This is a genomic window from Lacrimispora sphenoides (genome assembly GCF_900105215.1).
GTDB lineage: Bacteria > Bacillota > Clostridia > Lachnospirales > Lachnospiraceae > Lacrimispora > Lacrimispora sphenoides_A.
Genome location: NZ_FOIP01000002.1, coordinates 57,672 through 173,014, shown reverse-complemented (window position 1 = coordinate 173,014; position 115,343 = coordinate 57,672). Strand labels below are relative to the sequence as shown.

General features: G+C 41.3%; 104 protein-coding genes and 2 pseudogenes (2 of these 106 cut by a window edge). 7 read left to right on the top strand and 99 right to left on the bottom strand.

The window, feature by feature from the left end; all coding sequences use genetic code 11:
• The 15 genes from BMW45_RS17540 to BMW45_RS17470 all read right to left on the bottom strand — a co-directional run.
• Positions 1-1,215: the 5' end (the start) of a TIM-barrel domain-containing protein gene (locus tag BMW45_RS17540; RefSeq protein ID WP_092246983.1), read on the bottom strand. Its footprint begins 2,616 nt before the window's first position; 1,215 of the gene's 3,831 nt are visible here — the first part of the coding sequence; it begins with the start codon at positions 1,213-1,215; the stop codon falls past the left edge of the window.
• 11 nt (positions 1,216-1,226) lie between these two features.
• Positions 1,227-4,466, bottom strand: a complete 3,240-nt coding sequence (locus BMW45_RS17535) for a TIM-barrel domain-containing protein (protein ID WP_242883151.1) — start codon at positions 4,464-4,466, stop codon at positions 1,227-1,229.
• Between the two features lie 59 nt (positions 4,467-4,525).
• Positions 4,526-6,136 carry a glycoside hydrolase family 31 protein gene (locus tag BMW45_RS17530; RefSeq protein ID WP_092246980.1) on the bottom strand — a complete coding sequence of 537 codons (1,611 nt, stop codon included), beginning with the start codon at positions 6,134-6,136 and terminating at the stop codon, positions 4,526-4,528.
• On the bottom strand, positions 6,133-6,957 hold the full coding sequence (locus BMW45_RS17525) for a carbohydrate ABC transporter permease (protein ID WP_166433413.1): 825 nt from the start codon (positions 6,955-6,957) through the stop codon (positions 6,133-6,135). Before BMW45_RS17525 ends, BMW45_RS17530 begins: the two co-directional genes overlap by 4 nt.
• Complete coding sequence (locus tag BMW45_RS17520; protein WP_092246977.1) at positions 6,947-7,864, bottom strand: carbohydrate ABC transporter permease; 918 nt, start codon at positions 7,862-7,864, stop codon at positions 6,947-6,949. Before BMW45_RS17520 ends, BMW45_RS17525 begins: the two co-directional genes overlap by 11 nt.
• Positions 7,865-7,894: 30 nt before the next feature.
• A complete protein-coding gene (locus BMW45_RS17515; RefSeq protein WP_092246974.1) occupies positions 7,895-9,166 on the bottom strand; it encodes an ABC transporter substrate-binding protein in 1,272 nt (423 codons plus the stop codon).
• 55 nt (positions 9,167-9,221) lie between these two features.
• On the bottom strand, positions 9,222-10,226 hold the full coding sequence (locus BMW45_RS17510; protein WP_054789735.1) for a LacI family DNA-binding transcriptional regulator: 1,005 nt from the start codon (positions 10,224-10,226) through the stop codon (positions 9,222-9,224).
• 26 nt (positions 10,227-10,252) lie between these two features.
• Entirely contained in the window at positions 10,253-12,388 is a 2,136-nt protein-coding gene (locus tag BMW45_RS17505) for a glycoside hydrolase family 65 protein (protein ID WP_166433412.1), read from the bottom strand.
• Positions 12,375-14,192, bottom strand: a complete 1,818-nt coding sequence (locus BMW45_RS17500; RefSeq protein ID WP_092246968.1) for a glycoside hydrolase family 125 protein — start codon at positions 14,190-14,192, stop codon at positions 12,375-12,377. The genes BMW45_RS17505 and BMW45_RS17500 overlap by 14 nt, the downstream gene beginning before the upstream one ends.
• A gap of 194 nt (positions 14,193-14,386) precedes the next feature.
• Complete coding sequence (locus BMW45_RS17495) at positions 14,387-15,310, bottom strand: dihydrodipicolinate synthase family protein (RefSeq protein ID WP_092246965.1); 924 nt, start codon at positions 15,308-15,310, stop codon at positions 14,387-14,389.
• 14 nt (positions 15,311-15,324) lie between these two features.
• Positions 15,325-16,338 carry an ABC transporter ATP-binding protein gene (locus BMW45_RS17490; RefSeq protein WP_092246962.1) on the bottom strand — a complete coding sequence of 338 codons (1,014 nt, stop codon included), beginning with the start codon at positions 16,336-16,338 and terminating at the stop codon, positions 15,325-15,327.
• Complete coding sequence (locus BMW45_RS17485) at positions 16,331-17,350, bottom strand: ABC transporter ATP-binding protein (RefSeq protein WP_092246959.1); 1,020 nt, start codon at positions 17,348-17,350, stop codon at positions 16,331-16,333. The genes BMW45_RS17490 and BMW45_RS17485 overlap by 8 nt, the downstream gene beginning before the upstream one ends.
• A 13-nt stretch (positions 17,351-17,363) precedes the next feature.
• Positions 17,364-18,272 (bottom strand): ABC transporter permease, encoded by a 909-nt coding sequence (locus BMW45_RS17480; RefSeq protein WP_092246956.1) that lies wholly within the window; start codon positions 18,270-18,272, stop codon positions 17,364-17,366.
• 13 nt (positions 18,273-18,285) lie between these two features.
• The gene (locus BMW45_RS17475) at positions 18,286-19,245 is read right to left on the bottom strand and encodes an ABC transporter permease (protein ID WP_092246953.1); all 960 of its coding nucleotides are present in this window, start codon (positions 19,243-19,245) and stop codon (positions 18,286-18,288) included.
• A gap of 68 nt (positions 19,246-19,313) precedes the next feature.
• Positions 19,314-21,047, bottom strand: a complete 1,734-nt coding sequence (locus tag BMW45_RS17470) for an ABC transporter substrate-binding protein (RefSeq protein ID WP_092246950.1) — start codon at positions 21,045-21,047, stop codon at positions 19,314-19,316.
• Between the two features lie 273 nt (positions 21,048-21,320).
• Between BMW45_RS17470 and BMW45_RS17465 the strand changes: the two genes are divergently transcribed.
• Positions 21,321-22,019 carry a FadR/GntR family transcriptional regulator gene (locus BMW45_RS17465; RefSeq protein WP_092246947.1) on the top strand — a complete coding sequence of 233 codons (699 nt, stop codon included), beginning with the start codon at positions 21,321-21,323 and terminating at the stop codon, positions 22,017-22,019.
• A 289-nt stretch (positions 22,020-22,308) separates the two neighbouring features.
• Positions 22,309-22,635 (top strand): substrate-binding domain-containing protein, encoded by a 327-nt coding sequence (locus BMW45_RS17460; protein ID WP_242883149.1) that lies wholly within the window; start codon positions 22,309-22,311, stop codon positions 22,633-22,635.
• A gap of 299 nt (positions 22,636-22,934) precedes the next feature.
• Here the strand turns inward: BMW45_RS17460 and BMW45_RS17455 are convergent, their stop codons facing one another.
• The 34 genes and pseudogenes from BMW45_RS17455 to BMW45_RS17280 form a co-directional block, all read right to left on the bottom strand.
• Positions 22,935-23,711, bottom strand: a complete 777-nt coding sequence (locus BMW45_RS17455) for a hypothetical protein (RefSeq protein WP_092246944.1) — start codon at positions 23,709-23,711, stop codon at positions 22,935-22,937.
• Positions 23,712-23,721: 10 nt separating this feature from the next.
• Positions 23,722-26,340 (bottom strand): Hsp70 family protein, encoded by a 2,619-nt coding sequence (locus tag BMW45_RS17450; RefSeq protein WP_092246941.1) that lies wholly within the window; start codon positions 26,338-26,340, stop codon positions 23,722-23,724.
• A 173-nt stretch (positions 26,341-26,513) separates the two neighbouring features.
• The gene (locus tag BMW45_RS17445; protein ID WP_092246938.1) at positions 26,514-26,792 is read right to left on the bottom strand and encodes a hypothetical protein; all 279 of its coding nucleotides are present in this window, start codon (positions 26,790-26,792) and stop codon (positions 26,514-26,516) included.
• A 382-nt stretch (positions 26,793-27,174) separates the two neighbouring features.
• Complete coding sequence (locus BMW45_RS17440) at positions 27,175-27,744, bottom strand: hypothetical protein (RefSeq protein WP_092246936.1); 570 nt, start codon at positions 27,742-27,744, stop codon at positions 27,175-27,177.
• Between the two features lie 204 nt (positions 27,745-27,948).
• Entirely contained in the window at positions 27,949-28,506 is a 558-nt protein-coding gene (locus BMW45_RS17435) for a hypothetical protein (protein WP_092246933.1), read from the bottom strand.
• Positions 28,507-28,596: 90 nt separating this feature from the next.
• Complete coding sequence (locus BMW45_RS17430) at positions 28,597-30,015, bottom strand: PspC-like choline-binding domain-containing protein (protein WP_166433411.1); 1,419 nt, start codon at positions 30,013-30,015, stop codon at positions 28,597-28,599.
• 248 nt (positions 30,016-30,263) lie between these two features.
• On the bottom strand, positions 30,264-30,854 hold the full coding sequence (locus BMW45_RS17425) for a hypothetical protein (protein ID WP_092246927.1): 591 nt from the start codon (positions 30,852-30,854) through the stop codon (positions 30,264-30,266).
• A 267-nt stretch (positions 30,855-31,121) separates the two neighbouring features.
• The gene (locus BMW45_RS17415; protein ID WP_092246920.1) at positions 31,122-31,934 is read right to left on the bottom strand and encodes a PdaC/SigV domain-containing protein; all 813 of its coding nucleotides are present in this window, start codon (positions 31,932-31,934) and stop codon (positions 31,122-31,124) included.
• A gap of 112 nt (positions 31,935-32,046) precedes the next feature.
• Complete coding sequence (locus BMW45_RS17410) at positions 32,047-33,231, bottom strand: PAAR-like protein (protein WP_092246917.1); 1,185 nt, start codon at positions 33,229-33,231, stop codon at positions 32,047-32,049.
• A 1,071-nt stretch (positions 33,232-34,302) separates the two neighbouring features.
• A complete protein-coding gene (locus tag BMW45_RS17400; RefSeq protein ID WP_092246913.1) occupies positions 34,303-34,938 on the bottom strand; it encodes a hypothetical protein in 636 nt (211 codons plus the stop codon).
• A gap of 230 nt (positions 34,939-35,168) precedes the next feature.
• Positions 35,169-35,939, bottom strand: coding sequence for a hypothetical protein (locus tag BMW45_RS17395; RefSeq protein WP_092246910.1), 771 nt, complete (start codon positions 35,937-35,939; stop codon positions 35,169-35,171).
• A 15-nt stretch (positions 35,940-35,954) separates the two neighbouring features.
• Complete coding sequence (locus tag BMW45_RS17390; protein ID WP_092246907.1) at positions 35,955-37,256, bottom strand: PAAR-like protein; 1,302 nt, start codon at positions 37,254-37,256, stop codon at positions 35,955-35,957.
• Positions 37,257-37,288: 32 nt separating this feature from the next.
• Positions 37,289-37,864 carry a hypothetical protein gene (locus BMW45_RS17385; protein ID WP_242883147.1) on the bottom strand — a complete coding sequence of 192 codons (576 nt, stop codon included), beginning with the start codon at positions 37,862-37,864 and terminating at the stop codon, positions 37,289-37,291.
• Positions 37,865-37,882: 18 nt separating this feature from the next.
• A complete protein-coding gene (locus BMW45_RS17380; protein ID WP_092246904.1) occupies positions 37,883-39,154 on the bottom strand; it encodes a contractile injection system protein, VgrG/Pvc8 family in 1,272 nt (423 codons plus the stop codon).
• A 23-nt stretch (positions 39,155-39,177) separates the two neighbouring features.
• Complete coding sequence (locus BMW45_RS17375) at positions 39,178-40,566, bottom strand: phage baseplate assembly protein V (RefSeq protein ID WP_092246901.1); 1,389 nt, start codon at positions 40,564-40,566, stop codon at positions 39,178-39,180.
• A 13-nt stretch (positions 40,567-40,579) separates the two neighbouring features.
• On the bottom strand, positions 40,580-41,119 hold the full coding sequence (locus BMW45_RS17370; RefSeq protein WP_092246898.1) for a hypothetical protein: 540 nt from the start codon (positions 41,117-41,119) through the stop codon (positions 40,580-40,582).
• A 37-nt stretch (positions 41,120-41,156) separates the two neighbouring features.
• A complete protein-coding gene (locus tag BMW45_RS17365; protein WP_092246896.1) occupies positions 41,157-41,849 on the bottom strand; it encodes a hypothetical protein in 693 nt (230 codons plus the stop codon).
• Positions 41,846-43,159, bottom strand: coding sequence for a hypothetical protein (locus tag BMW45_RS17360; RefSeq protein WP_092246893.1), 1,314 nt, complete (start codon positions 43,157-43,159; stop codon positions 41,846-41,848). The genes BMW45_RS17365 and BMW45_RS17360 overlap by 4 nt, the downstream gene beginning before the upstream one ends.
• 52 nt (positions 43,160-43,211) lie before the next feature.
• Complete coding sequence (locus tag BMW45_RS17355) at positions 43,212-45,104, bottom strand: PP2C family protein-serine/threonine phosphatase (protein ID WP_092246890.1); 1,893 nt, start codon at positions 45,102-45,104, stop codon at positions 43,212-43,214.
• A 30-nt stretch (positions 45,105-45,134) separates the two neighbouring features.
• On the bottom strand, positions 45,135-45,983 hold the full coding sequence (locus BMW45_RS17350; protein ID WP_092246887.1) for a PP2C family protein-serine/threonine phosphatase: 849 nt from the start codon (positions 45,981-45,983) through the stop codon (positions 45,135-45,137).
• On the bottom strand, positions 45,980-46,495 hold the full coding sequence (locus BMW45_RS17345) for an FHA domain-containing protein (RefSeq protein WP_092246884.1): 516 nt from the start codon (positions 46,493-46,495) through the stop codon (positions 45,980-45,982). The genes BMW45_RS17350 and BMW45_RS17345 overlap by 4 nt, the downstream gene beginning before the upstream one ends.
• Before the next feature lie 104 nt (positions 46,496-46,599).
• Entirely contained in the window at positions 46,600-47,154 is a 555-nt protein-coding gene (locus tag BMW45_RS17340; protein WP_092246882.1) for an FHA domain-containing protein, read from the bottom strand.
• A 166-nt stretch (positions 47,155-47,320) separates the two neighbouring features.
• A complete protein-coding gene (locus tag BMW45_RS17335; protein WP_092246879.1) occupies positions 47,321-47,968 on the bottom strand; it encodes a hypothetical protein in 648 nt (215 codons plus the stop codon).
• Positions 47,968-49,068, bottom strand: coding sequence for a PAAR-like protein (locus BMW45_RS17330; RefSeq protein WP_166433410.1), 1,101 nt, complete (start codon positions 49,066-49,068; stop codon positions 47,968-47,970). The genes BMW45_RS17335 and BMW45_RS17330 overlap by 1 nt, the downstream gene beginning before the upstream one ends.
• A gap of 412 nt (positions 49,069-49,480) precedes the next feature.
• A pseudogene (locus BMW45_RS29120) lies at positions 49,481-49,678 on the bottom strand (DnaJ domain-containing protein); the annotation flags it as partial.
• A 119-nt stretch (positions 49,679-49,797) separates the two neighbouring features.
• On the bottom strand, positions 49,798-50,226 hold the full coding sequence (locus tag BMW45_RS17320; RefSeq protein WP_054789696.1) for a hypothetical protein: 429 nt from the start codon (positions 50,224-50,226) through the stop codon (positions 49,798-49,800).
• A 24-nt stretch (positions 50,227-50,250) separates the two neighbouring features.
• Positions 50,251-50,682 carry a hypothetical protein gene (locus BMW45_RS17315; protein ID WP_054789695.1) on the bottom strand — a complete coding sequence of 144 codons (432 nt, stop codon included), beginning with the start codon at positions 50,680-50,682 and terminating at the stop codon, positions 50,251-50,253.
• Positions 50,683-50,727: 45 nt separating this feature from the next.
• Positions 50,728-52,911, bottom strand: coding sequence for a transcriptional regulator (locus BMW45_RS17310; protein ID WP_092246873.1), 2,184 nt, complete (start codon positions 52,909-52,911; stop codon positions 50,728-50,730).
• 80 nt (positions 52,912-52,991) lie between these two features.
• On the bottom strand, positions 52,992-54,824 hold the full coding sequence (locus tag BMW45_RS17305) for a vWA domain-containing protein (protein ID WP_092246870.1): 1,833 nt from the start codon (positions 54,822-54,824) through the stop codon (positions 52,992-52,994).
• A 20-nt stretch (positions 54,825-54,844) separates the two neighbouring features.
• On the bottom strand, positions 54,845-55,114 hold the full coding sequence (locus tag BMW45_RS17300; protein WP_054789692.1) for a hypothetical protein: 270 nt from the start codon (positions 55,112-55,114) through the stop codon (positions 54,845-54,847).
• Between the two features lie 185 nt (positions 55,115-55,299).
• Complete coding sequence (locus tag BMW45_RS17295) at positions 55,300-55,884, bottom strand: accessory gene regulator ArgB-like protein (protein ID WP_143057063.1); 585 nt, start codon at positions 55,882-55,884, stop codon at positions 55,300-55,302.
• A 15-nt stretch (positions 55,885-55,899) separates the two neighbouring features.
• Positions 55,900-56,061 carry a cyclic lactone autoinducer peptide gene (locus tag BMW45_RS17290; protein ID WP_174715195.1) on the bottom strand — a complete coding sequence of 54 codons (162 nt, stop codon included), beginning with the start codon at positions 56,059-56,061 and terminating at the stop codon, positions 55,900-55,902.
• Between the two features lie 78 nt (positions 56,062-56,139).
• The gene (locus BMW45_RS17285; protein ID WP_092246865.1) at positions 56,140-57,444 is read right to left on the bottom strand and encodes a sensor histidine kinase; all 1,305 of its coding nucleotides are present in this window, start codon (positions 57,442-57,444) and stop codon (positions 56,140-56,142) included.
• Positions 57,441-58,223 (bottom strand): LytR/AlgR family response regulator transcription factor, encoded by a 783-nt coding sequence (locus BMW45_RS17280; RefSeq protein ID WP_092246862.1) that lies wholly within the window; start codon positions 58,221-58,223, stop codon positions 57,441-57,443. Before BMW45_RS17280 ends, BMW45_RS17285 begins: the two co-directional genes overlap by 4 nt.
• A gap of 178 nt (positions 58,224-58,401) precedes the next feature.
• On the opposite strand from BMW45_RS17280, the gene BMW45_RS17275 reads away from it, so the two are divergent.
• Positions 58,402-58,773: a helix-turn-helix domain-containing protein gene (locus tag BMW45_RS17275; protein WP_092246859.1), complete on the top strand. Its 372-nt coding sequence runs from the start codon at positions 58,402-58,404 to the stop codon at positions 58,771-58,773.
• A gap of 100 nt (positions 58,774-58,873) precedes the next feature.
• Here BMW45_RS17275 and BMW45_RS17270 read toward each other — a convergent pair whose 3' ends face one another.
• The 32 genes from BMW45_RS17270 to BMW45_RS17115 form a co-directional block, all read right to left on the bottom strand.
• Positions 58,874-59,743 (bottom strand): nucleoside hydrolase, encoded by an 870-nt coding sequence (locus BMW45_RS17270; protein WP_092246856.1) that lies wholly within the window; start codon positions 59,741-59,743, stop codon positions 58,874-58,876.
• Between the two features lie 6 nt (positions 59,744-59,749).
• Entirely contained in the window at positions 59,750-60,772 is a 1,023-nt protein-coding gene (locus BMW45_RS17265) for an ABC transporter ATP-binding protein (protein ID WP_092246853.1), read from the bottom strand.
• Positions 60,773-60,801: 29 nt separating this feature from the next.
• Positions 60,802-61,623, bottom strand: a complete 822-nt coding sequence (locus BMW45_RS17260) for an ABC transporter permease (protein ID WP_092246849.1) — start codon at positions 61,621-61,623, stop codon at positions 60,802-60,804.
• A 3-nt stretch (positions 61,624-61,626) separates the two neighbouring features.
• Complete coding sequence (locus BMW45_RS17255; RefSeq protein WP_092246846.1) at positions 61,627-62,496, bottom strand: ABC transporter permease; 870 nt, start codon at positions 62,494-62,496, stop codon at positions 61,627-61,629.
• Positions 62,496-63,689 carry an ABC transporter substrate-binding protein gene (locus tag BMW45_RS17250; RefSeq protein ID WP_416388669.1) on the bottom strand — a complete coding sequence of 398 codons (1,194 nt, stop codon included), beginning with the start codon at positions 63,687-63,689 and terminating at the stop codon, positions 62,496-62,498. The genes BMW45_RS17255 and BMW45_RS17250 overlap by 1 nt, the downstream gene beginning before the upstream one ends.
• A gap of 89 nt (positions 63,690-63,778) precedes the next feature.
• On the bottom strand, positions 63,779-64,681 hold the full coding sequence (locus BMW45_RS17245) for a rhodanese-like domain-containing protein (protein WP_092246841.1): 903 nt from the start codon (positions 64,679-64,681) through the stop codon (positions 63,779-63,781).
• A gap of 139 nt (positions 64,682-64,820) precedes the next feature.
• The gene (locus tag BMW45_RS17240; RefSeq protein WP_092246838.1) at positions 64,821-65,825 is read right to left on the bottom strand and encodes an aminoglycoside phosphotransferase family protein; all 1,005 of its coding nucleotides are present in this window, start codon (positions 65,823-65,825) and stop codon (positions 64,821-64,823) included.
• Positions 65,826-65,836: 11 nt separating this feature from the next.
• Positions 65,837-67,174 (bottom strand): TIGR04283 family arsenosugar biosynthesis glycosyltransferase, encoded by a 1,338-nt coding sequence (locus BMW45_RS17235; protein WP_092246835.1) that lies wholly within the window; start codon positions 67,172-67,174, stop codon positions 65,837-65,839.
• Positions 67,175-67,627, bottom strand: coding sequence for a C-GCAxxG-C-C family protein (locus BMW45_RS17230; protein ID WP_330390794.1), 453 nt, complete (start codon positions 67,625-67,627; stop codon positions 67,175-67,177).
• Between the two features lie 2 nt (positions 67,628-67,629).
• Positions 67,630-68,334: a TVP38/TMEM64 family protein gene (locus tag BMW45_RS17225; RefSeq protein WP_092246832.1), complete on the bottom strand. Its 705-nt coding sequence runs from the start codon at positions 68,332-68,334 to the stop codon at positions 67,630-67,632.
• Entirely contained in the window at positions 68,327-69,328 is a 1,002-nt protein-coding gene (locus tag BMW45_RS17220; protein ID WP_092246830.1) for a heterodisulfide reductase-related iron-sulfur binding cluster, read from the bottom strand. The genes BMW45_RS17225 and BMW45_RS17220 overlap by 8 nt, the downstream gene beginning before the upstream one ends.
• Positions 69,318-69,998 (bottom strand): TVP38/TMEM64 family protein, encoded by a 681-nt coding sequence (locus BMW45_RS17215; RefSeq protein ID WP_092246827.1) that lies wholly within the window; start codon positions 69,996-69,998, stop codon positions 69,318-69,320. The genes BMW45_RS17220 and BMW45_RS17215 overlap by 11 nt, the downstream gene beginning before the upstream one ends.
• A complete protein-coding gene (locus BMW45_RS17210; RefSeq protein WP_143057062.1) occupies positions 69,991-70,422 on the bottom strand; it encodes a hypothetical protein in 432 nt (143 codons plus the stop codon). Before BMW45_RS17210 ends, BMW45_RS17215 begins: the two co-directional genes overlap by 8 nt.
• A 64-nt stretch (positions 70,423-70,486) precedes the next feature.
• Positions 70,487-71,566, bottom strand: coding sequence for a sulfurtransferase (locus BMW45_RS17205; protein WP_092246821.1), 1,080 nt, complete (start codon positions 71,564-71,566; stop codon positions 70,487-70,489).
• 258 nt (positions 71,567-71,824) lie between these two features.
• Positions 71,825-72,034 carry a (2Fe-2S)-binding protein gene (locus tag BMW45_RS17200; RefSeq protein ID WP_025231873.1) on the bottom strand — a complete coding sequence of 70 codons (210 nt, stop codon included), beginning with the start codon at positions 72,032-72,034 and terminating at the stop codon, positions 71,825-71,827.
• Between the two features lie 117 nt (positions 72,035-72,151).
• Entirely contained in the window at positions 72,152-73,447 is a 1,296-nt protein-coding gene (locus BMW45_RS17195; RefSeq protein WP_092246818.1) for a LysM peptidoglycan-binding domain-containing protein, read from the bottom strand.
• Positions 73,448-73,765: 318 nt separating this feature from the next.
• Complete coding sequence (locus tag BMW45_RS17190) at positions 73,766-74,803, bottom strand: ROK family protein (protein ID WP_092246814.1); 1,038 nt, start codon at positions 74,801-74,803, stop codon at positions 73,766-73,768.
• Between the two features lie 31 nt (positions 74,804-74,834).
• Positions 74,835-75,932, bottom strand: a complete 1,098-nt coding sequence (locus BMW45_RS17185; RefSeq protein WP_092246811.1) for an N-acetylglucosamine-6-phosphate deacetylase — start codon at positions 75,930-75,932, stop codon at positions 74,835-74,837.
• A 4-nt stretch (positions 75,933-75,936) separates the two neighbouring features.
• Positions 75,937-76,680, bottom strand: a complete 744-nt coding sequence (locus BMW45_RS17180; RefSeq protein WP_092246808.1) for a 6-phosphogluconolactonase — start codon at positions 76,678-76,680, stop codon at positions 75,937-75,939.
• 33 nt (positions 76,681-76,713) lie between these two features.
• Complete coding sequence (locus tag BMW45_RS17175; RefSeq protein ID WP_092246805.1) at positions 76,714-77,997, bottom strand: AGE family epimerase/isomerase; 1,284 nt, start codon at positions 77,995-77,997, stop codon at positions 76,714-76,716.
• A 17-nt stretch (positions 77,998-78,014) separates the two neighbouring features.
• Positions 78,015-79,544 carry a DUF4127 family protein gene (locus tag BMW45_RS17170; protein ID WP_166433409.1) on the bottom strand — a complete coding sequence of 510 codons (1,530 nt, stop codon included), beginning with the start codon at positions 79,542-79,544 and terminating at the stop codon, positions 78,015-78,017.
• A gap of 17 nt (positions 79,545-79,561) precedes the next feature.
• Positions 79,562-80,383, bottom strand: a complete 822-nt coding sequence (locus tag BMW45_RS17165) for a carbohydrate ABC transporter permease (protein ID WP_084719531.1) — start codon at positions 80,381-80,383, stop codon at positions 79,562-79,564.
• Between the two features lie 2 nt (positions 80,384-80,385).
• Complete coding sequence (locus BMW45_RS17160; protein ID WP_092246799.1) at positions 80,386-81,267, bottom strand: carbohydrate ABC transporter permease; 882 nt, start codon at positions 81,265-81,267, stop codon at positions 80,386-80,388.
• 32 nt (positions 81,268-81,299) lie between these two features.
• On the bottom strand, positions 81,300-82,556 hold the full coding sequence (locus BMW45_RS17155) for an ABC transporter substrate-binding protein (RefSeq protein ID WP_092246796.1): 1,257 nt from the start codon (positions 82,554-82,556) through the stop codon (positions 81,300-81,302).
• Between the two features lie 722 nt (positions 82,557-83,278).
• Positions 83,279-84,043 carry an SDR family NAD(P)-dependent oxidoreductase gene (locus BMW45_RS17150; RefSeq protein WP_092246793.1) on the bottom strand — a complete coding sequence of 255 codons (765 nt, stop codon included), beginning with the start codon at positions 84,041-84,043 and terminating at the stop codon, positions 83,279-83,281.
• 17 nt (positions 84,044-84,060) lie between these two features.
• Complete coding sequence (locus tag BMW45_RS17145; protein WP_025231862.1) at positions 84,061-85,083, bottom strand: alcohol dehydrogenase catalytic domain-containing protein; 1,023 nt, start codon at positions 85,081-85,083, stop codon at positions 84,061-84,063.
• 20 nt (positions 85,084-85,103) lie between these two features.
• Positions 85,104-86,351 carry an enolase C-terminal domain-like protein gene (locus BMW45_RS17140; protein WP_025231861.1) on the bottom strand — a complete coding sequence of 416 codons (1,248 nt, stop codon included), beginning with the start codon at positions 86,349-86,351 and terminating at the stop codon, positions 85,104-85,106.
• A complete protein-coding gene (locus BMW45_RS17135; protein ID WP_330390793.1) occupies positions 86,335-87,384 on the bottom strand; it encodes an ABC transporter ATP-binding protein in 1,050 nt (349 codons plus the stop codon). The genes BMW45_RS17140 and BMW45_RS17135 overlap by 17 nt, the downstream gene beginning before the upstream one ends.
• Before the next feature lie 2 nt (positions 87,385-87,386).
• Complete coding sequence (locus tag BMW45_RS17130) at positions 87,387-88,352, bottom strand: ABC transporter ATP-binding protein (RefSeq protein WP_092246790.1); 966 nt, start codon at positions 88,350-88,352, stop codon at positions 87,387-87,389.
• A 17-nt stretch (positions 88,353-88,369) separates the two neighbouring features.
• Positions 88,370-89,197, bottom strand: coding sequence for an ABC transporter permease (locus BMW45_RS17125; RefSeq protein ID WP_330390916.1), 828 nt, complete (start codon positions 89,195-89,197; stop codon positions 88,370-88,372).
• A gap of 39 nt (positions 89,198-89,236) precedes the next feature.
• Positions 89,237-90,166 carry an ABC transporter permease gene (locus BMW45_RS17120; protein ID WP_051515247.1) on the bottom strand — a complete coding sequence of 310 codons (930 nt, stop codon included), beginning with the start codon at positions 90,164-90,166 and terminating at the stop codon, positions 89,237-89,239.
• 23 nt (positions 90,167-90,189) lie between these two features.
• Positions 90,190-91,770, bottom strand: coding sequence for an ABC transporter substrate-binding protein (locus BMW45_RS17115; RefSeq protein WP_092246784.1), 1,581 nt, complete (start codon positions 91,768-91,770; stop codon positions 90,190-90,192).
• Between the two features lie 257 nt (positions 91,771-92,027).
• On the opposite strand from BMW45_RS17115, the gene BMW45_RS17110 reads away from it, so the two are divergent.
• A complete protein-coding gene (locus BMW45_RS17110) occupies positions 92,028-94,307 on the top strand; it encodes a helix-turn-helix domain-containing protein (protein WP_092246781.1) in 2,280 nt (759 codons plus the stop codon).
• 540 nt (positions 94,308-94,847) lie between these two features.
• Here BMW45_RS17110 and BMW45_RS17105 read toward each other — a convergent pair.
• From BMW45_RS17105 to BMW45_RS17060, 12 genes and pseudogenes are all read right to left on the bottom strand, one after another.
• Positions 94,848-95,516 (bottom strand): class I SAM-dependent methyltransferase, encoded by a 669-nt coding sequence (locus tag BMW45_RS17105; protein ID WP_092246778.1) that lies wholly within the window; start codon positions 95,514-95,516, stop codon positions 94,848-94,850.
• Positions 95,517-95,793: 277 nt separating this feature from the next.
• Positions 95,794-95,967 carry a VOC family protein gene (locus tag BMW45_RS29115; protein WP_416388666.1) on the bottom strand — a complete coding sequence of 58 codons (174 nt, stop codon included), beginning with the start codon at positions 95,965-95,967 and terminating at the stop codon, positions 95,794-95,796.
• Positions 95,930-96,220 (bottom strand): annotated as a pseudogene (locus BMW45_RS17100) (RNA 2'-phosphotransferase); the annotation flags it as partial. The gene BMW45_RS29115 and the pseudogene BMW45_RS17100, both read right to left, overlap by 38 nt.
• Before the next feature lie 44 nt (positions 96,221-96,264).
• A complete protein-coding gene (locus BMW45_RS17095; protein WP_166433408.1) occupies positions 96,265-96,876 on the bottom strand; it encodes an HD domain-containing protein in 612 nt (203 codons plus the stop codon).
• Positions 96,877-97,312: 436 nt separating this feature from the next.
• Entirely contained in the window at positions 97,313-97,486 is a 174-nt protein-coding gene (locus BMW45_RS29220; RefSeq protein ID WP_330390792.1) for a hypothetical protein, read from the bottom strand.
• A gap of 196 nt (positions 97,487-97,682) precedes the next feature.
• Positions 97,683-98,564 (bottom strand): integrase DNA-binding domain-containing protein, encoded by an 882-nt coding sequence (locus BMW45_RS17090; protein WP_330390790.1) that lies wholly within the window; start codon positions 98,562-98,564, stop codon positions 97,683-97,685.
• Between the two features lie 97 nt (positions 98,565-98,661).
• Positions 98,662-98,847, bottom strand: a complete 186-nt coding sequence (locus tag BMW45_RS17085) for an excisionase (protein WP_465220285.1) — start codon at positions 98,845-98,847, stop codon at positions 98,662-98,664.
• A 30-nt stretch (positions 98,848-98,877) separates the two neighbouring features.
• Entirely contained in the window at positions 98,878-99,678 is an 801-nt protein-coding gene (locus tag BMW45_RS17080; protein WP_330390788.1) for a hypothetical protein, read from the bottom strand.
• 373 nt (positions 99,679-100,051) lie between these two features.
• Positions 100,052-100,771 (bottom strand): type IV secretory system conjugative DNA transfer family protein, encoded by a 720-nt coding sequence (locus tag BMW45_RS17070; protein WP_242883142.1) that lies wholly within the window; start codon positions 100,769-100,771, stop codon positions 100,052-100,054.
• On the bottom strand, positions 100,755-100,922 hold the full coding sequence (locus BMW45_RS28245) for a hypothetical protein (RefSeq protein WP_207649102.1): 168 nt from the start codon (positions 100,920-100,922) through the stop codon (positions 100,755-100,757). The genes BMW45_RS17070 and BMW45_RS28245 overlap by 17 nt, the downstream gene beginning before the upstream one ends.
• A complete protein-coding gene (locus tag BMW45_RS17065; protein ID WP_092246763.1) occupies positions 100,894-101,340 on the bottom strand; it encodes a hypothetical protein in 447 nt (148 codons plus the stop codon). The genes BMW45_RS28245 and BMW45_RS17065 overlap by 29 nt, the downstream gene beginning before the upstream one ends.
• A gap of 70 nt (positions 101,341-101,410) precedes the next feature.
• A complete protein-coding gene (locus BMW45_RS17060; RefSeq protein ID WP_092246760.1) occupies positions 101,411-101,647 on the bottom strand; it encodes a hypothetical protein in 237 nt (78 codons plus the stop codon).
• A 230-nt stretch (positions 101,648-101,877) separates the two neighbouring features.
• Between BMW45_RS17060 and BMW45_RS17055 the strand changes: the two genes are divergently transcribed.
• The 3 genes from BMW45_RS17055 to BMW45_RS17045 are packed head-to-tail and all read left to right on the top strand — an operon-like array spanning position 101,878 to position 106,581.
• On the top strand, positions 101,878-102,468 hold the full coding sequence (locus BMW45_RS17055; protein ID WP_092246757.1) for a helix-turn-helix domain-containing protein: 591 nt from the start codon (positions 101,878-101,880) through the stop codon (positions 102,466-102,468).
• Between the two features lie 4 nt (positions 102,469-102,472).
• Positions 102,473-105,124 carry a restriction endonuclease subunit M gene (locus BMW45_RS17050; RefSeq protein WP_143057061.1) on the top strand — a complete coding sequence of 884 codons (2,652 nt, stop codon included), beginning with the start codon at positions 102,473-102,475 and terminating at the stop codon, positions 105,122-105,124.
• A 44-nt stretch (positions 105,125-105,168) separates the two neighbouring features.
• Positions 105,169-106,581 carry a restriction endonuclease subunit S domain-containing protein gene (locus BMW45_RS17045; protein WP_092246754.1) on the top strand — a complete coding sequence of 471 codons (1,413 nt, stop codon included), beginning with the start codon at positions 105,169-105,171 and terminating at the stop codon, positions 106,579-106,581.
• Positions 106,582-106,920: 339 nt separating this feature from the next.
• On the opposite strand, the gene BMW45_RS17040 is transcribed toward BMW45_RS17045, so the two are convergent.
• The 6 genes from BMW45_RS17040 to BMW45_RS29110 form a co-directional block, all read right to left on the bottom strand.
• A complete protein-coding gene (locus BMW45_RS17040) occupies positions 106,921-108,150 on the bottom strand; it encodes a tyrosine-type recombinase/integrase (RefSeq protein WP_092246751.1) in 1,230 nt (409 codons plus the stop codon).
• Between the two features lie 52 nt (positions 108,151-108,202).
• Positions 108,203-108,394, bottom strand: a complete 192-nt coding sequence (locus BMW45_RS17035) for a hypothetical protein (protein ID WP_092246748.1) — start codon at positions 108,392-108,394, stop codon at positions 108,203-108,205.
• 98 nt (positions 108,395-108,492) lie between these two features.
• The gene (locus BMW45_RS17030) at positions 108,493-108,681 is read right to left on the bottom strand and encodes a DUF6462 family protein (protein ID WP_092251097.1); all 189 of its coding nucleotides are present in this window, start codon (positions 108,679-108,681) and stop codon (positions 108,493-108,495) included.
• A gap of 44 nt (positions 108,682-108,725) precedes the next feature.
• Positions 108,726-110,789 (bottom strand): type IA DNA topoisomerase, encoded by a 2,064-nt coding sequence (locus BMW45_RS17025; RefSeq protein WP_092246745.1) that lies wholly within the window; start codon positions 110,787-110,789, stop codon positions 108,726-108,728.
• Between the two features lie 120 nt (positions 110,790-110,909).
• A complete protein-coding gene (locus BMW45_RS17020; protein WP_092246743.1) occupies positions 110,910-111,416 on the bottom strand; it encodes a hypothetical protein in 507 nt (168 codons plus the stop codon).
• 46 nt (positions 111,417-111,462) lie between these two features.
• Positions 111,463-115,343, bottom strand: partial view of an LPD25 domain-containing protein gene (locus BMW45_RS29110; RefSeq protein WP_092246740.1) — the end only. It continues 5,422 nt past the right edge of the window; only the last 3,881 of its 9,303 coding nucleotides appear in the window; its start codon lies off the right edge, out of view; the stop codon is at positions 111,463-111,465.

Below are 115,343 nucleotides of genomic sequence, written 5' to 3'. Positions count from 1 at the left end.
GGATTTGTAAGGGTCAATGCTGCGTACCGTGACAGGATAGAAATAATCCACGTATTCATTGTGTCCCGGATAGAAATATCCATTATTTGCCGCATCCTGTCCCTGTGCGGTAGTTGTACCGCCGGAAATCTTTGTTACGATCCGGGGCTTGGTAATTCCGATCATTTTCACGCCCTTCGCGTCCATGGTGTTTTTTAAGGCACCGCTCCCTGCAGAGGGGAAATTCCCCGTATTCCACTTAAATTCCCCATAGTTGTCCTGTCCGTAAAGCTTCCAGTCATAGTCAAACGCGTAGCTGTCCAAGGGAATGTTTTTTGCCCGGTAGGTATCAATCATTTCCATCAATTCCTGTTCGTTGATCCCCCACTCAAAATTGGAAAAGCCCTGTGCCCACTTGGGAAGCATGGGAGAAGTTCCGGTAATTTTGGAATAGCCTTTCATAATCTCTTTTGGCTCTCCCAGTAAAATGAAATATTCTACATTATCTTTTTCATACCTGCGGCCTTCCACCGGAGTTCCCCCATAGTAAAATTCCATTTTCTTATCCCTGGAATTGGTATAGGGGTAGCCGCCATCTGAATCCACCAGCAAACCATAGCCTGCTGTGGACCAGAGGAAGGGACCGCCAGAATTGCCCTGCTGGCCTGCCCTGGCAGCCTGGGTGTTGTCATTTCGCAGCAGATTGCCGTTTTCATCAAAACAGTCAAAGCTGTGGATTCCGTACAGGTTCGTGGAATCCTGGCGGACAAAGCGAACGCCATCGTGGTAAACTCCACCGCTTTGAGGTTCCCAAAACAGGGTCGTGCCATCGGCTTTCTTCACCGTCATCCGGCAGGGCTTTTTGTTAATTTCAACCTGCATTTCGTCCGTCTTTATGGTCATGGGATCGGAAGTTGTATTAATGACGGCGGCACTTGCATCCCATTTCAGACCTGGATCGATCATGGGGGTCCGCTCACTGGAAACAACTCCATCGGGCTGGTAATTCACCCGCAGAATGTCCTCGTCACAAACTTCCAGCGTTAATTTATCCGAAGGAGAGGAACCGCTGTCCACGGTGAGGACCAGTGTGGCTCCATTGACCTGCGTACCAATTACGTCACCTAAAGCAGATACGGCCGCCCTGGCCGGGGCCGGCACAAAGGCCGGCCACAGAGCGGTGAACAATAAGGTAAATATTAAACTTAAAGATAGAAAACGTTTTTTCTGTTTCATACTGCTCCCCCTTATTTAACCAGAATACAGTCCAGATTAATACCGGCAAAATCTCCGTCTTCATAGGAGATCCGGATAATGTTTCTGCCGCTGTTTAAGTTAATAGGAATGTCTGCGGTATTCCAGGCACCCCAGCCGGAAGTAGCCGGCAGGGCCAAAGCGCTGATGTTTCCCCCGTTGACCCTTACGGAACGCTGTCCTGCGGTCACTCCGGCAGAATAGCGGACTGACAGGGAAGCCGTGCGTTTTTCTTTTGAATATACCTCAAATTCCACCCAGTCGCCTTTATCCGCAAACTGATCCACAAAGCCTTCCCCATAATAGCCGCTGTAATCCGTGTTGGTGGAAACCTGATGCAGGGATGCGTGTTCGGCTTCATAAGGCGCTTTGTTTACGCCGTTTAATTCGATCTTCTTAGCCGGACCGGACGGTGTTTTGATATAGGTAAGCTTTTCATTTTCGTTGTAGTAGTACGCACTCTGCGCCTTTATTAAGTCAGCCAGAGTTTTCACTTCCTGTAATGTCTGACCGTCTGCATTTACACTGCCAGGTCTGGTTCCAAAGACCTGCGTGGTGATTGGAATCTGGCAGGAAGGCAGATGAACAGTTACAGTACCAGCCGCAAAATTCTCGGTTGCCCGGACCGTCATGGTACTCCGGTCATTGTGGGATAAGGTATAGGTACTTTCCCCTTCCGGGTAGATACGGAACGTAAGGTTTTCGTAATTCTCCACATCATTGCCGATGGAACCCCCGATCTCATAGTTTTTGTTTAAGTTAAGGGGCAGAATACTGCCGGATTTCACGTAAACGGGGATAGAGTTCACATCCGCATAATAGTCTTTCTTCATGCCGCCTGCGGTAAGGGCGTTGTGCCAGAAATCGATCCATTCCCCTTCGGGTAAGTAAACGCTCTTTACTGTCTGTCCCTCCTGGACCACAGGCGCCACCAAAAGACTGCGCCCGAACATATACTGTTCTTCTAGGTCATAGGTATTGGCATCTTCCGGATTGTCTAAGAACATGGCCCTCATCATGGGTGTTCCGCCCTGTGCACTGTTTTGCGCCTCACTGAAAATATAGGGAAGCAGGTTCATACGGGTGTTGATGTATTTGCGGAACATGGGAACGATACTGCTGTCACCTGTGCGGCTCTGAACGTTCCAGGGGGAGCGTTCCTCACTGGGAGAGGGGTTGGCCTTCTCGGAGTGGAACTGCATAACCGGGGCAAAAGCAGCCATCTGGGTACTGCGCTTATAGAGCTCAGCCGAAGGGAAGTTCCCCGTAAACCCGGCCAAATCCCAGCTCCAGAAAGGGATCCCTGAAATTCCGGCACTCAAACCGGCACTCAAAGCGTCCCGGAAAGCGGAAAAGCTGGAGGTCTGATCTCCTGCCCAAAAGGCTCCGGAGGACTGAACGCCTGCGGTTCCCGACCGGCTGAAGGTAATTCCTTCCCCTGTCTTTTTCTTCACAAAGTCGTTATATCCCTTTATGTAGGCGTTGGGATATGCATTTCGCATAGAAAGGTCGGTACTGCCGTCATGGAAGGAAGTATCCTTACGCCAGACCATTTCCCCGCCGTCTGTTTTTACGCCGTCTATCTTTAAGTCGTCAAAAAGATAGGAGCGCTTATTCATCCACCAATCTACTGCCTCAGGATTGGTGAAATCCAAAAGCAGACTGTTTCCGAACCATCCTGATTCGGGTATGCGGTAGGACCCTCCATGCCCGTCGGAAACGGCGTATCCCTTTTGGAGCATATAGGCCTCGTCATTGTCCTTTTGTGCATAGGAGTAAGGCGTGTATTTTAAAACAGGTATCTGCCACAGCACCAGTTTTATGCCATTTTCATGAAGAGTGTCTGTCATGGCCTTTGGATTGGGCCATTTAGAGCCATAGGTGAAATCCGAATTGCGGAAAGCAGCCGAGCCTTGAATTGGCGTATAGGTGGCTTCATTCCAGACATAGAAAGTGTTTTCGTCGCTCCACTGTTCCAGCACTAACACCGTAGCCGGAATGTCGTTGTTCTTAGACTGGTTCATGGCTTCCAACGCTTCAGACTGGGTATCCCATTCATTGGCTGACATCCACAGACCGAAGGCCCATTTGGGAAGTTCCTGGGGCAAACCGGAAATTGTGTTGTATTTTCCCACCACTTTCGCAGCCGTACTTGCGCTGATCAGATAGTAATCCAAAAGGGGCGAATCCACATGTTCCGTGTCAGCTTCAAACACATACCGGTCCCCATCGGCTGCTGCCATATCGAACCTGGAGTAACAGGTGGTATTTAAGTAAATTCCGTAGCCTTTGCTGGTAACGAAAAAGGGAACCGACAAATAGGTTTTACTGCCCTGGTTCTGGTATTGGTTATAAATGTAGGTTTCAACCACCTCTCCCCGTTTCTCCGCACCGTCATAGTGCTCTCCGAAACCATAGAACCGCTCATCTGAAGGGGAGAAGTATCCGTCCCGGAACTGCCCGATCACGTCCTTTCCGTCGGTCAGCCAGGACATCTCTTTGCCCACTCCGCCGTTAGAAGTCAAAACCCTGTTGTGTTCGTAACTGAACACTTCTAATGCGTATGGGTACTTTGTGACGGTAACCCGCAGTTTTCCGGTATCTATCTCCACCTTTTGGGCATTATCTGTCACGGTGTAACCGGAAATACCGGTAGCAAATTTTCCGTTTCCCTTTGGGGAAAGCTGGAAACGCACCGTCTCCTCGTCCGTAAAGCTAAGAGCCAGCTTAGGGGAGAAATTCCCCGTATCTGCCGTCACGTCAAAAAGGACGGTTCCGTTGTTATAGGAATTTAAAGATACGGATTTCACTTTTTCCCAGTCGGTCACGTGAAAGGTAAAGGGACCGATGGATTTGGCGTTCGTGCCATTTACGTCCCCGTGGACCGTATACTCCACAGTATCTCCTTTTGCAAAGGAGCCCAAATCCGCCTCCCAATAAGAATTGTTCCCGCTGTTATAGGACCAGCCTGCGCCTACGTCCGCCTTTCTGACACCGTTTACGGTGTAGGAAATCCAAACCGTCTGGCCGGATTCCACAGGCCAGGTGGTGCTGTGTATCCGCACGGACTGGCCTGCTATTGGATTCCTGGGTGAACGCTCGGTAGGTTCTATTTCATAAATATCATTTAATCCATAAGGATTGTGCCACGTTCCTTCAAGCGCAAAGGCTGGTGATACGTTGAGCAAAATACAGCATATGCTCAGTAAAATGGCCATTAGCTTCTTTCTCATATGTCCCCTCCATTTTTCATAAGTATTATTTCCTTGTGAAATGGTTTCTTTTTGTTAAACTAGTTCAAGCGCCAGACCAATAGTTCTCCGGCCCGGCATTCTTTGTACAAACGGCATGGACCCGTAGTTTGTTCTCCTGTCCAATAATCGTTCCAATTTCCTTTTGGCAGATATACCTGCCGTCCTACCACTCCTTCCTTTAAAACCGGAGCCACTAAAAGCTGCGAACCGAACATATACTCGTCGTCCACTGCGCAAGCTTCCTTATCCTCCGGCCAGTCAATTACCAATGCGGCCATCAGGGGGCGGCCCGTGTCTGCACTTATGCCTGCTTCCTTAAGAATATAAGGCAGCAGCCTCTCCCTTTCTTTTGTAAATTTCCGGCAAATGTCAATGATTTCCTGCCTGCCTGTCACCTTAGCCATATTCCATGGACTTCTGTCGTTGATCTCTTCTTCTGAAGCCGCCAGAAGCTCAGAAAACTGGCCGGAAGCCGGTTCCGAGTGCCACTGCATGACCGGTGCAAAGCAGGCTAGGCAGAAGGATCGCAGATACAATTCGGCGGAAGGCATTTTTCCCGCAAAGCCCGCCAGGTCAAAGCCCCAGAAGGGCAGACCTGACAATCCGGCGTTTAAACCCGCCGTCACCACATGGCGCAGTTCTTCCCAAGTGGACTGCTGATCCCCGGCCCAGTGCATAGGCGTGGTCTGAGCTCCCGTATATCCGGCCCTGGAAAAAAGCATACGGTCATCTTTTATAAAGTCTGTATAGGCTCTGGTGTAAACCATGGCATAACCATTTTTCATTTGGGCACCGGTCCGGCCGTCAAAAAAGCGGGCGCCGTCGTCGTATACAAACTCCCCGCCGTCGGTCTTAAAGCCGTCCACTCCCATGTTAAGCAGATATTGCCGTTTCCCAAACCACCAGTCACAGGCCGCCGGATTGGTGAAATCCGGTATCATGGAACCGCCGAACCAGCGCCCCTCCGGAATCAGATAGGGAGATCCGTCGGCATTGGTAACGACAAAGCCCTTTTTGACCGCTTCGGCACAGTCCGCCTCATGTTCCGGGCAAGTGCGCCAAGGCTCCAGCTTTTTCAAAACCGGAATCTGCCAGAGAATCAGACGGATTCCCTTTTCGTGAAGGTCCCGGATCATCCCTTCCGGATCGGGAAAACGTTCTTTGTCAAAGCGGTAAAAGGTGGCTTCATCGCTCCAGGCTTCGATTACCACCACAGAAGGTTTCATCCCCTGCCTGACGGCTTCCTCCACCACTTCTTCTATCACCTCCTGCCTATCCCAGCGGTTGGCAGACATCCAAAGGCCAAAAGCCCAGTCCGGCGGCACTCTGGGCCGCCCCGTAAGTGCCGTAAACTCTTTAAGAACCTCCAAGGGCTTTCCCGTAAATGTCCGCACATCGTATTGGTCCGGAAGCGTAAAGACGATCCCGTCAGCGGTTTTTTCCGTAAATATGGTAAACTTCTCCATTGTGTCCACATAAAGACCCCCGCCCCCGTCTGTCAATGCAAAGGGAATGGGCAAATAGGTGGAAGCCCCCTGATTGGTAAAGGTTTCGTATACATGATTCTCACGGGCAAGCCCCTCCTGATTCAATGCGTCAAACCGTTCTCCAAATCCGTAAACGGCCTGACCGGCAAGCAAACATTTCATCCTTTCACACCTCCTACCTGTAATCCTGCTGCAAAATACTTCTGCGCCATAGCATATACCGCCAGAATCGGCAGCATGGAAACCAATGCTCCCGCCATAAGTAAGTTGTATTCGCTTTTGTACTGCCCATTTAAGGAGCTTAGTATAATGGGCAGGGTAAACTTTGTCTTTGTGGTCAGCATGACCAATGGCAGTAAGTAGTCATTCCATGCGTCCATAAAGCAGATAATTGCCAGAGTGGCAAGGCTGGACTTGCACATGGGACATATGATCCGTACAAAGACAGTAAAAATTCCCGCGCCGTCAATAGCGGGCGCTTCCATATAGACATTAGGAATCGTCATCATGCGCTGACGCAGCATAAACACAGCAAACACCTTGAATACACTGGGCAGTACCAAAGCTCCCAGACTATCCACCAGTTTCAGCTCTCCCATAAGTAAGTAAAGGGGGATGAACAGCACCTGGGAAGGGATCATCATGGTTGCCAGGTAAACCAGAAAAATGGTGTTCTTCCCCTTAAAATCCAGTTTCGCAAAGGCAAAGGCGGCCATGGCGGAACTGATGATCGTCACGGCTACGGAACTGATGGAGACCACAAGGGAATTAAACATGGAAACGGTCATTCCCTCTTTACTGAACAAATCCGAGAAATTCTTAAGGGTCGGGTTTTTGGGTATCCATTGTATGGGCAGGGCCATGATTGCACCGTAGTTCTTAAAAGAAGTGGACAGCATCCAGAAAAACGGAAGCAAGGTTACGACCGACAGCAAAACAGCCGTCAAATGGTATAAAACTCCGGATGCCGCTTTACGACTCATAGTACACCCACTTTCTTTGCAGCACGTTTTGCAGTACGGTAAAGCCAAAAATAATGACAAACAACACCCAGGACCAGGCCGCCGCATAGCCCATGCGGCCAAATTTAAAGGCGTATTTGTAAATCCGCTCCACCATGACCATGGTGGCCCCGTTAGGTCCTGCGTCACCGTTCTTGGTCATGACCATGATCTGTGGAAAAAGCTGAAAGGCATTGATCAGGGACAACATAATGACATAGAACAAAATCGGTGACAGCAGGGGCAGAGTGATGCTTTTAAACTTTTGAAAATAACCCGCCCCGTCAATCTCGGCAGCCTCGTAGTACTCCGGATTTATGGCCAAAAGGCCGCTAAGCAGTATCATTCCATAAAAGCCCATATCCTTCCACACGCTGGCGAGGACGATGGAGGGCATTGCCCAACTCTCGCTTTGGAGCCATAAAGGCCCTTTGATCCCTATGGCAGATAAGGCATTGTTAATCGGCCCGTATTCCGGACTTAACATCCATTTCCAAATCAAGGCTCCAGCCACCCAGCTGGTCAGTACCGGTATGTAGTAAAGCATCCGGTAAACAGAGGCCATGCGGCTCTTCCTCTGAATGATCAGGGCAACCATTAAGGAAAACAGCAGGACCAGCGGAAGGTACAGCAGAATAAAATAGGTGTTATGCCCCAAAACCACCCAAAATTCAGGATCTTTGATAAGTTGGGAGTAATTGGAAAACCCCACGAACTTGTCGCTGACAAATTGAAAAAAACCGTGGAACAGCCTTACCCGGCTTAACCCCGACCAATCGGTGAGGCTGAGCAGTAGCGAGGCAAAAATAGGAATCAAATTAAATAACACAAGTCCGGCCATACTTGGCAAAAGAAAGATAAAGGCTCTTACCCCCTGTTTTTTATACATAGCATTCCCTCCTGTCAGGCTCGATCAATGTCAGTTTAATTTGATTTTCTGTTCCAGTTCCGCCTGACAGTCATCAAGAGCATCTTTAGCGGTAACGTTCCCGGAAATGGCGTTGTTTAAGTGCTTGGTGATGATCTCCTGCATTTCAGACTGCTGTTTCACCACCGGCGGCGTTACCAGATAATCCAGAGATTTAAATACAGCTTCCCGGTTCTCCGGCGGGGTTACCTTTAGATAGGAATCAAGTACGTCCTGATAGATAACTGGCGGAAGTTCCCAGCTTGAATCCACTCGGATTTGTGCGGCTTCCTTGCTTCCTGCCAGGAAGGCGGCCAGAGCAGAGGCAGCTTCAGGATTGGCGGTTTCTTTGTTAACCACGTAAGCATTTGAGAAAAAATGAGTGGCTTTTGCGGTATTTCCCGGCTCCACCGCCACATCCCAGGCAAAATCGCAGTTGTCTGTAAAGTCGCTGAAGGCCCAGATTCCGGTTATAATCATGCCAAGCCGTCCGGATTTAAACAAATCCCAGTCGCCCATGCCGCCCATTTGTGCATCTGAAGGCATAACATTGCTGTCCGTCACCCAACCGGACATAATTTCCAGGGTTTCCACATTCTGCGGCAGATTAACCGTAAATTTCCCACCATCCCCGCTTAATAAGCTTCCTCCGTTCTGCTTTACTCCTTTGTAAAATTCATGGAAACTTACGGGGCGATACAAGCCGTAGGTGTCCCCGGAAAGGGAGCGGATTTTCTTTGCGGCTTCTAACATTTCCGTCCAGGTCCAGTCGTCGGTGGGATAAGCGGCTCCTGCCTTGTCAAATAAATCTTTGTTGTATACAAGCACCACGTTAGAGAAGGAATTGGGAATTCCAAATTGTTTTCCCTCGTACTGGAAGGCTTCCAAAGCCGTCTGGTTAAAGCCTGAAGTATCCCCCATCAGAGCCCCGATGTCCAAAAGTACATCTTCCGACGCATAGGCTACAAAATTCTCAAAATTCAATTCAAATACGTCTGCCGCGCTGCCGCCGACGATTTTAGACTGCAGCTGAGTGAAATAATCGTCATAACCAAAGCTTTGCAGTTCCACCTTGATGCCTGGGTATTGCTCGTTGAATTTTGCTATCATTTCTTTCAGTGCCCCCTCAGATGCACCGCTGCCTGAAAACTGGTCCAGGCGGATTGTGACCGCCTCTCCTGCTCCGGGTTTTTCAGCAGTTTTGGAACTGCAGCCTGAAAGTAAAACTGCGGTACATACCATTGCACTTGCGGCCCATCTACATTTTTTTGCTAACTTCATCATAATAAACTGTCTCCTTAATAGAAAGAATGGATGTTGCTTTGTTTTCGTAAAAGGATCAGCGCACTGATCCCCTTTCTACCAAAGTTAATGGAAATACCTTGTTCTGTAGTGTGTGGTTCTCATTTATCAGAAGCTTCACCGCTTCCGTACCCTTTGCCGCTACATCCTGATGTATGGTGGTAAGAGGCGGATCACAGGTTTTGGAAAGCAGCGAATCGTCAAAACCTATGACGGAAATGTCCTTGGGAACCTTAACGCCCCTCCCGCGCAGTCCCATACATAAGCCCACCGCCAGAATGTCTGCGGAAACAAACACCCCGTCGGGCCGTTCAGCCATCCCAGCCAGATATTCACCCATTTCACAACCGTATTCAAAGGACACTTCCCCCGACAATAACAAGGATTTCTCCGGATTTAATCCGTACTCTCCCAGTGCCTTTTCATACCCCTTATGACGCAGGAAATTCACGCCCCTGTCATTGACATGCCCAGTCACATGGGCAATCTTTCTAAGTCCCTTTTCCAGCAGGTACTTCGTCGCCATGTACCCGCCCTGCATATCATCCACGCTGACCCTGTGAAAGCCGGCAGCTTCGCAGTAACTGTCCACCAATACCACTGGGATGTTCAAGGTTTTTAACTGACGACATTCCTCGTCATCATTCATCCCCACCACGATCACTCCATCCAGTCCCCGGGTCCTTGCCACTTCCGCATAAGTCTGGCCGGAATCGGCTCCGGAAATCATGATGTGATAACCGCTTTTGCGGGCTGTATACTCTGCCGCCGACATGAAATCGCCGTAAAAGGGATTGGAGAACATTAATTCTTTTCCTGATTCCGTCTGGGGAATCAGCACCCCTAATAAATTGCTTTTGTTGTTTACCAGGGTGCGGGCTGCCAGATTGGGGATGTATCCCAGTTCCTTTATGGCATCATTCACCCGCTTAATTGTTTCAGGACTTAAGCTTTGCGAGGGCGTATTATTGATCACATAAGACACCGTGGCTATGGAAACCCCCGCCTTCTCTGCCACATCCTTTAAACCAGGCCGCTTCATAAAATCACCTTCCTTCTTATCATTTTTTATTCCTCATCCGCTTCTATCTTTCCGCCTTCTCCGTCAATCACCGCCAGGTACCGCTTTCCTTTGATATAAAAGTGAAAAGATAAACGTTCCCAGTCCTTTGGAAGCTTTGGAGATAACTCCGGCTTGCCGCCGGTTCCCAGTGCCAGACCTGCGAATCCAAAAACCACCGACTGCCAGGTGGCCCCTGCCGCAGCCAAATGAATGCCTTCCCGCCCAGTATTCTTCATCCGGTTTTCCAGATCCAGAAACAGGCTTTTATCAAAATATTCACAAGCCTTCTGCTCCAGGCCCAAATATGCCGCCGCCCATGCGTGAATCCCAAAGCTTAGGCTGGAATCATGAAGTGTCAGCGGTTCATAAAAGTCCCAGATCGCCTTTTGCTCCCGGTCCGTAAACAATTCCGGCTTCAGGACCATGAGCAGTACCAGATCCGCCTGCTTTAACACCTGATACCTTTGGAGCCAGTCAAAATCGTACTGATGGTAAGCTGCGCTTCCATCCCCGGCCTTCTGCCCCGGAAATGCTTCCAGCCGGAGGAAATTATCATCCTGAATGTACAAGTCCCTGTCTGAATCATACTCAATCCGGCTTTTTTCTATGATGTCCCGCCATGTTTTCATTTCAGAAGCTTTAGCTGCCGCTTTTTTCCTCTGGACCGCCTGCAAAGCCAGCCGGAGATTTTGGCGGGCTAAAAGTACAGTATAGGCGTTGTTTCCCGAAACGCCGCAGTATTCGTCAGGTCCTTTCACAAAGAGCAGGTTATATACATCCTTTCTTTGGTCATAGGAAAATCTACCGGCCCAATATCTTGCGGTTTCCACATACAGCTGCGCTGACTGGCTATCCAGGGTTTTATCTCCTGAAACCTTTAAGTAGTTATCAACCGCATAGGCTACGTCTGCGGTAATGTGAATCTCACAACGCCCGATGTCCCAGCTCTGGCACTGTTCTATTCCTCCTATGGCGCACATCCACGGATACCTGGCCCCTGGCAGATTCAGCGCCTTTGCGTTCTTCTTTGCGTCCGGAAGAGTATTTAAGCGAAACAGGATCAGATTTCTTGCGGCCTGCGGGTCCGTATACAGGTAAAACGGCAGCAGGAAAATATCCGTATCCCAAAAACAACAGCCCTTATACCGTCCATGGGTCAGGCCCCTTGCGCCAATGCTGACCGTCGGGTCCTCAAAGGGGCAATTTTGAATAAGCTGAAATAAATTGTACCGCAGGGCGGACTGAATGGTGCTGTCGTTTCCTTTTTGGGTAATCTCTATGTCGGCCTGGTCCCAGCGTGATTTCCAGGCCCCTTCGCTGTCTTTTAGCAGTTCCGCAAAAGAACGGTTTATGACATGAGGGCGCAAGTCCTGCCTACCTTGGGGGAACGTTTCCGAATCCACCAGAACCGCTTCCGTATAAAGAATCTTTTCGATCCTCACCTTTTCCCCTTCCACCAAAGGAATATTCAGTTCTTTCGCCGGACAGTCAGGTGTCGAAGCGACCTTAGATGTACCCTGGTTCTGGAAAATCCGGGCAGTCATGGCTACATGCAAACGGCTGGAAGCTTTACTGTCAGCCTTCAGGAAACAGTAGTCCTCCCCCGTTTCCGTTTCAGAAACAGAGAGCAAAGACACGGTATCCAAGTTTTCCTTGGTTTGGTCGTCATCCACAGGAAGGTTCACGGTTTTCCCGTCTATCCCCATGAAAACAGCTGCATTCCCGCTGTAGTTTAATGCCGTCAATTCCAGTGAAAGGGCTGACACGTGTTTGTTGTCCATGCTGATAAAACGGGAAATGTCAATTTGCGTTTCTCTTCCTTCCTTATCTTTACACACCGACTTCCTCTCAAAAAGGCCGTTGCGCATATCAAGGGTCTGGGTAAAGGATTGGTATTCCCCTGTCCCCAGGGAAAGCTGAAAGTGAAACAAATCCGGTAAGTTCACCATATCCGTGACACCGGGACTGATATAATCAAAGCCGCCCGCCAGATAATTACAGCGCTCGTAAGCCTTCGCCCCATCCATAAAAAACGTACATCGGGAACCCAGATAGCCATTTGACTGGCTGAATATACTTTCCAAAAATTTTGGATCTTCTCTGCCCTCACAGCGAATCCTCCATGGTTCATACTGAATCATGATCCACACCTCCCTCATTCAGCCCTTCCATTAAACAATAGGCCAGAAATCCGGCACAAGTAGCAAACGCGGCTCCCGTGGTACATTCGCCTGTCATTTCATCTACGCTTTCACAGGCGATTCCATTATCCATGGAAGCCCTGCGCAGAAAGTCTAAAGACGCTTCCTTCCTGCCGCTGACCAGCCCGTTGGCAACGCTCAGTATCCAGGGGTGGGGCGCATGGGGGCAGCCAATGTCGGAAAAAGGCTTTCCTGCAAAAGAGTATTGGTAATCCGGACTTCGTAAAATCTCAATTGTATTTTGCCAAACAGGATCCTCCTTGCCGCAAAAGCCTAAATGGGGCAATAGCTCCAGGCTTCCCGGCGGTTCGTCGTACACATCCCAGTTCCCATCCTCATCTACGGACCAGGCAAAAATCATTTTTCCCTGATACTCCTTCCTACAATGGGTTCTAATGGCGTCAAACAGGCACGAAACTTCCTCTTCCAGCCACTTAAGCGTTTCAGTAGGCCATAAATTTCGATACAGCTTCTCCAGATCCCGCAGGCACCGCCAAGTTAAAACATTGTTATATGTGCCATAAGGGTAAACCCGCATGTCATCCGTAGGCTGTAAAAAAGTTTCATACAGATGAAGGACCTCACTTCGCTTGGTCTTTAGAATCGAAAGGATTTTCTTTACTCCTCTCTCAATATGGCTTTCCTGTAAAACAGAAACCTCTCCCGTAGCTTTTACGTAACGGCTGAGGGCCATTAAGGGGGCGCAGAGTTCATCCAGTTCAAATCCCGGTTCTAAAACCGTCCCGTCTATGTAACGGCTGTGAATGCCGATTTGTCTGATCTGGCGGGTAAATACATAATTAAGAAGTTCCTTTGCATACTCTGGGTCCGCTTTAAGAATGGAGGGAAAACTCCACAGCAGGCTGTCTCTGTCCCAATAGGCTGCACTGACGTAATACCTGGGACTTCTGGAAGTGACCATGACCACTTCCTCTGTATCCATGGTCATACCCGTAGCATAAAAGAAGTTAAAAAACAAGTTCCGGTTTAACAGAGAATCCACTGACTGTATGCCCACGGTTTTCTGCCGCTTCGACAGCCAGCACAGAGTTTCCTCATAAACCGCATCAAAACTCTGCCGCAAAAGCTCCTTAGCCGCCGTGGCCGCAGCCACCTCTTCAAAACTCACGCCCCAAAAAATGTCCAGTACCACTGACTCGCCGGATTTTAACAGGCAATCATGGATCCCTTTGTAGCGTATTTCCTCATTCTGTTCAAATTCCCATTTAACAGGCAATGCCGCCATAGGTGCAAATGCCATAACCGGCATTCCGATGGATAAATCAAAGACCGGTCCTTCATTCCAGCCGGAGCGGTAGACCTTTCTCTGTCCCATAACCGTCTTATCCTCATTGACGCTGTGGGTCACATTTCCCCACGCCCCTCTGACACCGCAGGAAATCTTACGTTCTCTGCCGGAATGATTCGTGACGGTCAAACGTATGGCAAAAGCCTTCTGTCCTATGGGAGCCAGAAAAATCCCCTCTGTACGAACGCCTTCCTTCACCGATTCAAACCTGGGAATCCAGTTACCTTCCCGCTGCCATTCCAAATCACAGAGCAGATCCCCTTCCTCCGCCTGCACAAAAGGCCGTATGAGAGGTTCGCTTTCGCTGCCCCAAAAAGCCAGCATCCCTTTATAGCCCATATGCAGCACCGTAAAGCTTTCTATCGAAGCCGTAGTCTGGTTCAATGTCGGCAGGCTGACAAATTCGTTCCCCGTGGGCATATAGCAATCTTGCATAAAAACACCTCCCCGATTTTTACTGAAACGTTTAAGTAGTCAGTATAAAATTATTGATAATGTATAGTAATTATATACTCTGTTTTCTTTTTTTGTCAATATGTTTTAAATAAAAATATCTTTATATTAAATGCTTTAGCTAACAGACAAAAGACCCCCCATTTTTGCTAATTAAAAATGGGGGGTCTTTGCTCCTAAAAACGGAACATTTCCAGTTCCTTGGCCTGATACTTTTCCCTGATCTGCCTTAATTCTATTTTTAAACCGGCAAGCTCCTCATCCTTATAATTATAGAACGGCCGCCTGGAATATCCTCCTTTAAGTCCTCTCCATCTCATCAGGTTATGTACACAGGATGGGAAATCATATTGAAGACAGGCAAAGATAAATTCATCTGCAATCCGCTGCAGCCGGATGCCTCCCGGGATATCGCTGTTTTGAACACACTGATATATTTTTTCGTAAATTTCCGGGATAACATTATAGAAGGAACCGATAAGCCCATCCGCTCCAAAACACAGTCCGGAAAATGCCATCTCATCGCACCCTGAATAGATCATGAAATCCTTTCCAAGTATCTCTTTTAAAGAGCCCATCTCGTCATGGCTTCTGGCGGTATATTTCAGTCCTTTTACATGATCGATCTCAGCGATTTTAAGGATCAGATCTTTGTCCATGATTCCTGCCAGTTGAATGTTATAAACAATCATCGGAAGGCTGGTGGATGCTGCAATATCCTTATAATAATGATAAATATCTTCTTTTGAAAACTTCCAATAGAAAGGAGGAACCGATGAAATGGCATCTGCACCTGCTGCCTCTGCATGCTCTGCCAGACCTATGCTCTTTCTGGTTCCGATATCCCCAACGTGAACGATCACCGGTACCCTTCCTTTTACCTGATCGATGACGATATCCACCACACGGTTTCTTTCTTCCGGTGTCATGGTAAAACATTCTCCTGTACTTCCGGTTAAATAAAACCCATTTACCCCTGCCCCAATCATAAATTCTGTCATATCTCTTGTACAGGCTTCGTCGATATTTTCTTTTTCATCAAAAAATGCCATGGTTGCAGGAATGACTCCTTTAATATCCGTAATTTGAAATTTACTCATTTTAACCTCCAGATTTATAAATTTTCGGCCAGATGACAGCATACCAGATGCTCATGGCCGTTATTTTCGATTCTGTGCGCTTTGGGAATTTCTGTCCTGCAGCGCGGGGTGCATTTGGGGCAGCGGGGATGAAAGGGGCAGCCACCGGGTGGATCCACCGGACTTGGGACATCTCCCTGAAGCGGGATCCTCTTACGCCGCCTGTTAATATCAGCTATCGGAATAGCGCTCAACAGAGCTTCCGTATATGGATGCAGGGTATTCTCAAAAATCTCCTGGGTCTCTGCCATTTCCACAATATGTCCCAGATACATTACCGCAATGCGATCACTGATATACTCAACTACAGACAGATCATGAGTTATGAACATATAGGTCAGACTCTTCTTTTCCTTTAATTCCTTTAGGAGCTGTAAAACCTGGGCCTGAATGGAAACATCCAGCGCAGATACCGCTTCGTCACATACAATAAACTCAGGATCCACGGAAAGCGCTCTTGCAATGCCAATCCGCTGCCTCTGTCCTCCGGAGAACTCATTGGGATACCGTTCCATATACTCCTTAGGAAGATTTACCTCCTCCAGAAGTTTTGCAATCTTCTCCCGTCTTTCCTTTTTGTTTTTCATTCCAAACCGGATCAACGGTTCCTGCATCGTACCAAATATGGTGAAAGAGGGATTTAGAGATGAATATGGATTCTGGAAAACGATCTGCATCTTTTTACGTGCATCATCCAGTTCCTTTTTCGGCACCTTTGTAATATCCTTCTCCCCTTCTGGGAAATGGTAGATCACTTCTCCTGAAAACGGCCTGATCAGCTGCAATATGCTTTTCCCCAATGTGGTTTTCCCACAGCCCGATTCCCCTACGACCCCGAGGATCTCCCCTCTGTAAATATCCAGATCCACGTGATCCACCGCCTTTACATAACCGGCAGTCTTTTTAAATATCCCTTTCCTGACCGGGTAGTAGGTCTTTAATCCCCTCACAGAGATGAGTATTTCTTTCCTCTCCTTATTCTCATTCATGATGCTGACCCTCCTCTTTTAAACGGTCATGGCAGCACCGGCACATATGCCCGGGAGCAATCAGGCGCTCATCCGGAAGCCGTTCCTTGCATACCGGTGCTGCATATGGACATCTGGGAGCAAATTGACAGCCTGACGGCCGGTTATAGGGATCAGGAGTAGAACCTTTGATGGGCTCAAGCTTCTGCGTTTTTCCCCGTCCCAGAACAGGGATGGAATTTAACAGTGCTTTTGTATAGGGGTGGGATGGCTCTGTCAGAACTGATCTGGCATCTCCGCTCTCTATGATATTCCCCATATACATTACCGCAACATCATCTGCAAGTTCGGCCACCACCCCCATATCATGGGTGATCAACAGTATCGCGGTGTCATTGTTATTTTTCAGATCCAGCATCAATTCGAATATCTGAGCCTGAATTGTGACATCCAGGGCCGTAGTCGGTTCATCCGCAATCAGCACTCTGGGCCTGCAGCTCATTGCCATGGCGATCATCGCGCGCTGGCACATCCCTCCGGAAAACTGATGAGGGTACTCATAAAACCGCTTTTCAGGCAAAGGAATCCCCATCTCCCTCAAAAGCCCGATAGAGGCCCTTGTAGCTTCCTCTCTGTTTTTCGCTCTCCCATGAGACAGAAGTGCTTCATTAATTTGATATCCTACGGTTAATACCGGATTCAACGCCGTCATAGGATCCTGGAATATCATGGAAATACCATTTCCCCGGATCTTACGCATTTCACTTCCTTTTCTCTTTAGCTGATCGATCCGGATATCCTTGTCATCGTTATAAAAGTGAATTTCGCCTTTTTCAATCCTGGAGAGATCCGGAAGCAGTCCCATAATGGAATTAGCTGTGACCGATTTCCCGCATCCGCTCTCTCCTACGATACACAGAATCCTTCGCTTTTTTAAATCAAAGTTAATTCCTCTGATTACTTGATTACAGCGATCATTGTTGTAAAAGTTCACATGGAGGTTTTTTACACTTACTACCGTATCATGACTCATCTGACCTTCCTCCTTAACCAATCTGAGACGGATCTGCTGCATCTCTTAAGCCATCGCCGATAAAGTTGATGCTGATAACAAACAGGGTTACCACAACACCCGTAGGTACCCAGACCCACCAAGCCTCCCTAAGTATCATGATATCCTGCGCCGCATTCAATATATTTCCCCAGGTAGCTACCTCCAGCGGAACACCCAGCCCCAAGAAACTAAGTGATGTCTCCTGAAGAATGAACATAGCCGTCGACAATGTTATGTTAACAAAAATAGGACCAATCGCGTTAGGCAGCATATGAAAAAAAGCAATTCTCATGGATCCTATGCCAAATGCCTTTAAGGCCTGGACATATTCCTCCTCCCGAAGGGAAAGCATCTGGGATCTGGCCATTCGGTACATGGATGGCCAGCCGGTTATGGAAAATATAAAAATCAGATTCCAAAGGCTCTGCCCGGTTATTGTTACAAGGATCAGTACCATTATCATCTGGGGAAATGCCATTAAGATCTCTGAAATCTTCATGACAATCCCGTCTGCCATCCCTCCTTTATAACCTGCGATTGTGCCCAGGGAAACACCGAACAGCGTGGCAATCAGCGCAGATCCAAGGCCTACTGCAATGGAAATTCTGCCCCCGTACAGGATTCGTGCAAAAATGTCACGACCGATTTTATCCGTGCCAAGAATGTGTTTCGCTGACGGTGCCTGCAGGATGCTCCTTAAATCAATCTTTGTCGATGAATAGGACGTGATAAGGGGTGCTGCAATGCAGATAAAAAAGATAACGATAAAAATAATAAGACCTGCAATGGATAGTTTATTGGCAAGCATTTTCCTTAACACCCTGCTTTTCAATCGTTTCTTTGGTCTCCCGGATTCCTCCTGAGCAAGGATCCGATCCATTTTTTTCTCTAATGCACTCATAGATCCATACCTCCTAACTCAGTTTTATCCGGGGATCCAGCATTGCGGTTACTAAATCAACCAAAATGCTTGATACCAGAACGATCAGTACGGAGAAAAATCCGATCATCATGACAAGGGGAGTGTTCTGCGCCCGCACGGCCTTGATGAACAGACCGCCGATTCCAGGCCACTGGAATACCTCCTCCACAACAACCGCTCCGCCGATCAGCATGGGCAGCCGGAATCCGATCAATACCACAACAGGGGTCACCGCCGCCCTGAGACCGTGCAGGAGATTCACCCTCCACTCCGGGATTCCCTTTGATCTTGCGGTCTTCATATAATCCCTGCCCATGGATTCTAACATGCTGCCCCGCGCATACCGCATAACACCGGCTGTCATGGAAAAGCCCAGGACCGTAGCCGGCAGGATTAAATACGGTAATCTCTGTATGAAGCTCTGCCCTGCATAAGCCATCCGCCCTCCTACCGGGAGTATGTTGTGATGCAGAGCCAATGTATTGATACAAATGAGGCCGAATAAAAATTGTGGGATCGCCACACCGATCATACCCACGACGTCCAGGATATGATCCAATACACTTCCCTTTTTCAGGGCACTGATCACACCCAGAAGAATACCGAATACGGAAGACATGATCAGAGCTGCTACGGATAATTCAATCGTTGCCGAAATATGATTTCTCATAATTTCCGCAACAGGTACCCCCGACTGCAGGGAGTAACCAAAGTCACCGTGCAGGATGCCCGTCAGCCATTTAACGTACCGGATTACAAACGGATCATTTAAGCCAAGAGAGTTTCTCATCTGATCAAGCTGTTCCGCCGACATCGTGGAAAGCGCATCCGGCGGAATCAGGAAATCAACCGCATCACCTGGCATCAGTTCAATTCCCAAATAAATGAGAAAGCTGATGACTAGCATCATTGGAATTAAGGATAAAATCTTTCTGATTGTATAAGTAGCCATTTAATTCCTCCTGTTATAAACGGTGAACCCTGGCTGATCCACCGTTTATATGCTTTATCAATGAGAGATTACTTAATATTTGCATCATGGGGAAACTGATTGATGAAAAAGCATCTTGTATATCTGATATTTGCTGTATTGACCTTCATATGATCCATGGTTTCGATCGCCTTTGCTTCATCCGTAGACTTAGACCAAGCATAGTCAATCTTGCCGGCTCCCGCATTCTTTACGAGGTTTGCATCATTTTCACCGCTTGCAGACATGTAAATTGTCTCGATATTACCGTTTCCTGTCTTATAATATCCATCCCATCTTTTCAGTGTCGCGTAATTGTTCAGAACGACTTCATCAACCCTGTATGGTCCTGACCCAATTGGTTTCTGCCAGAATCCATCCTGCTGGAGAGCCGCCGGGTCTGCTTTTTCAAGGCAGTGTTTGGGAAGAATGGGCCACTGGGCAAATACCTGAAGTGCATTGGCTGAAACCTGATCAAAATTGACCGTGATCTTATTCCCATCGGTCACTATACCTTCCAAATGATCTGTTTTTCCGTCAATAAAGTCCTGGGCGCCATGGATTGCCTTCATGACTTCCGAAGCAACTGCATTGGTACCGGGAGCTTTAAGCATCAGTTCAATCGTAAACTGGACATCCTCTGCCGTAAGAGGTTGGTCATCGTGCCATTTTAAATTGTCACGAAGCGTAAACTCGATGGATTTGGAATCCTCACTCACCTTATAGTCCTGGGCCAGCATACCTTCCTTAGGATTTAAATTCTCATCTGCATTTATAAGCTTATCAAAAATCAGTTCCGTATTAATCAGGAGCCCCGGATTTACCAATGGGTACCAGAAAAATTCCTGCGGACCGCCATTTGTATACAAAGTACGATCATCTCGGCTGATTTTCCAATCCAGGATGTGCTTCTCATATGAGAACTGATCGTTCCCGAATCCTGCCCCTGCCATATCAAGATCTTTGCTGGTATAAATAAAGCAGACCTGATGATAAAGAGGCAGTGCAACAACATTCTCTGCTACATAATTCTGGATTTCACCGAACGCTTTTTTCTGCTCATCCGTATCCATGGTCCCGTTGGCTGAAACAATTAATTCGTCAAGCCCCTCCTGCTTCGGAACGGTGGAGTTATTGGAAGCGGTCGAACTGAATCTGTTATAGAATTCGGATTCTGCCAATGCAGCCACTGCAGCATAAGCCAAATCCCACTTTACTGCAGAAGGACCCTTTACCCGATCCACCGGAGGTACCCAAAGCTGTGCAGCCAGATCGCCTTCCAGCTTTCTGAACTGGGCCTTTACCCCTACCTCCTGCCAGTACTGTCCAATGATGGTCATCAGGTCAACGGTCTGCTGATCATCGTAATAATATACCACATCAAGGGTATAATCCGATGGCCAGCCAGCTTCCTTTAAAAGCTCCTTTGCCTTTTCCGGATCGTACTTATATGTAGGGATGTCTGCATTCAGCCAGTCCCCGGGGGCGGTAAAACTTTTTGCTGCCTCCGCTTTGCCGTTAAACAGTGTCTCAACAATTGCATCCATGTCAATCGCATAAGCCAGGGCCTGTCTGACTCTTAAATCCGCAAGCGGGGTCCCAAGCTCCTCACTGCTTCCTGTACCCTGATTCCCAGCCGTCGAATCCCCAGATTTGGCATTCTCTGTCTTAGCCCCGGTTGCTGTTGTCTCTGATGCTGGCTGTTGTTTTCCGCTGCAGCCGATCAAAAGTGAAGCTGCCAGAGATGCCGCACATAAAATGCTTACAAGTTTTTTTTGTTTCATAAATAACCTCCCTTTCCTTTTTGTACTTTGTAGTATAAACTATAAAATCGTAACTGATATTTTAAGTTTAATTAACTTTTTTTAAAATGTCAACCAACAACCTCACGGAATATCGAGTTATTATTTGTGTATTATTCACATATTTTTCTTTCAAAATCTTTTTATTTTAGTTTTTATGTTTCTTTTATTGACACGTTTCTATTTATAAACTATAATATTTAAGAAAGTTATTACTTTGTACTACAAATATAATTAAGAATGGATCGTTGACTTATGAAAAATTTAAAAACCAGAAAGCTGTATTTACAGGTATACGATGAAATCAAACAATATATCAAGGAGCATAATCTACAGCCAGGAGATAAGCTTCCCACCGAAATGGAAATCTGCGAGTCATTAGGGGTAAGCCGGAACGTGCTCAGAGAAGCACTCAAATCCCTGGAAATCACCGGCGTCGTGACCTCCAAGCCAGGGGTCGGCATCATCATCAGAGAATTTAACTCCGACTTTTTCATGTCTTCACTGATTTCTCACGTAGACGCTTCCAATGACAGCAAGATCAAGGATTATATTGAGGAATTGCGTCATGTCCTGGAGCTGGGTTTTGATCAGAAAGCCTTCTACAGTCTGGGACTGGCAGATATTGACCGGATGAATGAACAGGTGACCATCATGCAAAGTCATCTGGGTGTGGATAATGGCGGAACAAAGCCCCTGGGCATTGAATTTGCAAAAGCAGATGCCATGTTCCATAAAACCATGTTTTCCAAAGTGGATAATGTGCTCCTCTCTTCTATCATTGATTTCTTCTGGGCTTATGACAAATATTACAACACGAAGCTCTCCTCGAAATCCATTGAGATAACGATTGAAAAGCATGAGCGCATTATCAAGGCCCTCTATGATCACGATTACGAAAAGTTTCATCAGGCCATGATTTACCACTTCACTTATGAATATCAAAAAAAATAGGCACCGCTATGACATGGTTGTTTTCCACTAAATTCACGTCAAATGATACCTTGGAAATTATTTAGTACAAACGAAAGTATGAGGAAATTAAGGCTGCCGACGATGTTTCCGGGGATAAAGAAGATAAATACATCAATAAAACGAATGACATGCACATGGAATCAGAACAATCAAAATTAGAATGCGGCACTTGTAACGATCTGTTCGCCGTTTGATACTTATATGAAATTTCGCCTATAGATATTTTATTGCCTATAGATACTTGGACAGTGTTACCAGTTTCAGGGAAATGATGGCCCATCCGGAAGGCGAACGGCCCACCGCTATTTTCTGCAGCAATGACAAGATTGCCATGCAGGTAATTAACGAGCTGCAGCAGTCTGGCTTTAAGGTGCCTGAAGATGTTTCTGTCATAGGTTTTGACAATCTGATTACATACGGCTTTTCCTACCGGGGGCCGCGGATCACCAGCATTCAGCAGCCTTTGTATCAGATCGGGTACGACAGCATCCTGTCCATAGATGGGATGCTTCAGGGCAGTATCACAACTCCTATTAACAAATTTTATCAGACTACTTTGGAGGAGCATGAGACGGTGTGCTTTTGCACGGAATAAATGATAGGGGGTTTATTAAGGAAACTTGCAGATAAACAAGTGATAAAATAGAAGTTTAGTTGTTTTGGAATTGTCAAGTCTTTACAAATACTTAGTTTGATATTATTCAGCCAACACCAGGGCATGCATTTTATCTAGTTTCTGAATTATTGGATTCATAATCCAGTATTTTCAACATGCCCTTGGGTTGCCAGAAATTTAGTGCTTATTAATCCAACTATATTTTGGTATCAATACCATTTTCAATTGCTAATTTACATTGGCAGTATCTTATATTTCGATCCTACTGGCTGGTTTGCTTAATCTACAAGTATCCTGCGTCTTTCCTTCCTGATGCTTATGCCCTTTTCCTCACCCTTCTGTATGTCATCAATTATGGAACACATGGATTGGTACACAGACAGGTTATCCATTGCTTTATCCCAGCCGCCCCCACACCGATGTCTGACATAGGCAGTTAATGCTTGGACCGGTACTGCTCCTGGCTGGCTTAAGCACAGATACGCAAATGACCGGTCCTCAGGTTGACTGTTCCTACTTTCCAGAACAGTTCTGGCGAAATATCTGGTAACTGCAGGAGCAATACTTCTTCCTCCCAGACCTCCCCAGCTCCCATAAATCAGTTTGATGGTATCATACCCGGTTATCATGTCTGAAAAGCCTGTGTACTGACTCCTTAACTGCGCCCCTTTCCTTAAATGAAAACGGCAGAGTTCAAATTCATCTTCGTCTTTTGCTTCATTTTGATCCAGTAAAAGCATTGTACGGTACGCGATATAATCAGGAGAAGACCGGTCAATCTCTGCTTTTATTTTCAAAAACTGCATCTGCTCCAATGGAGTATATTCAATCACTTCTTCCTCCATCATCAAGCAGATAAACGGTCCGTATTTCATAATTCCCGGGCTTACTACCAGTTTATCCCCCCGGACTGTTATATCGCATCCCCGAAGGATCCCCTGGCTATATTCCTGATATTCCAGTTGGAGGTGTGCAAAGGAATAATCCCGGAGTGACCATAGCAACTCCTTTTTTAATATACGGTTTCGTTCAAACAATGGATATAGATTCTGCATAAGCTCCTCCTTATTTCATCCCATCAAAAAAGTTTTGAACCCATTTTTCATTTTCAAAATAGAACTCTTCTTCTACTCCAAGATACAGCTTTCCAATCTTCCGATATACCGGTACTACCGAAAATATCAGGTCCATGGGGCTGGCCCATATGAAGAACTTTACTTCATTTTCCACGATATCATCCGTGTCTGCCTGAAGGATATGTTCCCCATGTTTCTTCTTAATTTCCTCATAACTCTTTTCTTCAAAATCAGCCAGGGAACTGTGGCAGGTATATTGGTACCGATCTTTTCCTTCCATGTCTTTTAAATACAGCTTGAGTGTTAAGTCTTCCATATTCCTGGATATCATTCCGCTCCGGCTGTTCCGTTCCAAATGCCGGATCAGTTCCACCTCTTCCCCATTATGGGTAAAGGCTGTGATCCGGTAAGGCAGGGCCGATTCTCCGGTATGGATGGCAATCTCTGCAAATCCATACTTCTTATCCTTCAAATAACAGAGTGCCCCATCCACACAGGTCATCTTCAATTCAAAATTCTTCGTCTGATCTCCTCTCTTCCGCTTAAACTGGATCGTCCTTCCCGGCACAAACTCCTTTAAGGCATCCCGGAATATGTCGATCTTACAGGATTGTCCGGTCAGTTTGATGATAGAATACTCACCCAGCTTATCCTCCTCATACATTGGTTCCATAAACTGACGGATAAGCCCATAAATATCTCCCTTTAACAATAATTCCAGCACATAGACATTGAAATATACCGCAGGAAACTCCTTAATGGTTTCAAGCCCTCTTTCTGTATATCCGGACAGCTTCCACTTGTCCACAGAAATCCAGGTTACAGTATCATCCTTTACCGGCTGGGAGGATAACACGGTCCTGAGTGTTCCCACATGGTCGTAAAACTCTTTCTTCACTGTTTCCGCCAGGCGGAACAGGAAATAAAAGTTGTTCTTTACCTTATAATAATCCGCCCTGCTCCTATTCTCAAATTCACGGAAACGGGTGGGCAGAAATTCCTCCGCTTCTTCATAATTTTTCTCCAGTTCCCTATACAGTTCTTTCGTACCGTGCTGGTCTACGTAACGGAATACATCCATGTCGTATCCATCCAGAATATGCCCTTCCTGATTCAAATTCATCGGATACAGTCGATTCACGATTGCTATTTTTAACAACTGCATGATCCGATAGGTCAGGTTATTTCCCCCGAAATCCGTATCCCCATTCTCATAGGAAGTGTCAATCTCTACCCTATAAGCCATGCGCCTGTCCCAAATCCGGAACCTGCAGGAACACAGGTCAGTAGTTCCGCCGCCACAGTCAATAATCAGAGCCTTATACTCTTCCCCTTCCTCCACTGTGCCTTTCCGGATCATTTCGGATATAGTGTTGTACAAAACAGACACGCCTTCGTCGATCATGTCCTTTCCTTCCACTCCGTAGTCTGGCAGAATTTCTGCAAACAGTTTCTGGAACCGGGCTTTCTGCTTCACCGGGCAGGAAATATGTACTGTCTGGACCTCACACTTGAACCGGTCTCTTACCGCTTGAATGACATAGTCAAAATACTCTTTCAGGATTTCCTTTCTGGAAACAAATCCCCTTCTCCCCTGGCAGTCTGTGATTTCTTCCTGCCTTTCATAGTCTCCGATCCAACGCTTAATGTCATAGAATACGCAGAAACCCTCGTCAATATAGCTGGAATCTGCCAGGCGTATGGCCTCATATCCAAACAGAAACTTCGGTCTCCCGGCTTCTACAGAAAGTACTCCTACCACGCTGGGAAACAGGGTGGTTTCCTGCCAGTCTCCGGAGGTATCGTAGAACAGGGCATAGTTAATGTCATTTTCTTTTAGTTCTCTTTCCCCGTCATTCACCCCGGCTTTTTCAAAATACTGGTTATCCAGATAGACCCCAGCTGTCGTATTGGTGGTTCCAAAGTCCATGGCTATGGGCATGGATAAAGGAACCGGCTTCCTTACATCAAAATCCAGAAGCTGGACCCGGTAAACCTCCATATGCTCCGGCATGTAACTGTATCTTCCATTATAAATATCATAAAGCATCTCCGATTCCCGCCGCCCCATACAGTACAGGCTGTAGTTCTTGACACTGGATTCCCGGCAGGTAATCTCTGCAGCTTTGACTAAGTGCAGGCAGTCTGTCCGATCCCCCATGGGCATTAGATTTAAGATTGCACAGACTGTCATATCTCCCCCTACTACCAGGACGTTGGTACCAGCCAGCTCCTTGTCATAAGGCAGCGTCAGACCGTCATAAAAGCCGATTGCAAGCCCTTCATAAGCCACAATCCTGGAGCTGCATTGCAATCTGATATCCTGCTTTTCCTGAAGTTTTGTTCCCCGCAGCACCCCTTCCAGAGCCTGCAGGCCATTCTCATCCTGTTTCTGGATCAGGAAGTATTCATCCGCCCCCCGGTACCTTAAGATAACCCGGATCAGTTCTTCTTTATCCATTGGATCTAAAACCCCATGGATGACTTTCTCTTTACGGCAGATTTCACGCAATTGGAATGTCGTCATCAGTTCCAGGTCTGCTTTGTGATAGCGTTTGTCTGGAGTTTTATCTTCCTGCCGCTTTAACATATATCCGTATTTGTCCATCTATTTTCCCCTTAATCATTCGTTTAAACTTTTAATATAACAATTGCATCATTTAAAAACCCACAACATACTGAGTAAAATATACCAGTCCGTGATAAAGCCATTACCTTTTTGCATATTCATTTAAATCCACTCCGCCCCGACCTTCCCACGAGGTTACCTTCACTTATTCTCTACTCTATATAATTTGAATAACGATATTCTTTTCCAGTCTTGCTATTATGCCATGTCTGCTCTTGTTGGTTTTCTTTCATAAACCATTCAGAAAACGAATAGCGTCCTGAATCAAACTCCTCCCGTACCGCTCCCCGAAAGTCTATATGAAACTCAACCCAAGCAGAACGATCTTTTAAATAGCTTGACATTGGTTCATGGTTAATTCTTTTTAATATCTCAACGAAAATACTTTCTACTTTTTCAGCATCTATTTCTTTTTTTAGAACAATTTCCATTGAATAAAGTCTTCCTTGACTTATGTGTAACTTTAAGCTATCTATTTCTGGATATTCCCTATACATTTCTGTTCTAACCCCATAAAACACCGAGTTTATAATTTGATCATAGATTTTTCACCAGCCGTGATAACCAACACAATGATCAAAAACCAAATTCGGCTTTTCTTTACTTTTATAAAAAGTCCCAATAAAATAGCACAAATCATGAAAAGAATCATTACTGCTATTAGTAATGGGATTAAATTGAAATATTCCATAAGCTATACTCCTGTTCAAAACTCGTAGTCACTGGGTTGAACGTCCATCAGTCCTTGGTAAACCCCTTCATTTTGACATATTCATCTAAATCCACTTCTCCTCATCCCCCATAAGGATACTTTCACTCATTATTTATTCCATTATAATCTGAATAATAGTACCTTTTTGCTGTTTTGCTGTTTTCCCACATTTGCTCTTGTTGATTTTTTTCTGTAAACCAGTCTGAATGAGGATATGGCCCTGAAGTAAATCTTATATAATTTTTTCCATAAAATTCTATATCAAAAATTACCCAACTATTATTTTTGAGATTAGAACTACCTTTTAAATAGCTTGACATTGGTTCCTTATTAATTTTATTTAGTATATCAATAAATATATTTTCTATATTTTCATCTTCTATCTCTTCTTCTATGTAAATATTTATTGATCCAAAGCGCCCTCCATAACTCATACCTAATTCTATATTATTTATTCCTGAATATTCTCTGCAAATTTCTTCTTTAAAGTTATAAAACACCGAATTTAGAGTCTGGTCATAGATTATGACTCCGGCTATGATAATCAACACAATAATAAAAAACCAAGTCCGACTTTTCTTTACTTTTATAAAAAAAACCAATAAAATAGCATTAATCATAAAAAAAATCATTGATGCTATAAGTAATGGAATTAAATTAAAATACTCCATAAGCTTTTCTCCTGTTCAAAACTCGCAGTCACTGAGCTGAACGTACTTATAAGATATAATTGATCGTAATATAACAGTCCATGGTAAACCCCTTCATTTTGTATATATTCATCTAAACTAACTTCTCCTCAGCCCCCATAAGGATACTTTCACTCGTTATTTATTCCATTATAATCAAATAAGCAAGAACACATAGAAAAACGATCATTCTATATAATCTGAATAATGATATTCCTTACCAGTATCACTATTTCTCCATGTCTGCTCTTGCTGATTTTCCTTTGTAAACCAATCTGAATGCTGATATAGCTTTGACTCAAATCTGCCCTGGCTTACTCTAAAAAAGTTTATTGTTAAATAGCACCAATGGTTATTTTTACGATTAGAACTACCTTTTAAATAGCTTGACATTGGATCTTGATTAACTCTTTTTAATACTTCGATAAATATATTTTCTACTTCTTCAGCTTCTATCTCCTCTTTTAGATCGACATCTATTATGCAAACACTTCCTCCATTGATAATACGCAACTCTATGTTTTTTATTTCTGAATATGTCCTACACATTTCTGTTTCAAACCCATAAAACACCGAATTTATAATCCGGTCATGGATTTTTACACCTGCTATAATAACCACCGCAATAATCAAAAACCAGATTCGGCTTCTCTTTACTTTTATAAAGGTTATCAATAAAAAAGCACAAATTAGAAAAAAAATTGTTACTAATAGCAATAAAGAGGTTAGGTTGAAATACTCCATAGGTTTTCCTCCTATTCTTAATTTGTGGTCACGGGGCTAAACGCCCCGACACTACGATATCTATTGCAACATATAACTTTTATTATATTATTACTCGAAATATAACAGTCCTTGGTAAACCCTTTCATTTTGTATATATTCATCTAAATCCACTTCTCCCCAGCCTCCCCATGAGGATACCTTCACTTTTGCCGTATCGTTGATTTCATCTACCTCCAACTCTGTAATTGTTACCCAGTGTAACTTAAACGAGTTACCTGATATTTCACTTCCATCTGGTTCTGTGATGGTTACGTTGTTGCTTCCAGCTGTTCCAATCAGCATTGCTACGGGAGAGTCTTTTTCTAAACCTTCTTTAATGTAATCAATTATAGTTTCACGAGTGAATGAATAAAGGTATTTACTTACTGCATGAAGTTCCACGTCTCTGTCTCTCGAAAATTTTTCGATACCATCCTCCATCATACCAATAGGCCATACACCCAAAGGCTGACTTTTGATGTGGCGTGGAGTAACATATTCATACATGTCTTCCATATGTAATAAAAAATTAGCCTTTGTATAATCTGAATAGGCATACATCTCTTTATATTTTGAATTATGCCTTGCCAAATATGCCACAATATTGGCAGAGGCTACTGTTCCACATCCTCCCTCTTGAGCAACTTTCTCTTTTTTCTTATCATTCGGCCATTTATACCATGCCTGATTCCCACCATAATATTTTTTACCTTCTTCATCAACAATCTCCACAAACCTCTTAGAATCGCTCAAAGCAATCTTAATAACCCCATCTTTAATCTCCCTGCATACCCCATTTTCATCTGCTTTAAATTTCTTTTTTGATACCGGGTCAACGACAACTTCATTAACCGCCATACTCCCATCTTCTTTTAGAAAATAGTTCTTCCCCTTCCAATATACTAATTTGGTAGTAACCATTTCCCCTTTCAAATTAAAATAATACCATTTTCCTTTATATTCCAACCATGTGTTGGTAATTGTGTATCCATAGTCATTACCATTTGAAGCCTCTGCTTTCGTCTTGAAATAATACCATTTTCCACCTATCTCTCTCCAACCAGTCACCATATATCCGGCTGACTCTTCCTTTTTCAGATAGTACCACAAGCCTTTTATTTGCATCCAGCCAAGTGCCATATGTCCGGCTGTTTCGCACCCGTTCACTACGTTCGATATAAAGTAGTACCAGCGTTTTTCTATCTCTTTCCAGCCTGTTACCATATATTCATCTGAATCCAGATAGTACCATGCCTTATCCTTGCTTATAAATACCCAGTCACTTTTTACATAATGCCCATCTTTATAATATTTCCACTTTGCACCTTCCGGCGCCCCATATGGTACCCATTGACTAGCTATTCCCATGGCATCAGGTACCTTATTGTCCAGTATTTCATAGTAATATGGATAAGCTCCATCTGTAAAATCCCGACTTATGACATTAAATTGAACAGCATAATTGCCTGTTGCTGCATCTTTTGTCATAAGTACCTGATTTACACTGGCCATGGAACCCAACAAGGAAGACAAGACAGGATTCATGTTCGCCGGATCGATTACCACCGGAACACTTCCCAGAGCTTTTAATAAACAGTTTCTGAAATCTGGTGAAAGCTGAATATTTTCCTGGGATTGAGGAAAATGAATTCCATATTGAGTCCCTTTTAAATAAGTTATATCCCCACATCCATTAAACTCATTTCCCATATGAAAAGAACTTTGTTTTTTCCCCATTACTCTTCTCTCCTTTCTGTCACCTTATGATCTATAATCTTTAAGTTATCCATATAATCTCCGCTCAATATTAGAAATTCGTTTTCTAATCGCAGTGGGCTATCCATAATCAAACTAACCGCTTGTTTAAATAAATTGCGGAAACATTCCTGAAGCAGAGTCCAATCATCATATAATAATTTCTGTTTCAAGAAAAATAGTTCAAAGTCCTCTAATCTCAAAAATTTTATTCGTAATAATTTTTCAACTGCCTCCATATCCTGAACTATATTTTCATAAACTAATTCAGGATACCAGTAAACCAGACTTTTTTTTTCATCCATATATAGCATGACACTACTCATTCCGAGTATTGTCTCATAACTTTCTGTATAGCCGCTGCTGATTAAGCGACACAAAAAAATATTTTTCAGTTTAACCGCATTGTCTTCTTTTTGTCGCTGCAGTTGCTCAGCTATTAATATATCAAGCTTTTCATGAAATGCCGACTCTAGTTTTATAAGGTTATTTTCTAAATAAATTTTCTTTATTCTCAACCGTTCCGTCCTGTAATCTTTTAAGTATTCTTCCATTTCCTTCCTTCGATCCATCTTATCCTCCCTTGTACAACTTCAAAATCAATACAAAATTGTTTTGACGTTCAGTTTCTCGACTATCCATGAAAATTGCATAAATTAAACTGTGGTACAGTGTAATCCGTTTCATTAATTAGTCGTTTCCAGTCCTCTTTACTAATAACCAGTTCAATATTGCGTTCCAAATTAGCAATCATATTTAAGCCTTTAGAACAAAGAGTTATAATCTTTCCCGCCCTCTCAATTCCATTTACCACTGAAACCTCTACAATCTCTATGTCATCAATTATTGTTTGAAATGGAACTCCAGATTAAATTGTCTTCTCTCATAGAACTCTTTAAGTCTTTATAGTCCGAGGAAAACCGGTAATAATCACCAATAGGTAATATAATAATAAAATTTTCCTTAGTAAAATAGAAATTATCATCATTCATTTCAAAGTTGCTTTTATAATTATCAAATATTTCTTTTAAAGCAATTTCTTCAACTCCTATTGTATCCACATCAATGCATTTAAAAAAACGATAATCTAATTTTTCTTTAAAAGAATCTTGAAAAATATCAGCAAAAGTAATTTTTTTTCCAGATGTTAAATCAATATTCACAGAATACACCCAATTGATACCATTAGCATTTCCTTGAGCATAAAGATATCCTTCAAATTTAATACTAATCACAGTGTTCGTCGCATATTCTATTGTATAATCTACGGTCCATTCGGTGCCTTGAACTATTCCGTTGTTAGTTTTAACAATGTTGTTATACGGTTTTAATGCAGTCTCTTTTATTAGTGTATTAACTTTATTTTGTAATTTCATAGTCGACAGACCTGATATTTCAGGATACGAAATATAAATATTAATTTGTTTGATAACATCTGAATTATCGTAACTTTTTGTACTAATATCAAACTCTCCAAGCTGTACGGCTTCAATTTCACTTTTACTCTCAATTAATTCTTTATCCAATCCTTTATTAAACTCTGGAGTAGTTCTATTTGTAGTATTATCCAAAGAGCTAACGAATGAGTTTGATCCGCAGGCACAGGCTGATAAAACGAAAATTATCAAGATGACATATACTCTTTTATTCATATCAAACTCCTTTACTACTAACTAAGTAATATACCAATTAATTTATATTAAATAGCACTTGTCTTTTTGTTTCTTGTAATAAATTATAGTAAGCAGAATATATCTTAAATAATTATTTAATATTTGGTACAACCTTGTTATAATAAATATCTGCTCTTATAGGAAAAGACTTTGTGTCATATATATTCACAATCTCAGATAATCTATCCGGATTTACTTTTTCGTGACTTGCCACTTCATTTGCATTAGTAAATACACTCCAAAAAAATGCTGCACTTTCCCAAGCATATGTACTTGCAATACGTTTTGGGCCTTCTGACATAATTAACGGATCGTCAAGCCCTTTTGTTTCTTTCAAATAATCACTGAATTTTTGATAATTATACTTCCATGTTAGATGAATATATCCAGCACCGATGTATGGCCAATATTTTTTACTCTCTAAATATGATTTAGAGCCGATTTCTACCAAACCATCACCATATCCCTTTTTGTTCCAATCATCAGATTCATGGCTAGCTTGAGCAATGAAATGTCGAATGCTATTTATATCAGTGATGTCATACTCTGCTAGAACCCTATTTAATTCTTTAATCATCTCAGTTGTAACTACCTCCTCTCTCCAACCAATTGCTATAAGTTGTTCAGCAGTGACATATTCCTTACCTGATCCCTTGTTTCCCGGAACTTCAACTACACTTATAATCCCCCCATAAAAACAAGTTAGGAAATCTCCCGTAGTAATTGCATCAACATACGTTCCCACCGATTCATCCCAAATTTTAATTTTAGAACTCTTGCTCTTACTCCATCTTCCATTCAACATAGGGATGCATTTATGCAAGGTAGCCTTAGGCTGAGGCTGAGACTTTACTGTCACAACCGGCCTTTCCGGGTATCCGGCCGGTGCTGGTATCTTACAGCCTTCAAATGTATATATATTCTCATTTGCTTTACAGTCTGTACAAATCCCTATCGGGGTTCCATCCTTTTGCACCACTCCATGATCATGTAAAATATCAAATGCTGTCAATTTACTTCCTCCGCTACACCATAAAACGGACCCGCTCTTTACATATTTATTCTCTTTCTGAAACTGACCATAAAATGCATAATGTTTGGCCATCAGCTCCTTGACAGTTTGTTCATATTCCGACACATCACCATTGCAGGCATCTTTCCATTCCTTATATTGTTTAATAAGATTTCCCTGAAATTTGAACTCGAAATCTCCAATAAACACAGCCTCTTTGCTAACTGTAAATCCTGATTTAACCTTTGTCTTTTCATCCGTCATAATATTACTCCTTTATGATCTGGGAAAACTATGATATTGTTTTGACGTTCAGCTTCTGTACTGTCCATGAAAATTGTATTAAATTAAACGGCGGTACAGTGTAATCCATTTCGCTCTAATTAGTCGTTTCCAGTCCACTGACTGACTCCCAAAAAAAATTCTCATTCCTTATTGAAAAACTCCTATATGTGATTTTCTACGTTAATTGCATATACCCAGCGCCTCTATACCTAGCACCATCTCCTGCATACGTATGTTCGTATTCTGGTCTGAAATCTCTGTTGCTAAAATACTCTTCTGGGCTATTGCCATTATATTGTTCTATAAGTGTTTTCCCCTTTCCTGACTCGTGTTGTACCTGCGCCAAAAAGTATCTAATTCTTTCAATAGTATTAATTTCATATTTAAATAAAACTCGATTTAAGTCATTGACCATGGAGTCTGTAACACCAATCCACCCATCGCGCTCAATTGATGGGCGGTGACATATTCCTTCCCCTGCCCCTCAGGTGGAAACCCTACTGCTCGGATTAAAGTGTCTTATCATATTCTATTTTAAAAAGATTCCAACATACTTTCGGCAACAGAATAAGATAATCAAGCGAGATTTATTTTCTGAGACTCGTTCTTCAACCACAAAAGGGCAATATTATATTTAATTTTGTTCGACCTTTGTAACCCCGTTTGCCCTTGTGTGGCGTTCAAAACGAGCAAGTGGTATAGTTCCCCAACAGCCGCTTGATGTTAAAATTTGGGGCGTTTGTCGCCCAAATTTACTGCAATAGGCTTTTTACGCTAAACCAAGGTTGGAAACTGCACTTTCGTCTTCTGAATTTTTTGAGATTTTGAGCAAAATATACTCCGAAAAGATGAGTGTAAAGTCCAACGCCTGTAAACATGCCACCCGTTCCCCAAAAGCCCGCAATGCGGGCTTTTTCAGGCCTTCAAAAAGGTGCTGTGGTGTATGCTGTGATTAAAATCGTTGAACCAATAAAGGCAGTGGCAAAGTCTCAAAGCCGACTCTTGAATCAACTCTATGCAAATTCATAGTTACAGTTAGTAACTATGTTTTCACACCCTATGTGCCAAAATAATATATCCCCAAACTCCAACTAACATAACATTCTCATTTAACAGTACAATCTGAGTTCCAATAGGAGTAAAATAATTCTCCTTAAATGTAACTAAAAAATAAGCAAGTGGTATATCGCCCATATTTTCATAATCTTCCATTTTGTCAACCTTGATTCTCTCTTTTTCAACAAACTCATATAAATTTGGATATTCAAAGTCACCGTTGTTATTAAAATCATAAAATGTAAAATCCGATACCTCATACGTTGGTGAAAAAAATTTTTGTTCTCCTAGACGAAAGTATTCAGGAGTATACTCGACTTCATATCCAACATACTGCTTCTCGTTAAATATGTGCCCATCTCCCCAATTTTTCTCTCCAATATAATCCTTTGAGGTTAAAACAATTTTATCCAGACTCCAAGTGCCATATATCTTCAATTTTTCTATATCTAAATTTCCATTTGATTCTTGGTAATTATCCTTAGTTTCACTGCCAGATGGAGGAACTCCTTCTACAATATTTGGAAATTCAGTAATGCTATTCTCTGTTCCTGGATAAGATGGCCGTAGATTGCAAGATGTACTTATAATTATAAGCACAGCAAATAGAAAGAGTGCTTTTTTATTCATTTTCTTATTATCCTTTTAATATCCATTAATAAATACTTCCGCTTCTGCTAACCTTCTTGTCGGATTATCGTGCATACCGTAACCCTTCTAACTTCTGCTGGATCATAGAGTGCTGTAAAATCAAAACCGGCTCTGTGTAAGGTGCTTTTCAGCAGATCAATCCGAGTTTAAAGAACTTTGGGGGTTATTAAAAATAGCTCTATAAGCTAAAAAGTTGCATAAGGTAACTTCTATTTTTTTAACATATCAAGATATTTAGGATAAATCACATCTGCAATTTCGTTATATGGAATTTCTACAAAATTCTTTCCAGAACAAAAGACAATATTTTTATTTTCATCAATATACCAATTTGTCTCTCCTTGTGTGTCTATTAATCTATCAATAATCTCTTGAGGTGTAAATAAATGATATTCATCTTTTTCTTGTTCAGAAGTATATACCATAAACGCATCTTTAAAATTATGAAATGTCGGGTTTGCAGCACTGTCATAATTTGTTTCTATCTTAGTTCCGTCATTACTATTAATTAACCTTTCATCAACTACCATAAAATCGGACAACTCAATTTTCTTACCAGTTTTCATATCAATGGTGATGCAAAAAAATCTAGACGTATCACGCATAATGCCTTCATGCCCTAAATCCACTTCACCATATGAAACGAAGCTATACCAAAAACTAGCAATATATTCATTAGCGAAACCTACGTCACTACTAAACTCGTATACATAATCTGAATATGAGAAATCAACAATATATTTTCCCATATAATTTTTAGCACCAAATAAAACCTGGTCTTTTAAGAGTTGGTTTATTGTATCTTGCTTTTTTTCGTCCTTTAAATCAGCAATTTGAGGATACTCCACATAGGAACCGTTTTTAGTATATGAAATTATGCTAGTTGAGTAACTGTGATTATTCTTATCAACTAGGTAATATACTAGTAAAGCTAACAGAATAAAAATCACAGAATATACTACAAATTTTCTATTTTTCATTAATTACCTCCTCACTTAAAAAGGAAATACATACTTTTGCATCCACAAATTATAAGCGTCTTCTCTTAATTTGTACTCTTCATCACTCATTCCGAAGTTTACTACAGCAGTAACATTATGAATAATTCCTGTATCAGCTTTTCCGTTGAGATTACTTTTACTCCAATAGAACACTGCCGCTTCCCATGGGTAGTTCATAGCAATATACTCCGCACCTTTATTTACAATATCTGAGTCAGTTATTCCAAACTCTTTTTTCATCCAATTTTCAAGTTCAGAATATTGATAATCCCATGTTAGTTGTATAGCTCCACCACCACGATATTTTGAGCCATATTTGCTATACGTATCAAACCATTTATTAATATTTGTTCTGGTTGCAGTATCCGTAAATGGATATTTTTTCGAGCCCGGTCCTTCAAGAAATCTATTTCCATTGCTGGTTTCAGCAGCGCATTCAGCAAAAAAAGCACATATTCTTTCTTTGCTATCAATTTGATATTTCTCTAATAAAGAATTGATTTTATCAATATCTCCTTGATTAATCTCTCTATGTTTTCTCTCAATTTCTGATGGCATATCATTCATAGGACTATCTTTTCCTGTACCAACCACTTTATAACCACAATGAATTTTATTCCATCCCAAACTCTTCATTTGTTCAAGAGTTAGATACTCATTCCCCAACCTCTTAGTTCCATTCACCGTAGGAACCTCTACGATCTCTATAATCCCCCCATAAAAACACGTTAGGAAATCTCCCGTAGTAATTGCATCAACATACGTTCCCACCGATTCATCCCAAATTTTAATTTTAGAACTCTTGCTCTTACTCCAGCTTCCATTCAACATAGGTATACATTTATGCAAGGTAGCCTGAGGCTGAGACTTTACTGTCACAACCGGTCTTTCCGGGTATCCGGCCGGTGCTGGTATCTTACAGCCTTCAAATGTATATATATTCTCATTTGCTTTACAGTCTGTACAAATCCCTATCGGGGTTCCATCCTTTTGCACCACCCCATGATCATGCAAAATATCAAATGCTGTCAACTTACTTCCACCGCTACACCATAAAACGGACCCGCTCTTTACATATTTATTCTCTTTCTGAAACTGACCATAAAATGCATAATGTTTTGCCATCAGCTCCTTGACAGTCTGTTCATATTCCGTCACATCACCATTGCAGGCATCTTTCCATTCCATATATTGTTTAATAAGATTTCCCTGAAATTTGAACTCGAAATCTCCAATAAACACAGCCTCTTTGCTGACTGTAACTCCTGATTTAACCTTTGTCTTTTCATCCGTCATAATATTGCTCCTTTATGATCTGGGAAAACCCATTATATATCCTCCTCAACAGCCATGAATATCCGCTCAACAATCTCTATCCAGTGTTCCTTATCTTTTATACTACAGCTAAAGGTCCCATGAAGCACTGTCTTCCTCAGCCGGAGCAGATAAACACGGTTATAGCTCTGCCCATCCAACTGGTATCCTTTATACTCAAACCAGCTCATCTCATTTCCCTGATCTGTTTTTGTATCTGTCTGATTCTTAATTATGATTGATGGATTGATATTTTCCAGAGCATTCTGGAATTGACCAATCATGGTTTTTATCTCTCCTTCTTTCAGCAGCACAGGCAATTCATTAAAACTGATATTTACTGTGCTGCTTAAGCTGGTTAATATAAGAGCAGGTGCTTCCTGAGAAGGGTATTTTGCCTTTTTTACTTCCTCTGGCATAACCACAAATTGATCAGGCAGCGGCATACGGACTGAAAAATCCGGTAAATCGATCTGCGTAAAAGTAACTAACTCCTCTCCTGCATATATCCCGGTTTCTAATGTGGTATGCATCTGCCGCTCCATCTTCCTTTTGGCATCCAACAGTTCTTCGTCAAAATAATCCATCATTCTTTCACTGCCTTTCTTTTACCCCTGACAGATGTTAAGTTCATCTGGGGTACTTATCGTAATTTGTCTGGCCTTTAACCGTACCTTTCCTTCTGCTGCTATTTTCATTTCCTTTGATGTGCTTATCGTAACAGCGTGATCACTAAGGGATAATCTATGACTTCCACCCCTTGAGAATCTTACAGTTTCTCTTGACAAGCTGATGGAATTTCCATCTTCAATATCCATAGCCCTGTCTTTATAGGAACGGACCTCTTCCTGTTCTCTGTTTAAGCAGTGTATAACAGCCCCTTCCTGTTCATCCGCACCAAAGAAATATAAAAGCGCCCTTGCTCCCACTTCCGGCATGGCATAGAGAGCATTTCCCGTTTCCGGATACCAGGGAAAGAAATAATCTCCAGTATCCATTCCCTGATCAATATCCAACGCTATTTTAACTGATTCCCCTTTTATCTCTCTTATACTTCCCCAAAGCCCCAGGCCGGCAGGATGATTCATATGCTGTGTACCTGTCTGGCAGACCTCCATAATTTCCAGCGTATATGTAAAAACCAATTCTCCATGTTCGTAGCTACCCTTAACTTCCACGATTATCACATTTTGCTCCAGATAGGTCATCTGATCTCCGATTTTATAGTAATTCCTTCCTTCTGCCTGGAAGCGAATTCCTGCCTTACTTCCAATAGAACATATCTCTACAGTACACTGCTCTTCCGACAACGCTGGTACATCGTTCCCCTTTCTCATCCCAAACCATAAATTTGGATATCCGGTTTCTATATCTGGAATAATATAATTTCCCAAGCGCCGCCCCAAGCGTTCTACAAATTGCCAAGCCGTTTCTTCATAGCGGATGACTGGGCTTCCGGTCTTTTTGTCACTCCCTTGGTTACGTATCACCTGTCCACCTTCTGCCTGAACCGCCTCTCTGACCACTTCACCATAAGTCTTTGCCGGATCCAGGAAAGATCGGCTGGATATCTGCCGGTCCAGAAGACAGGAAGCGGACATTGCCTCTAGAAATAGCTGACTGGTATTTCCTACGTTCTTTATCTCCGCGTCCACAATGTATCCGTGATATATGGTCTGTATCTTCCCGTCAGACTCCAACCAGACTTTTACACGGCTGCTATAAGATTGTCCCGGATCCCACAGGAAACTCCTGTCTATATACCCTTCCAGCTTAAGCAAAGCATGGCAATCAGGTTTCCAGCAATAGTGAAAACTTACCACACGCAGAATCGGAATATCCGTTTCCATCTTTAGATTCCCTGCAAGTTTAATCTCCATTTTTTCCCCTACTCTCAATTAATTTATAGCATAACTTTGGCTCCCTGCATTTCAATGTCTCCACCCAGATTCATTTCTGTATCACCCTGTTTTAACCGGATTTTCTTTGGGGCGCTCATTTCAATTGAGGAGCTGGAAGTAGATATATTTAAGCTTCCTCCTGCCCGAACTGTCACAGAACCCTCGCTGACAATTTCAATTCCATTTTCATCAGACAGTTCAATATAAGTGCCGTCGTTATTGGTCAATAAAATGCGTTCCGGAGAGAGCTGGATTTCTTTTCCCTCTTTATTTCTCCAGAACTTACGTTCTGGATTCTTTCTAAGCCCTGCTCCACTTTCATGATATGTACTGGCTACATATGCCTCAGGTTCCTTGGCAGTTGGAAAATAGAGCCTGACCGTATCCCCTATCTCCGGCATACAGTACCAGCCTGTTCCATCTGCTGAGGAATACACTGTGGAAAAGGAATACCAACAGGCTCCAGACTCCTCTTTATTCTCATCGCTGTATATTTTTATCTGTACCTTTTCATCCTTTACCTTTATAACACTTCCTGGCAGAGATACACCGGTTAAATGGCTACTATAGGATACTGGTTCCTGAATGCCTAATCGGGGTTTCATAAAGTAGGTATGATACAGCTCATTTCCTTTTAGGCGAGTCTCCATCTTCCAAATGAACAGATCCCTTCCATCCACGGTTCTTCTATCTCCTAATTTATAAATATCTCTGCTTTCCCAGATATAAGACATGGTATCCTCTGAACGTATAGAAAGTCCATGATTTTTCTTATACCAGTATTCCTTCATGTCGTACTGTGTTCGATATTCGCTGGGGAGAATTTCTTCCATTATTTTTCTATCCGGTATTCCAAAGTGGTATTTTGTTCCCTTGGTCGAGCAATCCGCAAACAGCACAGTATGATTCATAGAGGCTAACCGTTTTATGAACTCCCAATCAGTTTCCCGATACTGCATGATAAAATGGCATATTGCCTTCTCTTTCCCCTCTGTCATTATTTTGGCAGAATCTTCATACTCCCTGGTACAAATATCCAACAGATTGCTATAGGTCAGTTCTTCTTTCTGGAAGCTCCTTATATGCTCTTCATAATCCATAAGTTGGGTGCCGGAACAAAGGTTTATAACTACAATACAGGTTCCATCCTTTATCTCAAGCCGGATCTGTTCAATAACTCCATAAAACAGAATGGTTTCTTCATTTACAGATACTGCAGCCACCTGTGCCCATGTCTGTCGTCTTCCGATCTTCATATAATCTTCTTTCCGATCAAAAGGAATCCTGCCTTTTATCTCCGCCCGTGCATGTTCATTTACTTTTTGGATAGACTTGTAGTCCAATATCTGAATATCTTCAAACGGACGAATGATCAATTTTTCTTCTCTCATTACGCTCTCCCTCCTAAGCTTTACTGTATAGTTCTACCTCACAAAGACCAAGTCCAGTTATACCGCGACGGATCATACTCTCTGCCATATCCATAGATAAGATAATATGCCTTTTTTTTGAATCTCTGACCCAGAAAAGATTTCTGTCCAAATTTAGCTTTTCTCCTTCTGATTTTTCCGACTCTGAAATGTATACTCCATTCTTATACTTCCTTTCTTGCAATTGGATACTCCTGGTCTCATCAAGAACGGGCAGATAATACATTCTAGATTCCTTTTTTAGCTGGTCTATCAATATAACATTACAGAAAAAACAGCGTTCCTTATACATTTTTATAACTTCCTGAACCACTGGAGAAACCAGTAGGAAAGGAAACAAAATAATATCTGTAAACATTGTATTCTCCGATGGTTCAATGATAAATTGCTGTACCTTAGGCAATTTAGGAAAACCATCAAGGCAAATATCACGCATATCAAATTTCCCATACCAGTCCTTTAGTCTGGGAGCATATTTTAACTCCGGTGAATTCTGCACCTCAAAGTATTTCATGGCTAACTCCTCCAAATTGTATAATGGCAGTCCGTATTTAAAACAACACCATCTCATCAAACTCCATGGTCTCATCTACATCAATAATTCCAAAATGGTGCTCCCAAAACAGGAACACCTGATAATTAATTGATAGGAACATATCTTGTAAAAACCCCAGCCGTTCCCGTTCCTTTTCTGTCTCTTTCAGCCCTACATACACCAGCACCTGCCGCACCGTCTCATTATTGGCATATACCAGGGAGTCCGGGTACATACACCGCATGACTTCCCGAAACAGATAAATGGACCCTCCGCACTGGTACAGCTTCAGAATCAGGCGCAGTAATCGTCGGAGCTTTTCTTTCTCAAACTGACCTACCACTCCTGCTGCCTGGCTTCCGCACACGCCCTCTAACAAATCCTTTAACAAAAAACGCAGTGCATATTCCTGCTTGGAAAGTCCCTGACGCAAATCCAGTTGCACCAAATAATGCATGGCAGCGTCAAAAAAGATGTGCCTAGCAGTTTCATATCCTTCCAGATTGATATTAAACATTTCTGAAAACTCTTTAGAAAAACGGTAAAGAGGATTCAACTCCACCTTTTTCTCTTCCAATCTCCTGCTGTTAATTGTCTCCAGCGTTACCTCTGTATAAGGACTGCCGTTCCTGACCGGTACATACCGTATCTCCTCACGCCGCACCCCTGCCTCGTCCGCAGCCAGGGCAGCTTCCCATGCATAATTCATACCATCACTCCTATGCAGCGGTATTCGCTGATTTCTAACTGCATCTGCGATATCACGAACTGAACCATGCTGTCATTTAAGTAATGCCCCGGTTCTTTTGCCCTGAATTTCAGTAACAGCACTTTCCGGCTTTCCATAGGAAAAAGTTCGTCCCGGACAAACCAGTTCATACCCTCTGTATTTTGATAGCCCCCTGCATTTTCGCAAATTTCATATCCCACCACTTCAATGTAGTCCTGAATGTCCAGCTCCATGATCCGTCGGAATAAGTCCGTCTTCGTCATCAGCTGGACACAGCTGTTCTCCGCAAATCTCCGAATAAAGGAATCTTTTTTATGATTGGTAACCAAAGGGGCATTGTAATCCAGAGAACGTATGGTTTCTTGCTGGATTATATGAAGTGCTTTCCAATTTTCAAAGGTTTCCTTTTGAGATTTAATCACAATCTTATTTTTCTCATGCCGGATTTCAAGGATGTCCTCATTGGTTTCAATCAAATATCCATCCCCTTCTTCTTTATCTTGCAAGGTAAACTCGTGCTCATAATAGATGTCATTAATGCTGGGAAGCATAAAATCAGTGCTGTCGAATTTCACCCAATCCAGATTCCAAAGGGGAATTAACCCATGATGGATAAGCTTCTTAAACTTACCAAATGCAATTTCCACATTTTCAAGGATACTTTTTTTCATCCCTTTTTCCAATCCTTCCGGGCTTATGAAAATATCATAAAATTTATCAAGATAAGCAGTATTGATGGTTTCCCATGGGATATGATTATCCTGAAATACCTGGTACAATTTTTCCATTGTATCCCGATAACGTTTTGCCGGCTGGATATAGAAATCAGCTTCCTGAGTCTCTCCGTTTTGTCCTAATGTACCTATAAAATACCTGATTTTCTCAAATTCCTTCCGTCCATCTTCACCCGACTCCAAGAAAATAGTTCCAATCCAGACCTGTTTTTCATTGGAAAGAATCTCAGCCAGTTTTTCCTCTTCTAAGTCAAACTCATCCACAGGATGCAAGGTTCTGTTTGTTGGATCATAATGGTCGCGCTTTACAATGGTCATTACTGTTTCATACTGGTTGTCCGCTATCTCCAATTCCTCATATACCCGCCGTTCCAGTTGACGGTACTTGGCTTCCATACATCGGATGACCTTTGAAAGACCTTCCACCAGTACCTTCTTTGCATACCACCGTTCATCCAGATCATCAATTTCTCGCAGCCGCTCCTCTATATACCTCTCAAAATCAAAGGGATATTCCAGAATTGCGGATAAGTTATTATCCTTCCAGGCGTCCATGTGCCACCCTCCTGTCCTTTCTTATCTATTCTGTTACGGTTGACCGGCTTGCTTAAGCTCCCGATCCGGCTTTTGCACCAGGGCCAATGACCGCTCCCATACCTGTCTGTCCGTTTTCCCCCTGTCTGTCTTCAGCTTCCTGACTTTCGCTCTTTGCCAACTCCGCTTCCCGACTTTCCCTTTCTTCCTTTTCTTGAGCAATAGCGTTTTCCAAAACCTCTATCAGCCCATCAACTTCCGCCACTTTATCATCTATCTTCAGTTCTTTGTAAATGTTCTTTGCAAGCAGATACTGCTTTTTTGCTTCCAATTTACTCCCTGCCAGTTCCTGTTCCCTGCCTGCAGACACATAATCTTCCGCCTGAAGCTCCTTCTGTTTATTTTCCTCTGATTTGCTTTCACTGGAAGTAATCTTATTCTGGATCAGCTCTCCATGGGCGGCATCTCCCAACTGCTGGTACTTTTCCAAGGCCATGGTATAAAAGGCTTTTGCACCTTCAAAATCACCTTGGGCAAATGCCTTGTCTCCTTCCGAAGCCAGTTGGGCGGCTCCGGTTTCACTGGAAGCCTTTTCTTTTGCCTCCTTGGCTTCCGTCTCCTCCGCCTTATCCCGGTTGGCATACATGGCCTCCAAAGCCTTCATTGACTCCTTGCGGCCCTCTTCAAAATACGTCCTGGTGGCCAGGCTCTTGGCCTGTAGGTATTTTTCTTCTGCCCTCACATAATCCTCCTGGGCTGCCAGAGTATCTCCCAGCTGTATATAATCAAACACCGATAGGTAATCTGTAATCTTGTTCAACTGTCTGTCTATGTAATCATCTGCAATCCGATCTGCATGCCGGGAACGTTCCTTCGCTGCCAGATAAGCAGCCTGGGCTTCTTCGTACTTCTTATCTTTGAATGAAACTTCCGCAGAATTCACTGCCTCAATTAGCTTCTTATAATCAGAAATTTTCTGAATCTGCTTCTTGTCCCACAGTTTCTCCGCCACCTTCAGTGCCTCACTGCATTCTTCATCAGCCCTCAGGAAATTTCCATCCTGGATATATTCAACAGTATTAGAATATCTTCGTCCCATCTCAATCGTATACTTTTGCCGCTGATGAGACAGCAGCCAAAGCACCAAGCTGATTACAAGAACTATGACAAGGGCGGCAAAGGTGATGAGGGCTATCTTCCTGACCCGGTGCTTCTGATTAGGGTCCAGGAAAACTTTATCCACAAAAATAGTGACAAAGGTATAATTCTCCAGAATCTTTGGCTGTCTGGAAAGCAGCAGATCCTCCACATTGTCCAGACACTCCTGCGGCTCACTTTTAGCCTCGGAAAACACATCGTCCAGTTCACCACCGTCCAGGTTTTCCCAGATTCCCCTGGTGTACAACGCAAGAATGTCACCGTTTGCCAGCTTTATTTTCTTGGATACAAATGGGCGGAACCCTTTTTCCTGACCTAAATAGGTATGTAAATTGTTGCGTTCTTCATGCCGGGAAAGTATGTCTTCCGGGAGGTTCCTCTCTCTTGACATCTCAGTTCCCAGGGACATATCCTGGGTCGATTCTTTCACGGTGCCATCCCGGTAGAGCCGGAGTCTGGTATTTCCCACATAGCCATAACGAACTTTAGCATAGTTCGTTACAATTACAGTAACAGATGCCTTTAACCTTTCCCGGCTGTCCGCCGCAGTAAGCGCCTTATTGGCTGCCTCCATATAAGAAAGAATAGCCCGCTTTGTCATAGACGGGTGTTCCTGGAAAGCCAGGATAATGCTCTGTGTTGCCAGTCTGGCGCTTTCTGCATCCGGAAGGTCATTTAACCCATCCGATATGACATAACAGGCATACTCTTCCAGTTCCACAAACGCAAAATAATCGTTATTTTTAAGCCCGGAACCTGCTTCCGATATAAATGCCGTCTTGAATGTGCTGTTCTGTTTTCTCATCATTCCATGGTTTCCTCCTGGTTTCTCTCTTTGTTACCGAACCTGCAGAACGACTACTGCTGCATTATCTTTTTCTTCCTTCTGGCTTTTATTTACCAGTTCAATGATTGCAAATGCCTTCTTCTGGCTGTTTCCTTCCACTTCCAGACAGTCTTCGATATCTTTCCACCTGACCGTTTCATATAGACCATCTGTCATCAGAAGCACATATTCTCCTCCGTAAAGAGAAATTGGGGTGTCAAAAAATTCCACGTCCCGAAATCCATCCTGACCCACATAGTTATACAGCCGGTGATGGTCCAGCAGGCTGACTGCCTCCTGCCTTGTCAACTTCCCCTCTTTGTATTTCTGCTTTGCCAACATGCTGATGGTATGTCCCGATGTCACCGGTACCAGCTCCCGATTCCGATAGACTGCTACTTTTACATTACCCACGGTTGAATAGTAGAGTTTCCGTTCCTTTACCATCACCGCTGCCACCGAAGCACTGCCTTGATTCTCCTCCAGTTGGTTTAAGATCTCCCTGTTAGCACCCTGGAATGCTCTGCGGAACGAATACTGGGGGTTGTAGAAGGCATTCTTATCCTCGAACATATCCAGAAATACTTGTACGGCAGTCCGGGCGGCAATTTTCCCTCCAAATTGCTTGCCCATTCCGTCCGCCAGAACTGCCATGATTCCATCCTCAGTTTCTGTAATGCCATATTCATCCTCCTGCAGCTCCCGGTCTCCGATGGTTTTAGAGGCCCCGCTATCACAGACCGAGCGTTTCTTTAGGGACATATCCCAGGGATTCAGAACTGCCATCATGATACGTATGATCAAAAGCATACTTCCCCCAAGTCCAAGGAGAAGTATGCTTGTTTCGGGAATTGTCATCATGCCCCTCCTTTGTCTTCCCACATGAAATTTTTCCCACAGAATGGAACGAATGCGAACTTGCTGTCCCCCATCTCGATCACGTCATAGTCATTCAATACAGTCGGCGTATAAACAGCGGCTTCGTTATGGTAGACCAGCCCGTTGCTATCACCCGGAAGGAGCACAGTTTCCTTTTTCTTTGGGTCAAATACAATGACACCGTGATTTCGCCGGGAGATCTTGTTATCCCCCAGTACCTGGATGTCCATATCATCTGCCCGGCCAATGAAGTTCTTCCCTGATTTTATCTTATAATCCTTCCCCTGCCTGGGACCGGAGATGCAGACCAGCCAGCCGCATACCAGGGATGTTTCCTGGACGAATAACAGTTCTTCCAGTTCTTCCTCATTCTTACCTCCAGCCTCTTTTTTCTCTTTTGTGGCAGTTTCTATGTTGCAGTAGGGACACACCGTTCCATATCTCCTAGATGAAAACAAATGTCCGTTTTGGCATCGGATCAGATTTCCGCTCATATCATTTCAGCTCCTTTTCTTCCGTTATATTTATTTATTAAAACCTATGTAACATTTTAAAGACTATAAATGTGTTCATAATGACTTATATCAAGAGTTTTTTCTTATCTAAAAAGGAGTCTGTTTAAGCCTACATATAGACAGTCTCTCCGTTCTAACCGACAGGGTGTGTCCGATGAGAGTTTGTAAACTCTCCCGTCTCCTGCCTTTTTCACGCTGATTCCATTAGCACTGCCTAAATCTTCAACGTACCAGTTCCCGGAGGAAAAGTTCAGCACCGCATGTTCAATGTCCACCATGCTGGCATAAGAGCTTTTCCCCAAATCAATGTCCACCTGGTTTTCCTTTACATCCCGGCCAATGACCATAGCGGCTTTTCCGTATAGATCCCAAGTCAACAGCTCGGTATCCTCCTCACTAAGAAGTACGATCTCCGTAATAAGCTCCGATTCTGACGGCAGGTCCATTTCCATCCGTCCCATGATTTCCTGCCGTTCCTCCTTGTCCCGTATTGCCAGAAACAGGAATACAATTCCAAGAAGACCTGCTGTCAATAAAATGGAATACCTCCCCCTGACCTGGTTTGGATAAAGAATAGCTGTACTTATAATTGCTAGACATACACATGCAACAGCCAAATCAATTACCATTTTTTTCATTTACTCATTTCCTCTCTAACAAAATATATATCGAATCCATATTCTCAATTTTTTATCTCCCTTTACCCTTTTTCATTTATTCATATATAATATAGACTTTTTCCGTATCTTTGATTTACTATTAGTCAAAATTGCTCCTCTGGCATTTCTTTGCTTTAATCAATTATCACTCTTTATATGTTGCTCTTTCATTAGGATCATAGCCATTAATATAGCTAATTCTAGTTAATTTATAAATGCAATTGTTATCAAACGCATACATTGTAGTGTCATCATCAATAAAAAAAGTGAATCCATTATCGCCAATTTTCGTATTCGCTTTATAAGCTATTTGAACAAGGGTAAAATAATTTTCATCAGGAAGTAACGTCTCTATGCCTACCTGATCCAAAAAAAACTGATTATAATGATCTTGATTAATAGGATAGATAGATAGGAGGTACATCGGATCATAAATCTTCCCTAAACTGTTTTCAAAATAATCCGGATGATATGTCACTATCTCGCCTAATAAATCCATATATCCCTCATCGCCCCCAAGCCGTATATGTTGTGATACCACTTCAACATATTTCCAAGTGCCATAAAATAACTTATATCCTTTATTTTGCCTATAAACAAAATCATTTCGGCTCATATTTGTATCTTTTTCTGACTCAGTTGGGTGTTGTGTTTCTATATATTCTGTATCTTTAGTATAATGATTGTTGATCTCATCAATAATTTTATTTTGATGTTTTGATTCAGGAATACACGCATTCAGTAATAAAACAAGTGCTGAGATATAGCAGATTTTATTAATCATCCTATTCACTAATATTCCCCTCCGAAAAATAAACTCTGACATTTATCCTTTCTATTCTGTCCGCCTGTCCAAATCTTTTCCCAATCCGCTTTATTTCGATTTCCATCTATCAAGTATTTCATGGCTTTTTCTGGCAAATTCCCCCGATTATATCGATAAATAACTAACGCATCAAACTCTTTCTGAGTCACTTTTATGTTCTCTTTATCCAGCCAGTCTGAAATTGCTTTACTATGCAATTTCACATCAGCTTCATATTGAGAATTAATAATACTAATTGGCACCATAGTTGAAGATGGAACAACTATCAAACCACTTATGGGAAGGGTAGTTCTATTAGCTGTAATTCCAGTTATTACTACATTACTTGGCACATATGGAGCTAAAAGCTTATGATCAGGATCATCTGGACTTTTCCATTCAACTGCATTTATATGATGACCATACCCAATGGTGATCTCACCATCGTCTACAAATTTTCCTGATATACTTCCATTTTTCATAACATAATATGGCATCATTCCTATTAAATTTCCACCAGAATCACGTTTTTCTATATCAAGTAATTGGTATTCCTTAAGCTCCAAATCCTTTAATAGTTCCAAGCCATTCGGTCGACTAAGTACCATGCCTCCCAGACCACCGTCTCCACTTGTATTCGGAACCTCTACAATTCTAATAATCCCCCCATATTGGCAGACCAATACAGCATCATCCAACAACATAGGTACATACCCTTTTTGATTTACCTCAATCAAAACGTCACTATCAGCCTGATGCCATACGCTACTTTTACTTATAACCGGCACACATATGTGAGCATAAGTATTTTGAGGAACTTTTATCGCCGCCACTCCATTACTGTCCTGCCCAACAGTCATTGGCAAACGTCCTGCATAATTACTCTCAGGGCATAAGCAGGAACCAAAATTATGTATGTTAGACTCAGCGCAGTCAGTAATGGCCAATACAGGATTTTTACCTTTATATACTCCGTGATCCTTGAGACATTCTAATTTAGCATACTTCGTTCCATATTGGCAGGAAAGCACAGAGCCTCGAAGCGCATACTTATTCTCCTCAATTGCACCATAATATAACTGATACATATACATCATCTCAAGGGATTGTTCTTGATGTCTTTTTTTTCTCGTTGTTCCTCTTTGTCACTTAAATTTCCATCGTTCGGAAGCATAAAATCACCTATAGTATCAAACATAGCCATAGAAATCACCTCATCTCATTATCGTCTACCCTCTCTCGATACTTCTGTTTTAAATGATTCTCTTATTTTTTGACACCCATATATCTCTCAAACAAATCTGTCATATCTATTGGATTTGTCCTTGTTTTCCCTTTTTTGTTAAATGCTCCCTCATCCACTTTCCTGTCTTTAGGATGAAATCCGAAAAACTGTGTAAACTTTTCCTCCATATTGGAAAGATTGATATCTGCAGAAGGCTTAGGACAGGTGTCGGAAGCTTTATCGCTTTTCTCCTTATAGGATTCTTTCTCCCAGGACTTGTCATAGACCTTTCGTTTCTCTGTGTCTTCTAGAGTAGCATAGGCCTCAGATACCTCTTTAAACCTCTCCTCTGCCTCTTTGTCCCCAGGGTTTACATCCGGGTGGTATTTTTTAGATAATTTCCTATATGCTTTTTTTATTTCATCTTCTGTCGCAGACCGGGAAACTCCCAGCACACTGTATAAATTCTTCATCTGCTCCGCCTTATCTCCCGGTACAATCATAAATCACTGGGATTGATTTTTTCATTCAGCTTCATCTATTTGATGAAAGGGCGCATCCAATCTATTCCGGACGCGCCCTTTCTCCCTACTTATGCGGCCGGATATCCACCTTCCACCGTAATCATGCCTAACTTATCTTTCTTCTGTTTGATCGTTAATGTAAACGTTCCAGTTCCTTCCACATCCCCAAAATCTTCCTTATAATCAATCACAAAGGCATTTGGGAAATAGTATTTTCTTTCCATGATCCCGGCGGCTATATGTTCCACCGTCACCTTCCGGTAGCAATCGGATTTTTCTGCAGGCACCACTGACCACAGGGCCAGCTTTCTGGTGCTGTCAAACGGATCTCCATCCACAGCGGTTAAAATCCTTCCAGTTATGGTCAGAGTGCTGCCCACGTCCTTGGTCCTGGCATTGGAATCCAACGGAATATCCGTGGTGAACTTCACGCTGCGAACACTTTCTTTTGCAATTTCAAAACTTTCCTGTCCCTCGATTTTCACTATGTATGACATGTCTGTTACCTCCTTTCGATTCTATTATTCGCCGCCAAAGCCGCCTTCAATTTTAGTCGCCGCGTTTTCATCCTTCTTCTGTTTCATGTGAATGAAGAAGGTTCCAACACCGCTCTCGTCATCCACCTCCTCGGTGTATTCCATGACGAATGCATTTGGAAGAGTGAACTGACGCACCACCTGGCTGGCGGATACTACGGTGACTTCAGCATTCCTATAACAGTCTGCCTTCTCAGACGGCACCTGGGACCACTTTACCAGCCCCAAAGTGGGATCGTTTCCTTCTCCTCCCAGCTTGTAGAGCATCTTGCCCCATACCTTCACTGTCAGGCCGAAATCTGTGGCCCTTGCATTGGAGTCCGCCGAGGAAATGGAGTCAAAATCCACTTTTGTAATGCTCCGCTCATCAAACACGATTTCCTCTGGTCCTCCGGTGATTTTCATTCGAAATCCCATCTTATTTCCTCCTTTTCTTCTGAAAAATTTATGCTTCAAAGGCCATTACGCCTTATTCGCCGATAATCGGTTAATCTCTACTTCCAAATTCTTTACATTGCCATTAAAGGTGATATCCAGGGTGCAGAAACCTGTTTCCTCGTTGATGTTACAGCTGATATCATCTCCTGCTCCAAGGATTCCATTTAAGTATTCCCTTCTGGAAAGCCACCGGCTTTTCTGGCTGTTGGGATTATTGGAAAAGAACTGGACAATGGAATCCTCTTTAAAGTCCCCGGTTCCGTGGCGCATCACCCGTTCAATATAGGTAGTCACCTGTGTTTTATAAATCGGCTCAAACATGGAACCATCGGACATCAGATTCCGGGCCTTGTAGATCATGATCTTTGTTATGTCATTGCCTTTATAAGAAGCATTCTCCGAACTGAATATGAATCCAAAGTTCTTCCGATTGATATCATTTTTAATGGAATTGGTGAATCCGGTAATCTCCTTAGCCATGGTAGTACAGGCAATAAGCCCATGATCATCGGCCTCAATGTCAAACCTCACTCCTGGCAGTTCCGTATCCAGCTTAACGCCTGGCCCAAACTTTGACTTTAAGTATTCCGGGCATTGATAAGCCGCTGCTATACCTGCCGCCACATAGGCAGCGCCAACGTAAACCCCGTCAATCCACAGCTTCATGATGTCTTCTTTTTCCCTGGAAAGCTCTGCCGTATGGTTATCACCGACTACCATCCGGCTGTCTAAGACGACGCCTGATTTATCTTTCGGAATAATCGTATAGTTGGGCAGACAGGGAATGGCAAACTCACTGTACTCCTTACCCATAAGAGCAGCGCAGCGATCCTCATACTTACCGATCCCCTCCGTTGCCAAGGCATTGAATGTAGTGGTGTCATCAGTCTCATAACTGAAGAAACACTGCACTTTGTAATCTTTAAAGACATCAAGAAGCCTTATTAAGGATTCCACACTGTTTGTATCATTCTTTTCTGTTTTAGAATTTCCCTTAAACCGCTCTCTAGTCAGCTTCATCTTGCTGTTCTGGTCTAAGGATACGTTCGGTACGATGGCATACCATACCGTATTTGTGAAATCATTCTTTGCATTCACTGTGGTTAAGTATGTAATCAGCCTGGGAATATTGCTGCTCTTTGCAAGCATCTCATTGGATACATTTGTCACCAGCATGGAAGGGCGCATTCCTTTCAGCTTCTTCGGATACTGTTCAAAATAGCACCAGGCGCCCAGCAGCCTTTCGATCAGCGGCTTTACGGTCTTAATGAAGGCATCCTTGGATTCCTTGTAAAATTCCAGATAGGAATTATAATTGGCAACCTCTGTTGCTATGTCAATGCTGCTCTCCATAGTGGAGGACAATGGACAAAAGGTTCTCGCTACCAAAGCCCCTACATAATCGTTGTTCTCCTCATTCAGAGCTTCATAATCCTCTTTTAAAGCTTCGATCAAGCCCATATTTACATGATCATCGATCGTGACCAAGGCTGTCGTTTCCACCTTTGGTGCCTCTAAGACCCTCAGTTCCCCCTGTTCCCCCATACTTAGAACGCCTAAGGCAAGAGGTGTACTGTCCTTTTTATCTCCTCCGTCTCCCAACAGAAGCCTGGTTTTGATGTCCTCAATTGCCAGGGGAAGCAGGGCCATGATATTGTTATAATTGGCGCTCGCCTCCTCAAACATGACATTCAGCTTATCCCCTAAATCTCTCTTCTGGGGATCCTCCTCATCCAGCCTGGCGTATTCGCCATAAGTATATTGCAGCTCCTTTCGGTTCTGCTTGATCGCATCCATTACTTTTTTCGGGGAAATCATGTCCGTAAGCTTTTCAAACTTAAAATCCACGTTGATGGTCCCCTCAGAACGCTTGGTTTCCACCATGGACATGAGCATTCCCATGAATTCATTTTGACGGTTTAATGGAATTTCCGTCAGCATTTCCTCTGGCACCTGCTCCGGTTTATCCAACTGATAAACCACTCTCTGATTGTTGGCGTTATAGTAACAATAAACAGTCGGTGCAAATTTCTCCAAAAGCTCATCAAAACTGCGAACCATTAAGGAGTCGTTGATTTCCTTGATTTTTTCATCGGAAAGGCTTTCCACCCCCCGGACATCTCCAACCAAAGTTAATAAATCCAGTTTTTCCGGATTAATGACCTCCATCAGCATGGTCCGGTTGGTCTGCTTTATTACATTTCCCATATTGCTTATTCCTCCTTTTGTTATCTATCTGAAAGAGCAAGTTCACGCTGACTGGAACGCCTTCGGCGCTCCTTTCATTGCTACGCTTTCCTCTCACTTGGCTTTAAGTTTTTATAATGGATTTCCATCTCCGTGGACTCGTCCTCAAAGGTAATGGTAATCTTTTCGTTATAAAACACCGGGTATCCCATACCCTTTTTTAGAATCTCCATCCCCCGCAGCACAGTGCACCGCTCCGACTGATCCATAATTATTACCGAATAATCCGGCCCAGGATAGATGATAATGTCCTCCTCTCCGATCTTCCCCAACTTGATCTTACAGGCGGAAAGAATCTGATCCAAGGTCATACGGCCGCTGTTTCTACCGAATAGCTGGTAAGTCTGGGGAGGCACGTCCCTGCCATCCGCAGTTCTTACCACGTATATATTGAATTTCCCTGAATAAGTGCAGGTTTTAGTCTCCATCTTCTTTGCAGGCTCCCTTGAGGCCGGGGACTGTGCCACATAGACCACTGTGGTATTCTTTTTCTTCACCCACAAGGCCAGTATGAGGATCAATGCCGCCGCAAGTATTCCTAAAATGATCCACAATGGACGGTAATCCGGCTCCGGTACAGGCTCCTGGGGTGGCGCAAGTTTTATAAATGCCGGTTGGGTGATCACAAAATGCTCTTCAAAACTACCGGAATCAATTTCAATAGAAAGCTCATCGATCCCGTCTATGTGGAGGGAGTAAGGTATAATTCCGTTACTTATTCTTCCTGTTTCCGTGACTCCATTGACACGGAAAGGCACTTCCTGTCCCTCATAATAAGGAGCATTCCAGAGGTTCCCGTTTTTTCCCTTTATATCTTTCAGCCATATTTTCAGGTCGGCATACTGCTTATCAGCCAAAGATACTTTTGTTCTCCCGTTACGTTCTTCCTCCGCTTCGGAAGCTTCCCTCCGATAAGAGACTTCTATTACAGGTTCAGCCGTATATTCCACTGTCATATATGCTTCTACTCCAGTTAACTCCGGCGTCTGGAAATGGACCTCCACAGCTTCTACTGCTGGTCTGGTCATCTCCAATACCGCAAAGTTCTGCCCGCCGGTAATACGGCCTTCTTCTGCCGCATAATCTGCAGTAACATTTTGAATCCCCTGACTGGCAGTCAGAATGATCCGCACATGCTCTGCCCCCGGTGAGGGCAGTTCCGCATGAAGGCTGCCGCCATTTCCATCCGTCACCCCCACGGATTTCTTTGGGATGTTCATACGCTCATACAGGATACGGTTCATAATTTGCACCAGAGTACCTGACTGGCCCTGCCAGTAGATGGCTCCGTCCGTCATCTCAGCACCGGCAAAGATATGCATCTGAGGGTCATTTAACTCACTGCCTACGGCAATAATGTAAATTTTCACACCGGCTTCCTTTGCCCTCTTCATCGCATCTGAATATAGGATACGGGAAGACTCTTTTGCCTGCTGGTCAGGCATATCAATCTCTCCATCCGTCAACATGACGATGCTGCGGTCCACACTCTCCTTGTCTGAAAAAAGTCCCACGGCCTGATTCAATCCTTCTCCGGCGTTGGTATAGCCTTTGTATGTAATAGCCGCTAATTGTGCGTCCATCTGTTCCAGTCCGGTACCCATCGGAGCGATTGTCTGAATTCCGGTATTATAAGATACCAATCCAGCTTTATAATTTGAGGGGAGGCTGTAGGCCGCCTGTCGGATCGCATCAATTACCAGGCGCTTTTTGTCATAGGTATTCATGGAACCGCTGGTGTCCAAAAGAAACACCACCTCACCTTCAGTTTCGTTGAATCCCTGGTTTACTCCCGCCATCGACGTAATTTGCCTGACTGTAAACAGCAAAATAATCATCCCTGTAGCCAGAAAGATTTTTCTCCATATTTTCATATCGCCCTCCTCTTAAAGTTCTAGTTAACCCTGCAGATATATCTGGGAATCAGGATAAAATTCTCGTTCAATATCTGGAGCCTGGAAATCCGGCCATCCTGAATTACTTTACTGATCACTTTTCTCTCACAATCCCTCATATGGCGCTTTTTGTTCCAGAAATTCAGTTTATTATACAAAATATCCGTATCCAGACTATCAGTCCTGATCTCTTCTGTTTTGTCCCAGTTTAAAATTCGGTAAGTGATTTCATACCGATAAAAGCTTTGATTGATTTTTGTAAATGGCATAAAACACCTCTCGCTACAAAAAGCACTATATTTTTACATTTTTTTACAAAATATCACACTATTTTAAACAATACAATGCGATGGCTGAATCTGGTCACTAACTTTCCGAATTTGGTCGACTTAGCTTCTATTGATCTAAAAAAAGGCGCTGCCCCAGCAACGCCTTTTTCTCATCCGTATCATGATTATTCTGTATATATTTTATTTTTCACACTACCCATACATAACATAACAGACAAGGCTAAATGCCCTAATATAACAGCAAGGCTGATATTTCTGGCATTTAACAAATAGCAAACCGCCCACAATGCAGTTTCTGCCGCCCAGATTTCTCTGCTGCGTCTCCTGTAGCATTCTCTTTCAACCTGCTCCAAAGGTTTATTGTGATCCTGCACCGGTGCCAGCATAAAGATCAGAATCCCGCTTATCATTCCCCCCGCCAGATTTATCCAAATAATGGAATCGTCTGGTATTACTTTTGCAGCAATGCAAACGATGCATACCATCACCGTAGAAGCTATCGTACACATATTATATGACTTGGCATGATGCCCTCCCGCATAAGAACGCAGCGGGATATAAGATACCAGAAATATCAGCACCGTAGTATATGCATGGAAAACAATTGCCAAAAAGCAGGCAATCAGTATATTGACAGCCTGCCCAATTAGCAGCTCATATGCATATATATATAATGTTTCATCTTTTATTAACAGATAATCTTTTTGCACCTGCCAGGTCACAACTTTTTTTGCCAACTTTTCAATCATGGTTTTTGCTGTCACCTAAAATTTTCTAAAACGTTTGGCTTCCTCTGGTACCTCGGGTTGATGCTGCAGCCAGGCACACGCTGCATTTACATTCTGAGCTACCACTAGCAGTGCTAAAGCATTCATCATAAAAACAGTCCAATTTTGGCTTTTCAACTTCTTCGTTATTTTACTCATAAAGATACCCCCTATGTATTTTTATTCAGCATACCATGTTTTTATCAGAGGAATCAACAGCTTGGCCGAATTTGGTCGTTAATTTGCCAAATTTGGTATGCTTGATAACATTAGCACCGCTACAAAGGTGTCTCCCTCTTCATAACAATTTAATATACCTCCATACTTTTCTGATAATTCTTCTACCTTTTTGATCCCGAAACCATGCTTTTTCTTTTCAATCTTTGTGGTAAAATATTTCTCTCCTATCTTATGGGGCCTGATTTTAAAATTATTCTCTATCCTTAATATGACAAGTGCTTCATTTCCCTTATATAAGCTTACAAATACATAACCTTCCTTGCACTCTTCGGCCGCCTCCAGCGCATTGTCGAGCAGATTACCAAACATACTGATTTTATCTAAATCGTCAATAAAGCTCACATCGATTCCTGATTGGATATCCACCTGATAATCTACGCCTTTATCCATGGCATTTTTCTCTCGTTCTATAAAAATAGCGTTGGTGATCTGGTCACTGATATAACATTGTTTCACAGAAGTCTTACCCATCTGCGAAACTTTCTCCATCGCCCCTTTAACCGCGCCATGATCCTCTGTGCATGACAGTTGCTCCATGATTCGGATTACACGATTCATTTCATGTAAATATTCTGCGTAATCCTGATTCATTTCCTCCATCCTTTGATAGTGGCTTCGTTCCAATTTAGTTTTTAACGCTAGTAATTCCGCATCTTTGGCCACTCTTTCTGCGTTTAATAATTTTTCCACAGTAGAAAAACCAACTACATTGGATAGAATTAATAATACCCCACCGAAACAGATTAAAAGATAGCCGCCGGAATATTGCTTTGGTAATAAAAATCCATTCAGCAAAACCAAAGATGCAATAGGAAGTATAAATAAATATTTTAAATACTGAAAGCTGCCGCTTTCATAAGGGCCCTGGTGCCGCTTTTTTATTATCTGTACTACTGCAAATTCGAATGTCTTCTGAATGATTAAAAAAAGCACCATACTAAAATATGCTTTGGAAACATCAATTTCCAGCAATGTATAGATATGATGAAATGTAAATTCTGTTACCGCTAAAATTACATAGTAAAATAAAACATAAAGAAAATTATATTTTAGTTCTATACGAAACATTAACCATACAAAGAACATATACATAAGCGGTACACAAAATAAATTTACAGTGGGCAGATTTAAACTGTTGATTAAAAAAATCACCGTGCTGCATGCTGCTATTTCCAGAAGCCTGACATTTTTACGGTCTTCGTACGGCTGGAATACGCCTTCCAATAAGTTGTATAATAAAAAGATTTCAAACACGCAGTTTAGATACATCACCGGCCCATATATAATTTGTGCTATATTCATTCCTTTTTTATCCTCTCCCGAATATACCTAACTCCATAATATTTGCCAAGTTCTTCATCAAACACTTTTTTCATTCTTCTGACCACTGTAAGATTGTGGCCGCCCTCCATCCGAACAAAATCTTTCTGCCGGGATACGACCTTCTCAGCATTGATGATGTAGCTTTCACTGGCATAAATAAAACCGTAATTTCTTAGTTCCTGGTAGTACTCCTTTAATTTCGTTTTAGTTTCAATCGTTTGTTTAAGCTCCTTTTCTGAGGATACACCTCCCCAGATTTCCTCTGCTTTTTTATCTGTCAGCCATATTTGGCTTCCCTTATTATAGATTTGAACGTATATAATATCTGATATCTGTAAAATAAATACTTTCCCATCACACACAACAGGCAGCTTTGGTGACTCTTCCTTGTTCTGTACTTCTTCCAACACCATATCCAGACTTTGGGACAATTCTTCTTTCGAATACCTCTTCAGCAGATAATCATAAGGCCGTACAGAAGATATTCTGCTGGCTGGTGATTCAAAATCAGAATAAAATACAATAATTACCTTTGTATCACGCTTTCGTATGTTTTGAGCTGTAAGAGTTCCATTCATCCCTTCCCCTATTTTCATATCCAGAAATACAATATCGAAATCCCTATAATCGGCCAGCAGAGCTTCCCCACTGGAATACTCATAAAAATCTTGGCTTTGGGGGCAGAATTTGCTTTCTCTGATGCACTCCTCCAGTTGTCTGATATCTTCCTGACAATCATCGCATATAGCTATTTTCATACTGTTTCCTCTTTTATCTCTTGTATTATCTCTGAAAATTATACCATAATATACGAATAATTGTTCTCAAAAACCTCAATGTTTCCGATTAATAACTATATATTATTACAAAGTTTCCAAATAGTCAACGTTTGCGTTATATACTAATAACAAACAAAAAAACTGGTATTGGAGGCTCATGATGTATGATTTTGGAGAGCTGTTAAAACAGTTACGGAAAGAAAAAGGATACTCTCAGGAGCAATTGGCACAAAAGATCAATAAAAGTAAATCGTTGATAAGCAAATACGAAAACAATCAAAAATTGCCTACCTTAGAGACATTAATCGATTTATCTGTACTTTTTGATGTAAGCCTGGATTTTCTGGCAGGAAAAGAAAAAGGAAAAACAATTATGGTCAATAACTTAACGACCAGCCAGATCAATATCATAAATACATTAATGAAGGAGTTTCACAGCAGTAAGCCTAAATATGTATCCAAAGGACTGACTACAAGGCAGCTTGATATTTTCAATGGACTTATCATTGAATTTACAAAAATTGAATGACGCAGTGAAAAAGGTCTCCCAACCATTTCACTGCGTCATTTATCGTCTTCGCATACCAATATTCCAAGAATATCAAAGTATCATCTCCAGCCCCACCGCCTTAATCCATGGGAACCCGCATCCATGCATCATAAATATGATCCTTAAACGCCTTTTCCCCACCAATCACCGGAAGATTACACACACAGTTTCCTTCTTCCGCCTCCTGCAGATACCCTCGCTTCAAATCCTCCGTCGAAATCAACAGCGCCTTTCTCTCATCCACGAACAGCTCCGGATTCATCAGATATACTGCCGCGGTCACATCCCAGTTATAAAATCCGCCGATGCCATAATCCTCCTCATTATACCCAAACCAATAATCCGTCTTCTCCCGGATGTATGCAGCAGCCCTGTTGTCTGAGCCGAATAAACGTTCCTTATATTCAGCCCTTGTAAACAGCACCTTCAGGCAATGATTCCCTGTGATCACCGAGACATTCTTTCCTTTCGTAAGCACCGTCCACGTGGCAAAGGGATCACAGGAGAAATTCAGCTCATTCATCACCTTTTTCTCAAACACAAGCGGGCTTGTAATTCCTCCCATTACCACGATTTCTTTTACCTTCTCAAAAAAATGATTGTCCCTTTCATAAGCCCCCCGGAGATTCGTAAGAGAGCCGGTAGCAAGAATCGATAAAGATCCCGCATACTTATCCGCCATCTCTGCAAGGTAGTCTGCCGCCTCACTTTCGTACGCTCCGCATCTTTCCCCGCCCATTTTCACCGGAATGTCCTCACGTCCCAGTTCCTTTAACATGTTTCGGCTGGTGTTGTATACAATATCCAACCGGTTATTCCCATAAGTTGCCGTAATTCCGTGTACTTTCGCTTCCGGACAGCCGAGAAGGTACATCAGCGCTAGACCGTCATCCACATCACAGTCCTTTACCCCAAACGTATTGTCACAGTCAAATACCACATGCTTCATCTGATTTTACGCTCCTTTCCGAAACCAAGTCACTCCGTTTTCCTCGATATAAATACCGGCCCGGTCCCCTTCTACCAGTCCCAGTCTATCCAGCTCATGACTCATGACCTGGCTTAATATTATGCCTTCCGGTACTTCTATCTTCACTTCCGCCATCTCTCCCATAAATGAAATTCCGATAATTGTGTAGGCTCCTTCTCTTACAAGCTTCACGGAAAACGGCCGAATCAGCGCCTCATAATCCCCGTCTTCCAGCTCTGCATTCATCTCAAACAGCCTGCTGCTGAACCTGTGGTTTTCCATTCTTCCTTTCACATAGTTCACCCTGCCGAAATATTCCGCCACTGCCTTTGAAACCGGATGACGGAACATATTCCTTGGCGTGTCGTACTGTAAAATCCGTCCCTCACTCATGAGCGCAATCCTGTCCGACATCTGCATCGCTTCTCTTTTCTCATGGGTCACAAGAATCGTGGTAATCTTCCGCTCCCGGTGAAGCTTCTTCACAAGATTTCCCATCTCCAGCCTTAAGCACTCATCCAGTCCTGAAAACGGTTCATCCAAAAGCAGCACTCTCGGATTTGCAGCAAGAGCTCTTGCCAACGCAACTCTCTGCATCTGTCCCCCGGACATTTCTTTTATTTTCCGAATCTCAAATCCCGTAAGCTGTACTTCTTCCAGCAGCTTTTTCACCGTTTCCTTCCGAACATCTTTCGACACCTTTTGAAGCTCCATGGGAAATGCAATGTTCTGTTCCACAGTCATGTGGGGAAACAGCCGTAATTCCTGAAATACGATGACCGTCCCTCTTTTCTCAGGAGGAACCCCCGCAACAGATGCATTCTGAATCCGGATTTCTCCCTGTTCGATTTCCAGAAGTCCCGCTATGCTTTTCAAAAGTGTCGTCTTCCCGCACCCGGATGCACCAAGAAGCGAGATGAATTCCCCTTCCCGTATATCCAGGCTGATCCCATGAAGAATCTCTTTTTTCTGCAGTACTACTTTTAAATCTTCTACCATAAGGCTCATTGTTTATCTCACCCTTTTCCCTTGTCATCTCATTCCGATGTATAAAATTCTCCGGCCCCATGTTTCATATAGTGGCCTGCCGCCCATTCAAACACCCCGAACACGAGCAATGTCACGCCCAGAAACAAGGTGCTGTAAATACAGGCAATGTTTCTATTTCCGCTTTGCAAATAGGGAACCATAAGGATCGTAAAGGTCTTTACATTTCCTCCTCCAATCATCAGCGTGAGAAAATACTGACTGAAAGAAACGATGTATGACATGCTGACCGCTGAAAGAATCACAGGCGTCAGCATCGGCAGAGACGTTTTGTAAAAGGCCTGAAAAGGAGAGGCTCCCAGGACTCTGGCCTGTTCTTCCAGTCTGCTTCCAACAGCCGCTGTCCCATCCATGATGAGGCGCACGGCATAAGGGAGAGAACAGATCAGATGAGCAATAATGACCCCTGCAATCCTGTTGTTTAACCCCATTTTAATAAATGTAATCTGTATCCCCATTGCAAATACGGTGGCAGGAACCATAAATGGAAGGATGGTAAAAAAATACACCAGCTGCTTTCCGGGGAAACGGTATAACAATATGGCTCTCGCCGTCATAATACCGATCACCGCAGATAAGGCTGCTACAACTGTGGAAATCAGAATGCTCGACCAGAGGATTTGCAAAAGCTCCTTTTTTCTTCCTGCTATTTCTAAAATAGCTCTCTTTGAAAACACCTGAGGCACCAGATCCGGCCATGTCCACCGCTCCGTGAAAATCCATAGAAACAGAGTAACCGCCGGAATAAGAATGGCAGCCAGCAAAATCAACCGTGTCATGCTTATAAATATTGATTTTCTTTTATTCTTCATGGTCTATTGTTCTTCCGTTAAACATTTTACATTTTTCCGCATCATCAGAAAATATAATAGTGCACTGATAAGGGAGATTATGATAATAATTCCATTTAAAGCCATGGCATAAGGCCGGTGTCTTAAATCCGGATGAATGTACTCCTGATACGCAAGAACCGGCAATGCCTTGGGAACCGTGGCCCCAAGCAAAAGAGGAAGCTCATACGCCCCCAGGGCGAATACAAAAATAATCAAAAATCCGCTTATAATTGTATTTCTGCACAATGGCAGCGTCACCCTCCAGAACACCGTCCACGTTTTCGCTCCAAGATTTGTCGCTGCCTCTCCCAGACTTCCGTTTATATTAGCCATCAGTGCGATGACGAAATAAATAATAAAGGGAATTTCCTTCCACAGATATGCCATGATGATTCCGATCCCGTGAGGATCATAGATAAGCATTGGAAACTGCTGCTGTTCCTGTATCATGCCAAGCGCATAGGCGGCCCTGGCCAGGATTCCATTCCTGGAAAAAATATTGATGACAAAAAGCGCCGCAACCACATGAGGCACGATGATCGGAAGCTGGATAATACGCATAACAGCTCCCTGAGTTTTCTTTCCCATGACGCATATTCCGCAAAAAAATACGCCGCCTGCCGTTGCAAGAGCCGATGAAAACAGCGCAATCCTAAGGCTGTACAGCACCGATCTCATCATATCCGGCCGTGACAGAATCTCCTTATAATACAAAAGCGTAGGCTTCTTTAACCCAAAAGCTGGAATTACCCCTAAGCTTTGGGTAATTCCAGTTACTAAACCAATCATAAACAAAATGGTAAGCAATATTTGGGGAGCCAAAAGCAAGTATGGCATCAGCTTATCTTTCATTATTTTCCTGCCACTTCTTCTGTCCATATTTCTTCAATAATGGGAACCAGCTCAGCCGGCATTTCCGGAAGACGTTTTGATAACAGCTCATCCTGGGGAATCGTTCCCTTTCCAAGCTCTACCTCATCAAATGATGCTTTCTGTTCCTTTGAAAGCTTTGAATTATCAAGAACCGGTATGACCTTCAATGTATCATAACGGTCAGCCTGAATTTCCGGAGACAGCATTTCATTGATTGCCACCATTGCTCCTGCCTTATTCCCGGAATTTGCCGCAATGGCCATAAAGTTGGTATTTCCGATGGTCCCCTTCTCAAACTGGAACGACTGTGTTGTCTGCGTATATGCCCCGTCCGCTATCTTAACAGCAGTTCCGTAGGCATCATAGGTCATGTTTAGCACAACCTCTCCATCTGAAAACATATTGTCCAGGGTCGTTGAGGAATCCGGGAAGGTTTTTCCTTCATTCCATAAGTACGGATTCAGCTCCCTTAAATATACCATAGCTGATTCCACAGCAGCTTTTACCGTTTCCTTATCCCCTTTCATATCCAAAAACTGTTGGTATCCACAGATCTCATAGATCACATTTCTGACAAACGCACTTCCTGTAAAATCCGGTAGCGCCGGATAAGTCACCTTTCCCGGATACTTCCGGACAAACTCCTTAAAGTCTTCAGCGCTTTTGGGCATGTCCGGAGTTACAGCCGTATCCGCAATCATCACGATCTGCGCTTTTCCATAAGGAGCTTCAAATCCCTCAATGGGGTACGCAAAATCAAGCGTTACATCTTCGGACGTTGCATCCGCATAATCCTGAAAATTGGGAAGTTTATCCACGAAAGGCCCGTAGAGCATATTGTTTTCTTTTGCAGAACGGAAGTTTTCTCCATTGATCCAGATCATGTCAATGCTTCCGTCCTTTTCGCCCGCCTGGATTTCTCCTGACAACTGGCTTAACACCTGATCAATATCCATTGGGACACGTTCCATGGTAATGTCATACTTTTCCTTCATTACCGTTGCGAAGGTATTGTCCAGCCATTCATTGAGCTTCTCATCCCCGCCCCATCCATAAAATGTTACGGTAGTGCCCTTTGCTTCCTCCTTCATTCTGTCGAAGGACATCTCTTCTGTTTCTAAAGCCGTTTTTTTCTCTTCTTTTGGTCCTTCATTGTTCCCGCAGGCTGTCATGGAAAGAGCTATAACAACCGCCAGAAGCGATGCCGAAATTCTTTTTTTCATATCTTTTCTCCGTCTTTCACTGTTTTACTGCTGGCTTATTACTTTATAAATGCTGCCTGAACGTCACCATCTTTTGCCCCGTTTTCAATGATAAACAGATTCTTTTCATTAAAGCCGGCATCCTTTAATACGGAAATCGCTGTCTTTGCACATTTATTTCCGCTGTAGCATAAGAAATATACCGGCTCATCTTTATTAAGCTTCTCTGCCGCCAGTTCATACATTGCGGTCTGTGCATCTGCACTTTCATAATCTTTTAAATTAACCTGAAGAGAATTTTCCAAATGGCCTCCTGCATATGTATCATCATCACGTACATCCACGATCTGAGCATCTTTCTTTGCAATCACATCTGCTGCTTTTGCATACTGCCAGTCTATACCTTCTTCCGCACGGTTTGTTGTCAGCGCACCTTTTTCTTTTGCCAGGGCTTTTGCTCCCCCTTCAACTGTATAGATAAGACCTGCATCGATTCCGGCTTTTTCTAACACCTCTGTTGACTTCTGGGCTCCTCTTTGCCCGCTGTTGCAGATAATATAGATTTTCTCTCCGTCCTTTAAATTTTCTTCCGCATATGCTTTCATCTGATCTGTCAGGGATTCGTCTTCCAGCGGGAAAATAGGACACCATTCCGAATTGGCAACTCTTCCTGCTCCGTAATTAGACCACTCCCTTACATCAAGGACATGTGTTTTTCCGTCAGCCGCCGCTTTTACTGCATCCCCGGCAGATACAAACTGGTATTCTTCTTTCCCTTTGTTTTCTGCTGATGATGTACTTTCCGCTGCCGCTTTACCTTCTGCTCCCAAAGTGCTTTCTGCAGCTATACTTTCCACTGCCGTTGTTTCTTTCTTCTCTGCTCCATTTCCAGAGCTGCATCCCGCAATCATGGATACCGTCATTGCTGACACTAAAACAGCTGATAAAAACTTCTTTTTCATAAATATTTCCTCCTTGGTTTTCCGGTGCGTATATATTTTTTCAGCACCGTGTTATGGTGATTATAAAGGCCTTTCCACTTCATTTAGCGGAACTGCCATAGTTACCGATTCATTAATTCCATATAGTTATATATCTCTATCAGCCAACAAATCCTGCTATTTTATCCAGGAATCCATAGCTTAAATACGCCTCCAGTTTACGGGCTGTTGACTCATTGATTATTTCTTTGTCCGGCTGCTTATATTCCACCCAGGCCATTGCACACCAGGTGATACCCCGCAGGCACGTAATGGGAATATATGCCCATGTCCGTTCTTTCAGGCCGTCAATATTAAATCTCCCTGCTGCCTTTTTGATATACGCATCTGTAAACTTCTCCATCTGTTCACTTTCCAGAATCACATCTGTCTTCCAGAAGGTTGTGGTAGGTGCAAGAAAGTGCCCAAGGTCCTGTGCCGGATCACCGTAGATCGGCTTTTCCCAGTCAATTAAGTAATTCCCTTTTCCTTCTCCGTTAATAAGAAAATTCGTAGAATTCAGCTCCGTGTTAATGCAGCACCGGTAGGCTGGCTTTGGCAGGCTGGCTGCCCTTCCCCAGCCTCTGTCCAGCATCCTGCGTATTTTTCTTTTCTTTCCTTCGTCTCCAAGAGCAGACCCTTCATACGTCCGGAACATCTCCTCGCATTCTTCCAAAATTGCTTTTAAAGGATTGTCCGGCGCCACCAGCGGCGTCTCCCTCCCAAGATCAATGCTGTGTATATCCGCCAGGCAGTCTGCTGCATAAAGCAGTTCCTTTTCGTAATCCAATGCATGTCCGGGAAGATACTCCATTACCATTACTCCAAAGGGAAGCTTCTCCTTAGTCCCATCCACATATAAGGGTCTTGGCGTGCGTCCCGAATCCTTTAACAGCTCCAATGCACGGAACTCATACCCAATCTGATCTTCAAGATGCATCTGGCTTCCAAAATTCACCCTCAGAATAAGCTTCTTCCCTGTCACCGGGTGAAGAAACAGGTAGTTTCTGTTATACTCACCCTGAGCCAGCATCCGGTATTCTTCTGTAACCTCTTCCAAAAGCCTCAGCCTTTCCCGGTATCCCTTCCATCTGATGTATTCTCTTAATCCCTGTATCTGATCCATATCTCCACCCCCTATCTGATGTCCCGGTACATATCCGAGATTTTTTCTATGGAAACTCCGTCCCGGTACATTTTTCGGAGCCGGTTCATTTTCCACATGAGCCTAAGCTTTGGTACGGTCCCTTTTGGAAAACGCCTGTCCGATGTATAAATTCTTCTCCCTGCAATCCCAAGCTTCACCCGTTTTTTCTTTAATATCAGTGAGAACTGGTAGTCTTCCATGATCGGAATCTCGGGAAACATTCCAGCTTCAAAGAATAACTCCCGGTCCACAAAAATTCCCTGATCTCCAAACATGACCTTCCGGTCCTTAACTCTGTGGTTGGAAATCACCCTGCATGTAAACATGAAAAAGTTATGAGAGTGAAATGCTATCCCAAAACAGCCTGCCTGATGATCCCGCATCACCCGCCTGATTTCCGCCAGTGGCTTTGGCGGAAGCTCACTGTCACAATGGAGGAAAAACAGTATATCTCCGCAGCTTACTTTCGCTCCTGCGTTCATCTGCCTTCCCCTGCCTTTTTCACTATGCAGCACGGTATATCCGGGATCTATTAATTCCAGTGTGCGGTCTGTGCTTCCCCCATCCACGAATAATATTTCACATTTTCCCTGCAGTTCCTTTAACTGCTCCTGAAACATTACAATTCTCTTTTCTTCATTATATATGGGGATAATGATAGAGACCGGAGTGATTCCAGCCGCATACCGCCCGGTTTCCGTCTGTTTCAGCTCTTTCTTGACACGCATCCGTTTCCGGTACTGTTTTAAATCCGATGGGGTGTCCATATCCCAAAGCATCTTCGTATAGCCCACCGTAATACCGGCCTGGGAAAGTGCCTTTATGGTTTCCTTTAAAACTGCTCCATGCCCATACCGGTCAAGGCCAAAGACCTCCCGCCGGGCTTTCTTCATCCCTACGAGATAATATCCTCCGTCATAGGTTTTCCCGAACACCACATCCCGGGCCTTAAGCACTTCAAATGCCCGCTTAAGATCATCGGACCGAAGCTCCGGCACATCGGTTCCAATCAGAATGCATTCCTCATACCCCATAGCAAATACTTCTTCAAATGCACGGTACATCCGTTCTCCCAGATGTTCCCCCCGTTGTGGAAAGTACCCTCTTTGCTTTCCCATTACTTCCTTTAGATCCCTTTTTTGTTTATCTTCATCCGGGGTATAACAGACAAAAATACTTGCCTTACACTTTTCACATTCCTTTTTTATGTCTTTCAAAAAACAGATATGAAGCTTTGCACATTGCCGTGGACTAAGCTGGGGCATCATCCTGGTCTTCGTACTTCCCGGTATTGGTACCCTTGTAAATATGATAATTGCCCGTCTCATTTATAATATCTTTCCTAAAATTTCTATTGTATCTTCCACAACCTTGGGGCAGAACTGAAGAAGCAGCCCCTTCTCCATCACCTTTGCCAGTTCTTCCTTCCTGGAAATATCATTCCCCAGCAGATCAGTGCAGATGCAGGAAGGATATCTCTCCCCGAACAGCCTCTTAAATTCCCCGGTTTTCTGCATCATTACCTGCTTCTGCCCGGTATCTCCCTCTTCACTGTGTCCATACTTTATTCCAAGCACCATCAAAGCACCCGTAACAGCTCCGCATGTTTCCCCGCACTGCATACCTCCCCCAAAGCAGGCAGAAACCTTCCTGAGCAGTTTCTTATCCGTTTCCAATTCTTCCGAAAACGCCCCTGCAACTACCTGAGAACAGTCAATTCCCTGGAGGAATAATTCCTGGATTTCTTCAAAGGTGATATGCTGTCTTTCACAAATACCCATTCTTACTTCTCTCCCTTTTGCTTTTGTTTTTCCACGTATATTTTTCTTGCCATTACAATGAACGCCGACAATGCAAACAAGATCATAAGCCCTGTTACAAATAATTTTGCGCCGCCTGACAGCATTCCTCCCACATAGGAATATACAATGGTCGCCGGAAGCTGACCGACTCCGGTTGCAAGAAAGAAGGAGCCAAATGGCATGGAAGTAAGTCCTGCCCCATAGCTTACAAGGTCAAAGGATACAAAGGGCAAAAGACGACAGACCAGAACCGTACTTTTTCCATACTTTTCAAAGAACGCATCCACCTGCTTTAATCCGGCCTTGCTTGTAAACTTTTCTGCCGCATCTCTTCCCAGAACTCTTGCAATATAAAAGCATAGCGCTGCTCCCGCCATGGCACTTGTCCACGAGAGGATCGCTCCCTGCCACCAACCAAACAGATTGGCATTTGCAAAGGTAATGAGAAAGGCTGGCAGAGGAGCCGCTATTGACTGAAATATCATAAGCCCAAAGGATATTACAGCTGCATACGCCCCCCAGGATGCGATAAAATCTTTCATCACTCCAAAATCGCCGCTGGCAAACATTTTAAATACCTGATTTATGGTTTCTTTTACCGATGGAATCCCATAATAACCTGCTATCCCAGCCCCAATTCCTAACATCAACACGAATTTCTTAATCCATTTACTTTTTTTAACCATTATTTTTCTCTCTCCGGTATTTCGTTATGATTCGGTTTACCACAGACCTGCCTGTGTCCGGCTCCTCGTTTCTCTCTAATATTTCTAAAAGAATATGCTTTGTATCCCTGTATCCTTTTCTTACAAAATTCCCCGAACAGGAAGCGCAGTAAGTATAAATGGTCTTCTCATTCTCCTGTCCGATGCTGCAAACCATCTGTCTTGCCAGATCCTTTTCTTTGCTCCCGGCGCAGCCTCCAAGCCCGCAGCACTGCACATGAGAGATCAGATCCGGCTCCTCCTTTAAGAACGCACGTATGAAACCCAAAAGCTCCTGATTTTCCCTGTCCGGGCAAGGCGGAAATATGGTGAGCCTTCCCTCAATCATCTTCCCAATTCCAAGCTCCCGAAGTTTTTCATATATACTCACTACGTTTACGTTCAGGCGGGGTTTTAAATAAGCGTAGCAGTTTGGACAGAGGGTAATCACTTCCTCCACGCCGTTTTCTCTTAGCTTTCTCTCGACTCTTCCTATAATCTCTTCTTCCTGCTTCTCCATTCCAAGTTCTGCAATGGGCTTTCCGCAGCAGTCAAATACTGTCCCTGCTCCTGCTCTTTCCCGAAACAGTTCCATCAGGTATCTGGTCGTCTTGGGATAATAGGCCGGGAAATTGCAGCCTGGAAAAAGGACGCTCTTTTTCGCCCCAAGACCGTAGTTCTGAAATAAATAGTTCTGTTTTTCCCTTACAAGCATTCCGTAGCCTTTTTCACGAAGCTGCCCATCATTTCTCCGAACCTGCTCCTTTCGCATCCCTAAAACTACTTCTCTTCCGTCAATTCCCTTGGGACAGACTTCAGAACACCTGCCGCATAAAAAGCAGTGATAAGAAAGCTCCTCCAGCTTTTCTTTATCACCGATATCTATGTTATATTTCTCCAGAAAGAGACAGTGCTGCCGGCAGATATGGCAATGAACGCATACATCCGGATCCATGATTCTCGGCTTATCTTCCATCTTGCTCCTCCTGTATGTATCTCCTCTTTAAGAATACCCCCATTCCCAGCACCCCAATTGCCAATACCGCCGCGATCCCCATATACAGCATCCGGTTTTCTTTGTTCGCAAGCCCGGCCGTTCCAACCGTGTACATCGCGGTACCAGGAAGCATGAAAACCAGAGAACCGATCATGTAAGTGCTGAATTTAATATCTGTAATGCCGTAGGCAAAGTTTTGGAGGTTATAGGGAAATACCGGCACAAGCCTTGTAATGATGAGGACAAACAACTGGTTTTTTCCAGAATTGTCAAACAACCATTTATTCAGATATTTATTCTTTACCACCATTGGTCTGACTATGTCTTTTAAAAAGAACCTGCCTGCCACAAATGCAAGAACCGCCCCGATTGTGGTAGCTGCAGAACAACATACCGTACCCAGAACGGGGCCAAATAACAGACCGGCAAATATTGCAAATGTGACACCTGGAAGGGCAAGAAAGGCACAGCCTGCAATGGTGAGCAGCATATAGATTGCAATGGCATAGGGGAGATTATCCTCTACCGCCTGCTTTAGAAAAGCCAGATTATCCATATTACTGATATAGGAAGACCACCCAAATACATGATTAAAACAAAGAATCATAACGATGATTCCTGCAAATACCCACACTTTTTTATTATTCATCCTTTTTCTTTCTCCGCATCACTTGTACCGCCCCTGTTTTTATGATTTGCAGCAGCGCTGCTGCTCCGAACATCAGGCTGATCAAATAGTACGCTCTCATCGTCTTTGTGGAGCCAATATAAGTATAAGTTCCGTAAAACGCTGTAAGTATAACCATAGCAACATGCATTGCAATCTCCAGTCTCCCCTTTTGCTCGCGCCGGAAAACCAAAGCTGCCAAAAGCAGAAGTGTCAATGCTGTCAAAACTGAAATAGAAGTGTATTTCAATGTTTCTATGGGAAATGAGTGCTCCCAGCCTTGACTTTTATAAATCACATATCTTGCCATCCCCATTTTTTTCCTGGTAAAATATTGGATGATGTATGCACCCGCTAAAAATAGAATTTCTGCAAAGGTTATAATAAAATATCCAAACTTTTTCATTTTGCATTTTCCCATGTTAAAATAAGCGCTGCCGCTTCCGCGTCCAGCGCTCATATACTTGTTGTTATTTTGCTGCTTTGTCCTTGGAAAGATTTCCTACCGTGGTATATTCACATTTACCGCTTTCAGGATCTCCCACCTGCACCGGTAAGCTGTCATCCATCTGCCACTGATACCAGCCTCCGTCATAAAGCTCTGCGTTAGTATAGCCGTTTTCGTAGCAGATCAAAAATGGGATTGTGGCTCTCCAGCCCGTTCCGCAGTAAAATGCCAGTTCATCATCAAGAGAGGCTCCGGATTCTTTTAAATATCCTTCCAGCACATCTATACCGACTGTCGTTCCATCTGCCTTATTATAAGAACCATCGTCCGTATCATGTCCCCAAATCGCGCCTTTGGGTTCTCCTGCTTTATCGATATATCCGTATCCGCTGGTTTCTCCAGAGAATTCCGCCTTGCTCCTGATACTCACTAATTTGAAATTGCTGTCACTTTCAAGCTTTTCTTTTACGTTATCAATGGAAATAACATATTCCGGATGGGCAGGAACTGTTGTTCCAAATCCCTTGTCTGTTGCCTTCGGCTTATTGCTGCCTTTTTCCATGCCGTAACCGGCTTTTGTCCAGGCCTCAAGCCCGCCATCTAAACATTTTACATTTTCTACTCCTGCCCATAGCAGAGTAAATGCGACTCTGTCATCTGCAGAATTTATCCCATCCGCTCCATAGCATATTACAGTCGTATCTTTTGTAATACCGTAATCAGTCATCAGCTTTTCTATTTCCTCCGGTGTGCGGATGTTCCAATATTCTTCTGATTCTATATAATCCGTGTTCATATGATAGGCACCCTTGATATGTCCTTCTGTATATGCAGGGTTATCTGCTTCCTCTCCCCATGCACATTCCAGAATCACATAATCAGATGACTCTTCCTGATTCCCTTCAATTACGCTCTTCACCCAGTCCGGTGATACATACACCTTTTTTTTATCCACCGGATCAGCGTTTACATCCGTCTTTTCTTCCTTCTCCGTCTTCTTTTCGCTTTCAGCAGGTTTACTTTCAGTCTTTGCTGCACATCCTGCTGTCAGTGATACTGCTATGGAAAGACACAGCAATACACCCAGTACCCTTTTTTTCATAATACTTCTTCTCCCAATATGTATAATTTTTTGCTATATTAATTATAAGTAGGTACTGCTTTTGAGTCCAATTGATTTAATCGATAAGTAACCTGTTATTTATAGATTCTATCTATAAATCTTTTTTATCTGCAATACCACGAATCAGAATCTTTTCATAGGATAAACGATCAAACTGTTACTTTCTTGACTAAAAAAAGACCATTGCAAATCACTTTGCAACAGCCTTTTTACCGGGTTATAAAATCAATGCAAAAATTACTTTTCTTCTTCCCAATTATCCAAAATATGCTGAATTTTTTCTCCGCAGCGTTTTCCTTTACAGCTGCCATTGCCAGTATTCGTCATACTCCATACTTTTTCAACGGTATCTGCACCTTCTGAAATTGCCTTTTTTATTGTTTGTTTAGAAACTCCTTTGCAGATACATACCTTCGTTAATTTATCAATAATTTCCTGATTGTCCATTGTTTGCTTTTTCCTTCCTTCATCTAAATTTAAGCCTTTTTGGTTAATCGTGCTGAATTAGAATTTTACCATACCTCTGTTCATGTTATCAACAATATTGAAAAATCACATGATTGTTTAACTAATTCCTAAACGTCTTTCTATATAATATTGATTATTAATAATAAGCCACATTTGGGCATCGAATCTCATAACAGTCCAAAGAGATAAACCCTGGAGGTTATATTCTCCTGCCAGCGCTGCCCGTGCATCAAAGCTTCTTGCATCTTTAAACCATATTACATGCATAATTCCACTACTGTCGATATAATAGAAATAAGGTGATTGCGCCGCTTCATTAAATTGTATTGGTATATTATTTTCCGCTGCAATTAGTACTGCATTTTCATTGGTTATTACAGTGGCTTCTGTGGCACCGGGAACATAGGGGAGTGTCCAATCATAACCAAGTGTGGTGATACCTAGAAAAATTAATTCAGATGGAATAATACTAACCGCATAATCTAACAAGCCTCTCAAAAAATCAACCGGAAAGATTGAGCTTGGATAGCTGTAAGACCTTGCCCAGTCATAAGATGAAAATATAATTCCATCCACATATTCAGCAAATTTTGAATAGTCTAATTTTTCAAAACTGGCATATGGGGTTTCACTATTCGTAATCGGTGTTGTGGTAATCACGATCCTGACACCTTCTGAATGAAATATCGCTGATGCTTTTTTCAAATATTCTGCAATATTATTTATATTGTCTAAGGTGATGTCTTCGACATATATGTTTATACCATAATAACCTTTTGATTTTACTATTTGAAGAGCATTATTAATAAGGCTATCCTGTATAGTAGGATTATTTAAAATTTCATAGTTCACTTCACGGCTGGCTATTCCCTCTCCCGAAATCGTGGAAACAAACAACATGGGCGCAACACCATATGATTTAGCCAGCTGGATAAGTTCTGTGTCGTCAGCAGTTGCGATAATCTCTCCTAAACTTGTAGCTCTATAATTGAAAATAGTCAAATACGTTAAAAAAGGAAGTGTTTTTATTAAAACAGATTTATCTATATAGGAAAAGATATAACCACTGGTGGCAATTGTTTTTGATTTATCCGTTTGATATTTTATAACAATCGTTTCACCGGAGTATAAATATTCTCTATCGGAGAGATAGGGATTGTTTCTTAATAATTCCATTGTTGAAACACCGTGCTTCTCTGCAATACTTTCTAAAGTATCACCTTCCTGGACGGTATAAACTGTTTCAGGTTGAACAATCACAATCGTTTGGCCTATTGCTAAATTGTCTGGGTTAATAATTCCGTTTTCCAATATTAATCTGTCAATAGGGATTTTGTAATACTCTGAAATTGTAAAGATGGTATCACCAGGTTGGACAACGTGTATGATCATAGCTATCCTCAAATGATCTTATTAATTCTATTATATGCCAACCCTATCTGTTCATAACAATATGTTACAAACAATTACATGATTTTTTGATAATCATATTCAATGGCGGGACTAGACAGTCCTTGTCTAGGTTTACATCCTTCAAAAGAGCAATTCGAAAGGATTAAAAGCTATCCCCTATTTGCGTTAAGGGATAGCTTTTCCGTTTGGTTGTATACTAATGTCAATTAGTATTCTTAGCCTGATCTGCTGTATTTCAGTGACTTTATGTGCATTGCAAAGGAGCTGGACAAATCAATTTGATATCCCAAATGCATATTAATACTCTATCCCATTTTCAAAATCATTAATCAGTGCATATGCAGAAGCTAAATTATTATCCAGCTGCTCACAAAAAGATACGTTGGCTGGTATTTTTTTGGCTGTTAATGACTCCTTAAATAAATTATGATTAATCGTTGAACCATATAAAAATATCTTTTCAGGATCGAATAGATAATTCAAATTTATAATTAACTTAAAAATCATGTTTGTGATTCTTTCAATATCTTCTTTTTTTATTTTCGAAATACATTCGTAACTTCCAATAATACTATTATAGAACGCTTCAACTGTTTGGTCGTTTTGATCATCTGAAATCGAAACTAACATTTGACCAATTTCGCAAGCACATCCATTTTTCCCATAAAGCGCTTTGTTTTTCCGGATATAAGCTCCCCCCAAACCCTTATCAATATTCATAAAGAATGCTGATTCCGGTTTATTCAGTGCTACTTCATACTGCAATAATGCTACACTTTTTACCGTATTACACAAGAAAACTTTTCCTTCAAAGAAACTTTCCAACATTTCTTTCAAATTGACATTTTCCCATTTTAATTGAAATGATTTTTCTATTACGCCTTTCCCGGAATTGACAATTCCGGGAATTGCAATTGATATACCAAACAAAGCAGGGTAATCGCTTGAAACATTTTTGATAAAATTCATTAACTTATCCACGAGATTCTCTTTCGGCTGCACAGGTTCTTCATAATGCCTGACAGTACTCAATCCATAGTTGTACACCGTTCCGGTAATAATTTTCGCAGATAAAACAATACCAAGGATTAACATTCCGTCTGCCTGAAAATCTAAAGCAACGGTAGGCCTGCCTGCTTGTTTCTTGTTCTCTGTGTATGCTTCGTATATCACATTTTCATGAATTAAATCTTCCGCTATCAATGAAATCGTGTTTTTACCCAGCTTAGTTAAACCGACTATTTCTTTTCTCGAAATCGGTCTGTTTTGTCTGATTAGCTTCAATACTTTTCGCCTGTTTATTTCTCTCAAAATTGCCGGTCCTACTTTTTCCACAAGCGTTTGCCTCCTGATATGCCATCATGTGTTAATCCAACACCTCATCATATGTACCTAAATACTCTAAATCGTCTTCACTCTCATAAAATACTATTATAGCATCATTATTAAATTTGCACACCCTTTTTAACATGTCCATCGGATGATTTGTTCCACAGCTAATAGCATATTCTAAATCTAACACATTTGATTTTTTTATATATTTTAAAATGTCCAACAAGCCCATGGCAGAACCTGCTAAATATTCCGGGTGGTCAGCAACATATAATCTTTTTTCTTTTGTAAGAGTCACTTTACCACCAATCAGAGTTTCATAATCACCTGGTTGTTTGCCCGAAAATTGAGTTGCATCACTTATCAATATTAATTTTTCTTTTTTTACTTTTGCAAAAATTTTAATTACATTATCCGGCAAATGATGCCCATCCGCAATAATTGATGCATATAACTGGTCGTAACTTAGCTGATCCCAAATATAATTAGGATGTCTTTTCAAAAGCGAATGGCTCCCATTACCCAGATGCGTAGAGCAGGCCGCGCCGTGGCGAACCGCTTGTTCAATCTGACCGGTATTTGCTGATGTATGCCCAATCGATACTAAAATATTACGTTTAATACAGTAGTCAAAAAATTCATCAATATTTTCCCATTCAGGAGATACCGTAATTATTTTGACTAAATTATTTGAAATTTCTTTCCACCGCTGTATTAATTTAACGTTCGGAGCTGTTACAAACTCTAACGGATGAGCCCCCCTGGGCCCATCCTCCTTTGATATAAAAGGTCCCTCTAAATGTATTCCCAGAATCATTTTCTTGCAAAGTTCAAATTGCTCTGTCGCCTGCTTAATCACATTTAACAAGTAATCTATTTTTTCTTCACTATTTGTGATAATAGTAGGACAATAAAATCCTATCCCCTGACCAGCCAATACCTTTGAAACATATTCAATATCTTCCACTTTTAACTTTTCGTCATTAAAATCAATTCCGGAAAAACCATTTATCTGAATATCAATTAGAGCTGGAGAGATTATAAACCTTCCCGGCTTATCAATAGACTCTAATTTCTTTCGAACCATCGGAGATATTTTCCCCTTAGTTAAATCAACGATTTCTTCACTCATTCAATTACTCCCGGCCAATCACATTTTGATCGGTATATATCGTGCAATTATTATGTTTTTTTAGTATTGTTGCAGGAATCTTTTCATTCACGTCTGCGCTGAATGTTTTAATCAGAATATCTCTCTTGGTTTCACCCGGTACGGCACAAAAAATAAATTCAGACGCAAACAGTGTGGGGATAGTCAAAGTCAATGCTTTAGTCGGTACTAGATCAATTGTTTCAAAGCATCCATCGTTTACCTGCTGCTGACGGCAGATTGGATCTAAGGTAACTAGCTTCATTACACTGGGATCATTGAAATCTGCATATTCTGGTTCATTAAATGCTAAATGGCCGTTTTCTCCAATTCCCATGCAGCAGATATCTATGGGACTTTCTTGCAAAAGCGCACAATACCGTTTTATTTCAGCCTCTTCGTCATTACTCGGATTCATTAAGTAATATTTTCCTATAGTAACCTTGTTGAACAAATGATTTTTAATGTAAGAGCCAAATAACCTCTCATCCTCCCCATCTAATCCTCGGTATTCATCCATGTGAAATCCAACCACCTTGGACCAATCAACATCTTCCTGTGCCAAGTGGTTCAGCATCTCATCCTGGGAAGGAGCTGATGCAAAAATCACCCTTGCCTGTCCTTTTTTTATGATTACTTCCTTTAATTTGTCTGCAATATCACGAGCCGCTTGTCGTCCCATTTCCTCACGATCATTAAAAGATCTAATATGTAATTCTAAGTTATTCATTTTATTCCTCCAAATATTTATATAATTTCGTCATCATTTCAGCTTGCTTTCAATTATTTCAGCAAAACTATCATTATCGCTTAGCAAATCAATAATCAGGAGCATATTTCTTAAAATATGATAAGGGTCTTTTACCGGCAAAGCCACCACTCTATCTTCCGGTTCTCCGTTTCGTTTTCTTATCTGTATCCACTCACCCGTTTCCTTATAGCAATTAGGAAACATAGAAAAAATATATCGATGCAAAATCAAATACCATTCTTCTATTTCAGACCCCTGATATATGGAACCTAATAACAAGAGAGCATAAAGGGATTCCGAATGGGGCCACCATAATTTGTAATCCCAGGTTTCATGAATTAATTTTGAAAGTGGATCGTCTCCCAATTTCCCTTGAGGCATCCCGCCAAATTCATAATCTACATACCGTAATATCCCACCGCTATCTTTATCCCATCCAAGTTCAAGTGCTTTCATTGCGATGTGGTATGCCTTGTCTACAATGTCTTTCCTGTCTTTTGATAGCGCCGAATGAATGATAAACCAGGAATCTTCTATCGAATGGCCAGGATTTAAATGCCTTGTCAAAATAGAATCATCCCTGGCAGAATCTAAGTATAGCATTTCACCTATTCTATATTCCGGATTGCAGAATTCATTGAGGATAATATCCATATACTCAGTTTCTTTGTTCTCAAGATAAGCCTCTTTCCTCATATCAAAACCGGAAAGGCAGGTTTTTAATTCCTGGGTAACATTCAGCATGATCATTGGAATCGAATGCGTTTTCATACCCTCCGGAGTTGGATAGGGATGGGTTTTATAAGAATTTGATTTTATTCTATTTTCTACATTCAAATAAAGATTCCAAATCCATTCAAATACCACCTGATGCTTGCCAAATGCCTTCATATATCGGGAAAAACCCAGTAACACAAAGCAGTCTGCAAAAATGCTGCTGTCGAACCCCGCGCCCGGATCCACTTCTTTTTTGATACCCTCCCGTGTTAATAAAAAGGTGCAGCTGCCATCTGGCAATAAAACATTTTTCTGCAAAAATTCCAGAGTTAATCCCGCCTGTTTTTTTACTGTATCAGGGTCAACTTCTATCTTACCTTGCTGATTCATTTCATACAATTTTGATAGTATCCATAAATATCTGCCTTGTGACCACACATACTTATCTGTGCTGAGCAGGTCTGTTCCCTCATTATTAAAACAGGTATACACTCCTCCAAACTCATAATCAAAGGCTCTAAGCCAAAATGGCAATATGCTTTCTTCGACTTGCTTTTTGTAAAACGTCAACAATTTCATAGAAATCTCCCATTATATTACTTGTCTTTTAGTGTGACTTGAAAATCCCCATTAAATAATCGATTCCAAGGAAAACCAATCGATACTCTCTCTATCTTTAATCCGTTATTGTTGCTTAAAACAGAATCATAAAGAGCAAGTACTCTGCGACGGGTAATTTCCGTTATTTCAGTGATTCTTTTTTGTATGTTAAAATACGAAACTTCCTCATGTTCAGGCAGATATTCATCTATAAACTCTTTTCGTATTTTTCCTTCATAAAATACATCTTCAAAAATACTGGATATAAGATTTTCCTTTACCTTATGTTCCGATGCCTGCAGAAAAACACAAGATTCAGACAATGTACTGCCAAGTGTATTACAATTTGTATTCCAAGCATGATAACTCTTAATGTTCGAAACCAGCTTTGTCCCTGCATTCAACATATTGAGCAGTTGAAAATCCCCGCCATTTGCGTACGCGCAGTCACAGACAGCCATGTACCTGTTTTTATTTAAATAGTAAACGATTTCATTTACAAAATACGGAAGATTTCTTTCCCGGTCGTAATGGATATTATGTTCAAACTGTCCGCTGGCTTCTATCATTTCTTTTGCCGGTGTGTTATAAGCCAAAATAATATCTGCTGAATCCGGATTGTTGGTCAACCGTCCGCCAACTGCCAGAACATGAGATTTCAAGCTTTCACCTATCACCCTGTCCTCATATTTAGGAACCACAAATTCGCCGGAAACAGAAGAATAAAACACAAATATATTCGGGGTTAAACCTCTGACTTGATTGACAACTCTTGCAGTGAGGGTATAGCCAAATTCATCAGCCCCCGGGTACATTAATATCTGATTATTTAGGTTTTCCTTTTTTACCAGACTATAAATATGCTGTTGGTCGATAGACGTATAACCAAACGGATAGGAGTCATCCTGCGGTATTACTAAGAACTCAAAAACACCCTCCTTTAGCAGTTGAACCACTTCACTTATCACATTCCGATTAAATGCCCTTCGGGATTCAAAATCATGGATTATTTCCGTAGGAATTTCACTTTTCAATTTACAATATTCCTGCTGCTCCTCATCTGTTATAATCCCCCTGTTGCTCTTGTCCTTTAAAACACCAAACTTAAAAATCCGTTCGCCATATATTTCATAATACTCAGGTTCCTGTTCACTGCTGCTATATCTTGGTGTTCGCATTATTAAACTGGAAACAAAGATTTTACACTCCAGATTTTCTTCTTTTAGAGTACGCAATTTTACCGCAAATTCAGTAATTTCCTGTTCGTCCCTTTTATTGTGAATGCGGGATGGCAGTAATCCACCATAGAAAAGCATTTCAATGGATAGCACTGCATAATCACAATCTTTTATGTTATGTTTCACGAACTCCCACATGGCATTGATATCGGCAGGTTCTTTTTTATTGGGCAGTAGACATCTTTCCGGATAGATAAGACATACATCATCAATTGCGCGAAACATTCTGATAATATTGGCATAGTTACAAGCTCTTTCATCCAATGGAATATAAAGTACTTTTTTCATGCTTGAGATTCCTTTCATTAACCTTTGTTGGCACCACTGACTCCATCTACAAACATATCCTGTGTCAGTACAAATATAAATAATGTTGGCAAAATAGATAATACAGTTCCCGCAGCCACCCAACCAAAATTATATGCAAACTGTCCGTTTAACATGGTTAATGCTGCGGAAAGCGGATATTTATTGGTACTGTTCAAAACAATCATAGGCCAGAGGAAATCATTCCAGCTTGCCATAAATTGGAACAGTACTACTACTGCTATACTAGGCTTTACCATCGGCATGATCAATGAAAAAAATATTCTCAATTCACTGGCGCCATCCATTCGCCCCGACTCTCTTATGGAGTCCGGAATATTTAAAAATGCCTGGCGCATATTGAATATATTAAAAATAGTAACAGATGTGGGCAGTATAACTCCCAGGTAAGAATCGCTTAATCCCAATTTGGTGATGGTCAGGTAATTCACAACCATGGCTGCTGTCGAGGGAATAATCATCGCCGAAATAATAATTGTGAATAGTATATCTTTTCCCTTAAAATTAAGTTTTGCTAATGGATAAGCTGTCATACTCGCTATCAACGCATTTAAAAATACACTGGCTCCAGAAATAAGTACCGTATTCCATATATAACTTCCAAAATCAACAAACTCAAAAACCCCGGTAAAATTGGATATGGAAAAACTTTGAAGTTTTACATTGTATGGAAAATCATATACATTCGTATTCGGAAGCAGAGAGGAAAGCAGCAGCCAAAGAAATGGTCCAACCATAATTACGCTGATGCAAATCAAAATCAAATAAGTAAATGTTTTTTTAATTTTTCTGTTCATCATGCTCACCTTAATTTTTTTCGATTATAGAGTTTTACAAATAAGCTAAAGAATAAAATGATTACACTCAATATCAGACTAAGCGCAGCTGCATATCCAAAATCAAAATTTTGAAACCCCTTTTGGTATATGTACAAACTTGCAGTTAAGGTTGAGTTTCCCGGACCTCCTTTGGTTAGTACGAAAGGTTCATCAAAGACCTTGATTGCACTCATCACACTCATTAATGAGCACATCACAACCTGTGGTTTCAGCATTGGGATTAGTATTTTGAAAAAAATCTGAATGCTACTAGCCCTGTCAATTCTTGCTGCCTCTGTTAATTCGCCGGGAACCGATTGTAAGCCCGCCAAATATATTACCATATAATATCCGACACCCTTCCAGGTGGTAATAAACATTAATACCCACAAAGCAGTCTGATCATTGGAAAGCCAACTGATTTTTTCAGAAAGAATATTGGTTCCCAATAATATTTTGTTAATCAGTCCTCCACTGCTTAACAACCAGCTCCATACGATCGATACCGCTACCGTAGATGTAATTACCGGAAAATAGAAAAGAGTTCGAAATACTTTTACTCCCCTCATCTTCTGATTCAGCGCAACCGCAAATGCAAGAGATATCAACTGAATAATTGGAACAATAATTACATATTGAATTGAGTTTTTAAGAGCGGCTATAAAATCCGAATCTGAAAATGCTTTCCCAAAATTCTTCATGCCTACAAAATGCATATCCCCTACTACAGAATAGTCTGTAAATGCCAATGGAATACTGTATATCAGAGGCCAAAAAACAAACACTGCTAAAATGAGCAGCCCGGGTAACATAGTTACCCAGGCATATGCAGTTTCGGACTTTAAATGATTTTTTTTATTTTTCATCTTCTCCAAAACAATAGGATCCTTTCTACGAATTAATCTTTGAGTTGTTTATTAACTTCTTCTACAATTTTGTCCAACCCTTCCTGCACATCTTTGTCATTAAATAAAATATCCTGTAAATCGCGGTTTACTTTTTCCAAAATATGCTGGGGTACAGGAATTTCCATAGATTTTTCCAGACCGGAAGCTGCCGCTATTTTGATTTGTGCTTCTAACGAACCATCACTTTCTTTAAAATAAGGGTCTTCAATGGTTTTTTTCGTAGAAGGTATCGTATTTGCAGTTTTTGAAAATTCCAACTGATTGTCAGGATTCGAAACAAACTCTGCAAATTTAAATGCCATCTCTTTATGTTTCGATTTATCCGGAACACCTAAGTACATGGTTGTTGTTACACTATGCTCAAAAGGTACCGGGATAACCGTGGTATTTTGATACACATCCGGTGCGGTTGTCTTGAATTTGTTAACAAACGTGGTACCGGAATAAACAGACACAACTTGTTTTGAATTGTATAATTGAGCTCTTGTCTCCTGATCCAGATTTTCTTTCGGATTGGCACTGTCCTCATACAATTTTTGAAACTCTTTAATGACTTCAACCGCTTCCGGTTTATTAATCAGTAATTCTGTATAATCTTCATTAAATACCGGAACCCCCGCAGAGCCTAAGATTTCACGGATATTCGCTTCCATTGCCATTCCATATAAGTTTGTCTTTTTTGTGACATCAATTGCCCAATCATAGTATTCTGCTGCGGTAGTTGGATAATTTTCCGTGGAGATATTTGCATCTTTTAAAAGACTTTCATTAATATAGATAATCGGTATTGTTGTATACCAAGGTAATGCCAGTACCTGTTCTTCCACTTTAGTTGCTCCGTAAATTCCGTCAAAAAATGAATTTTTGGTTTCATCCGAAATATATTCTTCTGCATTTGCTAAAGCAGATTTATCTCCAAGTGTTAAGATCATATCTGCGTTCAGGTTCACTACATCCGGTGCATTGTCACTGGCTATAGAGGTCAATAATTTATCCTGAATCGTATCCTTCGGGTAGTCTTTCCAGTCGATCGTTACGTTTGGATTTGCGTTTTCAAATTCAGCGATCAATTTTCCAAAATATTCGTTAAAAGTCGGCTGTAACGATATGGTCCAAAATTCTATCGATTCTTTGTCTCCATCAGTCTTCTGAGCAGTACCAGGGGCTGCACCACCACATCCCATTGTTCCAATTACTAATCCCATTGTTATCGCAGAAACAGCAATTTTCTTTTTGATATTAAACATTTTCCTTTTCTCCTCCAATATTAATCGATTCTCAAATTACATTGCCATTTAATTTTAGTTTCTTTATATACACCTCCATTTAGCACATCTATAATTGTCAAGGTTATTTAGTCCTCATTTAGGATTAATTGGATTATAGCACCTTCACCATACCTTGTCAATTGGGTTTTTTACAGATTCAACAAAAAAATTATCTTTTTCAACATTTAATTGTGGGAATTTGTTGTATCATTAGATTTTATATTCTCTCTCATTTTTGTCTCCTTTTATATTCCAAAACGGAACAAAGTGTCTTCGGCACACTCAACTCCCCTGCCCCTCACTCATGAGGGGTTTTGGGCCTGCCTCCACCGCCATTGTGTCTTTACTATTCCAGAAGAACTTCGTGTCTTTTTTCTTATTGACCGCAACCTTCTTAACTGTCTCTTACAAAAAAGACATCTTCATTTAACATGAAAATGTCCTTCTAAAAAATATGCCAGAAATTTCTCTTTACTAACCTTCTTATTCCATATCTCTACATATCGTGATGTAAATTTGATGTATTTTTGATGTAAGCTCGATTTTTTCAGCTTTAAAAAGTCTGCAAATCTGCAAATGTCATAACTTTTCGAGACAGATATGTCAAAAATAAAAAACATGCAAGAGTATATTCTGTATCCTCTCTGCATGTTTTTTATTTCTGATACTCATTATTCCGGTCAGATACAGCTGTTCCCCAGCTACTTTACCAAATAACCGCCATCAACCGGAATTGTTGCACCGTTTAAATAATCTGAAGCTGCGGATGCCAGAAATAATACCGGTCCTTTTAAATCCTCCGGCGTTCCCCAGCGACCGGCAGGAATGCGAAGCGCACACTCATCCTTGCGGGCCTGTGTCATATTGGCACACATTTCCGTGTCCATATAACCCGGGCAAATACAGTTGATATTGATATTCCGCCCGGCACAGTCAACTGCCAGGCTCTTAGTCAGCTGAGATACCGCTCCCTTAGTTGCAGTGTAAGCCGGCACTGTTGTCCCGCCAAACCAGGTAACCATGGAACCAATGTTGATAATCTTACCCCCGGTGGACTGCTGCAGCATCACCTTTAACGCTTTCTGAATCATGATAAAAACATGATTCAGGTTGATATCAATGACCAGATCCCACTCCTCCAGCGGAAACTCCTCCGGCAGATGTCTTCTCTGTACCCCAGCAGCCGGAATCAGTACATCGAGCTTACCATCCAGAATCTCCATACATTCATTGAAGATACGGTCAATATCCTCACGATCGGCAAGGTTTCCGGCAACGCTGAAAGCTTCGTATCCCTGTGACTGATAACCGGCCACCACAGATTCTAATTTATCTTTCTGTACATCCACAATTACTACTTTACAACCGGCCTCCAGCAGACCTTCAGCCATTCCGCGGGATAAGCCCTGAGCCCCACCAGTAATGATACAATGTTTTCCTGTCACATCAAATTTATTGGATATCATCGATGATATACCTCCTATTAATCAAATAAAATAACGGTCTTCTTTACTTCCGGGGCCGGATTTATAATATTTTCAAACACTTTCTCTATCTCACTGAATTTTACAAATGTGGTTGCCAGGCCTTCCAGCTGATATTTGCCATCTGCCATATTCTGTGCAACCGGTTTAAACTGATAAGCACTCATGCGGGTACCAATAATGTCTAGTTCTCTCTTATTGATATCTGCCTGGCTGATGGCCTCCGGCTTGTCGCAAAAGCCCAGCGGTACCACCCGTCCGGCATTGCAGACAATCCCATACTGCATCACTAATTCTAGGCTGCCGGGGAAACAGGCACTATCAAAAGCAACGGTACATCCATGTCCGTCCGTTATCTCGGCAATTCTCTCAATAATATTCTCGTTCTTGCTGTTAATCACGTAATCCGCACCATACCCTTTGGCACGCTCCAGCAATTTATCATCAACATCACAGCAAATTACTTTCGCACCGTGTACTTTACAAGCTTGTAGAATAATCGTTCCAATCGTTCCGGTTCCCAAGATGAAAACCGTATCATCGGCCACAACCCTTGCTCTCTTAGTGCAGTGAGCCCCGATCGCAATCGGCTCGATCAGTGCCGCATTCTGCCACGGAATATTGTCATCAATCTTATAGACATCATCTGCCGGGGCGGTAAAGTATTCTCTCCAGCCGCCATCCGTTCCGCTGCCCCGCACCAATACCTGCTCGCAGACTTCTTCACGTCCATGGGTACACTGATAACAGGTGCCACATGTGATAATCAAATCAACCACTACATGATCGCCGACTTTCACATTCTCTACACCTTCGCCAACCTTCGCAATGACTCCGGCATTCTCATGCCCCGGTATCAGCGGATAGCTGGAACAGGGATTCTCACCCTTGAAAATATGCATATCACTGCCGCATACACCGGCGGCTTTCATCTGAATTAATACCTCACCCGCTCCCGGTTCCGGAATCGGTACTTCTCTTACTTCAAAGTGAAACGGACTGGTAATTATACAAGATTTCATCTTATCATCCTCTATCTTTTCTATGGTGTCTGCAATGCACCATCTCTGCGTCTTGTCTGCGTCCATGTGACAACACAATTCTCACACGGATATTTCGCTGCCTCTGTTTCATTCATATCAACGCCAAGCCCAGGCTTGTCATTGGCATACACATAACCATCTTTAAATTCCGGTAATCCCGGAAAAACCTCCAACAACGCTCCATGCGGCCCTTTCAAATCCTGGATCACAAAGTTCGGCGGTTCAATTCCTGACCACTCCTGAACACCAAAGTTCGGTGCTGCCAAGTCAATATGGATATTGGCGGCATGGGCAATCGGAGACATATCTCCGGGACCGTGCCAGGCCGTCCTCACACCATATTGTTCCGCAAACACCTGTAACTTTTTGGCCGGGGTAATCCCTCCAACCTGACTGATATGAACCCGGATAAAGTCAATCAACTGCTCTGCGATAATCTGTTTCCATTCTACACTATTATTAAATAATTCCCCTTCAGCAATCGGGATACTGGTCTGGCCTCGCAAATTCCGAAGCCAGGGAAGCTGTTCAATCGGAACCGGATCCTCCAAAAAGAATAAATCAAACGGCTCCAAGGCCCGGGCCAGCTTAATTGCCTCAATCGGTGCAATCCGTTCATGAACATCATGAACCAGATTCATCTCATATCCAATTTTCGCTCTTATTCCTTCAAATAATTTTACGGTATTGCGTATGTATTCCCCCGAGTCAAGATAAATCCCAGGCAGAGCTCCCAGTGGTGCGGTTTTCGGTACCGTTCCATAGCTGTCGCCCCCATAACCACCGCACTGGCAGCGGATATTGGTAATTCCCATGGCTTGAAACTTCAGGATATTATCACAAACCTCTTCTACATCACGCCCATCCGCATGGCGGTAAACCGGAATACCCTCCCGGCATTTGCCGCCAAATAACTGATAAACAGGCATCCCTGCCATCTTGCCCTTGATATCCCAAAGAGCCATATCGACACCGGAAATCGCATTGTTCTCAATCGGCCCGTTACGCCAATAGGCATTCTGGTGCATCAATTGCCACAGGTCCTCAATCCGGTCTACATCCCGTCCCACCAGCAATGGCTTTAAATATTCATCGACTACCGTTTTTATCGCCAGATGGCGATATGCAAAGGTTGCACACCCCAGGCCGTAAAGCCCGGGCTGGTTGGTATCCACCTTCACCACCACCAGATTAATCCCTTCCGGTGCGGTAAAAATCACCCTGATGTCTCTAATCTTTGTATCCATTATGTCCTCCGTCTTTATCAGCCGCCATGCCAAGCTCAATTTCTCTGGCACGTTTCTGGCTTTCCTCATAAAAATGACATGCAACGCAATGTCCTTCACCCACTTCTTTCAGTTCCGGCTTCTCCGTTTTGCAAATCTCCTTTGCCATAAAACACCGCGGAGCAAACCGGCACCCATCGGAAGGATTGATCGGGCTGGGAACATCACCTTTTAAAACAATACGGCTGTTCTTGTCTTCAAAGTCAAGCTTCGGCACTGCCGACAGCAAAGCAATCGTATAGGGGTGATAAGCATCCGCAAAAATATCATCCGTATCCGCGATCTCAATAATCTGCCCCAGATACATCACTGCAACCCGCTGGGAAATATGACGCACCACACTGAGGTCATGGGAAATGAACAAAAAGGACAGGTTCATCTTTTTTTGGAGATCCATCAAAAGATTGATGATCGTTGCCTGGATTGAGACATCCAGGGAAGATACCGGCTCATCACAGACAATAAACTCCGGTCCCAATGACAATGCCCGGGCAATCCCAATCAACTGGCGTTTTCCGCCATCCAATTCATGCGGATACTTTTCAAGGACATACTTTTCAAGGCCGCACAGCTCAATAATCTCTTCAATTTTCTTTTGCCGTTCCGTACCAGAACATAAATTATGAATGCTGTAAGCCTCCTGCATAATGCTGTTAATGGTCTTTTTCGGATTCAGCGATGAGTACGGATCCTGGAAGATAATCTGAATTTTCTTCTTATACTCCATACTCTCCAGTCCTTTGGACTCAAGTACATTGCTGCCTTTAAACAACACCTTTCCATCCGTTGCCTGATGCAGCCGCATGATGACATTTCCAACCGTCGATTTTCCGCATCCAGATTCTCCAACCAGACCAAGTGTCTCCCCCGGCTGGACGGAAAAGCTGATGCCATCCACCGCATGCAGCATGCCTTTATTCTTCACCTTAAAATGCTTATATAAGTTCTGTACCTCAATCAGAGGTAACTGTTCATGTTTCATTGTATTATTCATCTTCACTGCCCCTCCCGCTCCCAGCATGCGACAAAATGTCCATCTGAAAATTCGTGTAATGCCGGCATCTCTTGTTTGCATTGTTCAGTGCAATAGCTGCAGCGGGGATGAAATTTACATCCGGTCGGCAGAGCATTAGCATTTGCCACATTCCCCGGAATAAACGTCAGACGGTTACGCGGGCCCGTCAGACTGGGGATTGCCCCCAGCAGCCCTTTGGTATACCAGTGTTGAGGGTTGGTAAAAACTTCCCTGACCGTACCATACTCAATAATCGTCCCTGCATAAATGACCGCCACCTTTTGACACAGCTCGGCGATAATCCCCAGATTGTGGGTAATCATGAGCAAGGAACTGGAACGTTTTCTCTGCAGTTCTTTCATCAGTTCCAAAATCTGTGCCTGAATCGTAACATCCAACGCAGTTGTAGGCTCATCAGCAATCAACAGTTCCGGATTGCAGGCCAGAGCGGCTGCGATACCTACCCTCTGACGCATTCCTCCAGAAAACTGGTGCGGATAATCTTCCAGACGGTATTTGGCAATACCGACCATCTCAAGCAACCCTTCCGCTTTCTTAAGGGCATCTTTCTGGCTGAGATTTTCATGCTTGCGCAATACCATTGAGATCTGCTCACCAACGGTAAACAGCGGATTTAATGAACTCAGCGGATTCTGAAAGATCATGGAAATCTTATTGCCGCGCATTCCTTCCAAGCTTTTCTCATTCATATCCAATACGGATTCTCCATCAAAATGGATAGAACCGCCTGTGATTTTGCCGACATCGGCAGGCAACAAATTTAAAGCCGAAAGTGCAATTGTTGTTTTTCCTGCTCCGGTCTCACCGACCAGCCCCAGTGCTTCCCCCTTTTCAATCGATAAGTTGATTCCATTTAAGGCTTTAGCCGTTGCCCGCCCGGTCCTGTATTCCACCTGCAGGCCTTTAATCTCCAATAGTTTAGCCATCGTTTACTCTCCCATTCCTAATCTTTATTCTTTGGATCGAGAATGTCCCGCACTCCGTCACCGAGGAAATTAAACGCCAACACGATAATCATAAGGGTGACACCTGGAACCACAACCGTCCAGGGAGCGGTTGCAATATACTCCCGGCCATCCGCAATCATGGAGCCAAGAGAAGGCTGCGGCAGCGGTACTCCCATTCCAAGAAAGCTTAAGTTTGCTTCTGTCAAAATAACAAAACCAATCTGCTGACTCATCAGAATAATCAAAGGTGTCAGCACGCAAGGCAGAATCTGGGTAATCAGGATTCTGGCATTGGATGCTCCCAGTACCCGAGACGCTTGGATAAACTCCGAATTACGGATACCCATGACACTCCCCCGCACAACCCTGGTGTAGGAGGTCCAGCCGACAACAGCCAGAACCAGCAGCAGATTAGGAACACTGTTGCCGAAAATTGCCATAACGGTAATCGCCAGAACCATGGTTGGGATCGAGAGCTGGATGTCACAGATACGCATAATCACATTGTCGATCGATCCGCCAAAGTAACCGGCAATTGCTCCTAGTGCGGTTCCGATCACTGCCGGAATCAACACGCCTGCCGCCGCGATCAGCAGGGAAATCCGACAGCCCATGACCAGTCGGGTGAAAATATCCTGCCCCAGTGCATCCGTACCCAGAATATGTCCACGAATACCACCGGCTAAGAATTCTGGTGATATCAGCCGCTTACGTAAATCTGACTGAATCGGATCGTGAACCACAAATAACGGAGAAGTGAAAGCAACCAAGATGACAATCACCGCAATCAGTGAGCCGATAATAAAGAATTTGGACTTTTTCATCCTTCTGAATAATTCACTTTTCTTCATCTATATTACCCCCTAATCCAGATTCATCCGGGGATCGACCACCACATAGATGATGTCTACCAGAATGTTTATCGCCACAAATAACGCCGCTGAAACCAAAAGAATCGACTGAATCAGCGGAAAATCCCGCATGTTGATTGCCTTGACCGTCAGGCTTCCAAGACCCGGCCATCCAAACACCTGCTCAACGATGATTGCCCCGGCCAGCAATTGCCCAATCTGCATACCGATAATTGTAATCGTTGGGAGCAGTGCATTCTTAAGAGCATATTTGGTATAGACCTTCCAGTTGCTGATTCCGCGTGCCTTCGTAGCCGTTATGTAATCCTCCTGAAGCACTTCGTACATGCCGGACCGAAGCATCCGCGTCACTAATGCCGCCAGCGGCAGTCCTAAGGTCAATGCCGGCAAAATCAAATTACGGAACGAACCATACCCCTGTGTCGGCAGGATTCCTAGGTAAACACCGAAAAATAAAATAAACAACAGTCCCAGCCATACCTGTGACATGGACATACCTAAAAGAGCAAAGACCATGGACCCGAAATCAATGGCCGAACCCTTTTTAATTCCGGAAATGATACCCATCGGGAAACTGACCAAAATCGAAACCAACACTGCCGAAAATGTCAAAATACCGGTAGCCGGCAGACGTCCAAATATCAATTCACCGCAAGAACGGTTAAAAAAAATAGAGGTGCCCAAATTTCCCCTTAGTACGCCCGATATGTATATGAGATATTGCTGGATCAACGGTTTATCTAACCCCATCTTAACTTCTACCGCTGCGATCTGCTCCGGCGTGGCATTATCCGCCAGCATCAGAGCTGCCGGATTGCCAGGGGCCAGACGCATCAGCGTAAAAGCTACGACGGAGACACCGAAAAGCACAATGATGGCAGATAATAATCTCTTTGCCATAAATCGCATAAAATTCTGCATTCCAATCCCTCCTCGTAGGTAAATTAATTTTTCATTACTCTGGACAAATCGATAATGGTGTCATTATACGCATTCACTCCGCTCAATTTGTCAGAATAAGCATTGATGGTATCCAGGTTGATAAAATAGCACATTCTGCCGCCATCTTCCATTATCAAGGTAAACGCTTCTTTCAATAATTCATTCTGCTTATCTAAGTCGATAGTTTCTTTGGCTTCTGTGAGCAATGCGGTTACTTCCGGATTTTCCATTTCCGTATTACAAGAGTCAGACAGCCAGTGAGTAATCATATGACGCCATGGGGAACCGTTATTATAAAATACGTTAGAAAAGGCAATGTCATAATCTCCTGCGGAACGTTTGGAAACGAAAGTAGCTCCCTCCATAATCTCCAGTTTTACTTTAAATCCGGCCTCGGTCATCATCGACATAACCGCCTGAAGCACCTCTTTGGTTCGCGGAACCTTTCCATCAATCGCCATAAAATAAACTTCTTCGCCATTATAACTGCTGTCAGCCAATAACTGCTTTGCCAGTTCCGGATCATATTGATTATATTTCGCTTCCAGTTCCTTATCATAACCGGTCACCCCTTCCATGACCGGCCAAAAGGCAGGCGAACCGGAGCCAAGGATGCTTTCTACAATCAACTGTCTGTCAATCGCATGAGTCAGAGCCAGACGCACATTCTTATCAGCAAATGGTTTTCCTGCCCCGCTCTGGAGTGCCATCCAGGAAATGGTGGTACCTGGCTGGGAATCCACAACAACGCCCTCACTGCCTGCCAAAACCTCCACCTGATCCGGCGGAATATTGGAAATGAGATCAAACTCACCGGTTCTCATACTGGATACACGAGTGGTATCTTCAGAGATTGGTTTGTAAATAATTTTATCAACATTAGATTTGTTCTCTCCCCAATCCCAGTAATCATCATTTCTTACAAACACAGCCTCATTGCCCGGATCCCAGCTGTCAAATTTCCATGCTCCGGTGCCCGGATTGGTTTTGAACAGCTCTTCGCCATGTTCCACCAATGCTTTCGCCGGCAGCATCGGCATGTAAGTCAGCTGATTGAGCATATCGCCAATCGGTTTTTTACAATGTATAATTGCCGTATAATCATCCGCCACTTCTACTTCTTCAATGTCAGACCAAAGGAAATTCATATTCAGGGTTGTATCAAATGCTCCTCGTTCCAGTGTAGCTTTGACACATTCCGCATTAAATTCCTCGCCATTGTGGAATTTGACCCCTTCTCTCAATTTAAAGGTCCAGTCAAGTCCATCATCCGATACACTCCATTCCGTCGCCAACCCAGGTTCATAGCTTCCTGCATGATCGGTTCGTACCAGCATATCATAAATCAGTAACTGGATACTGTAAAACGGCACCACCGGCTGCCCCATCGTATCCCAGGTATAGACATCCTCCGACATGGAAAAGGTTACAACATTTTCGTTTTTTCCGTTATTATTAGTTGAAGATACACTTTCTGATCCTTTGCCTCCGGACGTACTGTTGCCGCCCCCGCATCCTGCAAGTGTCGAAGCACTGACTGCCACTGCCAATAAACAGGATAATAGCATTTTGCTTTTTCTCATAAATACATTCCTCTCTTTTTTTCCTCAATGCATAAAATTTGTTACTCGCTAACAAGCTTGTTGTGTGTATTGAGTATATTTCATCAGTAATGCCTCTGTAAATAAGCGATTCTTCTCTTTTTACTCAAATTTTATCCTGACAGAATAAATATTGTTCAAAAGATAATTATTGTTAAAATGTTGTGCTTGTGGTGTTAATTTTAATTGGTTATACTAATATTGCAATACTTGAACAATTGTAAACAGGAGTGAATCGCATGGAACATGAAATAACTTTAAACCAATTTAAAAACAAAAAATTGCTTCCCCAACTCTTCACTGTACTGTTGGGATTCAGTACGATATTGATGGTTGTTACTTCTTTTGTTGTAAATCATCAAACCACAAACTCCATTATGCAGAAAAATAATCAGACCTATTCAAATATGGTAAAAGTGTCATCCCAAACCCTGGATACACTGCTCTTCGGTTATCACGATTCACTCACACATATTACCTATGATGCGGCGATCATCGACTCTGTGGTCAGTCCCAAACCCCAGGAACATGCCTCTAACTATCAGGTACTATCTGTCTTAAACGGCTATTGCCAGGAAAATGAAGCGATCGAAGAAATCTATCTGCATATACGCAAAACAGATCAGATACTCACATCAACCTATGCAGCAAGTACGTTGGATCAGTTTTCAGAAATAAATTTGATAAAAAACCATATTGGGAATTATCACACGACCTCTTTATTAAAAAGCGGTCGTACAACTTCTATCGAACTGTATAACGGAAGAATTTACCTTGTCCGTGACTTTCCGTTAAATAGAGATAAAAGCCTCGGCACCTTATACATGAAGCTTAATTCCAGTACCATTTTTGGCAGTACATTGTCAGCCAGCCAAACCTCTTACAGTTACCTTCTGGCCTATGATAACAACTGGAATCCGCTCTTTCCGAATTTGATTGACTACCAAAGACTTCCAGAGCATGTTTTCAGCATATTATCCGATGCAGATATAGATAATACCGGTACCCGGAACATTGATGGGTATCATTACTTCTTCTTCCCCTCTGAGCAGTCACATATAAACCTGGTTCTGTCAGTCAATGACACCTACTTTTCACCCGGAATCAAAGACGCTTTGAAAAATGCTTTTCCTTTTTTAATTTTGATAATGGTACTCAGCATCATACTCACCGCCTGTATTCTCTATTTAAGCTATTTTCCAATTTTGAAACTGACGAAAATGGTTTCTATCGGGGGAACGGATCAAGGAGCCGTCAAAAATGAATGGGAATTCTTGACGGAGCGGTTCTTTACCATTTCCCAGAAGAGGGAAGAATTAGATCAAATCCTGGGCAGCATGGTCCCTCAGATATCCAGAGAATTTTACTTTGAGCTGCTAAACGGCAAACCACTGGAACAGGAATACATAGAAACTATGCTCACCAATTTAGAGAGTCCTTTAAAACCCTACGGAACCTTTGGTATTGTGGCGCTGACGGTATCAGATACACTTGAATTTACAAAACGGGAGCAGATTTTGGAGCACTTGTCCCGTTTGCTTAATGACTACACAGACAAGCTTTGCAATTATATCTTTCAACAAGTTGATAAGAGCCTCTATGCATTTATGATCCAATACAACCCAAATGCAAACCAATATCAAATCACAAACTTAGAAATTAAATTAGAGCAAATTTTTTACGAACTTATGGATATCCAGGAGCAAGCTTGGATGGAGATCGGACCAAAATGCAATTCCTTGCAACATATCTCTGTCTCATATATAGAAACCCTGAAGAGGCTTACCCAGAAAAAATACCTGACTAAAGAAAACCTGATGATTGAATCAGAAGAACCCGATGATTCTGTAACTTTGAACTATAGTTATTTCCAGGTACAGCTCTCGGCTATTACCGGATACCTGATGGAAGGAAATGATGAGTTGGCTATGCAAAAATCATTACAACTATGCAATCTTATCTATAAGGGGCAATCACCGGATGAAACATATGGTGCATTTGAGTGCTATCGGCAGGCATTTCAAAACACCCTCACAACGTATAACATTATAGAAACGAACCAGAAAGAATATGCATTTGTCTTTGAGGATTTGGCTTATAAAACAGATGTGGAATTAACGCCTGAATCAGTAAAAGAATATATGGAACGATTCTGTATCGCCGCCATCCATCTCCTCTTTAGTAAATATCAGAAACAGCAGCATAAATACTTGATTAAAGCAAAGCGATTTATCGAGGAACATTATACGGATCCTGACTTGTCACTTAATCTTCTGGCTGAAGAGTGCGGTACAACCACCAGCTACTTAAGTAAATTATTTAAGGAGAGCTTTGGAATAAACTTCGTCGAATATCTGAACCGTCATCGTATTGATCAGGCGAAGGAACTGCTGGATGTCGGTATGGATACCATTGGAGAAATCGCTTCTGCAACAGGATTCAATTCACAGCAGAATTTTATCCGGGTATTTAAAAAGCACATGGGAAAAACTCCGGGTCAGTACCGCTCTGTAAAGTAATTCATCAACTTATTTCAGCTGAGAGACAAGGGAAAAGCGGAGCAAACAGATTTATTGTAAGCTACGAAATCAGGCAGCTCATTGACGAGCATCAGGAGGGATAGCTATGCTGGATAAGACTGGTGTGCGATTGTTTTACCTTGCTGCAATAAAAACAGCCCCTTAACATGGCCGACTGCAAAAGCCATGTTGGAGACTGTTTTCATTCATTTATTATTTTTCGCCCAGCCTTCGGCAGTTTTGGGATCAATCACCAGCTTAATATACTCCTGTATTACCCAAAGCAAAACAGAATACGCTTTATCTGTAACACCGGAAAGAAGACCTGCATAAACACTTGTACTCCTCTTGTTAAGGAATATATGGACTACCGTATACTTTAAGAAAATAAAAAGACAGAGCTTTCTAAAAATAATATTCCCGAAAAATTCGTAAGAATGTTGTTTTTAATAACTCTGTCTTTTTTATTTACTGTCATATCCTCATTTTTTTCGTCCACAATAGTACCTGTTGCCGTAGAGATATGTTTAAATTCGATGTTTATTTTTTAATTACAAAGAGCCTGTTCATACCTTTCTGCCAAGTATATTGGAATTCTAAATAAGAAATAATCTCACCAAATTTTGATAACTGTTTCTTCCAATATTCTGTAGTGGCCTGACGAAGATGAAGTATCCCTTCTTCTTCATATAGATTCCCCCCTTTTTTCTGATAGCCAAACGAATCAAGTTCTTCTTTAGAATAATAAGGGTTCATTTTGATAAACCAGTAGCCGTCATGTTTCAAGAGACTGTTTAACTTAAGCATCGTTTCACTGGAAACATCTTTAGGCATTACATCCAGAACATTTGATAAAATAATTCCGTCAAACTTCTCTTCCTCAAACTGATCTAAGAATTCCTCTCCTCCAGTAAAGAAATGGGTTCTTCTATAATGACTCAGCTTGGCTGTTTCTTTTGCAAATCTAATACCTGTTTCTGCTTTATCTACTCCAATAATCTGATGATCTGGTTGATACTGCAGATATTGAAAAGAAACATCACCAGTTCCGCATCCAAAGTCCAACACTCGTTTTGTTCTGCTGGCAAACAGTTCCAACGCTTCGTCAAACATTGGTTCAACCTTTAGTTCTATCTCTCTTAGATCCAATGGCTGATATTCTTCAAATATCTTGTTCCACATATCTGTCTCACGTTCATAGGCTTTCATATTTAATACCTCTTTTGCATTAGAAAAAGGAGGTGAACATATCCTATCCCTAACTTTTTTTATTTTACAACCTCAGGGTAGATCTGCTTTCTGACTTCTCCATTATTTATATTACAATGCAGATTCTTGTCACACTATATACTGTATCACCACATTATTAAAAACGCAATATATATGAAAACATAATTGTTTTTATCTTTGGTTGCATGAAATATATTTGGAGGTCATTTAGGAAAACATCTAAAAGTTATAAGATTATTGTCAGGATCTAAGAAATTCATATTTTTTGCGCCCCAAGGTCTTGGGTTGGAGGATCAACAATTTCAATGCCAAATTCTTTTAATCTCTCAAATTCGCCACCTACATCATCTACCGTAAATGCAATACAAATGTTATGTGTGTTGGATGTTCGAAAGTAATTCAGGTGGTTCTTGCTCTGACAATTCCACATCTACCGGAATACTGTGGCCCTGGTTTGCTCGAATCAGCGTTTTATCTGCATTGAAACTATAACGTTGCTTATTGTATGTGGCTACGATCTCTGCAAGCATTTTAATATCAATCGTTCGACCTGTGGAGCTTTTACCTTCAAGCAGCTCTTCGACATTTGCCCACCCATGCTCGTCTAACTGAATACCGGCGGCTCCAGGGTTATGTCGTAGGACAAGACTAATAAATATACTCAATTTTTCTTCTTTACCCATATTATTTTTTCCCCTTTCCTCGTAACCTCCTCCACACTCATTGCTTATGACTCAATCTTATTTTCTAAGTAATTTAAATAATATTTTAAGGTGCTTTCTCTTATAGAAATAAATTCATTTACTTTTTGCTCAGAATGAGCCAGTAAATCAGATAGCTGTAGTTCCAGTAAAGGCAGCACCAATTTTGCACCAGTTTTTTGTATGATATCATCAATACTTTCTTTAGTGGGTGATAAATCAAAATCATGAAATCTAATTAATAAACAAACATCCTGTCGGACATTATCTTCAAATCCTAGTCTCTGTAAAATCAAATCCGCCAGTAATTCGCTGATCTTCTCATGCCCCTTAAAGCTGTCAACTCCATTGATTGTTCTCTTGGTATAAGGTTTGCCAATATCATGATACAAAGCAGCCAGTTTCAGGGTGATATCTTTCTTTACGCCGTTTACTACCTCATAGGTATGGGCAAGTACTGGTACACGGTGAGCTGGCATATTTTGTTCACAATTTTTGCAAACAATTAATTCCGGAGAAATTATAAAAAGTTCATCTTCTAACAATTGTATTCCTTTATCACTCAATAATATAGCTTCTAAGTATTCTCTTGGCATTTTATCAGTACTACCCAATCCATGTTGTTTATTCATATTCATATAGAATCCTTCCATAAATGTACAGTCTGTCTCAATTATATCATATTTCCGTTTGCTACTCAAAAAAATAGTACTTTCATCTGTGAAATCTTAACTTACCTGATCTTGGGCAATAAAAAACAACTACCGAATATTGATAATTAGTAGCTTTAACCTATAATTTAAGGCACTAAAATAAGCCCTCTATCAATCATATTTCTACAATTGATAAAGGACTTTTTGCCGTTTGTGATATCTGGGAAACCTGGTAAATACAAGGCTCCTATTGTTTATTATTTATCCAATGACTTCATCGTCGGGAAATCATACCGATTTATTTATAACTCTATAATTCTCTACATATCCCCATTTCTGGATGTTCTTTTTTCTCTGCCATATTACAACTCTATGCCAGTCTTTATAAATGGTCGTAAATCTGTCGTAAGATGGTCGTAAGCTAATTTGTACCAGTCTGCTTTTTCCTCTGTGTGTTAAAATAATCCTCAAAGTTAATAAGTTCAGCTTTCTTTAAGTCCTTTGTTGCTTCTGCGTAAATGTCCATTGTAGTTTCTGCATCAGCATGTCCAAGAATATCCTGCATAGCTTTAATATTAACTCCTGCTTCACACATTCGAGTTTTGAACGTATGTCTAAGTGAATGATTACTAAATTTAGGAAGTGTTACTGCATCTTTCTAGCCTTTATCAAGCACCTCATAATTACAATCACGAATAATCCTTCTAAGTGCTTTATTGAGTGTTCCTTGATGCTTAACACCACCAAAACGATTGATAAAGATAAAATCTGTATATCGATCAACTACTGCATTACAAGCTAGTCCACATTCTTTCTAGTATTCCTTTTCCATCAAAAACGCTTTTTTTACTTTTTGGTAACATAGGAATTATTCTTTCTCCTGCTTTAGTCTTTGGTGTATTGATTGAAAAACCGCATCTTTCAGTACCACCTTTATCGAAATAAACAAGAGTGTGATTGACACTAATTATTTCTTCATTCAAGTCTATATCACAATAGCGCAAGCCAGTGATTTGACCCACCCTCATTCCAGTCCATAAAAGAACTGTAAAGATAGGATACCATCTATGATACTGTCCTTGTTCCCTTAGAAAGCTTTCAAACAAATCCTGCTCTGGAACTGTTAAAGCTCTTCTTTTGTCTGTATCGTTATTATGCGCTTTTTTCAGTTCCTTTAATATATTATCTGATGGATTGTAACGAAGGTAATCATCTTCAACGCCTAATTCTAATACTTGATGGAGAACGGTATGTACATTGTCAATGGTTGCTGTCTTTAAATGCTGTGTATCTGAGAGATGATTATAAAAAGCTCTAACATCTGACCACTTTAATTCAGCAACTTTCATTTCTCCAAAATCTGGCTCAATAAATTGAGTAAACATATATTTGTAATTCTGAAAAGTATTAAGCTTCAAACCTCTTTTCAACTGAACCCAACGATAATATAAATCATTTATTGTAATATCGTTCTTGTCTGCCCTAATACCATCTAAAGCATCCCTTAATACATCAATTTCCATTTCTCGTAATTCATCAAGTGTCTTAACATAAACAGAATGACGTTTTCCTTTTTTATCTCTCCACTTATATTCGAACGTTCCGTTTGCTCTCTGATACTCACCTTCCTTTAAAACTCTATTCTTATTATCTTTGCGTCTCTCTACTGTCATGATAATTCTCCTTTCTAACAATAAAGAGAACACGCTCAACTATATTATAGTCAAAACGTGTTCTCTGTGTCTACAGAAAAAATACATCTCCAAATAATTAAATTGAGTACGTCTTTTCTAAGTATTCATCCAGAAGCTTTCTCTTGATAAGGCACTTATTTCCACACCATATAACAAAATGGCAGTCTTTATCGTTCGTAAGTTCTCTGAGCTTATTTATTCCGATGTCAAAATATGTAGAAGCTTCCTCTAATGTAAGATTCGTTTTTTCCCATATAGGTATTTCTTTCTTAATATCAGTTGCCCCCTTTCATCAATCAAATGGTAAATCACCCCCTGCATAGGTCATAAAATTGTTATCTCTGTCAAAGTATGCCTTAACAGATTCATACTCGATTTTCTTACCAGTAACATCGAAAACAATCACTTTATGAATACGCCTGAGGAACGCTTTCCATGATTCATCATCTTCTCTCCGAATCTCTGAATACTGTTTTTCTAACGCCCAGTTTGAAATGATATACATCTTATTGAAACATGCGTATTTATTAGTATATCGGCTTGGTAGTTCTATCGGGTATATATCACAATACATAAGCATTTCTTTGAGCTTTAGTGACGAGCGAAATTCATCAAAGCAAATCACGGGTTGGCAACAGTAAGAATCGAATGGATGCAAATAATCGGTAACACGATAATCATTTGAATAACCGTTTTTCTCTAAGACGCCTCTTGTCTTTCCAGTACCAGTTGTACCACTGATATATGTTACTTCTATATCAAGTCTCACAGTCTCTTTATATCGTTCTGTTAATATGGTCGTACGTATTTTGTCGAGTTTATCTATCTGCAAAATGTAATCCTGATTTATTGCAAGAATCTCAGCATTTGTCATATTATCAAGAATCATCTGATAAAGGTCTGACATATCACTCCCTTTTCCCTTACTATCTGGTGGTTGTGTTCCATATTCTTCAAATGTTCCTTCTATCTTTTTTTCCTGCTTCGATTCGTCTAATTCCCATTTTCCAGATTTCTTTATGTATTTTACGTTATCCGATACAAAACTCCTGCACTTTTCAATGTGAGCTTCGGGAAAGTATTTTTTTATCATACTGAACCGAACCCGAGAAGCAAAAACAACATATACATGTGTATGGAATAAAGAACCTTGCTCATCAGCCATACAGAAATATGTTATTGTTTTGAAATTTCTTCTGATAATTTTAACAATGTGCTAATAGGTAAATCCCTTTTCTATGGGCGCATTGATTGTTAATTGATACATGAAGGATTGTGTATCTATCAAATCACCCCCTTTGTTCTTTTTGTGCACTGACACGAACATGCTGCAAACCCTTACGGTTAGTGTGCTTTTTCGTGTTTGTGCACTGTCGGGTAATACTATGCCGACAGTGTACGGGCTTGTGGCTTCGCCACCGCCCGACACGTCTTTCATTTTGTTAATGCACCAATACATATCTGTTTCATTTTCTCCGCATCCCGAATAAAGGCACTTTTACAAACCCAAGTTTAGACCCCTGCAATAATACAATGCCTTCGCCTATAACAAAGTTTCTATCACCGATTTTGTCAATGTATTCTTTCGGTATAAGCATTTCATATATGCTTCTTATTGGAGCACCTACGATTATGATTATTCCATAGTTCAAACGACTACCTGAGGGAAAAGGGGAAGCATCTGGACGTTGACAAGAAATAATGAGCCTTACAGCCAAAGAACGTCCAAGCATCAATATTTCTGATACTTTACGCATAACTTCATCTGCTTTTTTCTTCTCCGTGCTCTGTATAGCAAGAATATTCGCCATATATTCATCCCATATAAGCGTGACCGGATTTCTCGATGTATCTTCTCCAGACTGTCTCTTGTGAAGAATCTCGTATACGGTCTCTAAGGCTTCTAAAGAGCTGTTATATGGATAATAACGAGGACATCCACGAAGATATTCAAAGCTATCATCCTGCTTAAAATCAGCGAAATAAACTGTACCTTCGGGATTTGCAACACATAACTTTGCAAATAGTATATTAATTGAGTAACTCTTACCGCTTCCAGACATTCCACATAATATTGTATGGCTATTGGTCTTTGTAGAAATATCTGTTGTAATTGGTTGTTTCAAGCCATAGCCATACCATTTATCGTAATCATAGCCGAGAACTAAATCAGAGCTCATCATCATACAATTTACCCTGAACAGATGGTTTTCTTCCTGATGCGTTATATATTACAATCCTCTTGCCATTTGATTTACCGCCGTACTTTATCTTTTCAACGAAGTGAACATTCATCGAATCAGCAATATCATCCTGCTTTTCTATCCAGCGGTTCATTGGGATGCTTAAACTCTCTCATTATAACTTTGTTTCCTTTAATGCGTTTCTTATTCATAAGAATAGGGTATCCATTTCGCAAGTCCTGAGGTTGAAATGCTTCTTCAATATCCCCTTCATCCCTCTGTGCTGTGAGATTTCCGATTAGCTCTATCAATCCCCAGATCAGAAGGAAAGGGAAAAGTAATGCTATAAATGAAATTGAATACTTCCATACTGGAAACAATATTTCAGGAACAGCCATTAAAGAAATAATCACATCCCTCTTTACCCAAATGAAAACTGCCAAAGCAACAATCGGAATAAGGCAAAGACTTAAAAGCGGTTTATGAATCATCTGCAATACTCCTAATCTCAAACGAAGCTGTTGTTTCTTTCTGTTCCTTCTCTGTTGTATGTAATCTATATTTTTATCCATAGATAATAACTCCTTTCAAAAAGAATCCATCAGGGGCATTAGTAAATACCCCTGACGGAAACTGTGTTAATTAGTTTGCCTTGTAGACAGCTTCAATTTTTCCTTTATGATTAAAAGAAAGCTCGAGCTTGTCATTAAGCTTTGTTTCTTTAGGAAGGTTGATTCCGTCCTTCAAGAAAAACTTCTCTGTGCGGAGTCCTTCAACATTCTCATCTTTGAATGCTACAAAAAGATTAGTTCCGTTGATTGCTTCGCCAGAGTTGTTTGTACAATTGATGTGCTGAACACCTACTAACTGAGCCTGCATAATCTCGTTTCTCCTTTCCGCTTCTGCCGATATCGGCTTTAGCATTATTCGGTTGCATTTCCGTTGATTGTAGTATATTCAATATTATTAGGAATTACAAAGTAGCCGTTTATCTACAAAATTATTAACTTTGGATTTATAATTCATCATCCAATATCATTTTATCCTTGTAGGTGATATCTTTTAGAGTTATAATTACTAATGTATTATTTTATATAGAAGGAGGCGCTATGGATTTCAATGTTAGGCAAAAAGAAGTAGGCTCACGAATAAAAAACCTACGCGAAAAAAGGGGCGAATCCCAAACAGAACTTGGTGAAGCCATCGGTTTATCTCAAAATTCCATTTCAAAAATTGAAAATGGCGAAACTCAATTAACATTAGAAAATCAGTATAGTATAGCCGAACATTACAATGTTTCACATGATTATATTTGTACTGGAAAGAACGACGACTCTATTCTTTCATTACTAGAAAAATATGTTTCTTTGAAATATGCAAATACAAGCGATGGCATTGAGACTTTTGAATATCCAGTTTTAAAGATAGATAAAGTTCTTTTTGACTACCTTGTTCATGTCGCTCACGCAAGAAACACAAAAGGTGTACCTGACGATGTAAGAGAACTTTGGATAGAACGAGAGATTTCTTCTTTCTATGAACGAAACAAAAATAATGCACATAACGAAAGCGAAGCTATCGTTTCCATGCCAGAACAACTCATCTATCCCGATGAGCAAAAACAAGGTTGGAAACAATCAGATTTATTACGCGAAATGAACAAGCAATTACTTGATAATTCAAACACCAAAGGAGAATAGAAAAATGCCAAAGAAAATCGAACAAATCCTAAAGCCTGAAGAGGCTTCTCATATTTCCCAGTTTACTCAAGAAGACAAAGACTGGATTAATAGTCGTATACACGATAGAGCAGATGGGGAACCGGGCGTTGAATGTGTTGTCCGTGGTAAAAATGATAACGGGGATTACTTTAAACTGACGCCTGAAGAGATTGTAAGACAATACTATGCATATAAACTTATTGAAGTTTATGGCTATACCAAAAAACAACTCTGTTTTGAACTCCCTGCCGTATATGCAGGAAAGGAAATCATTAAAAATAAACGAATTGACATTGCTGTATTCAATAAAGACGATAAATCCAAAATTGATATGATTATCGAAGTAAAACGTCCCGAAATCAAAGACGAAAACGTCACTGCTGACGGTGAATCCTCTACTCCCTTCCAGCAGATGCAATCTTATTGTCGTCTAAAACTTCCTAAGATAGGTGTTATTGCAAACGGCGACAACCTTTTGAAATTTTATGAGGCACCTGCATTTGATGAAGCTCTTGTTATAGATAAATTTCCAAGTAACGGTGAAGATATTGATGAATGGAAAAACAATCGAAGATTCACCTTAAAACAACTTATTCAAGAGGATAGATTGCAAACAGAAACTCTTAAGGATATTATTCTGAACGTTGAGCAAAGATTTGGTGCAAATGATTCTAGCGATAAAGCCTTTGAGGAAATATTTAAGCTCATTTTTATAAAACTTTATGATGAAGTTCTATCAAGTCAGGATGCTGATGAAATTGCTATTGGTATGACCAAATATCATGTTGCACTCAAAGATATTGATGATTCTGATTTTAGAGTTATGCGATTTAGAGTTAAAGAGGATGATTCTTTAGACGATGTTTATCAAAATATGACCCAACTTTTTAATGAAGCGAAAACAAAATGGCCTGGTGTATTTGAGCCTGATGGTTTTCTCGATATGCAAAGAGCTACCGTTAAATCCTGCGTTAAAGAATTACAAAACGTAAAACTCTTTAATTCTAATCTTGAAGTAATCGATGATGCATTTGAACATTTGGTAAATCAAAATCAAAAAGAGGGAATGGGACAATACTTTACACCTAGATATGTTATCGATATGTGTGTAAAAATACTTAATCCTAAACCTACTGAAAAAATGATTGATACAGCAGCCGGAAGCTGCGGTTTTCCTATGCATTCAATTTTTCATGTATGGAAACAACTTAATCCTGAGTCCTTTAATCTATTTACCACAAGAGCTCGAAAACCAGAAGAGCTTGCTTATGTGCAAAACAATGTCTTTGGTATTGATTTTAGCGAAAAATCTGTACGTGTAGGAAGAATGTTGAATATCATAGCTGGTGATGGACATACAAACGTTATTTACTTAAATTCACTTGACTATCCGAACTGGAAAAAGAACTTCCTTGAAGTTGATAAATGGCGTGGAAAATACACTGAAGGTTTTGCAAAGCTTTCCAATCTCAGCGCTTCTCCTACGTCACATTCAGACAAGAAAAAATATAAAGCTTTCAATTTCGATATTTTAATGGCAAATCCACCTTTTGCAGGAGACCTAGACAATTCTGAACAACTTGAGATTTATGATTTAGGTCACAACTCTAAAGGTAAACTGCAAAACAAAGTAGGAAGAGATATTCTATTTATTGAAAGAAATCTAAACTTTCTTAAACCCGGTGGACGTATGGCGGTTGTATTACCTCAAGGTAGATTTAATAATTCAGGTGATAAGCTAATACGTGACTATATATCTGAAAGATGTCGTATTCTTGCTGTAGTGGGATTACACGGAAACGTATTTAAACCGCATACTGGAACCAAGACCAGCGTTCTCTTTGTACAAAAATGGACTGACGAAAACTGCGGATTTCCTAACATCTGCCCTAAACCTGAACCTAATGCTGACGGAATTATTGATTATCCTATTTTCTTTGCCACCATGCAGAAGCCAAGTAAGGATAATTCTGGTGATAAAATTTACGTTACTGAAAACTATGTTACATGGAACAGCTACAAATACATTACTGAAACACATTACATTAGAAAATCTGATAAGCAAGAAGTAACAAAGGAAGAATACGATTCAGCTGAAAAAAAATCTGACTACACAGTTAAAGTCAGCACTCGTAAAGAAGTTGAAGAACACCTTAGCACAGACGGTTCCGCAGATTTTGTAAAGGATTTATTTATCTCCGACCACGGCGAACTCGATTCACACAAGAAATGGATACTCAAAAATGTATCCTTTACACTTAAGAACAAAAAGAAAGATTCTGATGATTACGATGAGAACTTAAGTATTGAAGAGTTTCTTGCATTATCAGAAGCTGACCAAGCTCATTACAAAGAAGTTGATATCCTTGGTGAGAACACACATGATTTGATTTCTCTTGATGAGTATAATTCGCTGGATAAGAATATGCAAAAATACTATCTAATTGCCGAGGATGTTACAGAAAGAACAGAACGTGTTAAAGATACCCATGGACATATTTTTGTAAGACATGATTTGTTTAATCATGACCCTGAACTTGCAAATTCTAATCCTAACAATATTTACAGTCAAAACGGAATTGCAGAAGCCTTTGCTGAATTTGCCAAGAAAGAAGGTTTAAGTTTTTTTCAATAAGCCCATCCACTGAACCTTTCAATGAAGCTGAGTACAAGGCTTTAATGGATGGGCATGAATGCAGTGAAGTTTTAATAAGCGAACTGGATTTTTCTACTAGATTAGATGCAGAATACTATCAAAAAATACATCTTAATTATAAACATAAAGTTGAAAACTTACCGCATAAATATTTATCTAATGTTGCAAATTTTTTAATCGGGCCTTTTGGTTCTGCTTATGATACAAGTAATTATGTAGATATTCCAGATTACAGATATGTTAGAGGACAAGATGTCAAACCATTTGAGTTATTAGAAACCTCTCCACGATACATTGCTAAAGAAGATTATGAGCGTCTAAGTAAGTATGCTCTTATACCTGGCGATATACTTGTATCTGTTGTGGGCACAATAGGAAATACATGCATTGTTCGTGAAAAGGATGTTCCTGGAATATTCAGTTGTAAAAGCACAGTTATAAGAACAAAAAACATTAACCCTTACTACCTTACATGTTATTTAAACTCAAAATACGGTAAAAGTTTACTTGTTCGACAAGAAAGAGGTGCCATTCAGAAGGGATTAAACTTAGATGACCTAAAAGCAGTTATAGTACCTGAATTTTCTGATTCCTTTCAATTGATGTTTGAAACATTGTTAAAAGATGTTGAATTATTACAAGACAAATCAAATCGTTCTTTTACTAAAGCTGAGGAAATGCTTTTAGCCAGAATCGGCATAGATATGTCTGCTATCACAAACGGTGGTGTATCTGTAAAATCATTTACTGAGAGTTTTGGAAGCACAGGCAGGCTTGATGCGGAGTATTATCAACCGAAATATGATGATTTTGAAAATCATGTTTTGAATTACTCTGAAGGTTGTACAACTCCTGGCGATGAATTTGAACTAGTAAAAACCAAGTGTAGTAGAGAATTGACAGAATATCCTTATGTTGAAATAGGTGATATAGATATTGGTAATGGTTCGTCAGAATACAACGTTGTTGCAACTGAAAATCTTCCAGCAAATGCAAAGATAATGACGCAAAAAGGTGACCTGCTTATTTCAACAGTCCGCCCATATCGAGGTGCTGTTTCGATACTTAACAAAGATAACCTGCTTGTCAGTGGTGCATTCACCGTTCTCCGTGAAAAGGGAACATATCCGGCTCAAACTTTACAGGTTTTGTTTAGAACCTCTTTGTATAAAGATTGGCTCCTAAAATTCAATGTAGGCACTTCTTATCCAGTAATAAAGGATGATGACATTTTACAGATTCCTATACCTTTATTGGATGAATCTATGCACAATAGAATTAAAGAGTTTATACAAAAATCACAGCTTTTATTATCAGCATCTAAACAACTTCTTGAATGTGCTAAACGGGCTGTTGAAATGGCTATAGAACAAGATGAAACAACAGCTCAATCTTGGCTTGAAAGTAAAATATCAGACCTAACAAAAGAAGAATAACAAAAATAGGGCTTCCACTTTGGAAGTCCTATTTCTATTTGAACGTGCTCTCTTATATTCGGTCGTAAGTTGGTCGTAAATCTTTCCTTCCAACCTCTCAAACCATTGATTTTACTATGCTTATTTCTCCAAGCTCTTCATCGTCGGGAATAAAAAACACAATTCGTTATATATCTTTACATCACTTTATATTGCCTTATCTCCTTTGTAATAGGAGTGATTTTAGGCTTTATATCAACTTATCCCGCTTTATGAATTTGAGGTTAAATTGATATACTTAATAAGATTTGATGTAAACTTGATGTATAAATATCAGCATCGGTCACACTGGACACTCCGCTAAAAAATTCTTATTTTACCTTCTAAATTACTAAAAGATTCTTTCTTTGACTCTTTGGTAGCTTTCGCATATACATCCATTGTTGTTGAAAAGTCTGCATGGCCCATAATCATTTGTATCACCTTTACGTTTGATTCGTTCTCACAGTACCGGGTACAAAAAGTATGTCGAAGCGAATGTACAGTAAAATGCGGTAACAAAAACGGTTCTCGTTCTTCCTGCTCTGCTTGTTCAGACTCTTCCTTATTGTACGCTTTATAGATACATTTTATGGCTCTATTAATTACCATAGGGTTATGTACCTTCCCGTAACGATTAGTAAAGACAAAACGTTTATAACCGTCAATCTCGTCTTTACAGCCACCTCTCTGCTTTTGATATCTCTTCTCCAGCAACAAAGCATTACAAACATCTTCCAACATTGGAATTTCTCTTATGCTATTTTTCGTTTTAGGTGTGTTGATATGATATTCGCATGATCCATTGTCTTGCACACGGTATACTAAATTATGATTAATGCTTATTGTCCGTTCTTTAAAATCGAGATCCGATTCTGTTAATCCGGTAATCTCACCTAATCGTCCTCCTGTTCCCAGAAAAACAACAAATAGTGGTAACCAATGATGATAGATAGGGCTATCAGCAACATAGTTAATAAATGCAGTTTGCTGCTCAATAGTTAAGGCTTCTCGTTTACTTCCTTCCCAATCGCAACTCTTTTTAATTTCTGCCATTACACCAGATGCAGGATTGACCCGGATAAGACCATCTCTGACTGCCAATGTAAAGGTGGGATTCAGCAATGTATGTATTACCTCGATTGAGTTCATTTTAAAATCTTTTTCCGTGATAAAACTGTTAACAAATTCTTTCACATCAGAATATTTGATTTTACTAATGAATCTGTTACCAAAAGTTGGCCGAATATAATTATCATACATATACATATAATTCGTCCGTGTGGACTGCTTAAGGTTGATTTTCCCTCTCATATATCGGTCAAATACCGCATTCAGGGTAGTTCGTTCCCCAGCATATGCATCAACACCATCCGCAATATCATGTTCAATAGCTTTTTTCTTCTGTCGCAGTTCCTGTAGATCGCCTGCATAAACAACTCGTCGTTTTCTATTTACATCATGATATTGGTAAATATACTTTCCGTCTTTCCTTTGAGATTCACCAGGATACAATACCCTCCCTTTTGAATCTTTCCTTGATGTAGCCAAGTTGACACCTCTTCCTAATATACAGGAAAGGTAACAAAATGGATTTATCCTGTTATTTAAAACATTCAGGATAACACTTTTTAATAGCTCCTAAAACCAGTTCTGATTGTGTCATATGATGCTCATCAACGTATGTCATCACATTTTCATATTCTTCATCTGTCACTCTTGTTCTGAGGACTTTAGCTTTAGGCTTTTCAATCTGAGGCCTGCCCATCTTCTTACGAATTGGATTACCATCCATATTATCAGCTCCTCTTTAGTCTACATTTATATTATACTTTATGTAGCACACTATGTCAAGTGTTTTCCATTTTATTACCAATTCCTATTTTTATCAATTTATGGTTCTTTGAACGTCTCTAAATACTCATCTACGATGTTGATATTAACTAGCACAATATTACCCCATTTATGAACCGCTTTCGCTTCTTTGGCCAATTTTGTGAAAGAGCTTAACCCCATGGAATACATCTCTGCTCCTTCTGGATAACGCACAAATTTTTTGAATCGGCCTAGTTGTTCCTGCATTTTTCTGGATTGATTTCCGTCACGTTCTTCTTTCATAATTCTACCTATCCTCTCTTAAATTCGACTTTTCCATCAACCAGGACCAATGCAGCGTCAAAAGTACTTCCATCCTTCTTTTTAAAACCTTTTAATACACTAGTACTACCTTTGGATATTAACTGTTTCACCATAGATTCAGTAACCTTTTTCCCTGCCTTTTCTTTCCAAATTGTAAAATCGCAACCATCTCTATATCCAGTGCAGCCAAATGCTTTTGTGTTCTCTCTGACTGACTTCCCACATTTTGGACACCGAAGATTTGACGATTCTGGTGTCTTTTGAGGAGCAGAGCTAATACCAACAGTCTCTTGGCAGGATTTTAGATTTCCAATGATTTCCACTTCCTCATCTTTAAGTTGCTGTAAAAAAGCTTCTTTCGTTATATTACCAGCTGATATTTCTTGTAACTGTTTCTCAAATTTAGCCGTTAATTCCACATCTTTTAATGCTTCAGGCAGTACATTAATATAATCACGGCCTAGTTCTGTAGAATAGTATTTACCTTTTTCCAGGCGTATATAAGGATTTCTCTGATTCATCAACTTTTTAATTATTTCTCCCCTAGTCGCACTTGTTCCAATATGATTTTTCTCCATCAAAGCTATAATACTGGAAACGGTATATCGTGCCGGCGGCTTGGTCTTTTTGTCTATTGCCTTAACTCCATCAACATTTAACTCATTCCCCTTCTCTAAAACTGGCAGGATCTCTTTACTATCATCTTCTTTTTCTTCCAGATTAAAAACTTCTTTATATCCTAATGATTTAATAACAGTACCTTTGCTGCTAAAATTACAGCCGGCCTTTTCTGTTACAATTTCAGTCACTTGATATTCATAAGGCGGATAAAAGATAGCAAGGAAAGAACGTACCACTGCTTCAAACACATTTCGCTCTGGCTCTGTCATTTGTGAAAAAGCTTGTTTCATATCGGAATGAATCGTTGGAATAAGTGCATGATGGTCTGTAACCTTAACGTCATTAAAATATGCTTTATCCGGCTGAATTGTCGAAAGATCAATCCGATCAACAAACGATTCATATTTCCCCCATTTACAGCTTTTAATGTGTTCTCCCACTTCACGATATAAGTCCATGCTCAAAGCTCTGGAATCGGTCCTGGGATAGCTCAATACTTTATATTTTTCATACAATGTTTGAGCAATTGCTAAAGTCTCTTCTGGAGCATACCCGTAATGGCTACCCATATTTTTTTGCAGTTCTGCAAGATTATAAAGTGCCGGCGCTTTCCGTTGCTTGTCAGTACTGATGTATTCCATTACAATGGCCGGTCTATGGTCACCTTGTAATTTCTTCTCAAGATGTCTTGCCTCTTCTTCATCAAAAATATCTGCGATTTTACCATCTAGTAATAATGTTCCTTTAAAGCCTTTACTGTACTGTAATTCAATATTGTAATAAGGTTGTGAGACAAAACTTTCAATCTCATTATCACGCCGTACAATAAGATGCAGCAATGGGGTTTGACAACGGCCATAAGATAACATAGTCTTCTGTTTTCCAATTGTTAACGTCAAGGCTCTGCTATAGTTGATTCCCATACTATAATCCCCCATCGCCCTGGCTTCTGCCTCTTCCAGCAGCAATTTAAACTCTGTTGGCTCTTTTAAATTCGCAAACGCCTTCTTCAAAGCTTCATCTGTCAGCGAGGATGCCCATAAAACCTTTTTAGACTTCCGATTCCCGGCAAGACGATAAATCCATTCCTGAATCAGATACCCTTCTCGGCCAGCGTCTCCAGCATTGATAATAGAATCCACATCAGCCCGATTTATTAGTTGTTTAACAACTTGAAACTGAATTTTAGTGTTTGATAATACTTTTAAAGAATCCTGAAAAGAAAAATGAAAAGGCAAATCTTCTAATCTCCACTGTTTGTATCTCGGATCATGTTCCTCCGGATATTTAAGACCTACTAGATGTCCTATCGCCCAGGTAACAATATAGCGGTCCCCTTCTATGTAACCTGTCTTTTTTTGTGTACAATTAAGTACCTTTGCCATATCAGCTCCAGCTGAAGGTTTTTCTGCAATAACTAATTTTTTCATATGATTTCTCCTGTAATTAATATCATCGACAATAATTTTCTAACTTAATTAAATGGTAAGCCCGGATCCTCCACTCCATCTGGATTTTCCTCCTCAGTACACTCCTGAATAATCTTCTTCTCAAGCTATATCAGTTTCAATTTCTGGTAACTCCAGCTTTTGTAATAACTGTTCCATTTGCAGTACAAAAGTTATGTATACCTGTTTAGTGAAGCTGGGTAATTTTTTCTTGCTTTCTGAATCTACATGATATGCGATACTAAATGAACGTTCTTGTTTTCTCTCTTGCCAAAATGATATACCGACTATCTCATTAGTTTCATTATCCATCATTTGGATATAAATATTTCCAAATGAGCCGCCGAACTGCCTCTCTACGTCCTGGCAAATATCTTTTAAAATCAAATTATCACCAATCGTATAACGCAGTGGTTCAGTATACATATCCAGAGCTGATTTTCTAATTAACATATAATCCAAATGGTAAGGATTGTTTTTGTAGAAAATCATCAAGAGTGCCATAATCAAACATGTTCCATTCTCTATCAGTTCCACCGGGAAATAGGAATCAACCTGTATATTATCTACGCTAACAAACGTAACTGGAGATAATGTTCCATCATTCATATAAATTTCCTTTCCAGGAGGGCATAATACCCTCCTTAACAACAATTTAATCAGGCTGCAAAACTGATTCTGGTTGGGGTGATTCTGGCTTTTCTGCTACATAGGTTTCAACCAATGATTTTACCGATTCTATCGAAGTTTCCACTTTCTTTGATAAAGTAACTGGTTTACTACCTAAACACTTTCGTTCTGATATTTCCAAAATATCTTGTGGTTTTAAGTAGCATTTAAATTCCTTATTCAGCTCATTAAGGGCTGTTTCTTCATATACACTGACAAAAATATCACTGGCCCGATATACAACGGCCGGATTCTGCCAGATATTGTTGCCTTCATGTGCTGCATATTCTTCAAAAGACAAATCCAAATCATTATATGGATCTATCACACTCGGTTTAACAGTAGCTATCACATATCCAAGGATATTTTTCATATCACTATTCTCAGATATGTCAATTACCTTATCAATTTCTGGTACTGGTATTTCTAACTTAGCATTGGAGCCACGAAGAATAGGAATCTCCTGATCTAATACCTTCATAGTAAGAAGATACTCTCTCCCGTTTCCACAACCTTTTGCAGTTAGTAACCCAAGTGCTGCTTCCTTAAATGTTACATCTTTCCGAATTTGATTTCCGTTCTGATAAAATATATATTGTTTATCATCTAAGGATAACGGGCCTATGAGACTTTTCTTTTCTTCTTCAAGTAGCCTATCCTCCATATAAAAGTTTTTATATTCTTGCTGGTACTTGGCAATATCAGATTCTTTATCAACTTGTTTCATAACGGCTGACTGTAAACCCGGAATCCATTCACTAATAATTTTATCCTGTTCAATTTCCCATTGCTTATACTCTTCTTGATTACATTGAGCTTTCATCATTGCTTTATATATTTCACTAGTTCCATATTGAGCTAGATCCTGTATATGTTCCAGCAGACTACCCGAATCTGAACCGATATCATAACGCCCATCATAAATATGCACTTTATTTTCCTTTAATGTACAGATAGAAAAATAGGTTTTATGATATCCCAAAATGTTCATTTCTGTTGCTGCCTTATTATAACCAGCAAGGCGATTATACGCATCAATGAAACTCATATATTCCGAATCCTGAAACATGCCAGATTCACTAAAATCAATTCTAACAATGGGATTCGTTTCAGATTCCTGCAATTGCAATAAATATCTTTTGGCTTCATGCTCCAATTGCTTCTCATTAATCACATATATTAGACGGTTTTCATTCTCCACAATACACACATACAGATTGTGTTCCTCATCATTTTTATCTCCGAATGCCTTTAAGGGTTCCATAAATTCTTTTGTTGATAATATAAATTTATCACCAGAATCAATTTGCCCATTTTTATAGCGTTCCACTGATTCAACAATATAAGTCACTTCTTTATCTTTAAGAAATTCTGATAATGAGTCATTTGACAAATCTGACAAATCCCTTTCTACATCAATTCCTCTTGCAGTAAGTATGTCTGGATTATACTTTTCCCTTTGTTCTTCAGCTGCAACCTCAATTGATGAAATTACAACATTTGGAAGATTTTCAGCATACCATGTTACCTTGGCTCCATCTGGTGAAATATAAGCTAATGTACGATAATCGGATACCATATGCACCTCATCCTCTGGACGGGAATAAATTGGTTCCTTCTGATTCCATACAGTAATTCCATTTCCAACACTGCCAAATACCAGGTCATATTTGATTCCCTTTTCCTTTTCGTCCAGCATAGACTCAAGGTTTTCTACCTGCTCAAATACAATATCATGTGGGGCATCGTTCAAATGAGGAAAAGCCCGTCGCCCATCAGCCCCGTATTCTGCTTCGTGACGGTCAATATCCCGCATTGATAAGAAATGGATATAATGATCCTCAACATCAAATCTGTTCGGCCTACTATCGAACTCAAAAGTTTGACCTCCTACAGTAACGTAAAAGAATGTGGGGTCATCCACGCATTGCCCCATAATATAATCATCTTGATTCCATGTCCACTCATCTATAATATTACAAACATGACCATCAATAAAAATTTGGGGATCTCCCTGACGAACATGACGCCCTTCTCGTTGTCTAATATCCAAAAGCTGCCTTATTGCAACTTCAACTGCTTTTTCGTCAATTGAACCAGAGTTAATCTTGCTATAATCACCAGCATGATAAGCCTGTAATTCCTCCACAGTATATTGATTCATAGCTGTTTTTGTCTCAGTAACGAATCCCTTCACATCATCTTTATATTCAAATTCAATTACATCGTTCTCATCTTTGAGTGACTGAAAATAAACATGCTCTTTAGGATAGCCAATACGGAACAACTCATATCCAAATTCCCTCATATTTTCAAGGTCCTGCTTCCTTTCAGCCGACTTTACCATCTCTGGTCCATTATCCAAAGTTGATTGATTATTATTCATTTCATTCATATTTTCTTCTCCTACGATAATAAATTCTACCGTATCCATATCTGGTACTATATCGTATTCTTCTGGATGATCATCCGGATTATAGGCCGCAAACGCAATCCAGGACGATTCACTTTTTATTGCTTCAACTTTAATAGTCGTAGAATCATCTATAACCCCCGTTTCGTTTTGCTCTTTCTCAGATATCCCCAATAAAGCATTTAATTCTTGCAGGCGTTCAATCTGACTTTTGTAGAGTTCTTCCTTCGGAAAAGGTTTCTCTGATTCTATTTTTGCAATTTCCAACTGTTTCTCAGCTGCAGATAATTTCTCCTCATTGGACTTAACTCTTTCCTCAAGCGAGTGGAAAGTCCGTGTGATTGAAGATATATTACTAACCGCATTCATGCTCAAATCGAATATATATTTAATCTCCCCGCCAATAATAATCTGAGGAACTATAGAAAAATCACCTTTTCTTGCAGTTATTTTGAATCCCAGATAGGTCCCCAGCTGGTGTTCGGTATTTCGTAAGATACAGGCTTCATTTGCCGCTGCTATCAACGCCTCCCCAGCTTCCGTTCGATCAGTGAATGTTTTATCTCCTATTACCATGGAAAATTCATCACCGACTGGTGCATTACTTTTGTATAGCTCGATATCCTTCATAATGCCAGAATTTAGGTTCTTCAACCGACTTATTTCCTGCGGATACTTTATTGTGTAATCATCCTGATACCGATAAATATTGCTCTTATGGTTTGCAAGTTCCCGATTTAACTGGCTTACAGAAATATCCAACTCCATTTTTTCTTTAATATATGGATTGCCGGTAGCCAATGCCTTAACCTCTGCATAAGATAAAGATTGTTCATCCAGGTCAGCACAACTACGGACCGGAGATTTGGAAGTCATAATCTGACTGATAAACTTTTGCTTATTCTCGATGACCTGCCAGGAATATGCATCGAACGTGCCGCTTGTTATATACCTGAAAACCCAAACATGGTCATTCTCATTGCCCTGCCTGATAATTCGCCCTTCACGCTGCTCTATATCTGATGGCCGCCATGGAACATCCAGATGATGTTCAGCAATCAGGTTCCGCTGCACATTAGTTCCGGCTCCCATCATAAAAGTCGAACCAAGCAGGAATCGCTTCTCTCCGCTTCTAACCTGCTTAAATAGTTTATCTTTCTGTATATCAGTTTTTGCGTCATGTATAAATGCAATTTCTTCCGTAGGCACTCCCAGTTCAACCAATTTCTTTTTAATTGCATCGTAGACACTGAAACTACCGTCTGGCTTTGGTGTTGATAAATCACAGAATATGATTTGTGCAGACCTTTGAGCCTTGGTCTGCTCCCAAATCTCATATGCCTTCTGTGCACAAACATTCGCCTTGGAAACAGGTACATCCGGCATGTTGGGACTAATCAATCTCTGGTCCAGGGCCAACTTGCGGCCATCGTTTGTGATTTTCAGCATATTGT

Bases quoted from the DNA above. Each gene is read 5' to 3' on its own strand.
- BMW45_RS17535 (WP_242883151.1), bottom strand. From the start codon at position 4,466: ATGAGAAAGAAGCTAATGGCCATTTTACTGAGCATATGCTGTATTTTG.
- BMW45_RS17530 (WP_092246980.1), bottom strand. From the start codon at position 6,136: ATGAAATGTTTGCTTGCCGGTCAGGCCGTTTACGGATTTGGAGAACGG.
- BMW45_RS17525 (WP_166433413.1), bottom strand. From the start codon at position 6,957: ATGAGTCGTAAAGCGGCATCCGGAGTTTTATACCATTTGACGGCTGTT.
- BMW45_RS17520 (WP_092246977.1), bottom strand. From the start codon at position 7,864: ATGTATAAAAAACAGGGGGTAAGAGCCTTTATCTTTCTTTTGCCAAGT.
- BMW45_RS17515 (WP_092246974.1), bottom strand. From the start codon at position 9,166: ATGATGAAGTTAGCAAAAAAATGTAGATGGGCCGCAAGTGCAATGGTA.
- BMW45_RS17510 (WP_054789735.1), bottom strand. From the start codon at position 10,226: ATGAAGCGGCCTGGTTTAAAGGATGTGGCAGAGAAGGCGGGGGTTTCC.
- BMW45_RS17505 (WP_166433412.1), bottom strand. From the start codon at position 12,388: ATGATTCAGTATGAACCATGGAGGATTCGCTGTGAGGGCAGAGAAGAT.
- BMW45_RS17500 (WP_092246968.1), bottom strand. From the start codon at position 14,192: ATGCAAGATTGCTATATGCCCACGGGGAACGAATTTGTCAGCCTGCCG.
- BMW45_RS17495 (WP_092246965.1), bottom strand. From the start codon at position 15,310: ATGAGTAAATTTCAAATTACGGATATTAAAGGAGTCATTCCTGCAACC.
- BMW45_RS17490 (WP_092246962.1), bottom strand. From the start codon at position 16,338: ATGAATGAGAATAAGGAGAGGAAAGAAATACTCATCTCTGTGAGGGGA.
- BMW45_RS17485 (WP_092246959.1), bottom strand. From the start codon at position 17,350: ATGAGTCATGATACGGTAGTAAGTGTAAAAAACCTCCATGTGAACTTT.
- BMW45_RS17480 (WP_092246956.1), bottom strand. From the start codon at position 18,272: ATGAGTGCATTAGAGAAAAAAATGGATCGGATCCTTGCTCAGGAGGAA.
- BMW45_RS17475 (WP_092246953.1), bottom strand. From the start codon at position 19,245: ATGGCTACTTATACAATCAGAAAGATTTTATCCTTAATTCCAATGATG.
- BMW45_RS17470 (WP_092246950.1), bottom strand. From the start codon at position 21,047: ATGAAACAAAAAAAACTTGTAAGCATTTTATGTGCGGCATCTCTGGCA.
- BMW45_RS17465 (WP_092246947.1), top strand. From the start codon at position 21,321: ATGAAAAATTTAAAAACCAGAAAGCTGTATTTACAGGTATACGATGAA.
- BMW45_RS17460 (WP_242883149.1), top strand. From the start codon at position 22,309: ATGATGGCCCATCCGGAAGGCGAACGGCCCACCGCTATTTTCTGCAGC.
- BMW45_RS17455 (WP_092246944.1), bottom strand. From the start codon at position 23,711: ATGCAGAATCTATATCCATTGTTTGAACGAAACCGTATATTAAAAAAG.
- BMW45_RS17450 (WP_092246941.1), bottom strand. From the start codon at position 26,340: ATGGACAAATACGGATATATGTTAAAGCGGCAGGAAGATAAAACTCCA.
- BMW45_RS17445 (WP_092246938.1), bottom strand. From the start codon at position 26,792: ATGGAAATTGTTCTAAAAAAAGAAATAGATGCTGAAAAAGTAGAAAGT.
- BMW45_RS17440 (WP_092246936.1), bottom strand. From the start codon at position 27,744: ATGGAGTATTTTAATTTAATTCCATTACTTATAGCATCAATGATTTTT.
- BMW45_RS17435 (WP_092246933.1), bottom strand. From the start codon at position 28,506: ATGGAGTATTTCAACCTAACCTCTTTATTGCTATTAGTAACAATTTTT.
- BMW45_RS17430 (WP_166433411.1), bottom strand. From the start codon at position 30,015: ATGACAAAAGATGCAGCAACAGGCAATTATGCTGTTCAATTTAATGTC.
- BMW45_RS17425 (WP_092246927.1), bottom strand. From the start codon at position 30,854: ATGGATCGAAGGAAGGAAATGGAAGAATACTTAAAAGATTACAGGACG.
- BMW45_RS17415 (WP_092246920.1), bottom strand. From the start codon at position 31,934: ATGAATAAAAGAGTATATGTCATCTTGATAATTTTCGTTTTATCAGCC.
- BMW45_RS17410 (WP_092246917.1), bottom strand. From the start codon at position 33,231: ATGACGGATGAAAAGACAAAGGTTAAATCAGGATTTACAGTTAGCAAA.
- BMW45_RS17400 (WP_092246913.1), bottom strand. From the start codon at position 34,938: ATGAATAAAAAAGCACTCTTTCTATTTGCTGTGCTTATAATTATAAGT.
- BMW45_RS17395 (WP_092246910.1), bottom strand. From the start codon at position 35,939: ATGAAAAATAGAAAATTTGTAGTATATTCTGTGATTTTTATTCTGTTA.
- BMW45_RS17390 (WP_092246907.1), bottom strand. From the start codon at position 37,256: ATGACGGATGAAAAGACAAAGGTTAAATCAGGAGTTACAGTCAGCAAA.
- BMW45_RS17385 (WP_242883147.1), bottom strand. From the start codon at position 37,864: ATGATGGATTATTTTGACGAAGAACTGTTGGATGCCAAAAGGAAGATG.
- BMW45_RS17380 (WP_092246904.1), bottom strand. From the start codon at position 39,154: ATGGAGATTAAACTTGCAGGGAATCTAAAGATGGAAACGGATATTCCG.
- BMW45_RS17375 (WP_092246901.1), bottom strand. From the start codon at position 40,566: ATGAGAGAAGAAAAATTGATCATTCGTCCGTTTGAAGATATTCAGATA.
- BMW45_RS17370 (WP_092246898.1), bottom strand. From the start codon at position 41,119: ATGAAATACTTTGAGGTGCAGAATTCACCGGAGTTAAAATATGCTCCC.
- BMW45_RS17365 (WP_092246896.1), bottom strand. From the start codon at position 41,849: ATGAATTATGCATGGGAAGCTGCCCTGGCTGCGGACGAGGCAGGGGTG.
- BMW45_RS17360 (WP_092246893.1), bottom strand. From the start codon at position 43,159: ATGGACGCCTGGAAGGATAATAACTTATCCGCAATTCTGGAATATCCC.
- BMW45_RS17355 (WP_092246890.1), bottom strand. From the start codon at position 45,104: ATGATGAGAAAACAGAACAGCACATTCAAGACGGCATTTATATCGGAA.
- BMW45_RS17350 (WP_092246887.1), bottom strand. From the start codon at position 45,983: ATGATGACAATTCCCGAAACAAGCATACTTCTCCTTGGACTTGGGGGA.
- BMW45_RS17345 (WP_092246884.1), bottom strand. From the start codon at position 46,495: ATGAGCGGAAATCTGATCCGATGCCAAAACGGACATTTGTTTTCATCT.
- BMW45_RS17340 (WP_092246882.1), bottom strand. From the start codon at position 47,154: ATGAAAAAAATGGTAATTGATTTGGCTGTTGCATGTGTATGTCTAGCA.
- BMW45_RS17330 (WP_166433410.1), bottom strand. From the start codon at position 49,068: ATGTATCAGTTATATTATGGTGCAATTGAGGAGAATAAGTATGCGCTT.
- BMW45_RS17320 (WP_054789696.1), bottom strand. From the start codon at position 50,226: ATGTCATACATAGTGAAAATCGAGGGACAGGAAAGTTTTGAAATTGCA.
- BMW45_RS17315 (WP_054789695.1), bottom strand. From the start codon at position 50,682: ATGGGATTTCGAATGAAAATCACCGGAGGACCAGAGGAAATCGTGTTT.
- BMW45_RS17310 (WP_092246873.1), bottom strand. From the start codon at position 52,911: ATGGGAAATGTAATAAAGCAGACCAACCGGACCATGCTGATGGAGGTC.
- BMW45_RS17305 (WP_092246870.1), bottom strand. From the start codon at position 54,824: ATGAAAATATGGAGAAAAATCTTTCTGGCTACAGGGATGATTATTTTG.
- BMW45_RS17300 (WP_054789692.1), bottom strand. From the start codon at position 55,114: ATGCCATTTACAAAAATCAATCAAAGCTTTTATCGGTATGAAATCACT.
- BMW45_RS17295 (WP_143057063.1), bottom strand. From the start codon at position 55,884: ATGATTGAAAAGTTGGCAAAAAAAGTTGTGACCTGGCAGGTGCAAAAA.
- BMW45_RS17290 (WP_174715195.1), bottom strand. From the start codon at position 56,061: ATGAGTAAAATAACGAAGAAGTTGAAAAGCCAAAATTGGACTGTTTTT.
- BMW45_RS17285 (WP_092246865.1), bottom strand. From the start codon at position 57,444: ATGAATATAGCACAAATTATATATGGGCCGGTGATGTATCTAAACTGC.
- BMW45_RS17280 (WP_092246862.1), bottom strand. From the start codon at position 58,223: ATGAAAATAGCTATATGCGATGATTGTCAGGAAGATATCAGACAACTG.
- BMW45_RS17275 (WP_092246859.1), top strand. From the start codon at position 58,402: ATGATGTATGATTTTGGAGAGCTGTTAAAACAGTTACGGAAAGAAAAA.
- BMW45_RS17270 (WP_092246856.1), bottom strand. From the start codon at position 59,743: ATGAAGCATGTGGTATTTGACTGTGACAATACGTTTGGGGTAAAGGAC.
- BMW45_RS17265 (WP_092246853.1), bottom strand. From the start codon at position 60,772: ATGAGCCTTATGGTAGAAGATTTAAAAGTAGTACTGCAGAAAAAAGAG.
- BMW45_RS17260 (WP_092246849.1), bottom strand. From the start codon at position 61,623: ATGAAGAATAAAAGAAAATCAATATTTATAAGCATGACACGGTTGATT.
- BMW45_RS17255 (WP_092246846.1), bottom strand. From the start codon at position 62,496: ATGAAAGATAAGCTGATGCCATACTTGCTTTTGGCTCCCCAAATATTG.
- BMW45_RS17250 (WP_416388669.1), bottom strand. From the start codon at position 63,689: ATGACAGCCTGCGGGAACAATGAAGGACCAAAAGAAGAGAAAAAAACG.
- BMW45_RS17245 (WP_092246841.1), bottom strand. From the start codon at position 64,681: ATGAAAAAGAAGTTTTTATCAGCTGTTTTAGTGTCAGCAATGACGGTA.
- BMW45_RS17240 (WP_092246838.1), bottom strand. From the start codon at position 65,825: ATGGATCAGATACAGGGATTAAGAGAATACATCAGATGGAAGGGATAC.
- BMW45_RS17235 (WP_092246835.1), bottom strand. From the start codon at position 67,174: ATGAGACGGGCAATTATCATATTTACAAGGGTACCAATACCGGGAAGT.
- BMW45_RS17230 (WP_330390794.1), bottom strand. From the start codon at position 67,627: ATGGGTATTTGTGAAAGACAGCATATCACCTTTGAAGAAATCCAGGAA.
- BMW45_RS17225 (WP_092246832.1), bottom strand. From the start codon at position 68,334: ATGGTTAAAAAAAGTAAATGGATTAAGAAATTCGTGTTGATGTTAGGA.
- BMW45_RS17220 (WP_092246830.1), bottom strand. From the start codon at position 69,328: ATGGAAGATAAGCCGAGAATCATGGATCCGGATGTATGCGTTCATTGC.
- BMW45_RS17215 (WP_092246827.1), bottom strand. From the start codon at position 69,998: ATGAATAATAAAAAAGTGTGGGTATTTGCAGGAATCATCGTTATGATT.
- BMW45_RS17210 (WP_143057062.1), bottom strand. From the start codon at position 70,422: ATGAAAAAGTTTGGATATTTTATTATAACCTTTGCAGAAATTCTATTT.
- BMW45_RS17205 (WP_092246821.1), bottom strand. From the start codon at position 71,566: ATGAAAAAAAGGGTACTGGGTGTATTGCTGTGTCTTTCCATAGCAGTA.
- BMW45_RS17200 (WP_025231873.1), bottom strand. From the start codon at position 72,034: ATGGACAATCAGGAAATTATTGATAAATTAACGAAGGTATGTATCTGC.
- BMW45_RS17195 (WP_092246818.1), bottom strand. From the start codon at position 73,447: ATGATCATACACGTTGTCCAACCTGGTGATACCATCTTTACAATTTCA.
- BMW45_RS17185 (WP_092246811.1), bottom strand. From the start codon at position 75,932: ATGAGTGAAGAAATCGTTGATTTAACTAAGGGGAAAATATCTCCGATG.
- BMW45_RS17180 (WP_092246808.1), bottom strand. From the start codon at position 76,680: ATGAATAACTTAGAATTACATATTAGATCTTTTAATGATCGTGAGGAA.
- BMW45_RS17175 (WP_092246805.1), bottom strand. From the start codon at position 77,997: ATGAAATTGTTGACGTTTTACAAAAAGCAAGTCGAAGAAAGCATATTG.
- BMW45_RS17170 (WP_166433409.1), bottom strand. From the start codon at position 79,544: ATGAAAAAAGTACTTTATATTCCATTGGATGAAAGAGCTTGTAACTAT.
- BMW45_RS17165 (WP_084719531.1), bottom strand. From the start codon at position 80,383: ATGATGAACAGAAAAATTAAAAAAACATTTACTTATTTGATTTTGATT.
- BMW45_RS17160 (WP_092246799.1), bottom strand. From the start codon at position 81,267: ATGAAAAATAAAAAAAATCATTTAAAGTCCGAAACTGCATATGCCTGG.
- BMW45_RS17155 (WP_092246796.1), bottom strand. From the start codon at position 82,556: ATGTTTAATATCAAAAAGAAAATTGCTGTTTCTGCGATAACAATGGGA.
- BMW45_RS17150 (WP_092246793.1), bottom strand. From the start codon at position 84,043: ATGATATCCAATAAATTTGATGTGACAGGAAAACATTGTATCATTACT.
- BMW45_RS17145 (WP_025231862.1), bottom strand. From the start codon at position 85,083: ATGAAATCTTGTATAATTACCAGTCCGTTTCACTTTGAAGTAAGAGAA.
- BMW45_RS17140 (WP_025231861.1), bottom strand. From the start codon at position 86,351: ATGGATACAAAGATTAGAGACATCAGGGTGATTTTTACCGCACCGGAA.
- BMW45_RS17135 (WP_330390793.1), bottom strand. From the start codon at position 87,384: ATGAATAATACAATGAAACATGAACAGTTACCTCTGATTGAGGTACAG.
- BMW45_RS17130 (WP_092246790.1), bottom strand. From the start codon at position 88,352: ATGGCTAAACTATTGGAGATTAAAGGCCTGCAGGTGGAATACAGGACC.
- BMW45_RS17125 (WP_330390916.1), bottom strand. From the start codon at position 89,197: ATGAAAAAGTCCAAATTCTTTATTATCGGCTCACTGATTGCGGTGATT.
- BMW45_RS17120 (WP_051515247.1), bottom strand. From the start codon at position 90,166: ATGCAGAATTTTATGCGATTTATGGCAAAGAGATTATTATCTGCCATC.
- BMW45_RS17115 (WP_092246784.1), bottom strand. From the start codon at position 91,770: ATGAGAAAAAGCAAAATGCTATTATCCTGTTTATTGGCAGTGGCAGTC.
- BMW45_RS17110 (WP_092246781.1), top strand. From the start codon at position 92,028: ATGGAACATGAAATAACTTTAAACCAATTTAAAAACAAAAAATTGCTT.
- BMW45_RS17105 (WP_092246778.1), bottom strand. From the start codon at position 95,516: ATGAAAGCCTATGAACGTGAGACAGATATGTGGAACAAGATATTTGAA.
- BMW45_RS29115 (WP_416388666.1), bottom strand. From the start codon at position 95,967: ATGTGGAATTGTCAGAGCAAGAACCACCTGAATTACTTTCGAACATCC.
- BMW45_RS17095 (WP_166433408.1), bottom strand. From the start codon at position 96,876: ATGAATATGAATAAACAACATGGATTGGGTAGTACTGATAAAATGCCA.
- BMW45_RS29220 (WP_330390792.1), bottom strand. From the start codon at position 97,486: ATGTGTGAAGCAGGAGTTAATATTAAAGCTATGCAGGATATTCTTGGA.
- BMW45_RS17090 (WP_330390790.1), bottom strand. From the start codon at position 98,564: ATGACAGTAGAGAGACGCAAAGATAATAAGAATAGAGTTTTAAAGGAA.
- BMW45_RS17080 (WP_330390788.1), bottom strand. From the start codon at position 99,678: ATGATAAAAAAATACTTTCCCGAAGCTCACATTGAAAAGTGCAGGAGT.
- BMW45_RS17070 (WP_242883142.1), bottom strand. From the start codon at position 100,771: ATGATGATGAGCTCTGATTTAGTTCTCGGCTATGATTACGATAAATGG.
- BMW45_RS28245 (WP_207649102.1), bottom strand. From the start codon at position 100,922: ATGAACCGCTGGATAGAAAAGCAGGATGATATTGCTGATTCGATGAAT.
- BMW45_RS17065 (WP_092246763.1), bottom strand. From the start codon at position 101,340: ATGGATAAAAATATAGATTACATACAACAGAGAAGGAACAGAAAGAAA.
- BMW45_RS17060 (WP_092246760.1), bottom strand. From the start codon at position 101,647: ATGCAGGCTCAGTTAGTAGGTGTTCAGCACATCAATTGTACAAACAAC.
- BMW45_RS17055 (WP_092246757.1), top strand. From the start codon at position 101,878: ATGGATTTCAATGTTAGGCAAAAAGAAGTAGGCTCACGAATAAAAAAC.
- BMW45_RS17050 (WP_143057061.1), top strand. From the start codon at position 102,473: ATGCCAAAGAAAATCGAACAAATCCTAAAGCCTGAAGAGGCTTCTCAT.
- BMW45_RS17045 (WP_092246754.1), top strand. From the start codon at position 105,169: ATGGATGGGCATGAATGCAGTGAAGTTTTAATAAGCGAACTGGATTTT.
- BMW45_RS17035 (WP_092246748.1), bottom strand. From the start codon at position 108,394: ATGGATGGTAATCCAATTCGTAAGAAGATGGGCAGGCCTCAGATTGAA.
- BMW45_RS17030 (WP_092251097.1), bottom strand. From the start codon at position 108,681: ATGCAGGAACAACTAGGCCGATTCAAAAAATTTGTGCGTTATCCAGAA.
- BMW45_RS17025 (WP_092246745.1), bottom strand. From the start codon at position 110,789: ATGAAAAAATTAGTTATTGCAGAAAAACCTTCAGCTGGAGCTGATATG.
- BMW45_RS17020 (WP_092246743.1), bottom strand. From the start codon at position 111,416: ATGAATGATGGAACATTATCTCCAGTTACGTTTGTTAGCGTAGATAAT.